Source organism: Flavobacterium salilacus subsp. salilacus, from assembly GCF_004634195.1.
In the GTDB taxonomy this organism is placed as follows: Bacteria; Bacteroidota; Bacteroidia; order Flavobacteriales; family Flavobacteriaceae; genus Flavobacterium; species Flavobacterium salilacus.
Genome location: NZ_SKBP01000009.1, coordinates 1 through 115,343, shown reverse-complemented (window position 1 = coordinate 115,343; position 115,343 = coordinate 1). Strand labels below are relative to the sequence as shown.

96 protein-coding genes and 1 other RNA gene (1 of these 97 running past the window's edge) are annotated in these 115,343 nt (G+C 38.2%); 36 read left to right on the top strand and 61 right to left on the bottom strand.

The window, feature by feature from the left end; all coding sequences use genetic code 11:
* Positions 1 to 1,338, bottom strand: partial view of a T9SS type B sorting domain-containing protein gene (locus tag E0W68_RS11280; RefSeq protein ID WP_135219537.1) — the 5' portion only. It extends 1,974 nt beyond the left edge of the window; 1,338 of the gene's 3,312 nt are visible here — the first part of the coding sequence; the start codon lies at positions 1,336 to 1,338; the stop codon falls past the left edge of the window.
* 329 nt (positions 1,339 to 1,667) lie between these two features.
* Between E0W68_RS11280 and rpsA the strand changes: the two genes are divergently transcribed.
* Both rpsA and E0W68_RS11270 read left to right on the top strand, forming a co-directional pair.
* Positions 1,668 to 3,437 carry a 30S ribosomal protein S1 gene (gene rpsA, locus E0W68_RS11275; protein WP_135219536.1) on the top strand — a complete coding sequence of 590 codons (1,770 nt, stop codon included), beginning with the start codon at positions 1,668 to 1,670 and terminating at the stop codon, positions 3,435 to 3,437.
* A 172-nt stretch (positions 3,438 to 3,609) separates the two neighbouring features.
* Positions 3,610 to 4,167 carry a fasciclin domain-containing protein gene (locus E0W68_RS11270; protein WP_135219535.1) on the top strand — a complete coding sequence of 186 codons (558 nt, stop codon included), beginning with the start codon at positions 3,610 to 3,612 and terminating at the stop codon, positions 4,165 to 4,167.
* A gap of 80 nt (positions 4,168 to 4,247) precedes the next feature.
* Here the strand turns inward: E0W68_RS11270 and E0W68_RS11265 are convergent, their stop codons facing one another.
* On the bottom strand, positions 4,248 to 5,300 hold the full coding sequence (locus tag E0W68_RS11265; RefSeq protein WP_135219534.1) for a glutaminyl-peptide cyclotransferase: 1,053 nt from the start codon (positions 5,298 to 5,300) through the stop codon (positions 4,248 to 4,250).
* Between the two features lie 88 nt (positions 5,301 to 5,388).
* Here E0W68_RS11265 and ffs point away from each other — a divergent pair.
* Positions 5,389 to 5,487, top strand: an RNA gene (gene ffs, locus E0W68_RS11260) — signal recognition particle sRNA small type.
* Positions 5,488 to 5,533: 46 nt separating this feature from the next.
* Here the strand turns inward: ffs and E0W68_RS11255 are convergent.
* Positions 5,534 to 6,529, bottom strand: a complete 996-nt coding sequence (locus E0W68_RS11255; RefSeq protein WP_135219533.1) for a bestrophin family protein — start codon at positions 6,527 to 6,529, stop codon at positions 5,534 to 5,536.
* 158 nt (positions 6,530 to 6,687) lie between these two features.
* On the opposite strand from E0W68_RS11255, the gene E0W68_RS11250 reads away from it, so the two are divergent.
* Together E0W68_RS11250 and fsa are read left to right on the top strand one after the other, a co-directional pair.
* Positions 6,688 to 7,491: an SDR family oxidoreductase gene (locus tag E0W68_RS11250; protein ID WP_135219532.1), complete on the top strand. Its 804-nt coding sequence runs from the start codon at positions 6,688 to 6,690 to the stop codon at positions 7,489 to 7,491.
* 42 nt (positions 7,492 to 7,533) lie between these two features.
* Entirely contained in the window at positions 7,534 to 8,190 is a 657-nt protein-coding gene (gene fsa, locus E0W68_RS11245; RefSeq protein WP_135219531.1) for a fructose-6-phosphate aldolase, read from the top strand.
* A 56-nt stretch (positions 8,191 to 8,246) separates the two neighbouring features.
* Here fsa and E0W68_RS11240 read toward each other — a convergent pair whose 3' ends face one another.
* The 3 genes from E0W68_RS11240 to E0W68_RS11230 all read right to left on the bottom strand — a co-directional run bounded on the left by E0W68_RS11240 (position 8,247) and on the right by E0W68_RS11230 (position 11,399).
* A complete protein-coding gene (locus E0W68_RS11240) occupies positions 8,247 to 10,067 on the bottom strand; it encodes a chloride channel protein (protein WP_135219530.1) in 1,821 nt (606 codons plus the stop codon).
* Positions 10,068 to 10,139: 72 nt separating this feature from the next.
* On the bottom strand, positions 10,140 to 10,805 hold the full coding sequence (locus tag E0W68_RS11235) for a DNA alkylation repair protein (protein WP_135219529.1): 666 nt from the start codon (positions 10,803 to 10,805) through the stop codon (positions 10,140 to 10,142).
* Between the two features lie 9 nt (positions 10,806 to 10,814).
* On the bottom strand, positions 10,815 to 11,399 hold the full coding sequence (locus E0W68_RS11230; protein ID WP_135219528.1) for an acyl carrier protein phosphodiesterase: 585 nt from the start codon (positions 11,397 to 11,399) through the stop codon (positions 10,815 to 10,817).
* A gap of 142 nt (positions 11,400 to 11,541) precedes the next feature.
* Between E0W68_RS11230 and glmM the strand changes: the two genes are divergently transcribed.
* Positions 11,542 to 12,933: a phosphoglucosamine mutase gene (glmM, locus tag E0W68_RS11225; RefSeq protein ID WP_135219527.1), complete on the top strand. Its 1,392-nt coding sequence runs from the start codon at positions 11,542 to 11,544 to the stop codon at positions 12,931 to 12,933.
* Positions 12,934 to 12,991: 58 nt separating this feature from the next.
* Here the strand turns inward: glmM and E0W68_RS11220 are convergent, their stop codons facing one another.
* The 7 genes from E0W68_RS11220 to E0W68_RS11190 form a co-directional block, all read right to left on the bottom strand.
* Positions 12,992 to 13,732, bottom strand: a complete 741-nt coding sequence (locus tag E0W68_RS11220) for a YdcF family protein (RefSeq protein ID WP_135219526.1) — start codon at positions 13,730 to 13,732, stop codon at positions 12,992 to 12,994.
* A gap of 84 nt (positions 13,733 to 13,816) precedes the next feature.
* Entirely contained in the window at positions 13,817 to 17,752 is a 3,936-nt protein-coding gene (locus tag E0W68_RS11215; protein WP_135219525.1) for a choice-of-anchor I family protein, read from the bottom strand.
* A gap of 242 nt (positions 17,753 to 17,994) precedes the next feature.
* A complete protein-coding gene (tpiA, locus tag E0W68_RS11210) occupies positions 17,995 to 18,747 on the bottom strand; it encodes a triose-phosphate isomerase (protein WP_135219524.1) in 753 nt (250 codons plus the stop codon).
* Positions 18,744 to 19,256, bottom strand: a complete 513-nt coding sequence (locus E0W68_RS11205; RefSeq protein ID WP_135219523.1) for a TlpA family protein disulfide reductase — start codon at positions 19,254 to 19,256, stop codon at positions 18,744 to 18,746. The genes tpiA and E0W68_RS11205 overlap by 4 nt, the downstream gene beginning before the upstream one ends.
* Before the next feature lie 70 nt (positions 19,257 to 19,326).
* Complete coding sequence (locus tag E0W68_RS11200) at positions 19,327 to 20,403, bottom strand: ABC transporter permease (RefSeq protein ID WP_135219522.1); 1,077 nt, start codon at positions 20,401 to 20,403, stop codon at positions 19,327 to 19,329.
* Positions 20,404 to 20,410: 7 nt separating this feature from the next.
* The gene (locus tag E0W68_RS11195; RefSeq protein WP_135219521.1) at positions 20,411 to 21,406 is read right to left on the bottom strand and encodes a MauE/DoxX family redox-associated membrane protein; all 996 of its coding nucleotides are present in this window, start codon (positions 21,404 to 21,406) and stop codon (positions 20,411 to 20,413) included.
* 68 nt (positions 21,407 to 21,474) lie between these two features.
* Positions 21,475 to 22,017: a DUF1599 domain-containing protein gene (locus E0W68_RS11190; RefSeq protein ID WP_135219520.1), complete on the bottom strand. Its 543-nt coding sequence runs from the start codon at positions 22,015 to 22,017 to the stop codon at positions 21,475 to 21,477.
* An 80-nt stretch (positions 22,018 to 22,097) separates the two neighbouring features.
* Between E0W68_RS11190 and folP the strand changes: the two genes are divergently transcribed.
* Entirely contained in the window at positions 22,098 to 22,922 is an 825-nt protein-coding gene (gene folP / locus E0W68_RS11185) for a dihydropteroate synthase (protein WP_135219519.1), read from the top strand.
* Between the two features lie 62 nt (positions 22,923 to 22,984).
* Here folP and rlmH read toward each other — a convergent pair whose 3' ends face one another.
* The 6 genes from rlmH to rpsF form a co-directional block, all read right to left on the bottom strand.
* Positions 22,985 to 23,458, bottom strand: coding sequence for a 23S rRNA (pseudouridine(1915)-N(3))-methyltransferase RlmH (gene rlmH, locus E0W68_RS11180; RefSeq protein WP_135219518.1), 474 nt, complete (start codon positions 23,456 to 23,458; stop codon positions 22,985 to 22,987).
* 43 nt (positions 23,459 to 23,501) lie between these two features.
* On the bottom strand, positions 23,502 to 25,499 hold the full coding sequence (gene ligA, locus E0W68_RS11175) for an NAD-dependent DNA ligase LigA (RefSeq protein ID WP_135219517.1): 1,998 nt from the start codon (positions 25,497 to 25,499) through the stop codon (positions 23,502 to 23,504).
* A 79-nt stretch (positions 25,500 to 25,578) separates the two neighbouring features.
* A complete protein-coding gene (locus tag E0W68_RS11170; protein ID WP_135219516.1) occupies positions 25,579 to 26,046 on the bottom strand; it encodes a DUF6495 family protein in 468 nt (155 codons plus the stop codon).
* Positions 26,047 to 26,120: 74 nt separating this feature from the next.
* Positions 26,121 to 26,564: a 50S ribosomal protein L9 gene (gene rplI, locus E0W68_RS11165; protein WP_135219515.1), complete on the bottom strand. Its 444-nt coding sequence runs from the start codon at positions 26,562 to 26,564 to the stop codon at positions 26,121 to 26,123.
* Between the two features lie 15 nt (positions 26,565 to 26,579).
* Positions 26,580 to 26,876: a 30S ribosomal protein S18 gene (gene rpsR, locus E0W68_RS11160; protein ID WP_020211613.1), complete on the bottom strand. Its 297-nt coding sequence runs from the start codon at positions 26,874 to 26,876 to the stop codon at positions 26,580 to 26,582.
* Between the two features lie 2 nt (positions 26,877 to 26,878).
* Entirely contained in the window at positions 26,879 to 27,220 is a 342-nt protein-coding gene (gene rpsF / locus E0W68_RS11155) for a 30S ribosomal protein S6 (protein ID WP_135219514.1), read from the bottom strand.
* A 176-nt stretch (positions 27,221 to 27,396) separates the two neighbouring features.
* On the opposite strand from rpsF, the gene E0W68_RS11150 reads away from it, so the two are divergent.
* Positions 27,397 to 28,098, top strand: coding sequence for a LytR/AlgR family response regulator transcription factor (locus E0W68_RS11150; RefSeq protein WP_135219513.1), 702 nt, complete (start codon positions 27,397 to 27,399; stop codon positions 28,096 to 28,098).
* Here the strand turns inward: E0W68_RS11150 and priA are convergent.
* The 4 genes from priA to nadC all read right to left on the bottom strand — a co-directional run bounded on the left by priA (position 28,092) and on the right by nadC (position 32,878).
* Positions 28,092 to 30,539, bottom strand: a complete 2,448-nt coding sequence (gene priA / locus E0W68_RS11145) for a replication restart helicase PriA (protein WP_135219512.1) — start codon at positions 30,537 to 30,539, stop codon at positions 28,092 to 28,094. The genes E0W68_RS11150 and priA overlap by 7 nt on opposite strands.
* A 105-nt stretch (positions 30,540 to 30,644) precedes the next feature.
* Positions 30,645 to 31,073, bottom strand: coding sequence for a DUF2147 domain-containing protein (locus E0W68_RS11140; RefSeq protein ID WP_135219511.1), 429 nt, complete (start codon positions 31,071 to 31,073; stop codon positions 30,645 to 30,647).
* Positions 31,074 to 31,094: 21 nt separating this feature from the next.
* Positions 31,095 to 32,021 (bottom strand): YihY/virulence factor BrkB family protein, encoded by a 927-nt coding sequence (locus E0W68_RS11135; RefSeq protein WP_135219510.1) that lies wholly within the window; start codon positions 32,019 to 32,021, stop codon positions 31,095 to 31,097.
* Complete coding sequence (gene nadC, locus E0W68_RS11130; RefSeq protein ID WP_135219509.1) at positions 32,021 to 32,878, bottom strand: carboxylating nicotinate-nucleotide diphosphorylase; 858 nt, start codon at positions 32,876 to 32,878, stop codon at positions 32,021 to 32,023. The genes E0W68_RS11135 and nadC overlap by 1 nt, the downstream gene beginning before the upstream one ends.
* Positions 32,879 to 33,050: 172 nt before the next feature.
* Between nadC and E0W68_RS11125 the strand changes: the two genes are divergently transcribed.
* Positions 33,051 to 33,515, top strand: a complete 465-nt coding sequence (locus E0W68_RS11125) for a hypothetical protein (RefSeq protein ID WP_135219508.1) — start codon at positions 33,051 to 33,053, stop codon at positions 33,513 to 33,515.
* Here E0W68_RS11125 and E0W68_RS11120 read toward each other — a convergent pair.
* The 3 genes from E0W68_RS11120 to E0W68_RS11110 form a co-directional block, all read right to left on the bottom strand.
* Complete coding sequence (locus E0W68_RS11120) at positions 33,512 to 33,979, bottom strand: hypothetical protein (protein ID WP_135219507.1); 468 nt, start codon at positions 33,977 to 33,979, stop codon at positions 33,512 to 33,514. The two genes, E0W68_RS11125 and E0W68_RS11120, sit on opposite strands and share 4 nt — an antisense overlap.
* Before the next feature lie 90 nt (positions 33,980 to 34,069).
* Positions 34,070 to 34,984 carry a bifunctional metallophosphatase/5'-nucleotidase gene (locus E0W68_RS11115; RefSeq protein ID WP_135219506.1) on the bottom strand — a complete coding sequence of 305 codons (915 nt, stop codon included), beginning with the start codon at positions 34,982 to 34,984 and terminating at the stop codon, positions 34,070 to 34,072.
* 8 nt (positions 34,985 to 34,992) lie between these two features.
* Positions 34,993 to 35,748 (bottom strand): 5'-nucleotidase C-terminal domain-containing protein, encoded by a 756-nt coding sequence (locus E0W68_RS11110; protein ID WP_135219505.1) that lies wholly within the window; start codon positions 35,746 to 35,748, stop codon positions 34,993 to 34,995.
* Positions 35,749 to 35,829: 81 nt separating this feature from the next.
* On the opposite strand from E0W68_RS11110, the gene E0W68_RS11105 reads away from it, so the two are divergent.
* From E0W68_RS11105 to E0W68_RS11040, 14 genes are all read left to right on the top strand, one after another.
* Entirely contained in the window at positions 35,830 to 36,339 is a 510-nt protein-coding gene (locus E0W68_RS11105; RefSeq protein WP_135219504.1) for a DUF6913 domain-containing protein, read from the top strand.
* Positions 36,340 to 36,341: 2 nt separating this feature from the next.
* Entirely contained in the window at positions 36,342 to 37,220 is an 879-nt protein-coding gene (gene dapA, locus E0W68_RS11100) for a 4-hydroxy-tetrahydrodipicolinate synthase (protein ID WP_135219503.1), read from the top strand.
* Between the two features lie 187 nt (positions 37,221 to 37,407).
* Positions 37,408 to 38,214: an outer membrane protein assembly factor BamD gene (locus E0W68_RS11095; protein ID WP_135219502.1), complete on the top strand. Its 807-nt coding sequence runs from the start codon at positions 37,408 to 37,410 to the stop codon at positions 38,212 to 38,214.
* 12 nt (positions 38,215 to 38,226) lie between these two features.
* The gene (locus E0W68_RS11090) at positions 38,227 to 38,541 is read left to right on the top strand and encodes a DNA-directed RNA polymerase subunit omega (RefSeq protein ID WP_135219501.1); all 315 of its coding nucleotides are present in this window, start codon (positions 38,227 to 38,229) and stop codon (positions 38,539 to 38,541) included.
* Positions 38,542 to 38,549: 8 nt separating this feature from the next.
* Positions 38,550 to 39,761: a bifunctional phosphopantothenoylcysteine decarboxylase/phosphopantothenate--cysteine ligase CoaBC gene (coaBC, locus tag E0W68_RS11085; RefSeq protein WP_135219500.1), complete on the top strand. Its 1,212-nt coding sequence runs from the start codon at positions 38,550 to 38,552 to the stop codon at positions 39,759 to 39,761.
* Positions 39,754 to 40,638, top strand: coding sequence for a type IX secretion system protein PorD (porD, locus tag E0W68_RS11080; protein ID WP_135219499.1), 885 nt, complete (start codon positions 39,754 to 39,756; stop codon positions 40,636 to 40,638). The genes coaBC and porD overlap by 8 nt, the downstream gene beginning before the upstream one ends.
* 12 nt (positions 40,639 to 40,650) lie before the next feature.
* Positions 40,651 to 42,303 carry a DNA repair protein RecN gene (gene recN, locus E0W68_RS11075; RefSeq protein ID WP_135219498.1) on the top strand — a complete coding sequence of 551 codons (1,653 nt, stop codon included), beginning with the start codon at positions 40,651 to 40,653 and terminating at the stop codon, positions 42,301 to 42,303.
* Between the two features lie 53 nt (positions 42,304 to 42,356).
* Positions 42,357 to 43,169 (top strand): enoyl-ACP reductase FabI, encoded by an 813-nt coding sequence (locus E0W68_RS11070; protein WP_135219497.1) that lies wholly within the window; start codon positions 42,357 to 42,359, stop codon positions 43,167 to 43,169.
* Positions 43,170 to 43,595: 426 nt separating this feature from the next.
* Positions 43,596 to 49,529 (top strand): Ig-like domain-containing protein, encoded by a 5,934-nt coding sequence (locus tag E0W68_RS11065; protein ID WP_162845831.1) that lies wholly within the window; start codon positions 43,596 to 43,598, stop codon positions 49,527 to 49,529.
* Between the two features lie 327 nt (positions 49,530 to 49,856).
* Entirely contained in the window at positions 49,857 to 55,652 is a 5,796-nt protein-coding gene (locus tag E0W68_RS11060; protein WP_135219495.1) for an Ig-like domain-containing protein, read from the top strand.
* A 126-nt stretch (positions 55,653 to 55,778) separates the two neighbouring features.
* On the top strand, positions 55,779 to 56,777 hold the full coding sequence (locus E0W68_RS11055; RefSeq protein ID WP_135219494.1) for a glycosyltransferase: 999 nt from the start codon (positions 55,779 to 55,781) through the stop codon (positions 56,775 to 56,777).
* The gene (gene coaE, locus E0W68_RS11050; RefSeq protein ID WP_135219493.1) at positions 56,774 to 57,361 is read left to right on the top strand and encodes a dephospho-CoA kinase; all 588 of its coding nucleotides are present in this window, start codon (positions 56,774 to 56,776) and stop codon (positions 57,359 to 57,361) included. The genes E0W68_RS11055 and coaE overlap by 4 nt, the downstream gene beginning before the upstream one ends.
* A gap of 71 nt (positions 57,362 to 57,432) precedes the next feature.
* On the top strand, positions 57,433 to 58,977 hold the full coding sequence (locus tag E0W68_RS11045; RefSeq protein WP_135219492.1) for a sensor histidine kinase: 1,545 nt from the start codon (positions 57,433 to 57,435) through the stop codon (positions 58,975 to 58,977).
* 8 nt (positions 58,978 to 58,985) lie between these two features.
* Positions 58,986 to 59,702 (top strand): response regulator transcription factor, encoded by a 717-nt coding sequence (locus tag E0W68_RS11040; protein WP_135219491.1) that lies wholly within the window; start codon positions 58,986 to 58,988, stop codon positions 59,700 to 59,702.
* A gap of 95 nt (positions 59,703 to 59,797) precedes the next feature.
* Here the strand turns inward: E0W68_RS11040 and E0W68_RS11035 are convergent, their stop codons facing one another.
* The 8 genes from E0W68_RS11035 to E0W68_RS11000 form a co-directional block, all read right to left on the bottom strand.
* Positions 59,798 to 60,538, bottom strand: coding sequence for an acyl-[acyl-carrier-protein] thioesterase (locus E0W68_RS11035; RefSeq protein WP_135219490.1), 741 nt, complete (start codon positions 60,536 to 60,538; stop codon positions 59,798 to 59,800).
* On the bottom strand, positions 60,538 to 61,458 hold the full coding sequence (gene miaA, locus E0W68_RS11030; protein WP_394346288.1) for a tRNA (adenosine(37)-N6)-dimethylallyltransferase MiaA: 921 nt from the start codon (positions 61,456 to 61,458) through the stop codon (positions 60,538 to 60,540). The genes E0W68_RS11035 and miaA overlap by 1 nt, the downstream gene beginning before the upstream one ends.
* Positions 61,459 to 61,494: 36 nt before the next feature.
* Positions 61,495 to 62,856 carry an exonuclease domain-containing protein gene (locus tag E0W68_RS11025; protein ID WP_135219489.1) on the bottom strand — a complete coding sequence of 454 codons (1,362 nt, stop codon included), beginning with the start codon at positions 62,854 to 62,856 and terminating at the stop codon, positions 61,495 to 61,497.
* Between the two features lie 139 nt (positions 62,857 to 62,995).
* Positions 62,996 to 63,658 carry a YggS family pyridoxal phosphate-dependent enzyme gene (locus E0W68_RS11020; RefSeq protein ID WP_135219488.1) on the bottom strand — a complete coding sequence of 221 codons (663 nt, stop codon included), beginning with the start codon at positions 63,656 to 63,658 and terminating at the stop codon, positions 62,996 to 62,998.
* A 45-nt stretch (positions 63,659 to 63,703) separates the two neighbouring features.
* The gene (locus E0W68_RS11015; protein WP_135219487.1) at positions 63,704 to 64,918 is read right to left on the bottom strand and encodes a DUF1015 domain-containing protein; all 1,215 of its coding nucleotides are present in this window, start codon (positions 64,916 to 64,918) and stop codon (positions 63,704 to 63,706) included.
* Between the two features lie 149 nt (positions 64,919 to 65,067).
* Complete coding sequence (locus tag E0W68_RS11010; protein ID WP_135219486.1) at positions 65,068 to 65,952, bottom strand: 3-hydroxyacyl-CoA dehydrogenase family protein; 885 nt, start codon at positions 65,950 to 65,952, stop codon at positions 65,068 to 65,070.
* A 5-nt stretch (positions 65,953 to 65,957) separates the two neighbouring features.
* A complete protein-coding gene (locus E0W68_RS11005) occupies positions 65,958 to 67,142 on the bottom strand; it encodes a carboxypeptidase-like regulatory domain-containing protein (RefSeq protein ID WP_135219485.1) in 1,185 nt (394 codons plus the stop codon).
* Positions 67,143 to 67,148: 6 nt separating this feature from the next.
* Positions 67,149 to 68,114, bottom strand: a complete 966-nt coding sequence (locus tag E0W68_RS11000; protein WP_135219484.1) for a Gfo/Idh/MocA family protein — start codon at positions 68,112 to 68,114, stop codon at positions 67,149 to 67,151.
* Positions 68,115 to 68,280: 166 nt separating this feature from the next.
* Here E0W68_RS11000 and E0W68_RS10995 point away from each other — a divergent pair, with 166 nt between their 5' ends.
* Positions 68,281 to 68,922 carry a protein-L-isoaspartate(D-aspartate) O-methyltransferase gene (locus E0W68_RS10995; RefSeq protein ID WP_135219483.1) on the top strand — a complete coding sequence of 214 codons (642 nt, stop codon included), beginning with the start codon at positions 68,281 to 68,283 and terminating at the stop codon, positions 68,920 to 68,922.
* A 4-nt stretch (positions 68,923 to 68,926) separates the two neighbouring features.
* On the opposite strand, the gene ytxJ is transcribed toward E0W68_RS10995, so the two are convergent.
* On the bottom strand, positions 68,927 to 69,319 hold the full coding sequence (ytxJ, locus tag E0W68_RS10990) for a bacillithiol system redox-active protein YtxJ (RefSeq protein WP_135219482.1): 393 nt from the start codon (positions 69,317 to 69,319) through the stop codon (positions 68,927 to 68,929).
* A gap of 130 nt (positions 69,320 to 69,449) precedes the next feature.
* On the opposite strand from ytxJ, the gene clpB reads away from it, so the two are divergent.
* Entirely contained in the window at positions 69,450 to 72,059 is a 2,610-nt protein-coding gene (clpB, locus tag E0W68_RS10985) for an ATP-dependent chaperone ClpB (RefSeq protein WP_135219481.1), read from the top strand.
* A gap of 128 nt (positions 72,060 to 72,187) precedes the next feature.
* A complete protein-coding gene (locus E0W68_RS10980; RefSeq protein WP_225990372.1) occupies positions 72,188 to 73,036 on the top strand; it encodes an aldose 1-epimerase family protein in 849 nt (282 codons plus the stop codon).
* An 18-nt stretch (positions 73,037 to 73,054) separates the two neighbouring features.
* On the opposite strand, the gene E0W68_RS10975 is transcribed toward E0W68_RS10980, so the two are convergent.
* A complete protein-coding gene (locus tag E0W68_RS10975) occupies positions 73,055 to 73,279 on the bottom strand; it encodes a VF530 family protein (protein ID WP_135219479.1) in 225 nt (74 codons plus the stop codon).
* 99 nt (positions 73,280 to 73,378) lie between these two features.
* Here E0W68_RS10975 and smpB point away from each other — a divergent pair, with 99 nt between their 5' ends.
* Positions 73,379 to 73,831, top strand: a complete 453-nt coding sequence (gene smpB / locus E0W68_RS10970) for an SsrA-binding protein SmpB (RefSeq protein WP_135219478.1) — start codon at positions 73,379 to 73,381, stop codon at positions 73,829 to 73,831.
* Between the two features lie 52 nt (positions 73,832 to 73,883).
* On the opposite strand, the gene fahA is transcribed toward smpB, so the two are convergent.
* Complete coding sequence (gene fahA / locus E0W68_RS10965) at positions 73,884 to 75,167, bottom strand: fumarylacetoacetase (protein ID WP_135219477.1); 1,284 nt, start codon at positions 75,165 to 75,167, stop codon at positions 73,884 to 73,886.
* Positions 75,168 to 75,277: 110 nt separating this feature from the next.
* Here fahA and glyA point away from each other — a divergent pair, with 110 nt between their 5' ends.
* From glyA to E0W68_RS10940, 5 genes are all read left to right on the top strand, one after another.
* Entirely contained in the window at positions 75,278 to 76,552 is a 1,275-nt protein-coding gene (glyA, locus tag E0W68_RS10960) for a serine hydroxymethyltransferase (RefSeq protein ID WP_135219476.1), read from the top strand.
* 139 nt (positions 76,553 to 76,691) lie between these two features.
* Positions 76,692 to 77,810 carry a vWA domain-containing protein gene (locus tag E0W68_RS10955; RefSeq protein WP_135219475.1) on the top strand — a complete coding sequence of 373 codons (1,119 nt, stop codon included), beginning with the start codon at positions 76,692 to 76,694 and terminating at the stop codon, positions 77,808 to 77,810.
* A gap of 78 nt (positions 77,811 to 77,888) precedes the next feature.
* Positions 77,889 to 79,355, top strand: a complete 1,467-nt coding sequence (locus tag E0W68_RS10950) for a magnesium chelatase (RefSeq protein WP_135219474.1) — start codon at positions 77,889 to 77,891, stop codon at positions 79,353 to 79,355.
* Between the two features lie 246 nt (positions 79,356 to 79,601).
* Positions 79,602 to 80,042: a hypothetical protein gene (locus E0W68_RS10945; RefSeq protein WP_135219473.1), complete on the top strand. Its 441-nt coding sequence runs from the start codon at positions 79,602 to 79,604 to the stop codon at positions 80,040 to 80,042.
* A gap of 336 nt (positions 80,043 to 80,378) precedes the next feature.
* Complete coding sequence (locus E0W68_RS10940; protein WP_235831832.1) at positions 80,379 to 81,809, top strand: sodium:solute symporter family protein; 1,431 nt, start codon at positions 80,379 to 80,381, stop codon at positions 81,807 to 81,809.
* A gap of 20 nt (positions 81,810 to 81,829) precedes the next feature.
* Here E0W68_RS10940 and E0W68_RS10935 read toward each other — a convergent pair whose 3' ends face one another.
* The 24 genes from E0W68_RS10935 to E0W68_RS10825 all read right to left on the bottom strand — a co-directional run bounded on the left by E0W68_RS10935 (position 81,830) and on the right by E0W68_RS10825 (position 110,999).
* Positions 81,830 to 83,500: an eCIS core domain-containing protein gene (locus E0W68_RS10935; protein ID WP_135219472.1), complete on the bottom strand. Its 1,671-nt coding sequence runs from the start codon at positions 83,498 to 83,500 to the stop codon at positions 81,830 to 81,832.
* 27 nt (positions 83,501 to 83,527) lie between these two features.
* Positions 83,528 to 84,130 (bottom strand): hypothetical protein, encoded by a 603-nt coding sequence (locus E0W68_RS10930; RefSeq protein WP_135219471.1) that lies wholly within the window; start codon positions 84,128 to 84,130, stop codon positions 83,528 to 83,530.
* Between the two features lie 12 nt (positions 84,131 to 84,142).
* Complete coding sequence (locus E0W68_RS10925) at positions 84,143 to 85,507, bottom strand: ATP-binding protein (RefSeq protein WP_135219470.1); 1,365 nt, start codon at positions 85,505 to 85,507, stop codon at positions 84,143 to 84,145.
* Entirely contained in the window at positions 85,500 to 86,417 is a 918-nt protein-coding gene (locus tag E0W68_RS10920) for a hypothetical protein (RefSeq protein WP_135219469.1), read from the bottom strand. The genes E0W68_RS10925 and E0W68_RS10920 overlap by 8 nt, the downstream gene beginning before the upstream one ends.
* A gap of 68 nt (positions 86,418 to 86,485) precedes the next feature.
* A complete protein-coding gene (locus E0W68_RS10915) occupies positions 86,486 to 87,331 on the bottom strand; it encodes a hypothetical protein (protein WP_135219468.1) in 846 nt (281 codons plus the stop codon).
* Between the two features lie 22 nt (positions 87,332 to 87,353).
* Entirely contained in the window at positions 87,354 to 89,372 is a 2,019-nt protein-coding gene (locus E0W68_RS10910) for a hypothetical protein (RefSeq protein WP_135219467.1), read from the bottom strand.
* A gap of 118 nt (positions 89,373 to 89,490) precedes the next feature.
* Entirely contained in the window at positions 89,491 to 93,696 is a 4,206-nt protein-coding gene (locus E0W68_RS10905; protein WP_135219466.1) for a contractile injection system tape measure protein, read from the bottom strand.
* Positions 93,689 to 96,103, bottom strand: a complete 2,415-nt coding sequence (locus tag E0W68_RS10900) for a hypothetical protein (protein ID WP_135219465.1) — start codon at positions 96,101 to 96,103, stop codon at positions 93,689 to 93,691. Before E0W68_RS10900 ends, E0W68_RS10905 begins: the two co-directional genes overlap by 8 nt.
* A complete protein-coding gene (locus E0W68_RS10895) occupies positions 96,100 to 99,753 on the bottom strand; it encodes a hypothetical protein (protein WP_135219464.1) in 3,654 nt (1,217 codons plus the stop codon). Before E0W68_RS10895 ends, E0W68_RS10900 begins: the two co-directional genes overlap by 4 nt.
* A 3-nt stretch (positions 99,754 to 99,756) precedes the next feature.
* On the bottom strand, positions 99,757 to 100,188 hold the full coding sequence (locus E0W68_RS10890; RefSeq protein WP_135219463.1) for a GPW/gp25 family protein: 432 nt from the start codon (positions 100,186 to 100,188) through the stop codon (positions 99,757 to 99,759).
* Positions 100,181 to 100,480, bottom strand: a complete 300-nt coding sequence (locus tag E0W68_RS10885; protein WP_135219462.1) for a PAAR domain-containing protein — start codon at positions 100,478 to 100,480, stop codon at positions 100,181 to 100,183. Before E0W68_RS10885 ends, E0W68_RS10890 begins: the two co-directional genes overlap by 8 nt.
* A gap of 12 nt (positions 100,481 to 100,492) precedes the next feature.
* The gene (gene vgrG / locus E0W68_RS10880; RefSeq protein ID WP_135219461.1) at positions 100,493 to 102,289 is read right to left on the bottom strand and encodes a type VI secretion system tip protein VgrG; all 1,797 of its coding nucleotides are present in this window, start codon (positions 102,287 to 102,289) and stop codon (positions 100,493 to 100,495) included.
* Positions 102,289 to 102,966: a CIS tube protein gene (locus tag E0W68_RS10875; protein ID WP_135219460.1), complete on the bottom strand. Its 678-nt coding sequence runs from the start codon at positions 102,964 to 102,966 to the stop codon at positions 102,289 to 102,291. The genes vgrG and E0W68_RS10875 overlap by 1 nt, the downstream gene beginning before the upstream one ends.
* A 12-nt stretch (positions 102,967 to 102,978) precedes the next feature.
* A complete protein-coding gene (locus E0W68_RS13860) occupies positions 102,979 to 103,149 on the bottom strand; it encodes a DUF5908 family protein (protein WP_162845830.1) in 171 nt (56 codons plus the stop codon).
* Positions 103,150 to 103,154: 5 nt separating this feature from the next.
* Positions 103,155 to 103,622: a phage tail protein gene (locus E0W68_RS10870; RefSeq protein ID WP_135219459.1), complete on the bottom strand. Its 468-nt coding sequence runs from the start codon at positions 103,620 to 103,622 to the stop codon at positions 103,155 to 103,157.
* The gene (locus E0W68_RS10865) at positions 103,612 to 104,079 is read right to left on the bottom strand and encodes a phage tail protein (RefSeq protein WP_135219458.1); all 468 of its coding nucleotides are present in this window, start codon (positions 104,077 to 104,079) and stop codon (positions 103,612 to 103,614) included. The genes E0W68_RS10870 and E0W68_RS10865 overlap by 11 nt, the downstream gene beginning before the upstream one ends.
* Before the next feature lie 53 nt (positions 104,080 to 104,132).
* Positions 104,133 to 105,713, bottom strand: a complete 1,581-nt coding sequence (locus E0W68_RS10860; protein WP_135219457.1) for a phage tail sheath family protein — start codon at positions 105,711 to 105,713, stop codon at positions 104,133 to 104,135.
* A gap of 26 nt (positions 105,714 to 105,739) precedes the next feature.
* Complete coding sequence (locus tag E0W68_RS10855) at positions 105,740 to 106,555, bottom strand: hypothetical protein (protein WP_135219456.1); 816 nt, start codon at positions 106,553 to 106,555, stop codon at positions 105,740 to 105,742.
* Entirely contained in the window at positions 106,552 to 107,121 is a 570-nt protein-coding gene (locus E0W68_RS10850; RefSeq protein ID WP_135219455.1) for a DUF4255 domain-containing protein, read from the bottom strand. The genes E0W68_RS10855 and E0W68_RS10850 overlap by 4 nt, the downstream gene beginning before the upstream one ends.
* A 224-nt stretch (positions 107,122 to 107,345) precedes the next feature.
* Positions 107,346 to 108,203 (bottom strand): helix-turn-helix transcriptional regulator, encoded by an 858-nt coding sequence (locus tag E0W68_RS10845; RefSeq protein WP_135219454.1) that lies wholly within the window; start codon positions 108,201 to 108,203, stop codon positions 107,346 to 107,348.
* Between the two features lie 352 nt (positions 108,204 to 108,555).
* A complete protein-coding gene (locus E0W68_RS10840; RefSeq protein ID WP_135219453.1) occupies positions 108,556 to 109,233 on the bottom strand; it encodes a response regulator transcription factor in 678 nt (225 codons plus the stop codon).
* Positions 109,230 to 110,033 (bottom strand): sensor histidine kinase, encoded by an 804-nt coding sequence (locus E0W68_RS10835; protein WP_135219452.1) that lies wholly within the window; start codon positions 110,031 to 110,033, stop codon positions 109,230 to 109,232. The genes E0W68_RS10840 and E0W68_RS10835 overlap by 4 nt, the downstream gene beginning before the upstream one ends.
* The gene (locus E0W68_RS10830) at positions 109,991 to 110,638 is read right to left on the bottom strand and encodes a hypothetical protein (protein WP_135219451.1); all 648 of its coding nucleotides are present in this window, start codon (positions 110,636 to 110,638) and stop codon (positions 109,991 to 109,993) included. The genes E0W68_RS10835 and E0W68_RS10830 overlap by 43 nt, the downstream gene beginning before the upstream one ends.
* 16 nt (positions 110,639 to 110,654) lie before the next feature.
* Positions 110,655 to 110,999, bottom strand: a complete 345-nt coding sequence (locus E0W68_RS10825; protein WP_135219450.1) for a hypothetical protein — start codon at positions 110,997 to 110,999, stop codon at positions 110,655 to 110,657.
* Positions 111,000 to 111,661: 662 nt separating this feature from the next.
* Between E0W68_RS10825 and E0W68_RS10820 the strand changes: the two genes are divergently transcribed.
* The 4 genes from E0W68_RS10820 to E0W68_RS10805 form a co-directional block, all read left to right on the top strand.
* The gene (locus tag E0W68_RS10820) at positions 111,662 to 112,249 is read left to right on the top strand and encodes a phage tail protein (protein WP_135219449.1); all 588 of its coding nucleotides are present in this window, start codon (positions 111,662 to 111,664) and stop codon (positions 112,247 to 112,249) included.
* Positions 112,250 to 112,352: 103 nt separating this feature from the next.
* Positions 112,353 to 112,940, top strand: coding sequence for a phage tail protein (locus E0W68_RS10815; RefSeq protein ID WP_135219448.1), 588 nt, complete (start codon positions 112,353 to 112,355; stop codon positions 112,938 to 112,940).
* 76 nt (positions 112,941 to 113,016) lie between these two features.
* A complete protein-coding gene (locus E0W68_RS10810; RefSeq protein WP_135219447.1) occupies positions 113,017 to 114,153 on the top strand; it encodes an ABC transporter substrate-binding protein in 1,137 nt (378 codons plus the stop codon).
* Positions 114,154 to 114,168: 15 nt separating this feature from the next.
* The coding region (locus E0W68_RS10805; RefSeq protein WP_192824566.1) for a SprB repeat-containing protein at positions 114,169 to 115,343 on the top strand (1,175 nt) is incomplete at its 3' end.

Sequence of the window (115,343 nt, the reverse complement as noted above, 5' to 3'; positions counted from 1 at the left end):
TTCGGTATATGTATCGGGAGCTTCTAATATATTACCGCCTACCAATACATAATCTGCCACCAATATTTCGGTACTGCCCAAATTATTTTCGCAGTCATTATTTCGTTCGTTTGATAATGCTTCGACTTCTATATCTATAAGTTCTGTGGTTACTGTTTCGCTACGCCCGCAATCGTCAGATATTGTAAATTCATAAACTCCAAAAGGCACGGGCATACCTTCGCCTCCGAAAACACTATGATAGTCATAAAACGCATCGGGGTATATAGGATTGAGCGCAGCGGGGTCGAACCCATCGGGATATGATGTGAAGTTGATATAGTAAGGAGCTACATATTTATAAACATCTATATATAAGAATTTCTCTCCGCAACCGGCATCATCAAACCCTACAATTGCAGTAAGTTTTTGCCTTACTAAATTTTCAGTTATTGTATATACCGTTCCGCAATTATCTATAATTTCAAGATCATAATAGTAATCGGTGTCGTAATAAAATGGTATTACCTGATTGATGATAAATCCTGCAACAGGATCGCCCGAAACTGTTTGTGTATATACCGTTGGCGTGCCTCCGCCCGGTGGATATACTGTGTAAGTAACCGAAAATGGAATTGCTAACGGTATGTCAGGGTCTTCAGGGCTTACATTATGGCTGGCAGTTATAAGGTCGCAACCTGGTAACTCGGTATCAGGAAAAGCGGCAGGGCTTACTACTGTTACAGGTTCGGCAGATAGTACGGTGTGTGCCTTAACAATACCTTCGCCACAATTATCTATAACCCTCACGGTATAAGTTCCGGAAGGCAGGTTTTGGAACGTGGCTGAGGCTTGTGGGCTTCTTGTAGCAGGACCTGTAAGTATTTCATAGGTTTGCGGGTTGCCCTGTGATACAATAATAGTAATACTGGCATCGTCGCCACAAGCGGTGGGCGTGCTCGTTACCTCATAAATAAGCGGGGTAGTATTATCTTCAATAATTACTTCTTCCTCGTCGGTAACGGTATTTCCGTTAACGGTCTGGCTGGCAATAACCAGGTATGTACCATCGGTTAGGCTGCTAACGCTTGGAGTGGTATTATCGTATATAGCTGTTGTAGTATTGGGTAACAGGAATACCTGATAGTTAACGGGCGGGTTAGGCGCTGCATTAGTTACAGAGAAAAATAATTGTCCGTTTCCCGGGCAAGTTTCATCAACAACAGTTACCGATAGCGTTAAATCCTGCGCGTTGCAGTTATGGGAGATGAAAAAAGCCAATAGGAGTGATGCACATAACTTGCATAGCATGCGCATGAGACCCTTTGCCGGGATTAATATAAAGTCAAATAGCGTCATAGCAAAAATTAAGTTTATTAGCTTAATTTCAGATTTTTTTCCAGTGGACTAAGATAATTAAAAATAGTTTATATAAAGACTGTGTTAATTTATTTAGAATAAAAAGTTATATATGTAACATTTTAATAGTTAGGAACATAGAATAATTTGCTGTAAATCATAAAAGATGGTGTATATGTTTGTAAATCAAAAAAATAATGGTAGTTTTGCGCTCCTTTTGGCAGATACGGGTTTCCATTAGGGTTCACCATTTTATGTAAAACACTTCTGTTGTTTTCTTGCTGTATGAAACCCCGAGATAACACAGAATACAAATTTTATTATCAGCAATGTCTGAAGAAACAAAAACAAAAGAAGAATTTTTAGCAGAGTTTAACTGGCACAACTTTGAAGAAGGTATCGATCCGGTAGATGAAAGCAATCTTAAAGAATTTGAAGATTTAGTTGAAAAAACCTTTATTGATACCGACAGTGATGAGGTGGTTGAAGGTACTGTGGTAAGAATCACTGACAGGGATGCTATCGTAGATATCAACGCAAAATCGGAAGGTGTTATATCGCTTAACGAATTCCGTTACAACCCTAACCTTAAAGTAGGGGATAAAGTAGAAGTACTTATAGATGTTCGTGAAGATAAATCAGGACAACTGGTTCTTTCGCACAAAAAAGCACGTACAATAAAAGCATGGGACAGAGTTATCAATGCTAACGAAACAGGAGAAATTGTTAATGGTTTTGTAAAATGCAGAACTAAAGGCGGTATGATTGTTGACGTATTTGGTATTGAGGCATTCTTACCGGGTTCTCAAATAGACGTAAAACCTATCAGGGATTACGACCAGTATGTGAATAAAACTATGGAATTTAAGGTTGTGAAAATCAACCACGAATTTAAAAACGTAGTTGTATCGCATAAAGCGCTTATTGAAGCTGATATCGAGGTTCAGAAAAAAGAAATCATCGGGCAGCTTGAAAAAGGTCAGGTACTTGAAGGTGTTGTTAAAAATATTACTTCATACGGTGTATTTATTGACCTTGGAGGTGTTGATGGTCTTATCCACATTACAGACCTTTCTTGGAGTCGTATTAACCACCCAAGTGAAGTACTTGAGCTTGACCAGAAACTTAACGTGGTTATCCTTGACTTTGATGACGAGAAAACAAGAATTCAACTTGGTCTTAAACAACTTAACCCGCACCCATGGGATGCGCTTGATGCTAACTTAGCTGTTGGTGATAAAGTAAAAGGTAAAGTAGTTGTTATAGCTGACTACGGCGCATTTATTGAAGTGGCTGAAGGTGTTGAAGGTCTTATCCACGTATCTGAAATGTCATGGTCAACACACTTACGTTCAGCACAAGACTTCGTTAAAGTTGGTGATGAAGTAGAAGCTGTTATCCTTACTCTTGACAGAGATGACCGTAAGATGTCATTAGGTATCAAACAACTTTCTCAAGATCCTTGGACTGATATTACATCTAAATATCCTGTAGGTTCTAAACACACAGGTATTGTAAGAAACTTTACTAACTTTGGTATATTCGTAGAACTTGAAGAGGGTATCGATGGATTAATTTACATCTCTGACCTTTCTTGGACTAAGAAAATCAAACACCCAAGTGAATTTGTAAATGTTGGCGATACGCTTGATGTAGTAGTACTTGAGCTTGATGTTGACGGACGTAAACTATCTCTTGGTCACAAACAAACTCAGGCTAACCCTTGGGATAAATATGAAGATTCTTTCGGTTTAGGTACTGTGCATAACGGAACTATAGCTGAGATTGTTGATAAAGGTGCTACTGTAGAGTTTAACGAAGATATCGTTGCCTTTATACCAACAAGACACTTAGAGAAAGAAGACGGTAAGAAACTTAAAAAAGGTGATACTGCTGACTTCAAAGTAATTGAGTTCAACAAAGAATTTAAAAGAGTAGTGGCATCGCACACAGCTACTTTTAAAGATGAAGAAGAGAAGAATGTTAAGGCTGCACAAGAGTCTAACACTTCTAACAATAACAATGCAGAGAAAACCACTCTTGGTGACATCGATGCATTGGCAGAGCTTAAAGAAAGAATGGAAAAAGGAGATAACTAATTCCTGAACCATTTTTAGATATTGAAGCCCTCACGATAGTGAGGGCTTTTTGTTTTAAGTTTTTAGAAATAAAGACACCCATGTTAAATATTTCCAAAAATTCATATTCCAAAAATCCATAATTGTACTTGTGGCGTATCTGCCTATATAAACTTTAAAACAAAGTACAATTATGAAAACGTCAAGAATTTTATCCGCAGCAATTTTTGCTTTTGTTATGATGTTGGGAACATCATCTTTTGCTCAAAAAACAGTAATGGTAGGTGGTGCGCCTATGTACCCTAACAAAAACATTATTGAGAATGCCATAAACTCTAAAGATCACACTACGTTGGTGGCTGCTGTAAAAGCTGCCGAACTGGTAGAGACCTTGCAAGGCAAAGGACCATTTACAGTATTTGCACCCACTAATGCCGCTTTTGATAAACTACCGAAGGGAACAGTAGAAACGGTACTTAGACCGGAAAATAAAGCAATGCTGCAAGGCATACTTACCTACCATGTGGTAGCAGGCAAATGGAGCGCAGCCGATATAATAGCAGCCATTAAAAAAGGAAACGGAAAATATACAGCCAAAACCGTACAAGGCGGCGAGCTAACCTTTATGTTGAACGGAAAAGATGTATGGGTTATGGATGAAAAAGGAGGAAAAGCTAAAGTTACTATTGCAGATGTAAACCAAAGCAATGGCGTTATCCATGTGGTAGATACCGTGTTGATGCACGACTAAATATAATTTTGTGTTTGGATGGTAAAAAGCCTCCTTGCTTATGGCGGGAGGCTTTTTTATTTGATTTTTTAAAAAGTTGACTACTCTTTAATCCTTATCTCAAACATTTTGTCCCAGTTTTTGCCGGTAACAAAAATAGTTTTGGTTTTAGGGTTATAGGCAATACCGTTAAGTACGTCCATTTTAGGGTGTTTGGTAACTTTCGTTTTTAAATCCGATAAATCAATAATAGCCTCTACAGCTCCCGTTGCAGGGTTTATAACTGCTATAGCATCTTTTTGATATACATTGCCATATATCTTGCCATCTATCCATTCCAGCTCATTAACAGCTTTTATTTTACTGGTTTTAGTATATACATTTACATAATCGGCTTCAGTCATGGTTTCCGGATCAAGTTTCCATATTTTTTCCGTGCCGTCACTTTGGTACAGGTATTTGCCGTCATTCGTAAGCCCCCAGCCTTCTATTTTTTTAAAGTAAGTAAACTCTTTTATCTTTTCAAAGGTGTCGGCGTTATATATAAAACCTGTGTTCTCTCTCCAGGTAAGCTGATATACTTTGTTGTTCAGGACTGTAATACCTTCGCCAAAGTACTTTTCTTCGGGTTTTATTTCTTTATATACCTCTCCTGTTTTGTAGTTTACTTTACGCAGGCTCGATTGTTTGTACTGACCTGTACCCTCAAAAAGCGTGTCGCGGTAAAACTCCAATCCTTGTGTGTAGGCACTCATATCATGCGGATAGGTATTTACAATTTCATATTGTAATAACTTTGGTTCTATACCCGATGTAAGCTCTATTCTGCCCGTAGTTTCGGCATTATTACCATTATAAAATACAAGAGCTTTCAGGTTTTGGTAGCCAAACTTGCGTCCTTCCAGCGAAACGTTAAATTTCTCGTTACCTTTTACAGCTCCGACTCTGGCATCATTTATATAATAAATAACCGAATCTATAGTCTTATTTTTTTCGTTTACCAACGACAGGCTAAACGATTCCTGTGGTTGATATTGTTGTTTCATAGCCGAAGTATCAATACGAAATAAATTATTTTTGTCTTTGTCATCATCGCCGCACGAATGTAGTGCTGCTGCCAAAGAAATGAAAGCTAAGAGTTTATGTGTTTTCATAGTATTATTAATAGTTAAGGCAATATACAATTACATTTTCTAATCGCCTATTGCCTTGCAAAAATATAAAAATAATGTATCTTTGCATCGGCAAGTCCTACACGACCAGCTCCTGCAAAATCCTCCAGGGCGGGAACGCAGCAAAGGTATGCGGTTGTAGCGGTGCGATGTAGGTCGCTTGCCATTTTTTACTTTATTTCATTCAAAGCCCGCAAGGGGCTTTTTCTTTTTTCTTACATCAAAAAGCCATCAACATCGCCTATAGGCTTAGGTATATTTTCATCATTCAACATTTCCCTTAAATCAATTTCTATAGCTCGCGAAATGGAGTTTATGGGTATATCATTATATGAACCTTCAAATGGATTTTCAGAATAATCCCCGATTTTTTCCATAAGGAAAAATACCCAAATGGTAAGTGCCGATAACGGAATTAAAATCCAGCTTAACTCTGCCTTTAAATTGCTTAATATATCAAGCATGCCGAAAGGAATTAATGCAGAAAACAGAAAAGAAAGCCATAAAGCAGTCGAGGCATACTGGCGGGGAAACGGAAAGTTTTTAATTCTCTCGCTGCGCCCTTGGTCATCATAAAACGTAGTAAGCAGTTTATGAAATTCCATATGCCTGAAATCGTCAAAATAGCTTTTATCTCTAAGGGTTTGCAGCTCTATAGCCTGCATGCTTATAATTTGGGTAGCTGTATTGGTTTTCTTAATACAGTTGTTTACTTCATCCTTATCCAAAAAAGGTTCTAACTCTTTAGTAAGTTCATTTCTATACGCTTCATTAGCGGAGGGGAAAATCGGGGTAAATTTTTCATCCTTATGTTCCCATTCTTTAGGCAATCGCAACTGGTATCGCAATGCTGTTAACCATGCAATATGCCTGTATATAATTCTCCTTTTAATTTCATGGTCGTTCTCGCCTATTATAAACGATGTAGTTGCCGCACCAAACGAGCGACTGTTATTAACAATACCTCCCCATATTTTTCGTGCTTCCCAAACCCTGTCATAACTGGCATTGTTTTTAAAACCAAGATAAAAAGCCACTGCAATACCCACTACACTCACAGGGCTCCAGGGCAGGGTAATGCAAATATTAAACCGGGTTCGCAATATATAATTTGCAACATATATTACAGAGGCATATAGCAACCCATATAAAAAGGGAGCTTTAGACCACTCGAAGGTCATCCAAAAACCGTAATTGCGTTTTGTGTACATACTAATTTAGTGTTGTGTTTTAAGGCTGCTGTATTTATACTGTAATGTTACAAAAAATATGATTTTATAACAAACAAGCAGTATAGCCTTTATACTTGTACATATTTCTGTATTTTTGAAAACTTTTAATGCCTTTGGCTATATATGATTGAGACTTGATGAGTAAAGTAATTTTAATAACCGGCGGTTCTTCGGGTATTGGTAAATCGATAGGTAATTTTTTACATGAAAAAGGCTATACCGTATATGGTACCAGCCGAAACCCCGACCGTGTTAAAGATTCTGTATTTCCATTAATAGCGTTAGATGTTCGTAATACTGAGAGTATTGCATCTGCCGTAGCAGAAGTAATACAACGCTCCGGGCAGATAGATGTACTGATAAACAATGCTGGAGTGGGCATTACCGGACCATTGGAAGAAATACCTGCCGAAGAGATAAAGAATAATTTTGAAACCAACCTTTTTGGTCCTATTGAAGTGATGAAAGCAGTGCTGCCCCATATGCGCAGCCGTAAATTCGGGCTTATTATAAATATAACCTCCATAGCAGGCTATATGGGTTTACCTTACAGAAGTGTATATTCAGCATCAAAAGGCGCATTAGAATTGATTACTGAGGCACTCCGTATGGAAGTAAAATCATTTGGTATAACTATTACCAATGTGGCTCCCGGCGATTTTGCCACTAATATAGCCGGTGGTCGATATCATGCTCCTTTGGTAAAAGGTTCGCCTTACGAAACATCTTACGGTAATACATTAGCAATGATGGATGAGCATGTAGATAGTGGCAGCAACCCGAACGAAATGGCAGAGGCTATATATGCGATAATGAAAAACCCTAACCCTAACGTGCACTATAAAGTGGGAGCTTTTATGCAAAAGTTCTCTATCGTGCTAAAAAGGATTTTACCCGATAAGGTGTACGAAAAGTTGCTGATGAACCATTATAAATTGTAATTTTGCAGCACTTATAAAAACACAACGAATAAATACAATAACATGAAATTTTTTATTGATACAGCAAACCTCGACCAAATAAAGGAAGCACAAGAGCTTGGCGTTCTTGATGGAGTAACTACCAATCCGTCATTAATGGCAAAAGAAGGCATTACAGGAAGAAATAATATATTAAAGCATTATGTTGACATTTGCAATATTGTAGATGGTGATGTGAGTGCCGAAGTTATTGCTACTGACTTTGAGGGAATGATAAAAGAAGGCGAGGAGCTTGCCGAACTTCACGAGCAGATAGTAGTAAAAATACCAATGACAAAAGATGGTATTAAAGCCTGTAAATATTTTACGGACAGAGATATTAAAACCAATGTAACACTGGTATTCTCAGCAGGGCAGGCATTATTGGCTGCTAAAGCCGGTGCTACGTATGTATCGCCTTTTATCGGGCGTTTGGATGATATCTCTACCGATGGTTTAAACCTTATCGACGAAATCCGTCAGATATATGATAACTATGCTTTCGAAACCGAAATTCTTGCAGCATCGGTGCGTCATACCATGCACATTGTAAACTGTGCTAAAATTGGAGCCGATGTTATGACAGGACCGCTTTCGGCTATTACAGGACTTTTAAAACACCCGCTTACCGATTCCGGATTAGCACAATTTATTGCTGATTACCAAAAAGGAAATCAGTAATTATTTAGATATAAAGACTGCAAAAAAGGCTGCCCATCAGGCAGCCTTTTTCAGTATTATTCAATAACCATTTCCTGAAGCCTTCGCCTGTAGTTTTCCAATATCGTAGCTTTAAAGATAATACCATAGTACTTTTCATCTTTCAATATTGGTAAATAATCGGTTTTCGCAGCTTCAAACTTATCCATAATCATCTCTACCGAATCTTCAATAGATACTGTTTCAACAGTAGGCTTCATAAGCTCTTCCAGCTTACTGTATTTTATTTTAAACTGGCTGAAAGCAATATGGCGTATAGTGTTAAAATCGATAATACCTATCAACCTGTTTTTTTCATCTACTACTGCAAAAATACTTTGCTTGGTAGTCGATAGCAGATTAATAACATCATCGGGTTTATGTGTAGTAGGTATCGTTTTACCATCAGTATCTACCATAGCGAGTAGGTCGATGCTTGACAGTATGTTTTTATCTTTATCACCTGTAAATACTTCGCCTTTATCTGCCAAGTGTTTTACATCCATAGAGTGGTTTTCAAACTGTTTGGATACGGCAAAACTTATTGATGAAACAATCATAAGCGGCACCATAAGGTTATAACCACCCGTAATCTCCCCAATAAGAAATATAGCAGTAAGCGGAGCATGAAACAATCCGCTGAGGAGTGCTGCCATACCTACTATAGTAAAACTGCTTACAGGAAGATTTTTTGCCAAACCTATCATGTGTAGCATCTTAGCAACAAAAAAGCCGAGATATGACCCTACAAAAAGTGACGGAGCAAAGTTACCGCCGTTACCACCGCTGGAAAGCGTTAGCCCTGTAGCAAAAACTTTTAGCAGCATAGTCCCTCCTGCAAAAGCAAGCAATACCCATGCATTATCTTTAAACCCTTCCAGCAGGGTGTTATTCAGTAATTCTTCGGGGTGGGCGTTTGTCAGTACCTTAATGCTCTCATAACCTTCGCCAAACAGGGTAGGTGATAAGAATATAAGGGCAGCCAACGGCAGTGCGCCATAAAGCCCTTTTTGATAATCACCTTTTTTCAGGCGACTGAAATAACCTTCTATTCGTTGAAATTTTCGGGCATGATATATCGATATAAATCCGCCCAGTATGCCCAGTAAAATATAATAAGGAATATTATGATAATCAAAAGGATGTTGTTGTTTGAAAGATAAAAGCACCTCTTCATTAAGCACTATGGTAGATACAATAGCTCCCGTAGCAGCCGATATCATAATTGGTATAAATGCCGTTATGGAAACATCTGTAAGTACTACCTCTATAGCAAAAAGTACGCCCGCAATAGGCGCGTTAAAAGCTGCTGCAATACCCGCAGCTACCCCACAGGCAAGCAGTAATATCCTGTCTTTTTTAGAGAGTTTGTATTTTTGAGCAAAGTTAGAACCAAACGCCGCGCCCGTTATGGTAATTGGCGACTCAAGCCCTGCCGAACCTCCAAGACCAACAGTAAGTGAGCTGGTTATTATTTGGGCATACATTTGCTTTCGGGGCATAATTCCGCCCTTTTTGGCTACAGCATAGAGTATGCGCGAGCTTCCTTTTTCTATTTTACCATTCAGTATTTTCCGAACAATAAATATGGTAAGCAGGATACCCACAATGGGGAATATACTATTTACATAAGGTAACTTAAGATAACTGTCTATATAATTGGCAAAGCGTAAAACATTGTGCGCAAAACTTTTAAGTATAATAACGGCAAATGCAGTAGATATAGCGACCAATACAGCCGAAAGGTATATGAAATGTCTTTCGGACAGCAGGCTTTTAATGATAAAGAACAATGTTTCAAGCCGACGAAAGTTATTCCTCAAAAATAACCGGACTTTTGAAACTTTACGATTAAGCATTTTATGAATAGGAAAATTTAGTATTTTAAATAAAATGCGAAGTTACTTTATTTATAAAAAAATCGTTACTATTTATAAGTTTTTTAATGCTTCTCTTGTACTTAAAGGTTTTAACGAAGCTCTGAAAACAAAATTCCTTACAGCATCAGGATCGGTTTTACCATATTCGCGCAATGCCCAGCCAATAGCCTTTTGAATAAAAAATTCGTTCGATTCTTTATGTTTCAGGCATTCACTAAATAATATTGAAGCATCGGTATCTTTTTTATAACCCAATTGAAATAATATTGCAGAACGGTTGAGCCACATATTATCGGATGAAGAAAAGCGGTTTATGACACTCAATGTCTCCTCAGGGTATTGTTGCAAGTAACCACCCAGTAGGTATTTAGCAATTACATCTACCGTGTCCCACCATGAGTGGGTAATAAGTAAGTACTCTGTCAGGTTAATATCATCTTTACTGAATTTATTTTTCAGTTCTTTCATCAATATTTCTACCGCACAGTAGTGGTACTCTCGTTGCGGCATACCGTAGAGCTGTTTAGCAAGTTCGCGCGGGTGTTCTTTAACCTCATCTTTATATTCTGTAGCAGCAAGTTTAAATAGCGACCTTCTTAAATCAGTTTTTAGCCCCATGAAAACAAATTTGTCTTTCATGTACTTCTTCATATATACTGCGTTTTCAACCGAAACATTTGCTTTAAAAGAAGCAGTAAGTGTATTTATAAAACCCATAGGTATATTCTATAAAGTAGGGAGCGTTTCCTTTACATAATTGCGCACAGCTTCAAAATATTTGGTAAACTCCTCCTCAAATTCACTGTAATATTCCTGTAATTCATTTACGGATTTAGTCATCCCCGATTTATCTTTGGTACGCCTGTCCATTTGCTGCAGTATTCCGCCGATGCCTTCTATTGTGGCATAACTACCCAGCCAGTCTTGTTTTATCATATAGGGTATCATACCCTTTGTTTTTTCGGTAAGAATACTGTAGTTGTCCTGCAGTAACTTATAAAAATATTGGGTATAATCGTGAAGTGTTTCACTATGGTAATTACTCCAGTTCTTAGCCAAAAAATGGTCGTAAAAAATATCTATAATAACCCCCGAATAGTGGTGGTATATGGGGTGCAGTCTTTTAGTACTTTGCCTGAAAATAGGATGAGCATCCGTATAAGTATCTATCAGACGATGTAAAACAATACCTTTCTGTACATCAGCAGGTAACGATTTTGGAGCCTTACCATGTATGCCATCTGCCATAAAATTACCAATTTTAAGCAGGTCATTATCTCCCGAAAGATATATGTGGGCTAAAAAATTCATAGCACAATGTAGTGATTTGTTTTGTGGCAACAAAGTATAAATTATACAAGCTATTTCTTTTTCCTACAAAAAAGTAATCTTTAGTTAAAACTAAAACTGATGTAAACCTTATATTTGCTATAACCAAAAACCAATTTAAATTATGACACTAATCAAATCGATATCAGGTATCAGAGGTACAATAGGCGGAAAAACAGGTGATAACCTTACCCCTGTAGATGCCGTTAAGTTTGCTTCTGCGTACGGTACCTGGTTAAAACAACATTCCGGTAAAGAAAAAATAACAGTAGTAATAGGTCGTGATGCCCGTATATCAGGACCCATGATACACAACCTTGTTATGAACACTCTTGTGGGGCTGGGCATAAATGTGATAGATTTAGGGCTCTCCACAACCCCTACGGTAGAGGTTGCCGTACCGCTGGAAAAAGCAGACGGCGGTATTATACTAACAGCGAGCCATAACCCAAAACAATGGAACGCACTAAAGTTACTGAACGAAAAAGGTGAATTTTTAAGTGGTGATGATGGTGCCAAAATTCTTGAAATTGCCGAAGCAGAGGCTTTCGATTTCTCGGATGTGGATAGTTTGGGAGAGGTTACTGTAAATGATGCCTACATGGACATCCATATTGATGAGGTGCTTAACCTGCCGTTGGTGGATGCCGAAGCCGTTAAAAAAGCAGGCTTTAAAGTAGTGGTAGATGGGGTTAACTCATCGGGAGGTATTATAATACCGAGACTGCTTGAGCAAATGGGAGTAGAGGTAGTAGAGTTATACTGCGAACCCAACGGACATTTCCCGCATAACCCTGAGCCATTAAAAGAGCACCTTACAGATATATGTGAGCTTGTAGTAAAAGAAAAAGCACACTTTGGTATAGTAGTAGATCCTGACGTAGATCGTTTGGCATTTATATCAGAAGACGGCGAGATGTTTGGGGAGGAATATACCCTTGTAGCCTGTGCCGATTATGTATTGAGTAAAACTCCTGGTAACACGGTTTCTAATATGTCGTCATCCAGAGCATTACGCGATATTACCGAAAAACATAAAGGGAGTTATGAAGCCAGTGCAGTAGGCGAAGTAAATGTAGTAACGCTTATGAAGGCTAACAATGCCATAATAGGAGGGGAGGGTAACGGCGGTATAATATATCCTGAGTTACACTATGGTCGCGATTCATTAGTGGGTGTGGCTTTATTCTTAACGTATCTTGCTGAGAATAAAATTACTTCGGTAGCCGCATTACGGGCTTCATATCCGCAGTACTACATGAGTAAAAACAAGATCGAGTTAACGCCGCAAATAGATGTCGATGCCATATTAAAAGCTATGGCAGAAAAATATGCCAATGAAGAAATTTCTACTATTGACGGTGTAAAAATTGATTTTGCTGAGGAGTGGGTACATTTGAGAAAATCGAATACCGAGCCTATTATCCGTATTTATACCGAAGCGCAAACACAGGATAAAGCAGATGCTCTTGCCGAGCGTATTATTGCTGAGATAAAACAAGTAGCAGGAATATAAGACCTCTGTTTTTTATATAAAATTAAAAAGCCGAAGTAATTACTTCGGCTTTTTCTCATTATTCTTTAAACCATTTATAATACCACATCCCTACATATTCATGCAGAGCCTTTTCGGTATATTTTAGTTTTGAGTAGGATGGCAACCAGTTATACAAAACAGTTCTCGGACCTTTTTTTATCTGAAAATTGGCAGGTGCGGCTATAGGCTGTAACCCTTGACTTTTGAAAGTTTGTATAGCCCTTGCCATGTGTGATGCGCTGGTTACTAAAATAAATTTATTTTCGTTACCCAGCCGTTTTTTAAGTTCAATGGCTTCTTCCCATGTATTGGCAGGCTTGGTTAACATAATAGTATCTTTGGGCTGTACCCCCAGCGATACGGCAGTTTTTGCCATAACCTCTGCCTGCGATGTTTCGTTGGGTTTGCTGGAATATCCTGAAAGTATTAATGTAGTACCCTCCATTTTTGTATAAAGGCGTACTCCCTCTGTTAGCCTGCTTAGTGCAACTTCCGATAGTTGATGAATATTGGGCAAGTCCGGATCGTTAACATGTCCGCCGCCTAACACTATTACAGGGAGCTTTTCATGTATATTTTCAGCTTTAACAGGGGCATACCGCTGCTCTAAGTTTCTCATTAAATAAACAGGTAATGGCGTTACACTAAACAGAAACATATCCAGAACAGCAAATATCAGGAATAATCGTGCTGTTTTTTTGCGCTTTAGCTTATAGAATATCAATGCCAAAACAGTTGCAATCCAAAAAATGTTTATGGGACTTAAAAATAGGTTCATTGTGTTTTTGTTAGAGCGGTATAAATGTAAAAAAATCCTGCCCGTTAGGGCAGGATTAAAATTAAAACTAAAATTATAAAAAAATTATTTTACGATTAACTTTTTAACGATGCCTTCGGATGTCTTGATGATATACATACCGGAAGCCATTTTAGTAGTATTTATAGTTAATGCCTGTTTTTCTGAATGTATCAGTTTACCGTTAAGGTCATACACATCGATATCGGCAACACGGTTAAAGTAAACCACACCATCGGTAGCAGGGTTAGGGAATATTGCAAATGTTTTTGGAGCATTTACAAATTCTTTAGTACCAAGATTAGTAATATCTACTTCAAATATAGTAAGTGTTCCGCTAATTTCGTTAGCTACTATAATGTAGTTAGTATCGTTAGGACTGTCTGCACTACTGATGAACGTAATACCTTCAGGAGCATGGTCACCTTCAAAAGCAGATGTACTTCTGTTATTTTTATAGTCTGTAAATACAGGAGCAGCAGGATCTGTAACATCATACACCATTACGCCACCTACTCTTTCCAGACCAATGAATGCAAAAGTACGGTCTTCAATGGTTGCAATAGTAACACCTTCAGGCTCCGGTCCTTTAGCACGGCTTCTTCCTTTAAGGTCGTTGTCTTCATTATCAGCATTAAATATTGCACTGAAAACAGGGTCATTAGCAATATACATCTCGAAATCGTCACCACTGTCAAATACTATTTCTTTAGTATCTGCATTAAATATAGAGAACGAGCGTGAACCTAAGCAGAAAATTTGGTCGAAGTCAGTGTCGGTATCAGTATTTCCGTTAAGGTTGGTTACCCTCATTCTGCCTGCGTTAAAGCTCTTTTTAAGCATAGCCGATTGCGGGTAAGCAGTAGCATCAAGTACATAACCGTTGTTACCTATAGTAGTTCTTTCTTCAAAGCCGTCATATTCTTTCTCATCGCCTTCGTTAGCTGTAATGATATAGTTAGTACCGGCTACATTATAAGTGGCTACAGCATCAGGAATGTAGTATGCCTGTATTGGCCAGTTGGCAATAAGTATTTCATCGTTATTATCTGATATATCAAAACCATTGCCCGGCAGACTCATATCTTTAGTGCCTAAAGCCCAGATATCCGTGATAGTATTATTAGTTAGGTCTATCGCTGCAATAGCATTATTTTCCTGTAGTGTTACCCATGCTTTTTGCGAATCGGCACTTACAGCTACATACTCCGGTTCAAAGTCTTGAGCCATTGTGCTTGCAGCATAGAGTTTTCTTACGCCTGAAGCAATTAGTGTAGCTTCTTCTGCATTATAAGCAGTAAAATCTATTGTGGTAACATCAGCATTGGTTAAAGAAGCTGCTCCGTTTGTCATATCTATAACACTTACAGAACCTTCAGGATCTACACTGTAGTCAGCATTAGGCTGCCCTTCGTTGGCAGTAATTACTTTAGTTCCGTCTGGAGTAAAGCTAATGTTGTCAGGAAGTACACCAACAGCTACCTGGCTGATAAAAGTACCATCGGTATCAAAGAATACTACCGAACCGTCAAGCACCTCATTATCATTTGGCGATGCAACAGCTACCATACCGTTATTAACCGCTACGCTGGTTATACCTCCGTATGAGCTCATATCTATAGAGCTTACAACAGACGGAGCTTCAGGATTAGAGAAGTCTATAATATCAAGGAAACCTGCCACAGCACTTGTTGTAAATAATTTTTCACTTTCAGCGTCATAAACTACTATTTCGCAAGTACTTGTACCTGCTCCTGATGGGTCAAAACTACCTACATATTGTAACTCTATGCTTTGGCTTGGTTCCGGTGCCATACGGTCGTTGTCTTTAATGTAAATTGTAGCGAATGTTTCACCCGTAAGTGTAACACCCATAGGGTTCTCAAGGCTTAATACAAAATACTCGGCGTGTTGCTCTTCTTCCGTATCATCTATAACAGGTATAGCTATAGTTTGTGTTAGCTCACTTGTACCTGTAAAGTTTAGCGTAGTAGTTGTATAAGTAAAGTCGGAAGCATCTGCAGTGCTGAATGGTGCAGCTTTTACTACAAGGTTTACAGAAGCTGTATTAGGGTTAGATAGGTTAAGTACTACGTTTACAGTACCGGCATCTTCATTTACAACTATAAATTCAGAGTCGAATGAAATTTCGGTATTGTAAGCAAAGTTGTATGTATAAGCACAAGCCATAGTAACGCCTGATGCATCTTCAATATTGTTTATGGTAAGCTCATAATCAATACCGCTTTCAAAAGCTGTTGTATAAGTAAGTGTTACCACGTTACCATCTACAGCAACAGTACCTAAATTGTCTATGCCTGCATAGTTAGCGATTGTAGCAGCCGAAGCAGCTTCAAGCTGGTTATTAAAAGTAACCTCTATAGTGGTATTGTTAAGCACCGTTACGTTTTGTACTGTTGGCGCGCTTGGGAAACCCCATGCCGGCCATACCTGTGCAGGAGTATCCTCGCCCACACCAACCCAGTTGGCAGGGTTTAGTATAGCAACTCTTAATTCGGCAGGAGTACCTGTTTGAGTTCCGTTATAGTATGCATTTACAGTATTACCGTCAACATTACCGGGAGCTGTAGAAAGGTTAACAGCGCTAACGCCGTCAACAAGACCCGCAGGTATCATAGATAGGCTTCCGCCACACGCTGTATTATCAGCAACCCAACCGTTAGACGACATAGCTGTAATATAGTTTGGCATTGCAGCCGAACCTGTGTAAACAATTACCTGGTCTCCGTCAGAGCTTAAACCAAAGTCAGCACCTTCTACAGTACCTGTATTGGTAATAAGTTCTCCTGTTTGTATTGTAATTACCGAGCCTGCAGGAACACAGCTTGTAGCTGTCCACATGATAGCATCAGTACACTGTGGTTGATCGTTTGTAGTATATTTAGAATCTGTAAGGTAGATAAATGTACCTTCTGTAATGTCAGCAAAAGTGATAAGAGCAACTTCATCCTCAGCGGTAGATGAGTTCATTCTGTAGCCAACAAAAGCCATATCGCCGGCATTAAATGCTGTTTGCTCTGCTATTGTAGTGAAAGTTACTGACTGAGTATCTGTAAGAGCATTATCACTCATGTCCTCAACCATATTGCCTAAAAGGGCAACATAATATTGTTGACCATTCATTAAATCACCTGTAGGTACAATAGTAATTGTATTATCGGCAAATGTAGTTGTAAAAGGTACAATTGCACCTTCGGCGTTATCCAAACGAAGTTCTACTAAGGTAGCAGCGTTTGTATTTGTTATAGCTGAATTATCTATTAGTCTTACATTTTCGTTGAAAACAATTTGTGGGGTAGTATTAACTGCTATAAAGTTAGCTTCATTAGCAGGAGTAAATACAGCAAGAGGAGCAGTAACATCTTCTACACCATCCATAAGAGCACCCATTATGGCAAGATTGTCAAACCTGTTGTTACCACTACTGCCGGATGCATTAGCACCGCCAAAGTCTATTTTAAAAATAAAATCGGCATTGTTTTCTACGCCTTCAATAGCCGAAAAATCAACCGTTACAAGGCTGTAATCTTCGGTAGGAAAAAAAGTAGTTGTACCAAGCCCTGCGTTAGTATAGTTTTCACCCCCATCAAGGCTATAGCTGTAGTATTGCTCTGTAGCTCCTGATCCTGTTCTTGTAGTAGCAAATGATACTACCACATCTTCATACCCTGTAGTAGGGAAAGCAATAATAAGCGAACGTGTATTACTTGGGTTTCTTGGGCGAAGTCCGTTTCCTGCCGGGTCGCCGTTTTGAGCATTCAGGATATCTCCTGATACGTCATCCATATAACCATCACCTGTTCCCGGGTAGGTTATGGATGTTGTTCCTGCTACTATCGAATAGTCAGCAGCAACCATTTCAACAGTGCCATCTACGGCATTAAAATTCCAATAGTGCATAAGATCTTGTGCACTCGAAGCAAATGTTACTAAGCAGAAAGCCAGTAATATAAGCATTTTTTTAGTGTAGTTGTTTAACATGATTGTGTAGTTTATTTATAATAGCTACAAATCTCTGCCTCATAAGTTAATTAATTATTACTTGAAAATAACGACTACATTAACATCTGTTTACCTAATGTTGATTAAATGTAAAATTTAGTAAGATTTTTTTCACGATTAAATAACCTGATATATCGTGTTTATTGACTTTTGTGATTAACGTTAAAAAAAGGAAGCGACTTATTGAGCCGCTTCTTTTTATTTTTATGTTTTTGTTAGTTTTACATAGCGTTAACAATAGCAAGAAAATCATCTGCTTTTAGCGATGCGCCACCTATAAGCCCACCGTCAACGTCAGGTTTCGAAAATATTTCATTCGCATTATCAGGTTTTACGCTGCCTCCGTATAATATAGAAGTTTCATCGGCTACTTTTTCGCTAATATTATCTCTTAGTAACGAGCGTATAAAAGCATGCATTTCCTGCGCCTGTTCCGGTGATGCTGTTTCGCCTGTTCCTATGGCCCAAACCGGTTCATAAGCCAGTACTATACTTGCCCATTGGTTTTGGCTTATATGGAATAATCCTTCTTTCAGTTGCGATTCCACTACATTAAAATGATTGCCCGATTGTCTGTCAGCAAGCTCTTCGCCAAAACAAAATATAACAGTTACATTGTGTTTTAGTGCCGTATTTACTTTTTCGGCAAGCAGGGTATTGGTTTCACCAAAGTAAGCCCTTCTTTCCGAGTGACCTAATATTACCGTATTTACATTAATGCTTTTTAGCATACCTACAGATATCTCTCCGGTATAAGCACCGCTTTCGGCTTGGTGCATGTTTTGTGCCGCAACAATTATATTACTGCCCGCAGCTTGTTCTACAGCAGCCTGTAGGTTTACAAAAGTAGGAGCTACTACTATTTTGGTAGTGGTTTTTTCCGGTCTTTTAGCTAATAACTCTTCCAGTAAGGCTGAGGTTTGCTTACTGTCATTATTCATTTTCCAGTTTCCGGCAACAATCTGTTTTCTCATTGTTCTAAAGTATTTAAGGTGGCAATTAATTTTTCGTCGTCAGCTTCTATAGCGCGGTACAGCGCTATGTTACTTTCTTTATCTACTACTATATAGCGGGGTATCCAATCCAGCTCTATACCATTTCTAAAATCGCCGTTTTTATATTCGGAATGACCTATGTAATAATGTTCTCCTTTAACTTCAAACTTGTCGATACCGGTTTTCCAATCATCAGGTGTTTTATCATAGGATAAAAATAAGTAAACGATGTCCGGGAATTGCTCCTGTAGCTTATGCACTTTGGGCATTCCTTTTGCACAGTCCGGACACCATGATGCCCACACATCTATAACTATCACATTGCCTTTGTACTTATCCAACACATCTTTAAACGGCATTTCAGTTCCGGTTTCTATATACTTCATTTTACTATTAAGTGTAGCTTCTGAAAAAGTAGTAGGAGCTTCTTTTTCAGTACATGCTGTAATGGTTATTAACAGCAACGGGAGCAATAGTATTTTTTTCATTTTTTATGAATTTGATTATTCTAACAAAATTACACACTAATGTAATATGGAGCGTTATAGTTTTGTAAAATTATTCCAGTCGGATTTTAGGATCAAGATACGCATAAATAATATCTACCAGAATGTTTATGATTACAAACGTGGTGGCAATTACCAATACGGCACCCATTATAACAGGCAGGTCGAGTGTGTTAAGCGCTTCCACTATTTCTTTGCCCAGACCGTTCCAACCGAAAATATATTCTACAAAAACAGCCCCTGCCAGCATAGAGGCAAACCAGCCCGATATGGCAGTAACCACAGGATTAAGCGCATTTTTAAGTGCATGTTTCCTGATGATGCGAATTTCGCTGAGCCCTTTAGCTCTTGCAGTGCGAATATAATCTTGCCCCATAACTTCCAGCAATGAATTTCGCATAAGCTGTATCACCACACCAAGCGGACGTATGCCCAAAACTATAGCGGGTAGTATCAGGTTTTTCCATTGTATGTATATGCCCTCGCCAAAATCATCTACTTCATACAGGCTGCCCGTCATGTTCAAGTTTGTATATTGGTGCAGTAAAAAGCCAAACACCCATGCAAACAGTATGGCGGCGAAAAAGGAGGGGAGGCTCATGCCCAGCGTACTTATAAGTGCAATCATCCTGTCCAGCACAGTATCTTTATTAATAGCCGATACAATACCTAAAAATATCCCGATGATGATAGCAATTATAATAGCACTAAATGCCAGTACTATAGTATTGGGCAACGTATCGCCAATTACCTGTGTTACCGCTTTGCCACTTTTCTGGAAACTTTCGCGCAGGTATGGAGCTTTTAAAACAGTAGTTGTACCGCCAATACTAAATAGTTTTATCGCGCTGTATTTCCCTTCGGATAAATAAGTATAATCTTCCTGATTGGTGCTGTGAAAGGAAACAGGCGATAAGTCATTCAGGTAATACAGGTATTGTGTACTTACAGGTTTATCAAACCCATATTTTTTTTTGATGATGGCAAGCTGCTCGCTGTTTTCATTTTGGTCGAGCATCATTCGCGCCGGGTCGCCGGGCAGTACCGTGAACAAAAAGAATATAACGGTTACTACTCCAAAAAGCGTGAGCAGTGCATATCCTGTTTTGTATAAAAGGTACTTTAGCAAATGGATGTTATTTACTTATTTCAGAATAAGGCTTATCTAAAAGCTCGACCAGTTCTTCGGCAACAAAATGTTTTTCGTTGATGCCGTCCCAATCTTTAATAATATTACCATTCCATAAGTAAACTACTCCGGGAGTATCTTTGGTATCGCCTAATATTTTCCAGAAACCAAGTACATCCACTACCTTATACGGGTATTCTGCACCTGCATATTCAAAAAACTCAGGGATAAGTTCGGCTTCTTCATCCATAAAAATAATACGGATTTCAGGAAAGTTCGGGTCTTTACTTTTTAGCTCGGTCAATTGTTTAGCAGTATCTCGGCAATGCTCACATCCCGGAGCAAAAAGTGCCATTATTTTTTTGCCTTTATCAATGTTAGGGAAATATTGCGAGTAAGCCGATTTTACAGGAGCAGGGGCATCGCCTGTGGCAACAGCTACTTCTGTATCCAATGCTTCTTGTGGAATATTACTTGTAGCTGTACTTTGCGGACGTATAGGGGCAAGCATAAACACACTTAATACAGCAGCAAAAATAACTGTTGTAAGTATCCAAAAGTTGCTTCTGTCACGATAGTGTTTTAATAATCTTGACAGGAAAATTAAAAGCACTATTGCTACTACATTTTTTATAATAGCTTCAATGGGGGTCATGGGTAACAGGCTGCCAAAACAACCGCAGTTACCGCTTGTTCCGCCGTTTTGAATAGTGTCAATAGTAAGGTGGGTAGTAAATACCAAAAGCATTACTATCGTGGCAGGAATTACAATGCGTTTTAAAAAGTGGGGTTGCAATATTAACAAGCCTAAAGCCAATTCTAACCCTATTAATGTTCTTGAGAAATAAGGTGCAAAACTTTCAGAAAAGCCCAGAACATACAATTGCTTAACCTCGAATGTGGTAATAGCAAAGTAGGGTGACGGGTACATTTTGGCTACTGCCGAAATGATAAACAAAAAAGCTATGATGATTCGTAGTATTACAGGTAAAAATTTCTTCATGACTTGTGTTTTAATCTAAATTTTATCAAATATAAAGCTTATCGCACTTTTAACTTGTTAATGAGTTGTTATTGGGCAAACCCCATGTGGATTAAGGCAAACACAGCATAGTTGATCATATCCTGATAGTTGGCACCTATCCCTTCGGAAACTAATGTTTTTCCTTTATTATCTTCTATTTGTTTTACGCGGAGTATTTTTTGAAGAATCAGGTCGGTTAACGAGCTTACCCGCATATCGCGCCAAGCCTCGCCATAGTCGTGGTTTTTGGCTTCCATAAGGGCTTTGGTAAGAGCTACTTTTTCATCATACAGTTTGGTCGCTTCCTCTGCATCAAGGTCGGGCTGAATGGCAATTCCTTTATCCAGTTGAATAAGCGCCATTATCGAGTAGTTAATAATACCAATAAACTCACCCGTTTCATCTTCGTCCACCTTGCGAACGTCATTCTCCTGAAGGCTGCGAATGCGTTGTGCCTTTATAAAAATCTGATCGGTAAGCGATGGCAGTCGCAGTATGCGCCATGCGCTCCCGTAATCTTTCATTTTGTTAGTGTACAGTTCCCTGCATACAGCAATAACACTGTCATATTCGGCGGATGTATTACTCATTTAAGTAGTATCTTTGTATGAAAATTCAAATGTAGTAAAAAACACCCCAATCCCAAAGGGGCAATGCTAAAATAGACGTTATGCTCATTAACTGCAAAGGCACGCTTACAGACCTCTCTCAACCCAAAATAATGGGTATATTAAACTGCACTCCCGATTCTTTTTACGATGGTGGTAGGTATAAAAATGAAAATGAATTTTTACAGCAGGCAGAGCGTATGCTGAGCGAAGGTGCTGATTTTATTGATATTGGGGCTTATTCTTCAAAACCCAATGCAGAGTTTGTTAGTACTACTGAAGAATTACAGCGTATAGTTCCCGTAGTAGAATTGATACTGAAACATTTTCCCGATACACTTATTTCTATAGATACTTTTCGTGCCGATGTGGCAAAAGCCTGCATAGCAGCAGGGGCAGCTATAATAAATGATATTTCGGCTGGGCTACTTGACACAAAAATGCTGGAAACCGTAGGACAGTTAAAAGCACCCTACATTATGATGCATATGCGCGGTACACCGCAAACTATGACAAAACTCACGCAGTATGATGATATTGTAAAAGAGATGTTGCTTTATTTTTCGCAACGTATTGAAGCGGCACGAAACTGTGGTATTGACGATATTATTATCGATCCCGGTTTTGGTTTTGCAAAAACATTGGAGCAAAACTATGAGGTACTACAAAAAATGGAACTGTTTAAAATAATAGAACTGCCCATATTGGCAGGCGTATCACGAAAGTCGATGATATATAAATTACTTGGTATAACGCCACAGGAAGCCCTTAACGGAACTACAGTACTAAATACTGTAGCATTAACCAAAGGAGCTAATATACTGCGCGTACACGATGTAAAAGAAGCAGTGGAAACGGTTAAAATAATGAAGAATTTAGAATTATAAATTACGAATTACTTTATAAGCATCCAAAAATTCTTAATTCTAAATTTCTAATTTGTAATTGTTTATTGGTGGTGATACGGCTCATTTCTCAATATCGTAAAAGCCCGATATACCTGCTCAATAAAAAATAAGCGTACCATTTGGTGCGAAAATGTCATTGCTGACAGCGATATTTTACCCTGTGCTTTGCTATATACCGCATCCGAAAAACCATAAGGACCACCAATAACAAACACCAGTGTTTTTATACCTGAATTCATTTTCTTTTGTAATTCCTCAGAAAAACCTACGCTACTGAAACTTTTTCCGTTTTCATCCAATAAAACTAATTGGTCGGTAGGGGAGAGTTTACTTAAAATCAATTCACCTTCCTTTTCTTTTTGCTGTGCTTCGCTGAGGTTTTTTACATTTTTAATGTCAGGGATAATTTCCAGGTCAAACTTTACGTAAAAGGATAAACGCTTCATATAATCGTCTATAAGCGTTTGTAGTGCTTTATTATCGGTTTTGCCTATAGCAAGGAGTTTAATGTTCATTTTTTTAGCTTCTAAGAAGCTAAGCAGCTTAGCCGCTCAGCAACTATTTAATCATCTCTATAAAATCATCTTCACTAATTATCGCTACGCCCAGCTTTTGGGCTTTTTCCAGCTTGGCAGGTCCCATATTAGCTCCGGCAACTACATAGTTGGTTTTTGAGGAAATAGAACTACCTACTTTACCACCATTATCCTCAATAGCTTTTTTAAGCTCATCGCGCGAGAATTTTTCAAATACTCCTGAAACTACAAAGGTATTACTTGCCAGTTTATCGCTTACACTGGTATTTTCCGATTCCTGCATTTCAAGTTGAATACCATAACCTTTTAGTCGTTCTATAAGTAGTCTGTTCTTTTCGTTATAGAAAAAGTCAACTACACTTTGGGCTATGCGTTCGCCTATTTCATCTACCAGTATTAGATCTATTAATGAAGCATTGGCAAGGTTATCAATGCTCTTATAATGTTTTGCTAACTTCTTCGCAACCGTTTCACCCACATAGCGTATGCCCAATGCATACAGCACCCGTTCGAAAGGTATCTCTTTTGATTTTTCGATACCGTTGATGAGATTCTCTGCCGATTTTTCTGCCATACGTTCCAGCGGAATTACCTGCTCTTTTTTCAATTCATATAAGTCGGCATAATTTTCTATTAATCCCGAATTATAGAGCAAAGTAACCGTTTCGCCACCAAGCCCTTCAATATCCATTGCTTTTCGCGAAATATAATGTTGTATCCTGCCAACAATTTGTGGAGGGCAACCATAAAAGTTAGGGCAGTAATGCTGTGCTTCGCCCTCTTTGCGGATTAACTCTGTATCACATTCAGGGCAATGGGTTATATATTGTGTAGGTACAGAATCGGCATGACGTTTTTCAAAATCAACCTGTATAATCTTAGGGATTATTTCACCGCCTTTTTCTACAAAAACGGTATCGCCTTCGCGTACATCAAGTTTTGCAATCTGGTCGGCATTGTGTAGGGATGCACGCTTTACAATAGTGCCGGCAAGTTGCACCGGTTCAAGGTTGGCAACGGGCGTAATAGCCCCCGTGCGCCCCACCTGATAGGTGATAGTATGCAGTAGGGTAGATGCCTGCTCGGCTTTAAATTTATAGGCTATTGCCCATCGAGGCGATTTTGCCGTATAGCCTAATTCTTCCTGCTGGTACAGGTTGTTAACTTTTACAACTACGCCATCCGTTTCATAAGGCAGGTTGTGCCGATGGATATCCCAGTAGTCAATAAAAGCAAAAACTTCGTCTATTGATTTGGCAAGTGTTGCTTCTTTCGGAACCTTAAAACCCCATTCGCGGGCTTTTTCTAATCCTTCAAACTGAGAGTTGAAAGGCAGGTTATTGCCAATAATAGAATAGAGTAAGCAATCCAGCGGGCGTTTTGCTACCAACGCGCTGTCTTGCAGTTTCAAGCTGCCCGATGCAGTATTTCGCGGATTGGAATAGGGTGTTTCGCCTATTTCGATAAGCTCTTCATTCATCTTGGCAAAACCTTTCAGGGGTAGGATAATTTCACCACGAATTTCGAATTTTTCGGGGTAATCTCCCTTTAGTTTTAAAGGTACCGAGCGTATGGTTTTTACATTATTGGTTATTTCATCACCCTGAAAACCGTCGCCACGAGTAACGGCTTTGCTGAGTTTACCATTTTCATACGTCAGGCTTATGGATGCCCCGTCATATTTCAACTCGCAGGTATAGGTCACCTCAGTAGTGCCCAAGCCTTTTTGTACACGTTGTTCCCATTCGTGCAACTCTTCTTTAGAATAGCCGTTATCCAACGAGTACATGCGGTACTCATGTAGTATGGTGTTAAAGTTTTTGGTTATGGTTCCGCCTACACGTTGGGTAGGGGAGTTTTCATCAAAAAACTCAGGATGTTTAGCTTCAAGCTCTTGTAGTTCTTTCAGCTTCATGTCAAATTCCAAATCGGAAATTACAGGAGCATCAAGTACATAGTAGTTATAGTTGTGCTGTTGCAGTTCTTCGCGCAACGCAGTTATTTTTTGAAGAATGTCCATTACCCAAATTTTTTGTGTTTGCTAATTTAGGTAAACTTCGCTGAATTGGAAAATGATTATTTTTAGGTCGAAACGCCTGTTAAAACATATCTTCAAACTGTTTGTAAACCGTACCTTCTGTCAATATTGTACCTTGCTGTATAAGTTCAAAAACCTCTGTATTGCGGTCTTCGCCAAAAGGTTTTTTGCCTCGTGTAACTTTTACTTCTTCAGAGAAAATATTTTCGTTAAGCCATATTAAGCCTTCTTGAGTTAAAAAGTCGATATTTGAATTATGGGCATGTATTACTATGCTTTCCATTTCTTCTTTTAGCAGTTTAAAAAGAAAAATATGATTTTTAGAGTAATGTTCAAGCCATTCGGCTTTGTCCAGTACGGCTTCCCATACCATATCGCTAAAAACATCCAGCACTTGCTCGGCTACTTCAGGTTGATTTTCTTTTACAGTATCCCATTCTGTTTTATCTATTTGTTGCGAGGCAAGAAAACGGGTAAACTCCGGGTGTAATTCTTCAAGTTGTTCTTTGGTAAGGCGGGTATATTTCATAATACTATTTTCAATATTGTTTAAAATAAAAAAAGCCTCCCCGGAAGGGAAGGCTTTTAGTATAACTTTACAAATTATGCTTGTTCAGCAACAATTTCGTATGGAAGCTCAACAATAACTTCTCTGTGAAGCCTGATGTTAGCAGTATATTTACCGGTACGTTTTACGATACCGCTTGTAATATATTTTTTGTCGATGCTCTGTCCGTTTTTCTCTAAAACTTCAGCAATATCTGCATTGGTTACAGAACCAAATAGTTTATCGCCACCTGCTTTAGCGGTAATTTTTATCTCAAGTGCTTTTATAGCTTCAGCAATATTTTTAGCGTCATCTACTAATTTTTGCTCTTTAAAAGCTCTTTGTTTTAAGTTCTCAGCTAATACTTTTTTAGCTGTAGGGGTTGCCATTTGTGCAAATCCCTGAGGAATTAAAAAGTTACGACCATATCCAGGTTTTACTGTAACAATATCATCTTTAAATCCTAAATTCTGTACGTCTTGTTTAAGTATAAGTTCCATAATATTGCCTCCTTTTTATTTTAATAAATCAGCCACATATGGCATTAGTGCTAAATGACGTGCTCTTTTTACGGCTACAGATACTTTTCTTTGGTATTTTAAAGAAGTACCGGTAAGGCGACGAGGAAGTATTTTACCTTGCTCGTTAACAAACTTCAATAAAAAGTCAGGATCTTTATAATCTACATATTTGATACCTGATTTTTTGAAACGGCAATACTTTTTAGTCTTGTTCGTCTCTATGTTTAAAGGCGTAAGATATCTGATATCTCCGTCTTTTTTTCCTTTAGCTGACTGTTCTATCGTTGACATAATTAGTTTGCTTTAGCTTTTAGTTTTTCTCTTCTTCTTTCTGCCCATGCTACAGCGTGCTTATCAAGAGCTACCGTTAAAAAACGCATAATTCTTTCGTCACGTCTAAATTCAGTTTCAAAGCCGATTAGTACTTCGCCTGTTGCTTTGAATTGGAATAAATGGTAAAAACCACTTTTCTTGTGCTGGATTTCGTAGGCTAATTTTTTTAGCCCCCAGTCTTCTTTTGCTACAATCTCTGCTCCTTTGGAAGTAAGATAATCTTCAAATTTACTTACTGTTTCCTTTACCTGGGTTTCAGATAAAACGGGATTCAAGATGAAAACAGTTTCATAGTTGTTCATAATGATATTGTTTTAATATAAAATTGGGTGCAAAAATAAGAAATTTTATTTAATCTGCAAGTTATAAAAATGGTTTTTTAACACTGCAAAAATGCATATTTTTTCTTTATATTTGTAATCATCCCAATTAAAAACACATAATTTTACTGAAACCTTATACCTAACCGACCTGAATAATGAAACTTAACTGTGTAGTTGTTGACGACAGCACCATACATAGAATTACTATTGCCAAGCTGGTGAATGAACATCCCGACCTTAATCTTGTCGGTGATTTCTCTAATGCTTCAGAAACACGTAACTGTATTCTTAACAAAACTGTCGATCTGCTCTTTTTGGATATTGAAATGCCTGTACAAAGTGGTTTTGATCTCCTTGACGGGCTTAAAACCAGACCGCAAATTATTTTTGTGTCTGCCAAATCCGATTACGCTTTACGTGCCTTTGATTATGCCGCTATAGATTACTTACACAAACCTATAACAAAAGACCGCTTTAACAAAGCGGTAGAAAAGGCAATGCAGTTGCACCAAATGAAAAAAGAGATACCCGAAGAGGAGGGAGAGTTTATTTTTGTAAAAAGTAATTTAAAAAATCTTAAAATATACATCAGTCGCATTAAGTGGATTGAAGCCTTTGGCGATTATATTAAGATTATTACGGAAGAAGGCACTCATTTGGTACTATCTACCATGAAATCGTTTGAAGGTGAACTCCCTCAAGACAAGTTTTTGCGTGTTCACAAATCATTCATTGTTAATATTGATAAAGTAGAACGTTTTAACAGCCGATTTGCCGAAATAGGCAGTACCCAGATACCGCTTAGCCGTAATAAAAAGGAAGATCTTGCTAAAGCAGTAAACAAAGCCTCTCAATAAGGGTCAACATTTATTACTATCCTTACGGCTCGATATTGCGGTACGGCATCAAAGCTGTCAGTAATTTTACTGATGATACCTTTATTGGTTGCCAGTGAAGCTCCCTGAGGTATTTTTACCATTATGGTACGTATGTATTCATTGCGTATTTTGCTTATTCCCGGCTCTTCAGGTCCGAGTACAGGCACATCCATATTTTGTGATAGCACATTGTAAAGCCAAATAGCGGCATCTTTCAGCTTCTCATAATCCTTATGCTTTAGAGTAAGCCGAACCAGTTTGTAAAAAGGAGGGTATTTAAAATTATGCCTTTCATACACCTGTTCTTTATACATCCCTTCATAATCATTATCAGTTACCTGCCGGATGATATTATGTAACGGGTTGTACGTTTGTATGAGTACTTTGCCTCTTGTGTCCTTGCGCCCAGCGCGTCCTGATACTTGTACCATCATTTGATAAGCACGTTCAAAAGCCCGAAAATCAGGCTGATACAGCATGTTGTCGGCATTTAGTATGCCTACAAGGCTCACGTTGTCAAAATGTAGCCCTTTGGCAAGCATTTGAGTACCCACCAATATATCTATTTCTTTATTTTTAAAAGCATCTATAATTTTTTCATAACCATATTTGCCTCGTGTAGTATCCTGATCCATTCGCCCCGAATTTTTGTCAGGAAATAACTCCTTTAATTCCATTTCTATTTGCTCTGTACCAAATCCTTTAGTAGAAAGATCTGCGGAATGGCACTGATGGCAATGCGTAGGGTTAGCAATATTATATCCGCAATAATGGCAACGCAACTGATTTTTATATTTATAATAGGTAAGGCTAACGTCGCATTGCGGGCATTGTGGTACATGTCCGCAGGTCATACACTCTACCCATGGCGAAAAACCCCTGCGGTTTTGGAATAATATTACCTGCTTGCCCAACGATAATGTTTCGGCTATAGCATTGATCAGTTCATCACTAAAGTGACCTGTCATGCGTTTACGTTTGTACTTGTCTTTCAGGTCTATCAGCACAATTTCAGGGGGCGTTACATTACCATAACGTTCTCTCATTTGTACGTATCCGTATTTGTGATGCACGGCATTATAATAACTCTCTATGCTTGGGGTTGCCGAACCTAATAGTACTTTAGCCTGAAAATAGCCTGCCAATACTATAGCAGCATCGCGGGCATGGTAGCGCGGTGCAGGGTCTTGTTGCTTAAAAGTTTGTTCATGCTCTTCATCAATCACAATCAAACCAAGATTTTGGAACGGTAGGAATAATGCCGACCGCGCCCCGATAATTACCTTGGCTTTCTCTGAGCCTTGCAGTACCTGTTGCCACGTTTCTATACGCTCATTATTTGAGTATTTAGAATGAAAAACCGCTACCTGATTGCCAAAGTAGGCAGTAAGTCGTACTACCAATTGAGTAGTAAGGGCTATTTCAGGCAGTAGGTACAGTACCTGTTGTCCTTTATTGATGTATTCTTCTATCAGCTTAATGTAAAGCTCTGTTTTTCCGCTCGAAGTCACGCCGTGCAACAATGTTACCTGATGGTTTTCAAAACTTGTTTTTACTTCGGTAAAGGCTTCTTTTTGTTTTTCGCTTAATGAAAAACCTGCATCATCACGGCTTGTAAATTGTATGCGATCTTCGTCTATGGTATATTCTTCAAAAATTTCTTTATCTGTCAATGCTTTTATGACAGCAGAGGATACCCCTGAAGTTTCGGTAAGTTTTTTTACTGTGATTGGTTTTTTCTCTGCTGCGTTTAGTTGAAAGTAATGCAGCACTGCTTCGCGTTGTTTTTGCGAACGTGATAGCATTTCCATCAATTCATTTAGTTTATCTTCCGCTAAAAATTTGGGTCGAAGCCTAACATAGCGTATGGTTTTGGGCTTATATTTTTCGGATATTTCTTCTTGTAATACTATTACATTTTTTGCCAGTAGTTTATTTATAAGGGGTAGTACTGTTTTTTTGTTTAAAATTGCTGCTACTTCCTGTATTTTTATAGATGATTGTTTGCGCAGTGCATCATAAATAAGGTATTCATCATCTGTTAAATCATCCTCTTGGTTATAATCCTTTTTGGGAGTGATAATGGTTTCGCTTTCCAGTAAATAACCTGATGGCATTGCAGAGCGGTACACTTCGCCAATAGTACACATGTAATAGCTTGCTATCCAGTGCCAATGTTTTAGCTGGGTTTCAGTTACTATCGGGGTTTCGTCCAGTATTTGGTGTATGTCTTTAGCTTCATAAAGTTGCGGAGGGTTTTGGTGTAGCCCAATGGTTATAGCCGTATATACTTTATTCCGCCCAAAGGGTACTGCCACACGCATGCCGGGCTGTATATAATCAAATTCAGGTTCGGTAACGGCATAGGTAAACGATTTTGGCAGAGCCAGCGGCAGGATAACTTCTATAAAAAAAGACATACAAGTGTATTTGTTACAAATATAGGCTGCAAAAAGCATAAAAAAAACACTTCCTATATGGAAGTGTTTTTTACAGAAATTCAGCTTGTTTACTCTCTGTTTCTGCTATATTCTTGTCCATGTCTGGCTTCTGCCTATAAATGAGAACCCAAGGTAGCCTCTCACGTCCAGTTTATCTTTTCCATCCAGTTTTATAGTACAGCTATACAACTTTCCTTTGTTTGGGTCAAGTATGTCGCCATCGGTATATTCATCACCGTCTTTTTCAAGTCCTTTTATGATAACCAATCCCAGTATAGGTTTGCCTTTATCAGCACCTTTACATTTGTCGCATTTTGCATTTTTCTTGGCAGGGTTTAGTATTTCTACTACCTTTCCGTAAATCTTGCCGTCTTTTTCATATATTTCTACTATAGACTTGGCTTCTCCGGTTTCGTCATCAATAGTTTTCCATTTCCCGACTACACCTTGCGCAGCAGCAGAAAATATGCCTGCTGTAACAACTAATAATAATGATAGAAAGTATTTTTTCATAATGATATGTTTTATTATTTGTTAAATATATAAATTTTTTCTTTTTAATTTATGAATCAACGCATTTAATTCGAACCCAAGCAGCAGAATAAAGCAGTTGATCCATATATACAACATTAATACAAGTAGCGTGCCAATAGAGCCGTACAGCTCATTATATTGTGCAAAACGCACTACGTAAATGCTGAACAGGAATGAGGTTATACCAAATAATATGGTAGAGAAAATAGATCCGTAGCTAAAAAATGCAGCTTTCCGGGTTTCTTTGGCAGCAAATTTAAAAAGCAGGGAGGTTGCCGTAAGCATCATTAGGATTAAGAAAACGTATCGCCCTATTTCCAGCAGATACACATCATCCGTAAGGAAACCATTAGATTTTAATACGAGTATAACTACTTCCAGTGTAATAATCGCCGTAACCGTAATAATGAGCAGTATAGTAAACAAGAGCGATAAGCCTATGGCTACGGCATACTGCCTGAAATAGGAGCGTTTTATAGTGATGTGCAGTGATGACTGAAAACCGCTAAGGATGGCATTCATACCGTTAGACATCAGTAGTATTGCCAAAAGGATACCTGTAGAGAGCAGGCTGTTGTAACTTGTATTGGTGATATCCTTCAATATATCGGCTATGGCATCATACGTATTGGGAGGGACATTCTCCTCAACAAAACGCATAAAATCTTGCTGAAAGTTTTTTACAGGAATGTAGGGGATAAGGTTAAGCAGGAAAAGGGCAAAGGGAAACAGCGACATAAAGAAACTGAATGCAATAGCTCCCGCCCTGTACGATATATCGCCTTTTACAATACCTGTTATATATAGCTCTGCCATGTGGTATAGCGTAAGCCCTTCTGACCAAGGCAGCTTTACCTTTTTGCCAAACCTGACAAGGTGTTTTACTACAGGAATACGTTCCAGTTTATGTTCCAGTTCTACCGACATTAAAGTGCTTTTAAACTAAGATCCATATTGTATATGGAATGGGTTATTGCCCCCGAAGATATATAATTTACGCCACATTCGGCATAGCCACGCATATTACTTTCATTAATACCTCCTGACGATTCGGTAAGGCAGTAATTGCCAATAAGGGCTACCGCTTCCCGCGTTTGGTCATAATCAAAATTATCCAGAAGTATGCGATATACGCCTTCGTTTTTCATTATTTCGCGTACTTCGTCAAGGCTGCGGGCTTCTACTATAATTTTAAGGTCAAGATTGTTCCCTTTCAGGTACTCCCGTGTTTTTTGTATGGCAGGGGTAATGCCACCTGCAAAATCAATATGGTTATCTTTCAGCATTATCATATCATAGAGCGCAAAACGATGATTTTCGCCACCGCCTATTTTTACCGCCCATTTTTCCAACGCGCGTATGCCCGGCGTGGTCTTGCGGGTGTCGAGTATTTTAGTGCCTGTGCCTTCTAAAATATCAACATATTTTTTAGTTTTGGTAGCAATAGCACTCATACGCTGCATAGCGTTAAGTACCAGTCTTTCGGCTTTTAGTATGGATTGCGAACTACCTGAAACATGAAATACCACATCGCCATATTTTACGGATGTGCCATCTTGTATAAATACCTCAACGGAAAGGTTGGGATCAACATAAGTAAATACTTGCTTCGCGAAATCTACTCCGGCTAAAATACCTTCGTCTTTTACTAAAAGTTTAGCTTTTCCTGTGGCATCATGTGGAATACAGGCGAGCGAGCTGTGGTCGCCCCCGCCTACATCTTCGCGAACGGCATTTATAATAATTGTATCAAGTTCGTGCTGAAACTGTTTTTCAGTAATCATATAGGTAGCATTTCTATTGGATAGCTAAAATAGTGGTTTTTTTGGGAAAACACGAAAAACTATACTTTATAAAATACCCATTAATGGGTATTTATTTTAAGATTAATAGGTTTTACTTTGATATCTTATAACAGGAGTTTAATTATCAACCTTAAAATCAATAGTATTAAATATGGATACTAATAATAAAAATAAAACCATCTTGGCAGTTTGGAATGCAGGGGCTAAAGGTAAGAGCAATACCCTAAGAGCATTCGCAAATCTGTTATTGAGGACTTATCCGTCATACAATCCAATTTTCCCTATACCTATGAAGGTTCACGCTATAGACGATATTAGAGTCGTAGTGGAAATAAATGGAGTAATAATTGGTGTGGAAAGTCAAGGAGATCCTAATACTCATCTACAAGATAGATTAACGGATTTAGCAAAGAATTATAAGTGTGATATTATATTATGTACTACAAGAACAAGAGGTGAAACGGTGCATGCTGTTTACCACGTAGCCAATGTATGGGGATACCAAACTATTTTGACATCTACATATCAAATAGAAGATGAAACTCAGCATAATTTGGTCAATGAACTAAAGGCAAAGCATATATTAGATTTGTTACAGTCTTTAGGTCTTATTTAATTTTGTTCAAAGATTTTTAATTTCATCAAAAACGTAATACCTTTTTCTTCAATACCGTTTATAATTTCAAAATCCGCTTCGTTGCCAGCATTCCTGAAACTGATTTTTATACCATTACTTTCATAAGGCACAATACCATCAATTTTTGCTAAAGGTATTTTGTATTGAAAACCAAAATCACGTTTGAAATAATTGAATAACATAAATAATAGTAATCCTGTTATAATAGCTATGGGAAGCCATACTTTAGTTTCAGTGGAAAACACAAAAAAAGACATAAATGCCAGATAGAAAGTAAACCAATAATTTTGTTTTTCCGAAATTCTTTTGAGATTATGTTGTTGTGAAATCTTGCCTTTTTCAATCAGCTCTTTCGTTTCCTGCCAGTTGCCTGAGTTGGTAAGATACAGGTTTTCCTCGTCAATATTTATATAGCCGTTGTTGTACTTAAAGTAATGTTTCATTTTCAGTTGCCATAATAACTGTAAATATATAAAATATACGCATAATCAACTTTACGACTTTACAACTTTATAAACTTTCGACTAATGGGCTTACCCTACATTTATAGTTCTGCCTTGTGCTGTTTTTTTACCTTTTTCAAAATAAAAATCTATTTGCCCAAGGTTAATGCCGTAGCAGCCCACTTGGTTTACCAGTACATCATTACCGTCAAGATTTTTAGCTATATAAGGTTTAGACAGGAAGGTATGGGTATGCCCGCCAATAATAAGGTCGATATTTTTAGTAGCGCTTGCCAGCGCAAGGTCAGAAACTTTATCTTCGTTATCATATGCAAACCCAAGGTGCGACAGGCATAGTACCAAGTCGCAATGTTCATCCTCTTTAAGAATACGGCTCATATCCTGGGCTATGCCTATAGGGTCGTTATAGAGTACTTCTTTATACAATTTAGGGTCAACCAGCCCTTCCAGTTGTATGCCCAAACCGAAAATGCCTATTTTAATACCATCTACCGTAAATATTTTATATGGCTTTATGATACCGTCAAGTATAGAGTTTTTAAAATCGTAATTAGCCGATACAAAGTCGAACTTAGCGTGGGGTAATTGCTTATAGAATCCATTAACACCGTTATCAAAGTCATGATTGCCCAGTGTAGCAAGGTCATACTTCATCATACTCATAACCCTGAATTCCAACTCGCCACCGTAGTAGTTAAAGTAGGGTGTACCCTGAAATATGTCGCCGGCATCGAGCAGTAATGTATTTGGGTTTTCCCTGCGTATTGCCTCTACCAGCGTAGCCCTGCGTGCTGCGCCACCCATGTTAGGGTTTTTAGGGTCGTCGGCTGCCAGTGGGTCTATGTGGCTGTGCGTGTCGTTAGTATGCAGTATCGTTATGCGCTTAGCATTTTCAGGTGTGTCAGTAAAGCTGCTTAATGACAGTCCGCCCAGTACCAGTGCCGAGCCGGCTGCCGTTTTCTGTATAAAATCTCTTCTTTTCATAACGGTGCTTATTGTATTATTATACGCTCGGTATTGTTAACGGGTAGGGTATCTGTTTCTTTAAAATAATCTATGTATAAGTTTCGCAACTTATAGTCCATATCATATTGTGCTGTAGCTTTCTTAAAAAACATCATATTGTCACCTCCGTTTGAGAGGTAATCGGACGTGGCTACATAATATATTTTGTTGTTATCTACAGGCTTGCCCTTTACTGTTACTTCCTTAACGGAGTTATTATTGTCCAATACAATCTCCATGCCCGCCACCGGGTGCGGTTTTTTGCCAATAGCCATATAGGTGGCTATGTCATGTATTTGTTCGCCTTTTAGTGCCATAATAATAAGGCTGTTCTCAAAAGGCATTATTTCATAAGCCGTTCGGGTGGTTACTTTTCCTTGTGGTATTGTAGCGCGTATTCCGCCATGATTGAGCAGGCAAACATCAACATGCTTTTTTTCGCGCATATAAAAAATCTTATCCGCTTTTTCAAAAGTAACATCGGCCATAAGGTTGCCAATATTGGTTTGCCATTTGCCCTTACTCTTGTCAAAAGTTACCGGAGCCCACGCCAGCGTACTGTCTAAATCGTTATTAATATGGTCTCTGTAAGGAGCTATAAAGTCTTCAATTTCGGTATCTGCGGTGTACTCGTTACTAACAGGTATCTTTTTTCCGTCAATTTCGGAGTTATAAAAGTTTTTGGGTCCGCAGGAAATTATGCCCGAAAGCATTAAAAATAACACAAACATATACTTTGCCATGTTATTCTTTTTTGAATTAATGATTTGTGATGACACTTATTTGGAGTAGTTTTGTATTGAATTAGTAAAATTACGATGTTTTTGAAGTTTATTAAAAACTTTGGCTTAAAAAAAATCATTAAGAAATCTTTAGCCAAATATCAACAGGGCGCAATGCCCGATGCTGTAGCTATTGTAGGATTGCTTACAGACGAGAAGCATTTTAAGTATAGAGATGCTATTGTACAAGAGTTGGTAAAACAGGGCATAGCCGAAAAGAATATTGAAGTACTGAGCTTTAGAGAGCGTTTAAACAGCAAGGAAGCGGTAGCAGGTTGCTATACGCTTGGGGATATAAATGCGAACGGAAGTTTTAAAAAAGAAGAAACCACCGCATTTATATACAGGCGATTTGATATGCTTATCAGTTATTATGATGAAGAAAGTCTGCCTTTGATGCTCGCTACACTAAAATCGAAAGCTAAGTTTAAAGTAGGTTTCCCGGTTATGGGTAACAGCCTAAATGATTTTACTATAAATACCGATCCGCAAAAACACGAAGTTTTTATAAGTGAATTGTTCAAATATTTAAAAATCCTAAATAAAGTATAACCATGCAGGCAATTACGGGTACAGGCGTAGCACTGATAACACCATTTAAAAAAGATTTTTCGGTTGATACCGATGCCCTTAAAAAAATTGTAAACTTTCAGACAGATAATGGTATTGACTACCTTGTGGTACTGGGTACTACTGCCGAATCAGCCACACTGAGTAAGGAGGAAAAAGAATTGGTTATATCTACCATTATAGCGGCTAATGCAGGCAGATTGCCTTTAGTGCTTGGTGTAGGTGGTAATAATACGTATGAGGTTGCTCAGGAGTTAAAAACCCGCGATCTTTCGGCTTTTACAGCCGTACTTTCGGTATCGCCTTTTTATAATAAGCCAACGCAGGAAGGTATCTATCAGCACTTTAAAGCAGTAGCTGAGGCATCTCCGCTACCTGTAATTTTGTATAATGTACCGGGCAGAACCGCAAGCAATATGCTGCCTGCTACAGTAGTGCGTCTTGCTAACGATTTTGAAAATATAGTGGCTATAAAAGAAGCCGCAGGCGATATAGTACAGGCGATGAAACTGATACAACACGCTCCTAAAGATTTCCTTGTTATATCGGGTGACGATATGATTACTTTGCCGATGGTACTTGCCGGAGGTGCAGGGGTAATATCAGTAATAGGGGAGGGTTTCCCAAAGCAATTCTCGGATATGGTTCGTTTAGGACTTGAAAAGAAAGCTGATGAAGCTTATAAACTACACTACCTGCTTGCCGACGCTATCGATATGATTTTTGAGCAGGGCAATCCTGCCGGCATCAAGTCAGTATTTAAATCGCTTGGTTTGTGCGAAGATGTGGTAAGGCTGCCCTTGGTAAATGTTAGTGAGGATTTAGCCTCTCGTCTTGATGCTTTTGTAAAGCGCACGCAGTAATAGTATTGTTTTTAATAGTATTTCATACAATAAATTCCATACAATAAGAGTTTAAGAGAGTGCCCGAAATGCATCTTTATATATGTTTTTCCGTGTTGCAAAAAAAGATTTTGTATTCTCTAATTATTAACTAAATTTGCAGTTGCTTTTAAATTAGCTATAGCTGTACATAAACTTAAAACCTGAAATGGCGAAATACCTATATATTATACTTCTTGCAATCGCAGTATCTTCCTGCAGTCAATACCAGAAAGCCCTTAAATCAGACGATATTAAGGTGAAGTATGATGTTGCGGAAAAAATGTATGATGAACAAAAATATGCAAAAGCCATTCGATTATTCAACCAGATAACTCCTTCATACAGAGGGAAACCTCAGGCAGAAAAATTGTTTTATATGTATGCTATGTCATTATATAATGTAAAAACATATTATACGGCAGGGTATCAGTTTGAATATTTTACGGCAAATTATCCAAGAAGTGAAAAATTGGAAGAGGCTTCTTTTACGGGGGCTAAAAGTTATTACCAGTTATCACCGAGATATTCGCTTGATCAGGTGGATACCTACAAAGCGTTAGATAAGTTACAGGCATTTATTGACAGGTTTCCTAACTCACAGTTTATGCCGGAGGCAAACCAACTGGTTAAAGAGCTAAACGAAAAGCTGGAAAAGAAAGCTTTTGAAATTGCTAAACAATATAATTACACAGCCGAGTATTTCGGCGATTTTAATGCTGCTATAAAAGCACTTGACAATTTTATACTAGACCATCCGGGTACTATATACAAAGAGGATGCGCTTTTTTATAAATTTGATGCCTCATACAGGCTTGCCATAAATAGCGTGGATGCTAAAAAATCGGCACGTCTTGAAGCTGCAAAAGCAAATTATAATGCATTATTGAAGTTTAAAGCTGATACCAAGTATAAAGGGCAGGCAGACAACATGATGGAAAAGATAAATACGGAATTACAACAATTTTCAAAATAATAATAAGTCAATATGGATTTAAAGAAAGCTCATGCGCCGGTAAATACTATTACCTATGATAAGAATAGAATAGAAGAGCCTACAGGCAATATATATGAAGCTATTACTATTATAGCAAAGAGGGCTAACCAGATAAATGGCGAAATTAAAAAAGAGCTTATAGAAAAGCTTGAAGAATTTGCAACATACAACGATAGTCTTGAAGAAATATTCGAAAATAAAGAACAGATAGAAGTATCTAAGTTTTATGAAAAATTACCAAAGCCACACGCTTTGGCAGTGGAAGAATGGCTTGAAGAAAAAATTTCCTACAGGGAATCTAAATAATACAGCACATGTCAGTTTTAAGCGGAAAAAAAGTTCTTCTTGGTGTTTCCGGGGGTATTGCCGCTTATAAAACAGCATCGCTGGTAAGACTTTTTATTAAGGCAGGCGCACAGGTACAGGTTATCATGACGCCTGCCTCTAAAGATTTTGTTACTCCTCTCACTTTATCTACATTATCCAAAAATCCTGTGCATTCATCTTTTTATAATGAAGAAGATGAAAACGCAGTTTGGAACAACCATGTAGAACTGGCATTATGGGCAGATGTATTTATAATAGCCCCCGCCACAGCCAATACCCTCTCTAAAATGGTATCCGGCAATTCTGATAATTTATTAATAGCTACTTATTTATCGGCAAAATGCCCGGTATATTTCGCTCCGGCTATGGATCTCGATATGTACCGCCATCCATCTACTGTTGCAGCTTTCAGTACGCTGCAAAGCTATGGCAATACTATGATACCTGCCGAATCCGGTGAGTTGGCAAGCGGGCTTTCGGGCGAAGGGCGCATGGCTGAACCTGAAAATATTATTACTTTTCTGGAAAAGGATATCGAATCGAAATTACCCCTTCGCGGAAAAAAAATATTAATTACTGCAGGCCCTACATACGAAGCCATAGACCCTGTACGTTTTATAGGTAATCATTCATCAGGTAAAATGGGTTATGATATAGCACTTGCTGCTGCCCATGAAGGTGCTGAGGTAGTTTTAGTAAGCGGTCCTACCCATTTGCAGATTAAGCATGATAGTATTAAAACTATCAGGGTTACATCTGCACAGGAAATGTATGATGCGTGTCATAATTATTTTGAAGATGTTGATGTTATGATTGCTGCTGCTGCGGTGGCTGATTACAGACCCAAAACAGTGGCTGAACAGAAGATAAAAAAATCAGAGACCGACTTTTCTATACCATTAGAGAAGACGAAAGATATATTGTTTTCGCTCGGTGAAAAGAAAACAAAACAGTTTTTAATAGGTTTTGCTCTGGAAACAGAAAATGAAATAGAGCATGCAAAGCTAAAAATACAGAAAAAAAACTTAGATTTGATTGTTTTAAATTCACTTAATGATGAAGGGGCGGGGTTTGGAAAGCCAACTAATAAAGTTACCTTTATTGACAAGCATTTTACTATTGAACCGCTTGAACTTAAAACAAAAGAAGAAGTTGCTAAGGATATTATTACTAAAATAAAAAATCACTATAATGTATAAATGGTTTGCGACGTTGTTGGTACTGTTGTCTTTTTCAGTAAAAGGGCAGGAGCTTAATTGTACTGTGACGGTAAATGCCGACAGGATAACTGATGCTAACACTCAAATATTCCGAACGCTCGAAACATCCCTTAACGAGTTTGTAAACAATACCCGGTGGACAAGCAAAAACTTTGACAGGGGCGAACGTATAGAGTGCTCTATTTTTATTAATATTTCAGCATACGATTCTAATAACTTTAGTGCTACCATGCAGGTGCAGTCATCCAGACCGGTATATAACTCGACTTACCCATCACCCATTCTTAATTATAATGATAAAGAAATAAGTTTCAGGTATCTGGAAAATGAAAACCTTATATACAATCCTAACAGTTACGACTCTAATCTTGTAGCACTCATGGCTTATTATGCAAATATTATAATAGGTATGGATGCCGATTCTTTTGAGTTAAACAGCGGTACACCTTATTATCAGGCAGCACAAAATATGGTGAGCCTTGCGCAAGGCGGAGGATATAAAGGCTGGAGTCAGCAGGACGGTAATCAAAACCGTTTCTTTTTGGTAAACGACATACTTTCCAATACATTTACTCCTTACAGAGAAGCTTTATATAATTATCACAGGTTAGCACTTGATATCATGGCAGATAACCCTAAAGAAGGAAAAGAGAAAGTTGCTGAAGCTCTGAAAATATTGGAAGAGGTAAATAAAGTGCGTCCTAATGCTTTTCTTACCCGTATTTTTTTCGATGCTAAATCAGACGAAATAGTATCTGTTTTTTCAGGCGGTCCTATGATTACGATATCAGGATTGGTAGATAGGCTTAATAAAATATCTCCTATGAATTCTTCTAAATGGAGTACTATTAAATAGTACATTTGTGCTATGTTGCAAACATTACAAATTAAAAACTTCGCTCTTATAGAGCAATTGCATATTGATTTTTCCGATAGGCTCTCTATAATTACGGGAGAGACCGGAGCGGGAAAATCTATACTGTTAGGTGCGCTTGGTTTAGTACTCGGTAATAGAGCCGACCTTACTTCGCTTAAAGATAAAGAGAAGAAATGTGTAGTAGAGGCACATTTTAAAGTAAGCAATTATAATTTAAAAGACTTTTTTTTACAAAATGATCTTGACTATGAGGCTGTAACAATAATCAGGCGCGAAATACTGCCATCAGGTAAATCACGCGCATTTGTAAATGACAGCCCTGTAAATTTGCAGGAACTTCAGCAACTGGGTAATTATCTTATTGATATCCACTCGCAGCAGCAAACCCGAGAGCTTTCGGATGAGCAATATCAAATGCAAATAGTAGATGCCATAGCCGGCAATGCCGATTTGATAGCTACTTACAAAAAGCAGCTTTCGGCATTCAAATCATTACAATCCCAACTTACTAAAGCAAAGGGACAAAAAGCTGATTTGGCTAAAGAGCAGGATTATAATACCTTTTTGTTACAGGAACTTCTTGATGCCAAACTGAAAGCAGGCGAACAGGAAGAATTGGAAAGCGAACTGGAAAAGCTGAGTAATGTAGAGTTTATAAAAGAGTCGTTGGCAAAAGCAATTACACTCACTAATGAGGAACAGGCAGGAGCTTTACAAACCCTGAAAGAAATAAAAACAGCTTTGCAAAAAGTAAGTACTATTTCGCAGGAATATAATTCCTTTTTTGAACGTATATCCAGTTTGGTTATAGAACTTGATGATGTTACTGCGGAGCTTTCGCAAAATTTTGAACTATTGGTTGACGACCCTGCGCGGTTAGCATTGATAAACCAGAAATTGCAGCTTATTTATACATTGCAAAAGAAACATAACGTGGCAACTGTTGAGGAGCTGATAACGATACAAAATGACTTGGAAGGGAAAGTATTACAGTCTGACGAGTTGGAAACTGCTATTGAAAAGCTTGAAAAAGAAATTGATGATGCCAAGACAGTTATTGATGAAGCAGCATCTGAATTATCTGAAAAACGAAAAACAACAATACCCGTACTTACCGAAAAGATAACAACAATGCTTTCGCAGTTGGGTATGCCCAATGCACGTTTTCAGTTTAAAGTAACCCATACCGATTCCTATTATGCCACAGGTAAAGATACTATGAGTTTATTGTTTTCGGCTAATAAGGGTACTGATTTTGGTTTACTTAAAAAAGTAGCATCAGGCGGAGAGATGTCGCGAATAATGCTTTCGGTAAAAGCGGTACTTGCTGAGTATTCTAAACTGCCCACTATTATATTTGATGAAATTGACACAGGAGTTTCGGGAGAGATTTCTAATAAAATGGGCGATATTATGAAGGCTATGAGCAGGGGCATGCAGGTATTTGCCATAACACACCTGCCACAAATAGCTGCCAAAGGCGACCACCATTATAAAGTGTTTAAAATAACGCAGGGCGAAAACACAGTATCTGAACTAAAGTTATTGTCTAAGGATGAGCGTATAAGGGAAATAGCCGAAATGCTTTCGGGTAAAGATATAACTGATTCGGCACTCAATCATGCTAAAGCATTGCTTAATTAAACGAAAAAATAATATATATTTGTTTTTGTATATAACCAGCAAATTAAAATGATATGCATAATTTACTAAAAGGTAAAAGAGGAATTATAACAGGTGCTCTTGACCAAAACTCGATTGCGTGGAAAGTTGCCGAAAAAGCTCATGAGCAAGGAGCAACATTTGTACTTACTAATGCCCCTATTGCTATGCGAATGGGAGAGATAAAAGTACTTGCCGAAAAAACGGGTTCGGAAATTATACCTGCCGATGCCACGAATGTTGAAGAGCTTACCAACCTTTATACTCAGGCTCAGGAAATACTGGGCGGTAAAATAGATTTTATATTGCACTCAATAGGAATGAGTGTTAACATACGTAAAAACATACCATATACAGAGTCGAACTACGATTATTTTATGAAAGGTATCGATGTTTCGGCTTTATCATTACACAAAATGCTGAGTGTAGCTAAAAAAATGGATGCTCTTAATGAAGGCGGCAGCGTAGTAGCCTTGACCTATATGGCAGCACAGCGCACCTATCCTTTTTATACTGATATGGCTGATATTAAAGCAATGCTCGAATCTATAGCGCGTAGCTTTGGTTACCACTATGGTGTAGAGAAAAAAGTGCGTATTAATACAGTATCGCAGTCGCCAACTAAAACTACCGCAGGCACAGGCATAAAAGGTTTTGGCGATTTTTATGATTTTGCCGATTCTATAGCGCCGCTTGGTAATGCAGATGCGGAGTCGTGTGCAGATTATTGTATAACACTGTTCTCTGATCTGACAAGAATGGTAACAATGCAAAATCTTTTCCATGATGGCGGATATTCCTCCACAGGTGTTAGTACAGAGGTTATGGAAAGGTTATCACAACAATAGTTAATTTTTAACTGTACAACATAAAAGAGGTTCAATTGAACCTCTTTTATGTTATTGTTATACAGTGTTTTATTATCTTTTGAGTCTTGTTTATAGTAATAGTCTTAAATTATTATAATTATCGTATTTTTTTAATAAATTTAAGAATATGTATTTGTTAATTTATAACAAAATAATGATTAAATTGTAAAAATATCACAAAACATTTATGTTTGTGTGATATTATTGTTAAAAGTTATATTTTTATTAACTAATATAATTTAATTATTTAATGTTATGAAAAAAGTTACTTTATCAACATCTTCGAGGTTGATAAGAAGGAAATTTAATTTCCGGCTTTATGCTGGTTATTTATTATTGATTTTTCTTCTGAGTATAGGCAACGCTCATGCTCAATCAGTTTCGTTGTATGAGTTTACTCAGAGTATGGATACATATACTGAGATTTCAGGAGGTACTGTTTTAGGTACCACTGCCAATGATGATCAGGTTTTTAATAATAGTACAACAGCGCAAACTGCACCTATTACAAATACTGGTTTTCCTATTGGATTTAATTTTGAGTATAACGGCACAACTTATGATAAGTTTGCTGTAAATACCAATGGTTGGATAAAGTTAGGTACAGGCTCTTTTGAGATAGGAGGAGCTACTACACCTTTATCTTCAACAACTACTTCTGTTTCTAACGCTTTAAGCGGTATGGGAACAGATTTAATTGGTCAAGACGGTTCTGAAATCTCTTACTTAACTACAGGTACTGCCCCAAACAGGCAACTTATAGTACAGTGGAAAGGATATAAGCGTTACCTTGCTACAACAGCAAATATCAATTTTCAGATTATTCTGACTGAAACATCTAATACTATTACATATAGCTATGGTGTTAATACAATTTCTTCATCCTATAGTGCACAGGTAGGGCTTAAAGGTGCAAACAGCAACTTTCCTGCTTCTATAAATAACAGGACGTCTTCAACCGATTGGAGCGCTACCACTGCCGGAACATCGAACTCATCTAATATATCATTCACTGCTACGGTGGCTCCTTCGTCAGGACTAAAGTTTACCTTTACACCGCCTGCACCATGTTCGGGCACGCCGGTAGCAGGTACTGTAACAGGTAATTTAGTGCGTTATATATGTTCCGGAAGTACACCTTCGGCAATAGCTGTAACAGGTACAACTCCTGTCTATCCCGGTATATCGTACCAATGGGAACAGTCATTAAATGGTACTGACTGGACAGATGTTGCAGCGGGTACAGGGGCTACTACTTTAAGCTATACGCCACCTGCTTTTGATGGTACTACTATACAATACAGATTAAAAGTTACTTGTGCTAATAGTTCTGAAACAGTGTATGCTGATGCAGTAACTATTGATAACCAAACAACTCCTACTACTCAAGTTACAGCACTAACTGCAACTCCGAGTTTAACAACAGCACCTATAAGCTGGACAAATGGTAATGGCGGAAGACGTTTGGTAATTTTCAGTTCTTCACCCATTACTGATCCTGTTTCAGAAAATGGAATACCTGCCTATACTGCGGCTGCATTATATGCAAATGCAGGGCAGCAGATAGTTTATGACGGTACAGGTACTTCGGTAACTGTTACCGGTCTTAGCTGTAATACTCCATATTATGTAAAAGTATATGAGTATAACAGATGTGGTTCAGGGCCGTATGATGTGTATATTAATACCACATCAGATACAAATGCTGCAACCGTAACAACATTACAGCCTGCTACTGCAAGTTTGCCTACTGCTAATAATTTTACAGGTTTTACAGGGGCAAACCTTGATACTGCCGTACCGGGATGGTATGAAGCAGCTATAAGTGCTGCAAGCGGAACTGTTCCTTCATCGTCTAATCCTTCCGGAACTTCCTCTGCTTGGACCAACTCTACGGCTCTCGGAGCTACTACCGCAAAAGTTAATTTATACTTTGATAATACAAATGCATGGATTATAAGCCCTAAAATGGAAATAACAGCCAACTCAAGACTTATTTTTGATGCTGCTATAACCGCTTTTAATAATAGTTCGGTTGACCCTGAAAGAATGCAGGACACGGATGATGCCGTAAATGTCATGGTATCTACAGACGGATGTGGTGCTGTATGGACACCTATATATACATTTAATGCTGGCAATACTGTAGATCTTACTAACGTACTTACAGAGTATGAGTTATTACTAACAGATTATATAGGGCAAACTATACAGATAGCATTCCAGGCTACAGACGGACCTGTTAATGATACTCCTGACTATGATTTTCATATAGGTAATATTTTAGTAGAAGAGATACCTGAATGTGATGTACCTGCGTTAATGGCTACTACGAATATAACCAAAAACACTGCAACTATAGCTTGGGAAGCTCCTTCTACAGGAACACCTACAGGTTATGAGTATATTGTGTCTGATGTTAATGAAGTTCCTGTAATTGCGGGTACTGCTACTACAGCGCTTACAGCAGGTGTTGCCGGACTTACACCATCTACAGATTATTTTGTTTTTGTAAGAACCGTTTGCGGAAGCAGTTTTAGTGAATGGACTGTTGCAGGTACATTTACTACATTATGTGATTATGCAGAATTACTTACTACAACTCCCGGCACAGTATGCGGTTTAGGAGAAGCAGAACTTGCTGCAACAACAGAAGACGGAGGATTTATAAGTTGGTATGATGCTCCTGTGGGAGGAGATGTTTTGGCTACAGGTACTACTTTTACCACACCTACCATTGATGCTACTACTACATATTATGCTTCGGCAAATGAATTTCCTGTTATTAACGCAGTAATAGGTACTGCTACTACACTTACAGGCGCTATAGAACAACCTACCGCGTTTTGTAACCGCTGGACAAGCTATTGGAGTCAGACAATTTATACTGCTGATGAGCTAACTGCTGCAGGTCTTGTAGCGGGAGAAATAAACTCTATAGCATACAATATTGCTACTTTGGGCGATGCAGCTACAAATGCTAACTTTATTGTTAAAATAGCAAGTACTACAGACAGTAATTTTGCTAACACAACTTTCCTTACTCCTGCATTTACTACGGTATATGGACCTCAAACCTATACGCACACTGCATCAGGATGGCAGCAAATTACCTTTGCGACACCTTATGAGTGGGATGGTGTTTCTAACCTTATAATAGAGGTAAGACACAGTGGAGCAAACAGCACTAATAATGCACAGACATATTATACTCAAACTACTGATAATACATCTATTTTTACCACAAACTTTGGAGGTAGTACTACAACAGGAACACTAACTAACAAGAGGCTTAATATAAAAATAAATCAGGAGGGATGCCCATCACCAAGAGTTGCTGTTACAGCAACTGTAACCGATGCACCTGAAATTACAGTAACCGATGCGGTTACAATATGTGCGGGAGAAGATACTGAAATTTCTGTATCAAGTGATAATACTGACTATACTTATAACTGGATGCCGGGCAACCTTGATGGTGCTACACAAACAGTAACTCCTGCCGAAACTACAACTTATACCGTTACAGCTACCGATGCTGTTTCAGGTTGTGTTGCGGTAGGTACAGTTACTGTAACAGTTAATGCGCTTCCTGCAGGTGTTTCATTTAATCCTGCCACTGTTGCAGTATGTGAAGGAGGTATAGAAGCATTAACCGTAAACGGAGGACAAATAATAGAAGATGCTGTTTTAGGTACCGGTACAACGGCACCTTCTACTACAGAACACCCTAATCCGTTTAGCGCATGGTTTGGCGGGCACAAAACCCAAATGATGTTTACAGCGAGTGAACTTGAGGCTCAAGGTATGATTCCGGGTGCTGAAATCACTTCTTTATCTTTTGATTTTGCTGCATCTGTTGCAAATACGCTTAATGATATGAAAATAAGAATCGGTGCAACATCAAATGTTGATATGGCAGGCGGATTTGCTCCTGTAAGCACTTTAACTACGGTATATAATGCCAGTTATACACCAACATCGGGCACTACCGGTCTTGTAGCTTTTAACCTGACAACTCCTTATATTTGGGACGGAAGTGATATAATAGTTGAAGTTATCCACAACCAAGGTAATTCAGGAAACGGTACCGGTACAAGAACGAGAACCACTACTACAGACTTTGTGAGTGTGTACTATCATACAAGGGATGGTATGGCACCGGCAGGTGTTGATACTTATGATGCAATAGCTCTTGCAGGAAACCTTGCCGGAGGGCTACATGCAATTGGCTCTTCATCAAAAAGACCAAATGTTGTATTTACGTTTAACTTGGAAAATGAGGTTGAATGGTCGCCTATGGAAGGATTGTATACAGATGCTGAGGCTACAGTTCCATACAACGGAGAGAGCCTGGCTACGGTATACATTATGCCTGATGCCGCTGCCACTTATACTGCTACAGTTACTAATGATGCAGGATGTTCGGTATCTGCAACTGTAGATGTAACTATAAGTGTTGTTACTGCACCAACAGTAGATAATACTGATATAACACTTTGCAATGGTATTACCTTTGCTGAACTTATGGCTAACGGAGAGGGCCTACAGTGGTATGCCGATGCAACAGGTGGCGAACCTCTTGCAGGCGATACAGCCGTTACAGAAGGTACATACTATGCATCGCAAACTGTTGACGGTTGTGAGAGCATTACAAGAACAGCACTTAACGTTACCATATACACTATGGAAACTCCTGCAGTAACTGTAGTACACCCGGGTTGTGACGAAACAACAGGTTCAATTACATTTACAGCTCCTATAGCTGATAATTTTGTGTACAGTATTGATGGTGGTGTAAACTTCCAGGCATCTCCGGAGTTCCTTAGTCTTACTCCGGGCGATTATAACCCTATAGTTAAAAATGAGGATAACGATTGTACAGTTGCTTTAGAAACTGAAACTGTTAACCCTGCTCCGCCGGTACCTGCCGTGCCTGTCTTGGCAGTAACACAGCCAGGCTGTGGTCAAACTACAGGTATAATTGATGTGGTAGAGCCTATTGATGATGATTTTACATACAGTATAAACGGAATAGATTTCCAGCCTTCATCTGCTTTCTTTGATGTGACGCCGGGTGTATATACCCTTACAATCATGAATTCTTCAGGTTGTACTTCGGTAGATGAGATAACAATAAACCCTGGGGTTGTGGTTGCTGCACCAACAGTAGATAATACTGATGTAACAATATGTAACGCAGGTACTGTTGCAGACTTAGTAGCTAACGGAGATAACATTCAATGGTATGCTGATGAAACAGGAGGTACTGCTCTTACAGAAGATACAGTTCTTGTAGATGGTACATATTATGCATCGCAAACTGTTGATGATTGCGAAAGCACTGCAAGAACAGCGGTAACGGTGACCATAAATGTAGTTGCTGCACCAACAGTAGATAATACTGATGTAACACTATGTAACGCAGGTACAGTTGCAGACTTAGTAGCTAACGGAGATAACATCCAATGGTATGCTGATGAAACAGGAGGTACTGCTCTTACAGACGATACAGCTCTTGCAGATGCTACATACTATGCATCGCAAACTGTTGATGGTTGCGAAAGCACTGTAAGAACAGCGGTAACGGTAGCTATAAATGTAGTGGCTGCACCAACAGTAGATGACGCTGATGTAGCAATATGTAATGCAGGTACAGTTGCAGATTTAGTAGCTAACGGAGATAATATCCAATGGTATGCTGATGAAACAGGAGGTACTGCTCTTACAGACGATACTGCCCTTGTGACTGGTACATATTATGCATCGCAAACTGTTGATGGCTGCGAAAGTATTGCAAGAGCGGCAGTAGCGGTAACTATAAGTGTGGTTGCTGCACCAACAGGTGAGGCTAACCAAACTATAACTGTAGAAAACCTTGCTGATGCTACTATAGAGGATATTGAAGTAACCGCCGAAGATGGCGCTGTAGTTACTTGGTATGCTTCGGAAGAAGATGCACTTGCAGGAGAAAATCCGCTTACCGCAGATACACAACTTACAGACGGTGCTACATACTATGCAACCCAAACAATAAATGGTTGTGAAGGTAACACTGTTCTTGCTGTGACTGTAGGTGTAGTACTGGGACGTAATGATTTCGACATCAAAGCATTCTCTTACTATCCTAACCCTGTTCAGGATGTACTTAACATATCTTATGACAAAGAAATCACTTCTGTAGCTGTGTATAACTTACTTGGTCAGCAAGTAATGGCTAATACACCAAATACTACCGATGTGAAATTAGATATGTCTGTCCTTTCTGACGGTACATATATTATTACGGTAACAGCAGGAGATGTTGTAAAAACTATTAAAGTAGTTAAAAAGCAGTAATTTGATATTGCTTATGATATAATGAAGTGATAATACCTTTCATTCTTCAAAAAGCCTTCGGAATTATCCGAAGGCTTTTTTTATGCTTTCAATATCATTTATGAAATCAAATCATTCTGAAAAATAGTTAACCATAAAGTGTTTAATAATTAATATTTATTTAACATAAATGTTGTTTTTAAACATTTTTCATTCAAAAAATAAATAGTATAACAAAAAGTTAAATTAATTAAATTATTATTTATATTGCTTATAAATTATGTTAAAATAAATATAGTATATATATTTTTTATAACTTTATTAACAATAATTTATAACTATTATAATATGAAAAACACTACTATTAGTAGCGTTTTGAATTTCGGGAAAGATTCAAAACGCTGGCTTTCGGGCTATCTTGTTCTATTTACCCTAATGTCAGTCACGACAGTCTTTGCACAAACAGGTACCATTAACATTGGTACAGGTACATCGACAAACGGGTTAATTCCTATCAATTCGTGCTATAACTATAACTATTCTCAACAAATAGTTAAAGCGACGAATTATGCTGCCGGCGGAGGTGTGGCAGGACAAATTACTAAAGTGAGGTATTACTATGCTTCAGGCGGTACAACCTTAGGAAACTGGAATAACTGGACAGTTTACCTTGGGCATACTACCAAAACAGAGTTTACCTCAAATACGGACTGGGAACCTGTTGCAAACCTTACTCAGGTATATTCAGGAGCTATAACTCCTGTAGCAGGAAACTGGTTTGAGATTACTTTCACAACACCATTTAGTTATAATGGTACAAGCAATTTAATTATTGCTGTTGATGAAAACGTGCCTAATTATTCCTGTACTGCAAACTTTGGTTCATTTACCAGTACAGCGAATGCAGGTATCTATTATTTTAGTGATGGCACGAATCCGGATCCGGCAGCACCGCCAACCGGTACTCGTACAGCCAATGTGGCTCGATTACAGTTTTTTGGTGATGTAGCATCTTGCCTTGCACCAACAGGTTTAACGTCTTCCGGTATTGGTGCTAATACAGCAACAGTATCATGGACTGCCGATGCATCCGCAGCTAACGGTTATCAGTATTACTCGAGTACTACAAATACACCACCGGACTCATCGACCACACCTTCGGGTAGTGTGGGGGCAGGTATTACAACAGCCGCACTTTCAGGTTTTGCTTCTAATACTCCTTATTATGTATGGGTAAGAAGCGTATGTAGTGGGGTAGATGTAAGTGCATGGTCACCCTCTGTATTTTTTACTACACTTTGTGATGCTGCTGATATTCCCTACAGCCAGGACGCAAACGCAGTTTCAACCCCTGCAATGCCTTCGTGTATCACAACACAAAATGCAGGTACAGGCAATAACTGGACTACAGCAACTAATCCCGGTTATGGATTTAGCAGTAATGTGTTCAGGTATAGCTATAACTCATCCAATGCTGCTAATGCCTGGTTTTATACACAGGGCTTAAATTTAACGGCAGGAGTTTCATACAGATTATCATACAAATATGGTAACAACAGTACTTTTTATACAGAAAAATTAAAAGTAGGTTATGGTACAAGTGCCAGTGCCGCAGGAATGACTACTATATTGGCAGATCACTCCACAGTTACAGGAGCTTCTGCTGTTGATACATTTGTAGATTTTACACCAACCACAACTGGCGTATATTATATAGGTTTCAATGCCTATTCTATTGCAAACCAGTTCTACCTTTATGTAGATGATATATCGGTAACAGTAACGCCTACATGCGAGCCTGTAACAGGAGTTGTTGCAACAACAGCCTCATTTACATCCGGTAATTTAGTTTGGAATGAGTCGGCAAGTTTACCAACAGACGGATATGATTACTATATAAGTACTGATCCTACTGCTCCTACAGATGCTACAACACCATCAAACAGTGTTGCAGCGGGCGTTACAGAAGCTGAACTTACAGGACTTACTATAAATACTACTTATTATGTGTGGGTTAGGGCAGTATGTTCTGATTCAGATTCCAGCCCATGGGAAGGTTCGTCTTCATTCTATACAGGCTATTGTACACCTGCACCTACCAGTGTAGATGCACAGGGTATTGTAAATGTGAATATGGGAACAATAAGTAATCCATCCGGTGGTGAGCCTGGTAATTATGCCAACTATACAGCACAATCAACCGATGCGGCAGTAGGGGCAACAGTAAATTTTGCAATAACCTATCAAACAGGTTATACTTATGGAACAAAAATATGGATAGATTGGAATAATGATGCTGATTTTGATGATGCAGGAGAGCTTGTATATACAGGTTTATCTACAAACGCAAACCCAACTACACTGTCAGGTTCATTTAACGTTCCTGTAGATGCGGCAGTAGTGGGCAGCCACACTGTGCGTATAGGAGGTACCGATAATGATGCTGGTGGTACACCATGCTACTCAAGTGCATATGGTAGTTATGAAGATTATACTATAAATATATTTATGCCCGATCCGCCTGCCATAACAGGATTTACTCCCAGTACCTATTGTGCAGTATCTGGCGATATAACCATTACAGGTACAAGCCTTGGTAATGCTACATTAGAAATAGGAGGTACGGCAGTAGATATTACTACCAACTCTGATACTGAAATAGTAGCCAGCGTTCCTGCAGGAGTATCAGGTATTGTATCAGTAACAACAGTAGCCGGAACTGCTACTACAGTAGATACATTTGCAGTAACAGAACCTGCTGAATTGGCATTGAGCGGTACAGAGGTAACAATATGTTTAGGCGATAGTTCAGATACTGTAACAATTACAGAAGGAGCTGCTGATTTTGATATATATGAATGGTCTCCTGCTACAGGAGTAACCGGTAATGCTGCTGACGGATATGTATTTAACCCGTCAGAAACTACTACTTATACCCTAACAGCATCACAATCTGCAGGAAGTTGTGTAATAGCAACAGAATATGTAGTAACTGTTAATCCGGTTCCTACTCCTATAACTGTAATACCGGCAAATACTAATGCGTGTTTAGGTTCTCCCGTAGAGCTTACGGCAGAAGGCGGAGAGACAATTACTGCGGTAGATTACTGTGTACCAACATTAGGATTTACAGGTGCATCGGGTGATTATATTAACAACTTCACATTTGCAAACCTTACTAATAATGGTTCAGGAGATACTGCCGCTGATTATACTTACTATAGCGGTATGACTGCCAACGTAGTGGGCGGACAAACTTATAATATTTCATTACAAGCGGGTCCTACATTTGGTCAACGTTACCGTATATGGATAGATTTCAATCAAGACGGTATATTTTCTGCGAACGAGAGTATATTCAATTCCACTACTGCAGTTACTACTGTAGTAACGGGTACTGCTACTATTCCGGCATCTGCATTTAATGGAAATACAAGAATGCGTGTAGGATGTATATATGGTACAACGGCTTTTGATGCGACACAGGCTTGCGGACACACAGGTTTTGGCGAGTGGGAAGATTATAACGTAGTTATTACCGGCGCGAGCAGCGCGGTAGAATATGTATGGTCTCCTATAGATGGTCTTTATGAAGATGCAGCAGGTACTGTAGCATATACTGGCGATCCTGCACAAGTTGTATATGCAATGCCAAGCGCAAACACTACATATACAGCTACTGTAACAACAGATCTTGGATGTCCTGCATCAGATTCTGCTACGATAAACGTAATAGTTACTCCCGCTCCTACAGGAGATACAGAGGCATCATTTACTACTGCTGCTACCGTAGCCGATCTTACCGCTACAGGTACAGACATTCATTGGTATAATGCAGCTACAGGAGGTACACCTCTTACCAGCGCTACAATTTTATCATCAGGAATGTACTATGCTACACAAACTTTAAACGGTTGCGAAAGCCAGGACAGACTTGCCGTTACAGTAACAGTACCGCAAATGGACTGGGTAAACCTGCAATGGCCACCTCAATTAACAATAGTACAAGGCAATACAGGTACTGTATATGCACAAGGCTATGAGCCGGGTGTAACACCGGGCGCAGGCCCTGGTATTGGCGTAACAGCGTGGATAGGTATCAGCGACCAAAATACTGACCCATCTACATGGACGACTTGGATACCAATGACCTTTAACGTACAAGTAGGTAATAACGATGAGTTTATGGCTGCTATTGGCGACAATCTGGAGCCTGGTACATACTACTATGCATCAAGATTCCAGTATCAGCAAGGTCCGTATAGCTATGGCGGTTACAGCGCAGGCGGAGGTTCTATTTGGAACGGTACAGATTTCGTAAGCGGTATGCTTACGGTTAACTGTGGTACTACAGCTCCTGTGGCTGCTGCATCTCAGGCATTTTGTGATGCTGCTACAGTAGCCGATCTTGTAGCCGAAGGTGATAACGTACAGTGGTATGCTACTGCAACAGGTGGTTCGCCTCTTGCAATGAGTGCTGCCGTAGTTAGCGGAGGTACATATTATGCCTCTCAAACAGTGGGCTGCGAAAGCTTAACAAGAACTGCGGTTGCTGTAACGGTTAATGTTACTCCTGCACCTACAGGTTCTGCTGCGCAAGTATTCGAAGATGGTGCTACAGTAGCCGATTTGATGGCTATGGGAAGTAACATTATGTGGTATAGTGTTGCAACAGGCGGTACAATGCTTAATGCTGATACTGCTCTTGTAAACGGAGCTACTTACTACGCATCGCAAACAATGAATGGTTGCGAAAGCCAAAACAGACTGGCGGTTACTGTAACAGTTAACCCTCCGTCGTTAGATTATGTAAACCTTCAATACCCCGGTTCTCTTACAGTAGTACAAGGTAATACAGGTGTGGTATATGCACAGGCTTATGAAGCTGGTGTAACTCCGGGTACAGGTCCGGGTGCCGGTATTACGGCATGGGTAGGTGTAAATGCAGATAATACTGATCCATCTACATGGACAACCTGGATACCAATGACGTTTAACATACAGGTAGGTAATAATGACGAATATATGGCTGCTATAGGAGCCGGACTTGAGCCGGGTACTTACTATTATGCAAGCAGATTCCAGCTTGAAGACGGACCGTATAGCTATGGCGGATATAACACCTTGGGAGGTAACTTCTGGGATGGTGCTATGTATATAAGCGGAGTACTTACCGTAGTTTGTAATACACAAGCCCCTATGGCAAGTGCAGAACAATCTTTCTGTAACAGTGCTACTGTTGCCGATCTTGCAGCAGAAGGCGAAATGGTACAGTGGTATGATGCTGCCGAAGGCGGAATGCCTCTGGCAGAAGATACCGAGCTTATGAGCGGTATGACTTACTATGCTTCGCAAACTACGGATTGTGAAAGTATTGAAAGAACGGCTGTTGCAGTAATGGTATATTCAACCGAAACTCCAACCGTACCAGATGCAGTACAGGTAGTTTGTAGCGGTGCTACTGTTGCAGATTTGTTTGCAGCGGGTAGCGACCTAATGTGGTATGAAGCTGCCGATGGTGGCGAACCGCTTGCTATGGATGCAGAGCTTGTAAACGGTACTATATACTACGGTTCTCAAACTATGAATGGTTGCGAAAGCTTAGGGCGTGTTGCGCTTACTGTTGAGGTAACTGTTACACCTGCACCAACAGGAGAAACATCTCAGGTAGTTGTTGCAGCCAGCAACACAGCAGAATTTGCAGTTATTGAGGATATAGTAGTAAACGGTAATGAAGTAGTATGGTATATGACTGAAGAAGATGCTATGGCAGGTACTAACCCTATAGCTCCCGGTACAGTAATAGAAGAAGGTATGACGTATTATGCTGTACAAACCATAGGTGGTTGTACCAGTGTTAATGCCCTTGCTGTTACAGTAACTAAGGTTTTAGGCGGTACTCGTTTTGATGCGGCTTCATTCAGTTACTATCCAAACCCTGTAAAAGACGTACTTACTATACAATACTCTTCAGATATTACATCTGTAGCGGTATTTAACATGCTTGGGCAGCAGGTTATGGCTAAAACGCCTAATACCACTGATGTTAAGCTTGATATGTCGATACTTGCAGATGGTACTTATATAGTTACTATAAATGCCGATACCATGACAAAAACAATTAAAGTAGTTAAAAAGCAATAGTTGTAATTATTATTTTTAATTGGTTGAACCGATGGCGAAAGCCATCGGTTCTTTTTTATATACAAGCTACTATTTTAGTGGCTTTTGTTTTTGTTTAAACAGTAACTTTGTTAAAAATTGTTGTAGATGTATTTTTCATTAATAATACCTGTATATAATCGTCCCGATGAGATTGAAGAATTATTGGAGAGCCTTACCAAACAATCGTATAAAGATCAGTTTGAGGTAGTGATTATTGAAGATGGTTCGGCTGTGCGGTGTGATACTGTGCTTTCCCGTTTTGAAGGTAAGCTATTTATATCCTATTATTATAAGAGCAATTCCGGTCCGGGCGATTCCAGAAATTATGGAATGAAAAGGGCAAAAGGCAATTATTTTATAGTGCTTGACTCGGATTGTATTATCCCGCAGGATTATCTCAAAAATGTATCCAAAAGTCTTAATGCCAATTATATTGATTGTTTTGGCGGTCCTGATGCCGCATTGGATAGCTTTAGCGATATACAAAAGGCTATTAATTTTACCATGACATCTTTTTTAACAACGGGAGGCATCAGAGGAAAATCGGAAAGGATAGAAAAATTTCAGCCCAGAAGTTTTAATATGGGCATTTCCAAAGAAGCATTTGAGGCTTCGGGCGGTTTTGGCAATATACATCCGGGCGAAGACCCCGACCTTTCTATACGGCTGTGGAAATTGGGATATGAAACTCGACTTTTTCCTGATTGCTATGTATATCATAAAAGAAGAATAGATTGGGATAAGTTTTACAAGCAGGTAAGAAAGTTTGGTAAAGCACGCCCCATTTTAGATAAGTGGCATCCGCAGTATAAAAAAGTTACTTTTTTATTCCCAACATTATTCATTTCAGGATTAGCATTTTCAGTACTGTTATTATTTATCAATATAAGTATTCCCATGTATTTATATGGTATATATTTTATGTTAATATTTATACTATCGGCATTTAAAAATAAAAGTATCACAATAGGTTTTTTTAGCCTTATTGCTACCTGCATACAGTTTTATGGGTACGGTTCGGGGTATATGATATCATTTATAAAAATACATTTATTGTCAAAGCAGCCGGAACGGGCTTTTCCGGAATTATTTTTTAAAAAATGAAAACAAAAGTTATAGGGCTTACAGGCGGTATTGGTAGTGGTAAAACTACTATTGCCAATTATTTTGCATCATTGGGCGTACCTGTATATATTGCTGATGAGGAAGCTAAAAATATTTTATACACCCCCGATGTGATTGCCGAAGTTACTGCTGCTTTTGGGGAGGGAGTACTTACAGAGGGTATTCCGGACAGGAAGAAACTGGCAGCAATGGTATTTAATAGTCCTGAAAAATTACAAACGCTCAATACTATAATTCACCCTAAGGTAAACGACCATTTTTATAACTGGCTCAATGCTCATAAAAATGTACCATTCGTTATAAAAGAGGCAGCCATTTTGTTTGAAAGCGGCAGTTATAAAAATTGTGATAAAATAATATTGGTTACTGCACCAAAAGATATACGTGTACAGCGAGTTATGAAAAGGGACGGAAGCACGGAAGAAGAGGTGCAAAAACGCATGGACAACCAGTGGAGCGATGAAAAAAAGAGAGAATTAAGCGATTTTATTATAAATAACATTGTTTTGGAGGATGCTAAAAATCAGGTATATAGTATTTATAATACTTTGAAAAATACATAATTTTCAACAGGATTGTTAATGTTTGGTTAATATTTTAAAGCATTAAGTGTTAAAATGTTAATTTTGTTTCGATGAACAAGACTCGATTTCGTTTGCTGGTATTTTTTATGAGCCTATCTCTCGTGGGCATAATTTTGGTACAACTATATTGGGTTAATTCATCTATCAAAAATAATGAGGAACAGTTTAAGTTTCACATTCAGCAGGTATTGGGTAAAGTTGCAGTGAGATTGCAGGAAAATGATGCCCATAAGTTTTTCAGACTTTATACTACTTATAAAGACAGCACAGGAAAGGCACCGTCCAGAAAAGATATGTTGCCTTACTACTATAACTACAGGAATAATCGAAAAGGCGAAAATATTATTTATTCTGATAATATGAGCCAGAGAGACTATAATTTGTTCTTTGATAAAGAAAGGGTTGGCAATTATTTTGACGATGTTACTGTTAGTAAAGCCATTTCTTTGAAAGATAATCCCAACAACGAGTCTGAAAAGGCATCCAGAACCGGAGATATCCAGGTATGGCAACGTTATCAGTTTGATTTATATATTAAAGATTTCAGAGATTTTAATCCGCTGGAGACCAGAGTTTCTAAAAACTGGCTTAATAAAGTATTGGAAACAGAACTTTCACAAAGCGGTGTAAACACGCCTTTTGAATTTGGGATATATAAAAACGGACTGGCTACAAAACTGCGCTCCGGCAAACTTAAATGGGAGGACGGCATATCCTACCAACATCCTGTATATGCTGATATTGACGGGAAATCAGGTTACAGATTATTGATAACTTTTCCGCAAAAGAAAACATTTATATTTTCTTCTATTTTAGGTATAACATCATTATCATTGATTTTTACGCTAATAATTATTATAGCCTACCTTAGCGCGATTAACCAACTAATTAAGCAAAAGCAAATATCAGAGATTAAAACCGATTTTATCAATAATATGACGCATGAGTTTAAAACGCCTATTGCAACTATAAACCTTGCGCTGGATGCTATAAAAAATCCGAAAATATTTAGCGACCCCGAAAAAGTGCAGCGTTATTTGCAAATGATAAGGGATGAGAATAAACGAATGCATTCGCAAGTTGAAAATGTATTGCAAATATCCAAGCTTGATAAAAAAGAATTAGATATTAATAAAGATCAGGCTGATGTTCATACCGTTATTGAAGAAGCTGTAGAGCATATTAATTTGATTGTTGAAGCCCGAAACGGTACATTGACAAAATATTTTAATGCGCAACGCACAACGGCATTGTTAAATGATGTGCATTTTACTAATGTTTTGGTTAATATTTTAGATAATGCCATAAAATATTCTCCTGATGAACCCGTTATAGAAATACATACAGAAAATGTAAAAGATTTCATATTAATAAAGATAAAAGATAACGGGCTGGGAATGTCTAAAAGCACTCAGAAAAGAATTTTTGAGAAGTTTTACAGAGAGCATACGGGAGATATACATAATGTAAAAGGTCACGGTTTAGGGCTTGCTTATGTAAAAAGAGTTTTGGACGACCATAATGCCCACATATACGTAGAAAGTGAAAAAGGAAAAGGTAGCACCTTTATAATAAAAATGCATCTAATAAATTAAAAAAAAATATGGAAGAAGTAAACAAAAAGATTCTTTTAGTGGAGGATGACCCAAATTTTGGGGCGGTGCTAAAAGACTATCTGGTAATTAATGATTTTGAAGTTACGCTGGCAAAAAACGGAATGGAAGGATTTGAGAAATTTAAGAAAGATAATTTCGATTTGTGCATTCTTGATGTAATGATGCCATACAAAGACGGTTATACTCTGGCAAGGGAGATAAGAGAAAAAAATAAGGAAGTGCCAATTATTTTCCTTACAGCAAAATCTATGAAAGAAGATGTTTTAAAGGGGTATAAAGTAGGAGCGGATGACTACCTGAACAAACCTTTTGACTCTGAAGTATTGCTTATGAAAATAAAGGCAATTATTCAGCGAAAAGCATCTGAAACAAAAACCGACAATACTAAATTTGAATTCCAGATAGGTAAGTTTCACCTTAACTCAAAATTGCGTTTTCTTACGTTTGAAAATGAAGAGCCGATAAAACTTTCACCAAAAGAAAACGAATTGCTGAAAATGCTGGCATTGCACGAAAACGACCTCATGCCTAGAGAACTTGCGCTTACCAAAATATGGAGGGATGATAACTATTTTACATCCAGAAGTATGGATGTGTATATTGCTAAACTTAGAAAGTATTTAAAACCGGATGAAGATGTAGAAATACTTAACATTCATGGCGAAGGTTTCCGTTTGGTAATAAAAAACAAAGTTTCTGAATAGGAATAAGAAAAGCCCACATATATTAAAAATTCTCCTTTGAGCCAATGTGATTGCCTGTTAGGAGAATTTTTTTATAGTTATATCAGATAAAAAGGCTACTTCCAGTTAAGCTCCAGGGCAAAGCAGGGTTTATCGTGTTTATTTACTGTAAAAAATTCTTTTTTACCCTCATAACCCTTATGCAGGGTTACTTCATCTCCCAGTTTTAATTCCCTTAAAAAATTCATATCAAAACTTTCCAGTTGTTGTTTAAGCAAGGGGCGATAATCTATGGCGTCAAGGCACCACTCCAGATATTTTACATTATTGGCATGAAAAACAATATCGAGGTCAGATAATACCACTTTTCTTTCACTTACCGGAGTACTATCCCTGTTAAGGTCAATTTTTACAAAAGAGGCTTTTGTAGGCAGTTTATCAGGATATTTCTCAAAATGCTCATGGGGTAGTGCCAGTGCTTCCGATTTTCTCAGTTTTGTGTTAAATACAGCCCAATAGGTTATAGAACCTACTATTTTTTTACCGTTCAGCCACATTTCCAAAGCCCTTACAGAGCGCGAACCCTGTAAGTCTATTATCCATGTTTTTACAGTTACTGTATCCCTCCATTTAGGCATTTCATCAATTTCTACACGCATTCGGCTAAGTACCCATGCCTGGTCATGCGCCTGCATATCAGTAAAGCTCATCCCGCCCATTTCAGCATGCGAACCTGCTGTAAGCTGCAACAAGTTGCAAAGCTCCGTTTGCTTCAGGTGACCTTTAGGGTTGCATTGCAAAAAGTTTATTTCCCAGTCCTGCGAATATGTTGATGTGAAATTTTCTGCTATCGGCATTATAACTCTTCTTTTATATAATTAATAACGGTTTCCGGCGGTGTTGTAAAATCGAACCATTTAACATTTTCATTACGCTTAAACCAAGTCATTTGCCGTTTGGCAAAACGGCGCGTATTTTTTTTTATTTCTTCTATAGCAAAATCAAGTGAGTGCTCATCATCAAAATAGCTGAATAACTCTCTATAACCTACCGTTTGCAGTGCATTTAGGTTTTTATGGGGATATAGCGCTTTGGCTTCCTCAATAAGCCCTGCCTGTACCATAAGGTCAACCCGATGGTTGATACGGCTGTACATGGTTTCCCTTTCCGCTTCCAGCCCAATGATTATGGGTGTAAAGTTACGACTGTTCTTTTTAATATTTAAAAAAGAGGAGTAGGGCTTACCCGAACCGATGCAAACCTCTAAGGCACGCATTAACCGTTGTGGGTTTTCTTTAGCTACATTATTATAATGCTCGGGGTCTAATCGTGCTAATTCCTGCTGTAAGTAAGTTATACCCTGTGCTTCATATTTTTGCTTTAGCTGTTCTCTTACCGAGCTGTCAATAGCAGGGAAATCATCAAAACCTTTCAGTACGGCATCAATATAAAGTCCTGAACCGCCTACCATTACAACCACATTCTTTTCCTTAAATAATTCATCGAGTAATGCAATGGCATCACGCTCAAAGTCACCTACGGTATATTCATCAAAAATGCTTATGTTTTGTATAAAATAGTGTTTTGCAGCTTCCAGTTCTTCTTTACTCGGTACAGCGGTACCTATGCTCATTTCTTTAAAAAACTGCCTGCTGTCGGCAGATAGGATAGGGCTGCCAAAATGTTTGGCAATTTCGATAGCTATAGCCGTCTTACCTATGGCGGTAGGGCCAATAATGGTTATTAGATAATTATTTTTGCTTTTGGGAGTCATCATTGATTAAAGATTCATACCAAAGATAGAGCAGAACTTTTAAAATCGAATTATTTTTAAATTTCGTTTTCTGCTTATGTAGCCCTGTATGATATTCTTAACATCCCTGTTGTGTTCCATAGGTACAAGGATATTTTTTAGGATGGCAGAGTTGGTTATCTGATAATTAAGGTTAAAAAAAGCATAGCCTTTATAAACACCTTTTTCTATAAGTACCGCGCTGTGTTCCTCTATACTTCGTCCTTTATCTATAATAATCATACTTTGATGATTAAAACTGTTATGGTTAATAAACTCCGTAACGCGTTTGTTATATTCCGCAGATGGTTCTTTTTCAATACATGCGCCGTTACAGTTGCCTAATTTATAAGGAAAACAAGCTGTTTTAGCTGTTTCCAGCCCGTTCAGTTTTTGGCATAGCTTATATTTATCCGTTATCTTAAATAAGGCTTTTTTAGCTTCGGCTGTACCGGCAAAGGATATAATCTCTTTTCTTCTGCCATCTGTTTTTTTTATATTAAGGCACATATAGCCCTCTTTATTTTTTTCAGAATACAGCGAGTAGGGAAAAACAGTTTTTTTCAACGCCCTGTTGTGTATGGGTTTGTTAACTTTAATTTCCTGGCACTCTTTGAGCAATGCTATGAGTTCACTTCCTGTTTCTTCATAGTTAATGGTAAAAATATCGCGTTGCAGCCTTTTTGATTTTCGTGATGATCCTGTAAAATGCTGATTAAGCCTTTTTTTAATATTATTGCTTTTGCCTATGTAGATAAGGTCGCCGTTTTCTTTATAGATATAATATAACCCCGTTACAGATGGGATACCCTCCAGAAGGTCAAAAAGTTTAGGGGAGATGTCTTTCTGTACATTTGATTTTATCAAACTTTTTATAATCGCTTTTTCAACATCTTTTGCCAACAGCATTTTAAAAAGCTGAACTGTAGCCATCGCATCGCCTGTGGCACGATGCCTGTCGCTCATAGGGATGCCCAAAGCCCGTACCAGTTTGCCCAAGCTGTGCGATTTTTGTTCGGGCATCAGCTTTTGCGAAAGTTCTACCGTGCAAAGCGATTGCCGTTCGTAATCATAGCCAAGCCGTTCAAACTCTGTACGCAGTATTCTGTAGTCAAATTGTGCATTGTGTGCTACAATAATGCAACCTTCGGTAATTTCTACAATCCGTTTGGCTACATCATAAAATTTAGGCGCAGTACGAAGCATAGCATTATTAATGCCTGTTAGTTTTACTACAAAAGGCTGTATGGGTTTTTCAGGATTAATGAGACTTATAAACTGATCTGTTATTTCGTGTCCGTCATATTTATAAATAGCAATCTCGGTTATTCCTTCTTCATTATATTGCCCCCCTGTAGTCTCTATATCAAGTATTGCATACATACTACCAGACCCTGAAAGGGCAATTTTTATCGTAAAAGGTTAATGTTTCTTTTTTCATAAGCATGAACCTCAAAGATACGAATAAAGCAACAATTATCTATATCGCTTAGCATTTCCTGTTTTTTTAACTTTAAAAAGCTCATCGGCTGCCAAAAATACTGCTGCCAATGCGCACCATTGTACTGCCGCAGGCTATAGCAGTTGTATAATCGCCACTCATGCCCATTGATAAAGTTGACAGTTGACAGTTAACAGTTAACGGTTTAGCAGCATATTTATCAAAGATGTTTTTAAGGTGTGTAAACTCTTTTTTTACCTGTTCTTGGTTATCGGTAAAGGTTGCCATGCCCATAAGCCCTGTAACCTTTACATTTTCCATTTGTTTAAATTCTCCCGAATTTAATAACTCATCGAGTTCCTGCTCATCCATCCCGAATTTGGTTTCTTCTTCAGCTATGTGCATTTGCAGCAGGCAGTTAATGACCCTTTGGTTTTTCTTGGCTTGTTTGTTTATTTCTTTAAGTAATTTAACGCTGTCAACTCCGTGCACTAAACTTACAAAAGGAGCCATGTATTTTACCTTATTGGTTTGTACATGCCCTATCATGTGCCACTCAATATCCTTTGGCATTTGCTCCCATTTCTCGGTCATTTCCTGTATTTTGTTTTCTCCAAATATACGCTGTCCGGCATTATAGGCTTCCATAAGGTCAGCCACGGGTTTAGTTTTAGAAACGGCTACAAGTGTAACATTTTCAGGTAATGAGGATTTTATATTATGTAGGTTATCGGCTATTGACATGAAGTTTTATTTTAAATTCTGAATTTTAAATCTGAAATCTACAATTTATAACTCATAAATAACAAGCCCGCTTCGGAACTTAGGTTCAATATAGGTACTTTTTGGCGGCATAATCAGGTTGTTATCGGCAAGTTCTTTAATTTCCTGTATGGTAGGCGGGCATAACATAAAGCCTACTTCAAACTCGCTTTCATCTACCATTTTTTTAATGTTGGTTATCTGCCTGCTGCCGGGTATGTACTCAATACGCTCGTCATTTCTCAGGTCGGTAATTCCAAGCAAAGGTCGTAATACTTTGTCATATAATATCCTTGCGTCCAGCGCTTCATATACCGTAGTAAAGTTGGTTTCTTTGAGGTGCAGTGCATAAAACTCATTATCGAGATACATCCCAAAGCTAAACTTCCTGTCGGGTTTCCACAACTCCTGCCGCCTGTTCTCTATCGTAAAGTCTTTAGCAAGCGCATCAAGAAACTGCTCTTTCGTCAGTTTATTCAGGTCGTGTACAATGCGGTTGTACTCGTATATTTTCAAGTCAGTTTCAGCAATAAGGAAACTCATAAAATAGTTGAGGTTCTCATTGCCTGTGTTTTTGTTTTGCTCATACAGCATATTTGCCGAAGCTGACCTATGATGCCCGTCCGCAATATAAAGGCTGTCTATCGCTTCAAATTGTTGCTGTATCCATGCAATTTCTTCTGCATCCTTAATGCGCCACATAATATGTTTATCTTTATTGGGCGAAGAGAATAAGTATAACGGGCGTTTTTGCTTTCGTTTTGCTATCCATTGTTGCAGTTCGGGCTTTTCAGGATAGGTAAGCAGTACAGGCTCGGTATTAAATCCTGTTTGGTGCAAATAGTCTTTAAAATACTCAACGCGATAAGGTAGGGTGTCTTCGTGTTTTTTAATCACATTATTACGGTAATCTTCCAGCGATGTGCCTGCAATAATGCCTGTGTAGGTGTTGCTTTTGCTTTGTATCTCGTAAAGAAAAAATATCGGGTCGGGTTCTTTTTTTAATGTGTTTGCTTCCTTAAATTCTTCATATTTAAGGTTAACGGCTTTTAACCTTGTATTGGTAGAAATTTTTTGCAGGTTTACATAAGCCGGGTTCAGTACATGCAGAAATGAAAAGGGATTGTAATCCAGTTGCGAGGCAAGTTCTGCTGCGCTGTACTCGTCATAAGAACGGGAGGTTACCAAACTGACCTTGTCGCGGGTGGGTCGTACCGCTTTAAAAGGAACTATTTTTGCCATAGTTATAAACCCTCTGGATTCCCGCAAGGGGAGCAGAGGGATTTTATTATTTACATTAAAATTTAAATCAGTTTATCTTAGACGCTTTAATTGTGGTACATATTATAACCAATAGTTTACTGCGACCGAAAACTGTAACTGAATACCGATTACTTTTTATAAGCTACTTTCTCTGCTTTTTTGCTTTCGGAGTAATCGTAGAAACCTTCGCCTGATTTTACACCCAGTTTACCTGCCATTACCATATTTACTAATAGCGGACATGGTGCATATTTTGGGTTTTTAAATCCGTCGTACATTACATTGAGTATAGAAAGGCATACATCCAGCCCAATGAAATCGGCAAGTTGTAGCGGTCCCATAGGGTGTGCCATACCCAGCTTCATTACAGTATCAATTTCATATACGCCTGCTACGCCGTTGTATAGTGTTTCTATAGCCTCGTTTATCATTGGCATCAGGATACGGTTAGCTACAAATCCCGGGTAGTCGTTTACTTCTACAGGTACTTTACCTAATTTTTCCGACAGCTCCATGATGGTTTTAGTAACCTCGTCAGATGTATTATACCCTCTGATGATTTCTACCAGCTTCATGATAGGCACAGGGTTCATAAAGTGCATACCTATTACTTTGTCCTGTCTTGTAGTAACAGCAGCTATTTGTGTAATGGATATGGATGAGGTATTGGTTGCCAAAATGGTTTTTTCGTCGCAAAAATCATTCAGGTCTTTAAATATTTTCAGTTTTAAATTTACATTTTCAGTAGCAGCTTCAACGACTAAGTCAACATTTACCACGCCGTCTTTCATATCGGTATAAGTAATAATGTTGCCAATAGTTTTGTGTTTGTCTTCTTCGGTAATAGTGCCTTTTGTCACCATTCTGTCAAGGTTTGCTGCTATAGTAGCCATCCCTCTATCAAGTGATTTTTCGGAAATATCGATAAGTTTTACATTAAAGCCACTTTGTGCAAACGTGTGGGCTATACCATTACCCATAGTGCCTGCACCTATTACTGCTATGTTTTTCATTTTGTTTATTGTTTGTTTTGTATGTTTTTTATTATTTGTTCCTCCTCATCCGTTAATAATATAGAGTTATTGCTGAGCCAGAAATCTTCACTATAATTATTACCTCTTTGGTACAGCCCTTTTTCGTTATATTTTTCTTTGCTGTTAAAGGATGAAAGATCACTGCTGAAGTTAGTTACTATCAGGTCGCTCTTAAAAATGATATTATCATCAAACCTTTTTTTATTTTTTAAATATACATTTCCGCTGCGGCAGGAGTAAGAGAGCATATAATTACCGCTATCTGTAATTTTAAAAAAGCTTTTATACGCAATATCGTCCAGCCTGGCTTTTACAATTAAGAAGTTGCGCAGCTTAGAATATTTTTTGTGCGATGGTGCCATGTGTACATCTATACTCAGTATGAGTTTTTTTTCAGGATCATAGGCAAGGCTTCCTTCAAAAAGCGGTTCTTCCACATCTTCTAATGGCGAAAAGTAAATTGTTTCAATCCTTTTTCCATCTGTACCCTGCTGAGATTTTATAATGAATTTATAATCTTTACATTTTTTCTTTTCGAAAATAGAGAAAACAGGCGTAAAATTACAGTCCTTAGCTACTGCATTGCGAAGGTCGAGCGGAGATGTCATGTCAATTTCTTCCTCATTCTCCATATCAAGTTTTACAGCCCGGCTTTGCTTAACAACAACTTCGCTTTCTACCTTCTTTCTTTTCTTTTCTACATTATAATCAATAAGTGCGTCAGAGAATTTAGTATATCGGTCATTAATTTTTACAAACTCCCTGTAATAAGTACTTAGCAAAAAAGGAGCGTTTAATGTATTGTATGAATTTTTTACAAGCCCATCTACAAATTCATGAATAGGGGTGCTGAGTATAATAATCTCGTCGAGATCAATATTTTTTGGCTCAAGGTAAAAAATATTATCAGTGGGCAGGCTGTTTATAGCTATTTCATAAGATGCATAGCCTAAATAATTCAAAACTATTTTTTCTGTTCCTTCGGGATATGTAAGCTGAAAAGCCCCTTCACTATTCGAAATAGTATTATACTGTAAATCGGAGGTGCTCACAGTAACTAGTTCAATATTTTTGTTGGTCGTAATATCTTTTACAATTCCTTTTACCACGTTTTGAGATATACAAATACCTGTAACCAATAGAACTAATGCTGTAAGCCAGTTTTTCATACAGTGTTATTTATCAAAAAGGTTAATTATCCTATAGGCAATGCGCAGTGCTTCCGTTCCGTCTTCAAGGGTAACAACAGGCGTAGTATCGTTATTAATAGCATCGGCAAAAGTTTCCAGTTCGTCCAGTATGGCATTGTTAGCCAGAACTTCGGGGTTTTCAAAATAAATTTGTTTTCTAAGCCCTTCCGCATTTTGTAAAATCATATCAAAATCACCCGGATTTTCAGGAGCATCCTTCATTTTTACTACTTCACATCCTTTATCAAGAAAATCTACTGATATGTAGGCATCTTTTTGAAAGAAACGTGATTTTCGCATATTTTTTAACGATATGCGACTGGAGGTAAGGTTTGCCACACAGCCGTTTTCAAACTCAATACGGGCATTTGCAATATCTGGCGTATCGCTAATTACTGATACTCCGCTGGCATTGATGTTTTTAACTTTGCTTTTCACTACGCTGAGTATTACATCAATGTCGTGTATCATTAAGTCCAATACTACAGGTACATCCGTCCCGCGAGGGTTAAACTCGGCAAGGCGGTGCGTTTCTATAAACATAGGGTTGTGTATGGCATTTTTAGTAGCAATAAATGCGGGGTTAAAACGCTCTACATGCCCAATCTGTCCTTTTACATTATATTTTTTAGCCAAAGCTATTATTTCCTCAGCTTCTTCAACGGTATTCGATATGGGTTTTTCAATAAAAACGTGTTTGCCTGCCTGTATAGCCTCTTTGGCACAGTCATGGTGCGACAGGGTAGGGGTTACAATATCCACAACATCTACAGCAGCTATAAGTTCGCTAATGGAATTAAATTTACGGTAACCAAATTCACGGGATACTTTGTCGGCATTTTGGTCATTCGGGTCATAAAAACCAACCAATTCATATTTTTCCGACTGATTGAGCAAACGCAGGTGTATCTTTCCCAGATGTCCTGCACCCAATACTCCGATTTTAAGCATAAGAAATATATTTTAAACAAAAATAAGATTATTTAGCTTGAAAAAGCAAAAAACAGTTTTAAAAATGCCGTTATATTACACGGTTTATAAAACCTCTCGAATATTGTTTTTAACCTTTACTATTTGATTTAGTTTGCTATTTTTACGAAAAAAATAATTCTGCACGTTGAAAGATACATCAAAACATCAGGGACTCCGCAATCAGCTTGTTAACGTTTTGGAACAGAAAGGCATTACGGATAAAAATGTACTGGAGGCTATACGCAAAATACCAAGACACTTGTTTCTCGATTCGAGTTTTGAAGACTATGCCTACCAGGACAAAGCATTCCCCATTGGTGCCGGGCAAACCATATCGCAACCCTATACGGTAGCATTCCAATCGCAGTTGTTACAGGTAGAACGTGATCATAAGGTACTGGAAATAGGTACAGGGTCGGGCTACCAAACAGCGGTATTGTACACAATGGGTGCTAAGGTGTACAGTATAGAACGCCAGAATGAGCTTTTTAAAACTACCTCATTACTACTGCCAAAGCTGGGCATACGCCCCAAACATCTTTCGTTTGGCGATGGTTATAAAGGCTTGCCCAATTATGCTCCTTTTGACAGTATTATTGTTACCGCAGGAGCACCGATTATACCAAAGCCATTAATGGCTCAGTTAAAAATAGGCGGCAGGCTGGTAATACCTGTAGGAAGCGAATTGCAGATTATGACCATGCTGGTACGTAAGAGCGAAACCCAGTTTGAAAAACATGAGTTCGGGGAGTTTCGTTTTGTACCGTTATTGGAAAATAAGAATTAAATAACTATACTTTTTCTTTTACCAATGCAGCATCAATATCATTATGTGAAGCGTGGAATACAACTTCACCATTTTTTATAAGTAAAATTTGTGGCGATTGATGTATTACACCAAATCGGACTGCAATTTCATTACTAATATCTCTATGTGCTAATAAGTCCAAAAAATAAGCTTTTACATCATTTTCTTCAATAGAATATTCCCGTTCAAAACTCTTCAACGCCATACGGCTTATACTGCATCGGGTACTGTGCTTAAATATCAACACGGGCATAGTTGCCGACTCCTTAACAATACCATCAAGCTGTTGTAATTCTGTTAAATCATTCCACTTTACTCGCGAAGAAGAAGTAACTTTACTGTCATTATTACCGAACATTTTATCGAAAAAACTCATTATCATTATGGATTAAGACATTTTGACTGCTAAAATTCTCTTTTTGAAAGAATTACAGGTCAAATTGTCAGATTTTACTTATTGGAATATAAATTGAACTATAGCTATCAAATTTAAATCAAAATTAGATATGAACTTTAACAATTTTACTATAAAATCACAAGAAGCCATACAACGGGCGCAACAAATTGCGCAAAGCTATGGACATCAGCAAATAGAAAACGAACACATTGTAAAAGCACTATTGGAAGTAGATGAAAATGTGACTCCGTTTTTACTGAAAAAACTCAATGTAAACATAAACCTTTTTCAGCAGGTGCTGGATAGTACACTGCAAAGTTTCCCTAAAGTACAGGGTGGGGAGATGTCGCTTTCGCGCGATGCCGGTAATGCATTGAACGAGGCATCGAACATTGCCCGAAAAATGAACGACGAGTTTGTTTCTACCGAGCACTTATTGCTGGCAATTTTTAACAGCAAAAGCAAAGTAGCACAAATATTAAAAGACCAGGGCGTTACCGATAAAGGACTCAGGGCAGCTATTGACGAATTGCGTAAAGGAGAGCGGGTAACATCGGCAAGTGCAGAGGAAACCTATAACGCATTGAATAAATATGCCAAGAATTTAAACCAACTTGCCAATGACGGTAAACTTGATCCGGTAATTGGGCGCGATGAAGAAATTCGTCGTGTGTTGCAAATCCTTTCCCGAAGAACCAAAAATAACCCTATGCTTGTAGGGGAGCCCGGTGTAGGTAAAACCGCCATTGCCGAAGGCTTGGCACACCGCATCATTCAGGGAGATGTACCCGAAAACCTAAAAAACAAAGTAGTCTATTCGCTGGATATGGGGGCACTTATAGCAGGTGCAAAATATAAAGGAGAATTTGAAGAACGATTAAAATCGGTAGTGAAAGAAGTAACCTCTGCCGAAGGCGATATTGTACTCTTTATTGATGAGATACACACGCTTGTAGGAGCAGGGGGGGGCGAAGGAGCAATGGATGCCGCCAATATATTAAAACCCGCATTGGCGCGCGGCGAGCTTCGTGCTATAGGAGCCACTACACTGGACGAGTACCAAAAATACTTTGAGAAAGACAAAGCACTCGAAAGACGTTTCCAAAAAGTAATGGTAGATGAACCCGATACCGAAAGTGCCATATCCATACTGCGCGGTATTAAGGAAAAATATGAAACCCACCACCAAGTACGTATTAAAGATGACGCTATTATAGCAGCAGTAGAACTTTCCCAACGATACATTACCAATCGTTTTTTACCCGATAAAGCCATTGACTTAATGGATGAAGCAGCTTCTAAAATTCGTATGGAAATAAACTCCAAACCCGAAGAACTGGATGTGTTGGACAGAAAAATAATGCAGCTTGAAATTGAGATTGAGGCGATTAAACGTGAAAATGATGAGATAAAATTAAAATCATTAGGATTGGAACTTGCCAATCTTAAAGAAGAGCGTAATGAAGTATATGCACGTTGGAAAAGCGAAAAAGACATTGTAGATAACATACAGGCTGCGAAAAGCGAAATTGAAAATTATAAAACGGAAGCCGAAAAAGCCGAACGTGAAGGCGATTATGGTAAAGTAGCCGAATTGCGTTACGGTAAAATAAAAGAAGCACAGGAAAAGCTGGATGCCATGCAACAGCAGCTACAGGAAAACCAAACAGGGCAAAGCCTTATAAAAGAAGAAGTAACTGCGGAGGATATTGCCGAAGTAGTTGCTAAATGGACAGGTATTCCGGTAACTAAAATGTTGCAAAGCGAGCGTGAAAAACTACTTAACCTGGAAGATGAACTGCACAGGCGGGTAGTAGGGCAGGAGGAAGCCATACAAGCTGTAAGCGATGCCGTAAGGCGAAGCCGCGCCGGATTGCAGGATCAGAAAAAACCTATAGGTTCATTCCTGTTCCTGGGTACTACGGGGGTGGGTAAAACAGAGCTTGCCAAAGCACTTGCCTCATACCTGTTTGATGATGAAAATGCCATGACCCGTATTGATATGAGCGAATATCAGGAACGCCACAGTGTGAGCCGACTGGTAGGCGCGCCTCCCGGATATGTGGGCTATGATGAAGGCGGACAGCTAACGGAAGCCGTAAGGCGTAAACCTTACTCGGTAGTATTGCTGGATGAGATTGAGAAAGCGCACCCTGATACATTCAATATACTATTACAGGTATTGGATGAAGGTCGTTTAACAGATAATAAAGGCAGACTTGCTGATTTTAAGAATACCATTATTATTATGACATCCAATATGGGAAGTGCCATAATACAGGAAAAATTTGAAAACCTGAAAGGCGATATTGAAAGTGCGATTGAAGTTGCCAAAACAGAAGTACTGGGACTGCTGAAACAAACGGTACGCCCTGAGTTCATTAACCGTATTGATGACATTGTAATGTTTACACCGCTTAGTGCCGACAACATTAAAGAAATTGTAGGTTTACAACTAAAAGGTGTTACCAAGCTGTTGGCAAAACAAAATATTACACTTGATGCTACGCCCGAAGCGATTGAGTACCTTTCTAAAAAAGGATATGACCCCGATTATGGTGCGCGCCCTGTAAAACGGGTAATACAAAAAGAGGTTATGAACGAGCTGTCTAAACAAATACTTTCGGGTAAAGTAACTACCGACAGTATTATATTACTGGATAGTTTTGACGGACAATTGGTTTTTAGAAACCAAGGGGATTTGGAAACACAAGAGTAATACTCTTAATTATATGTAAAAATCCCCCGCACATTGCGGGGGATTTTTTTATTCATACTATATGTAAGTCATGATTAGTTATTGAAAAACGTGTACTTTTATAACCTAAGTAATAAAAAGCAATAACCTTGATAACACTATCAAACACAAAGCTATCGGCAACGATTAATCCGAAAGGCGCGGAACTCATATCGTTAAAAGATGATAAAGGGACAGAATATATGTGGGAAGGTAACCCTGATTTTTGGGGTAAACATTCTCCGGTACTTTTCCCCATTGTAGGAACTTTAAAGGATAATAAATATTCCTATAATGGCACTACCTATACATTACCCCGTCATGGCTTTGCGAGAGATAATGTTTTTACTGTAAAAGAACAGCGAGAAGATAGTGTGACTTTTTCATTGGTTGCCAATGCGCTAACTAAAGAAAATTACCCATTCGATTTTGAATTACAGATAAAATATACGCTGTCAGGCAATAGTTTGCATATAGTTTATATTATCAATAATAGCGGTGAGGAAGCAATGCCGTTTTCAATAGGGGCACATCCGGCTTTTACGTTACCGGGTAATTTTGAAGCGTATAGTTTGCAATTTGAGAAAGAGGAGCAACTTGTAAGCACACAGCTTCAAAACGATTTGCTTTCGGATGTGGAGATTCCTGTTACTTTACAAAATGGAAAACTAGGACTGAATTACGACCTTTTCGAAAATGACGCATTAGTATTTAAAAAAATAGCATCGCAGTACATTGATATTGCTAAAAATGATATTCCTTTTTTAAGGGTGTCGTTTCCCGATTTTCCACACTTAGGATTATGGACAAAACCAAATGCTCCTTTTCTGTGTATAGAACCTTGGCAGGGCTATGCCGACAGTACAATCGGCAGTGGAAATCTTTTTGATAAAGAAGGTATTCTGGTCTTGGAAGCAAGGGGTGAGGTAAAGCGAGGGTTTAGTATAGAGATATTATAAAGATAATCAACTGTCTTATTACAATTTCGGCAGGGTACGAATGTAAAGCTCCTCAACTTTTTTGCGTGCCCAGTCGGTTTTCCTTAAAAAAGTAAGACTCGATTTAATACTCGGATTATCATTAAAACATTTAATGTTGATGAGTTCGCCCAGCGTATCAAAGCCATAATAGCCAACAAGATCTTCAAGAATCTTTTTTAAGGTAATGCCATGTAGCGGGTCGTTAGAGATAGGTTTTTCCATATCGCAAAAGTAAATAAATTACAGTAAGTATCCGTTATAACTACATATAAGCTGTGCGGCATTGGCATTGTAAACAAATTACGTAACTTTGCACTCCTTATGCAAAAAACAGTAAACATACTAAACAGGAAAGCCAGGTTTGAATATGAAATTCTGGATAAATATACTGCAGGAATAGTACTCGCCGGATCTGAAATAAAATCTATCAGGTTGGGCAGGGCTTCTATTGCCGAAAGTTTTTGCGAATTTCAGGATATGGAATTATTTGCAATAAATACCAATATTGAAGAATATGCCTATAGCAGAAACTTTAGTCATGCCCCAAAAAGCGAACGTAAGCTATTGCTGAATAAAAAAGAATTGAAAAGCCTTCATAAAAGTGTACAAAATAAAGGGCTTACCATTATACCCTTACGACTTTTTACCAACGAAAAGGGTTTGGCAAAACTGGAAATAGGACTTTGTCGTGGTAAGAAAAATTACGATAAGCGCGAAACCATGAAAGAGCGTGATACAAAACGTGACCTCGACAGGATAAAGAAAGAGTTTTAAATAAACAAAGCCTCTCAATATTGAGAGGCTTTGTTGTTATATAATGTAATAATTATTTCTTAGTAAAAGGCGGAAGTAATTTACTGCTCACTTCACCAAAACCTATACGTACCTCGTTATTTTGGCAATAGCCACGCATAATAACAGTGTCACCGTCATTTATAAACTTACGCTCTGTACCATCGCTTAGCTTTATAGGGTTTTGTCCTCCCCATGTAAGTTCCAGCATAGAGCCAAAGCTATCCGGTGTGGGGCCTGATATGGTACCACTGCCCATAAGGTCGCCACTGTTTACACGGCACCCGTTTACGGTATGGTGTGCCAGTTGCTGTGCCATACTCCAATACATATATTTAAAGTTAGAGTTTGATATTACATTTTCTTCTCCGCCTTCAGGTTGCAGGGCAACTTGTAGTTTAATATCAAAAGCATGTTTACCTTCTTGCTTTAAGTAATCCAATGGTTCAGGATTTTGCTCAGGGCTTTCGGTACGGAAAGGTTCCAAAGCATCAAGCGTTACTATCCAGGGCGACATAGACGAAGCGAAGTTCTTGGCAAGGAACGGACCTAATGGTACATATTCCCATTTCTGGATATCGCGCGCACTCCAGTCGTTAAATAACACCATCCCGAATATATGCTCTTCGGCTTCTCCTACAGGTATAGGCTCTCCCATAATATTGGCATCGGTAGTAATAAAACCCATCTCCAGTTCAAAATCTACTCTTTTAGACGGGCCGAAAACAGGCTGTGTTTCACCCGGAGGTAAAGTCTGCCCGTTAGGGCGGTGTACCGGAATACCGGATGGTACTATAGTAGATGACCTGCCATGATAACCCACAGGAATATGCAGCCAGTTGGGTAATAATGCATTTTCAGGATCACGGAACATTTTACCTACGTTAGTAGCATGTTCTTTACTGGAATAAAAATCGGTATAATCGCCTATAAGCACAGGAAGTTGCATTTCCACATCTTCAAGGTTAAAAATTACTACCTCTTTGTGTTTGGCATTATCTCTTAGTGTAGGGTTGTTGCTGTCAAAAATATCAGCAATGCGGTTACGTACCAATCGCCATGTTTTTTTACCGTCCGATATAAAGTCGTTAAGCGTGTCCTGCATAAACATATCATCGGTCAGTTCAATACCTTCAAAGTAATTTAACTGTTGTAAAGCACCAAGGTCTATAGCATAGTTACCTATGCGTGTACCTATGGTTACTACATCATCTTTAGTAATAAATACTCCAAAGGGAATATTCTGTATTGGGAAGTCGCTGTTTTGAGGTACTTCCAGCCATGATTTTCTGGAAGGGTCGTTTGCTGTTAGTGGCATATTGTTGTGTCTTAATTTAGGAATTTATGAATTATCAAATATACTTGTCAGGATGGTTTTACCAAACCTTTTTTTGTATTTTTGACAGCAAATTAACGAAAAATTATAAAATGCAACGCGACGAACAAATTTTCGACCTGATACTGGAAGAACAGGACAGGCAAATACAGGGATTGGAACTAATTGCATCAGAAAATTTTGTAAGCGACCAGGTCATGGAAGCTGCAGGTTCTGTACTAACCAATAAATATGCAGAGGGGTATCCCGGAAAGCGATATTATGGTGGTTGTGAAGTAGTTGATGTTATAGAGCAGATAGCCATAGACAGGGCAAAAGCACTTTTTGGTGCAGAATATGCCAATGTACAGCCACACTCCGGCTCGCAGGCAAATACAGCAGTATATGCAGCGTGCTTAAAACCCGGTGACAAAATTTTAGGTTTCGACCTTTCGCACGGGGGGCATTTAACACATGGTTCGCCGGTTAATTTTTCAGGAAAGTTATATACTACTTCCTTTTATGGGGTAGAAAAAGAAACAGGAAGGCTTAACTACGATAAAATACAGGAAATTGCAGAGGCTGAAAAGCCAAAAATGATAATAGCGGGCGCATCGGCATACTCGCGCGATATGGATTTTAAACGTTTCAGGGAAATAGCGGACAGTGTTGGCGCTTTGCTCCTTGCCGATATATCGCACCCTGCGGGGCTTATTGCCAAAGGATTGCTTAACGACCCTGTACCCCATTGCCACATAATAACTACCACTACCCACAAAACCCTTAGAGGCCCCAGAGGAGGTTTGATACTTATGGGTAAAGATTTTGAAAACCCATTCGGGATAAAAACACCAAAAGGCGAAATACGCATGATGTCGTCATTACTGGACGGTGCTGTTTTCCCCGGTAACCAGGGCGGGCCGTTAGAGCATATTATTGCTGCGAAGGCAATAGCTTTTGGCGAAGCATTGCAAGATGAATTTTTCAGCTATGCTATGCAGGTACAAAAAAATGCTAAAGCTATGGCAGCAGCATTTGTAAAAAGAGGTTACGATATTATCTCCGGCGGTACAGATAACCACATGATGCTGATAGACCTGAGAAACAAAAACATTTCGGGTAAAGAAGCAGAAAATGCATTGGTAAAAGCCGAGATAACCGTAAACAAAAATATGGTTCCGTTTGATGATAAATCACCATTTGTAACATCAGGTATTCGTGTGGGTACGGCAGCTATAACCACGCGCGGGCTTGTAGAGGCAGATATGGATACCATTGTAGAATTAATTGACAGAGTGATTGCAAATCATACTGATGAGAATGTAATTGAAGAAGTTGCTGATGCAGTAAACGGAATGATGAGTGAAAGACCTATTTTTGTTTTTTAAGCAATAATTACATACTTAATAAATAAAAAAATCCCTCCGAAGAGGGATTTTTTTATGACGCGTAAGACTCAGAATTTTAAGATAAAATTTAAGATTTGTTTTAAACCTGTTCGTTCTATTATATTGTAAATTTATGCACATGGAAACAAACAGAAAAAAAGGATTTGTATTCAGGCAATATAAAGCTCCCGATGTGTCTCCGTTTGATAAGCTATTTGAGATTTTTACCGAACTGATAACACATACTTCGGGCGACCTCGACGAAGCGTTAGACTGGTTAAGGCAGCTCGATAAAGAGTATAAACTGACCGATGAGAATTATACCATTGACGATTTTATTGAAGACCTGAAAAAGAAAGGGTATATAAAAGATGAAACCAAAGAAGATGGTAGCGCAGGGCTTATAATTACTGCAAAAACAGAGCAATCGATACGGCAACAGGCATTAAAGCAAATATTCGGAAATTTAAAGAAAAGTGGCTCCGGTAGCCATAAAACAAAATATTCCGGTAGCGGCGACGAGCATACAGGCGAGTTTCGCGAGTACCGCTTTGGCGATGGGCTGGACAGGATTTCGCTAACCGAAAGTCTTAAAAACGCCCAGATAAATAATGGGGTAGGCGATTTTATACTTACCGAAAACGACCTTGTGGTAGAAGATGCTCAGTACAAAGCCCAGATGAGTACGGTATTGATGATTGACATCAGCCACAGTATGATACTGTATGGCGAAGACCGCATAACGCCTGCCAAAAAAGTAGCTATGGCACTTGCCGAACTGATAACTACCCGTTACCCGAAAGATACTCTTGATATACTGGTTTTTGGTAACGATGCATGGCAAATAGCTATTAAAGATTTGCCCTACCTGCAAGTGGGACCTTATCACACCAATACCGTAGCAGGGCTGGAACTGGCTATGGATATGCTGCGCCGTAAGCGAAATACCAACAAGCAAATATTTATGATTACCGATGGCAAGCCCAGTTGCGTGCGCGAAAGCGACGGCAGGTATTACATGAACAGTAACGGGCTGGACGAGTATATTGTAGATAAATGCTACACTATGGCAGCACAGGCAAGAAAACTGCACATACCCATTACCACCTTTATGATTGCGAGCGACCCGTACCTGCAACGGTTTGTAAACCAGTTTACCGAAGCCAATCAGGGGAAAGCATTTTACACCGGACTAAAAGGACTGGGCGAAATGATTTTTGAGGATTACGAAACGAATAGGAAAAAGAGAATTAAATAGATTTTAGACAATAGATAAAAGATAATAGGCAGAAAGAACTTTATGACTTTCGGCTTTTAAAACTTTATGACTAAACATATGGATATACAGAATATAAAAACATTAGGCGAATTAAAAAAATCAGGTTACCAAAGCAAAACCATTAAAGATGAGTTGCGCAACAACCTGCGGGAAAAAATAAGCAAAGGCGAAACCGTTTTTGAAGGCGTATGGGGTTTTGAGAATACCGTAATACCCGAATTGGAACGCGCTATATTATCACGCCACAACATTAACCTGTTAGGACTTAGGGGGCAGGCAAAAACAAGGCTGGCAAGGCTTATGGTAAACTTGCTTGACGAATATATACCTGTGGTTGAAGGTTCGGAAATTAATGACGACCCATTGCGCCCAATATCGCGCTACGCGAAAGAGCTTATTGCCGATAAAGGCGATGATACTCCCATTAACTGGTTGCACAGGAATGAACGTTTTTATGAAAAACTTGCCACTCCCGATGTTACCGTTGCCGACCTGATAGGGGATATTGACCCAATTAAGGCTGCTAACTTAAAATTATCGTATGCGGATGACAGAGTTATCCACTTCGGGATGATACCGCGTGCCAACCGATGTATTTTTGTCATTAATGAGCTACCCGACCTTCAGGCACGCATACAGGTAGCATTATTCAATATATTACAGGAAGGCGATATACAAATTCGTGGTTTTAAGGTACGATTAAACTTAGACCTTCAGTTTGTATTTACCGCCAACCCTGAGGATTATACCAACAGAGGAAGCATAGTAACACCTTTGAAAGACCGTATAGGTTCGCAAATACTAACCCATTATCCTGAAACGGTTAAAATAGCCCGTACCATTACCGAGCAGGAAGCAAATTTAGACAGTCGTCAAAGTGAGAGTGTTTATGTACCGTCATTAGCAAAAGACCTGTTGGAGCAAATAGGCTTCGAAGCCCGCGAAAGTGAATATATTGACTATAAAAGCGGTGTAAGTGCGCGTATGAGCATTACCGCATTTGAGAACCTGCTGAGTACCGCCGAAAGACGTGCGCTAAAATCAGGAGCAGAGAAAACTACGGTACGACTGTCCGATTTTATGGGAGTTATACCAGCCATAACAGGTAAAGTTGAATTGGTTTATGAAGGAGAGCAGGAGGGAGCAGCCGTTGTTGCCGAACACCTGATAGGTAATGCGGTAAAAACAGTATTTGCTGATTATTTCCCGAAAATAGAAAAACTGGAACGCCCTGATGCACAAAGCCCTTATCAGGAAATATACGACTGGTTTTTTAACGAAAGTACTTTTGAATTGCCCGATGATGCTACCGATGCGGACTACCAAAAACAGCTTGATGCTGTAATACCTTTAAAGCAGCTCCTTATGAAATATCAGCCGGATATTGCTGATGAGGATAAGAACTTCTTTAAAGAATTTGTATTATGGGGACTTGCCGAGTATAAAAAACTGAGTAAAGACCGTTATACACAAGGCTATGAATTTAAGGATATATATGGCAGTTATATCAGTAAAAATTTATAAATTATATAAAAAGAAAAGACCAAAGGTGGAGCCCCTTGGTCTTTAACGTTGCATACCCATAACATGGCGTACAACGGGGTGCAAATATAGGATATTAAATTGGATGTTTTGACATAAAAATCATAACTGTGTGAAAAATAGTTATAATTATGTTAGATATGTTTTAGCATTTATTTATAAAAATTTGCTTTTTTAAAAAGTAACTTAGTGCTATTCTAATTGTAAACACATATAAAACAGAATAGTATGAAAATGAAGATGTATTCCATAATGCTTTTTTTGCTTACTGCCATAAGTCTTCAGGCACAGTCTTTCGGAGCAGCAGGGCTGGAGGTAGAGGGCAATTTTAACCCTAAAAATGCAGTATATTATGACTGGTTGCGACATGAAGGCACTAACGATGTTACTATGAAGTTTCCGCAAACGCCAAAAGGAATTGAAGATGCAATGAACATAGCGCAGCAAATGTTAGTAAAAAATGAGCTTTTTATAGACAAACCCGATGAGTATAACAATGTTGAGGTGGAGGATTTTAAAAATAATTCGTCACAACAATTGCATACTGCCATTCAAAACCAAAAAGCTAAGATTAATTTGGCATGGTACTCTCCTGACGGATCTACATTACATCTATTTTTAGGGCAATACAGTTATGAAATAAACATATATAAAGCATATAAATTATAGTATTATAACGCTATTATTTTTATTAAAGCCCATTGTGTAACCTTACATAATGGGTTTTGTGTTTTTTATAATAGCCGTAAAAATTTAGCAGGACAGGCATAACTTTTATATATTTGCCTCAATACAAATGTTTTTTAAGGCATTAGCCCTTTTTAGTCCAATCGGATATTGACATATCTTTTTAATCTTACGATTTTTTTTGGACTGATTCTTTTACTGCGCTTCAGTAGTAATATGCATTTATTTTGAGATACAGCAAAGTAATAAGTCCGTACGGATTTTATTACTCATTAATTTTTGCTGTATGCCTCGTTGATACTAACATAAATACCTGATATGGAAATTCACATTGTCGATCTCTTAATATTTATTGTCTATTTGGTAATAATGCTCGGAGTGGGGTTCTACTTCATGAAGCGAAATAAATCTAAAGAAGATTATTATGTAGGGGGCAGGGGGATGTCCGCAGGTCATATCGGGCTATCAGTAGTAGCTACTGATGTAGGTGGCGGATTCTCTATAGGGCTTGGCGGACTTGGTTTTATGATGGGTCTTTCGGGTAGTTGGATGCTTTTTACAGGGTTATTAGGCGCGTGGATAAGTGCCGTGTTTTTAATACCAAAGGTTTACCCTATTGCAAAACAACATAAATTCCTTACGTTTCCGCAGTCGCTCGCATTTCACTACAATACAAAAGTGGCACTGGTGGCAGGTATTATATCTTTAGTGGGTTATATAGGTTTTACCAGTTCACAAATATTAGCAGGTGCAAAACTTGCCTCGGCTACATTCCCTTCTATCTCTATTATTGATGCTATTTTAATAATGGGCGTTATTGCCATAATATATACTGCTATTGGTGGTATTAAAGCCGTTATTTATACCGATACCATCCAGTGGATTATACTCATGGCAGGGCTTATAGGTATCGGTATTCCTTTAGGATATATCCATATAGGTGGTTGGGACGCTATCAGCAGTACGCTGCCTGATAGTTTTATGTCTTTGACGAACCTCACGTTTGTACAGTTTTTTAACTGGCTTATTACTATAGTACCCATTTGGTTTGTAGGCATGACATTATACCAAAGAATATATGCCTGTAAAGACGAAGCTACTGCCAAAAAAGCGTGGCGCATAGCCGGGTTATTCGAGTGGCCCGTAATGGCTTTTATGGGTATTGCTTTAGGGCTTTTTGCCAGAGTGGGGTATGAGCAGGGCATGTTTACCGATATAGGTTATGCACCTGGGGTGGCAATGGATTCCGAGTTGGGATTACCTTTATTCTTGCGAAGCATACTTCCAATAGGTTTAATGGGATTGATGTTATCTGCTTACTTTTCGGCAATAATGTCCACCGCCGATAGTTGCCTTATGGCAGCATCGGGCAATTTTTCTACTGATATTTTAGGTTTTTTTAAAAGCAAAAAGAAATATGACACGATTAAAAACTCCCAGTTTATAACCTTAGTTATCGGTGTTGTCGCAGTATTACTGGCTACCCATATGCAAAATGTACTGGAGTTGATGCTGTATTCCTATGCCTTTATGGTATCGGGGCTTTTAGTGCCTGTATTAGGTACATTGTTACTCAAAAAGCCATCAGCCATAGCGGCTATGGCAGCTATGATAGGCGGGGGTACTACCACACTGGTATTAATACTAACCCAGGTTACATTGCCCTATGAGCTTGATGCCAACTTTTTTGGAATAGCTGTTTCGGCTGCTGCTTTCAGTGTTTTTCAGACTTTTGGAGTTAAAAGCTAAAGGCTTCAATTTGTTAACTTTCAGATGCTACTTTTATCTTCGGGAGGATATTCTGTTGCTAGTGAGTTGGCTCTTTTCCTGCCAGGTGCTATGTACTGAATATAATCGTCAAATAATTTTACATATTTAGGATTAACCCACGGAGGTTGTACAATATTTCCTTCCGAGATAAATATTACTGTATTACTTTGTAGCTCCTCCGTGGCATTACGAGGGCAAAGCACGTCTTTGTTATGATAAAAGTGTCTTAACTCCTGAGAGGTTACAGCTCCGTAATATGGGTTTGTTGGGTCTAATGCTGATTTTACTATAAAAGTTGTAAGCCCAAAATATATTTTATGGTCTTGTTTATGAGCATAATTTACTCCCAGTTTACTTAATGTAGCAAATTTCCCTCTTCTGGTTTCGGTACTACGGTCTGTTTTGCCTTTCCAATACTCCAATACGTTTTTCGATTTGTCTTCGGCTGCCTCATGACTTTCAATATGTTGCCTGTAGCTTCCTAACATTTCCTGTCCGGTTTTACCGGGTACAAGAGCCTTATCAAAGCCCGAAATAGAAGTTAGTAGCGCATCATTTAAAGGATTGATGTAAAAAGGGACTCTTTTGCCTTTCGGACCAATTTCCATATGTGTACCAAAATCTTGCCTATGCTGGCTTTGCGCACTACGCATAAGGTTTGTTCGTTCTGCATCCACACCATATACAAAATCACCCGGTTCAGGTTTTACACCTTCGGGCCAGGAAACGGATTTTAATCCTTTCAAATCTGAACGACCTCCTCTTAATCTTTGTTGCGGAACTGTTGCAGCTATAGGAGGTAATGTCCCTTTGGGAACAAGACGAGGAGCTTTTGTCTTTGCTGTTGGAGGAGCTATAGAAGTTGGCATGTCAGATGCTATAGGAGGCAGTACTTTTGGTACGGGTATGGTTGCCTCTTCTGTTGTAGTCTCGGAAGCTAAAGGAATTTGAGTATCAGGTTGCTGTGTTGAGGCGTTTGCTATGGCTTGATTAATAATTTCTGTAAGTTGTATTGTTCTATAAGAAGATATGGCTTCTTTAGTTAATTTTTCTAATTCTGATAGCTCCAAAGTAGTTGGTGCTCTTTGTTTGATTTTTTCAAATCGCGTGTTCAAGTTTGCAGATAAATGTAATCTGCCTATTTTGTCTTTACCATCCATAACTAATCTTTGGATAGATGTTGACTTAATACTGCCTGTGATATTGTTATTATTTAATGGACTGGAAAAGTCAGAGGAGACTGCTTTTCCGCCCATAACATCGGCTTCTTTTTCCAAACTCCTATCATCATTAATAGTTACTTTATCTTTCATTTGCATGGTAGGCTTTACACGTCCTTGTTTTTGTTGTACTACGTGCCATGCTTCGTGTGGCAGGTGCTTTTCCTGTCCTGATGCTATGTGTATATCTGTACCCTGTGCATAGGCGTGGGCATTTAGCTGGGCGGGTTTGGCTGAATTGTAATGTACTTTAACATCATCCATCGAGTGACCTGATAGGTTTTCTATCCCAGATTTCAGATTATCGGGCAATCCTGTATTGTTAGGTTTTTTTTGTGCTGTCACCTTTGTACGATTATCTTCTAACGATACAGCTTTCGATTTTCTTTGAGCAGGCGCATTGGCAGCGTGCAAACCATTAGTTTTTTTATGTTCCGCTTTGTGTTCCATAGCTATTTAGTGTTATATAGAGCTATTTTACGTTATTAAATATTCGGTTTCAATACCCATCATTGCTATATCTACTATAGTAAATGCTGTTTCGTTTTCCAGCTTTGTAATAAGTACAGGTCCTATTGCTCCTGAATAATCGAGTACTGAACAAAAAGGTTCGTGTTCTAATTTGTTTTTCAGTCTTGCCAGTTGCGCATCATAATAAGGCAGCCTTATTGCTTTACCTGTAAGTAATTTAATGAGTGTCGGACTGTTTAAATCATGTTTTTTAAAAAGATGATACGGCGATAGTTTTATACTTTCTTCTTTATGAAATGATTTTTTACGATGTTGCAGTATAGCTTTTTTTATACGTTCAAAAAAAGATAAGAGTACTTTGCGACAATTTTCTTCCTCATTACCTAATATAAGGCATAAACTATTGTATGTAAGCAGGTAGCCGTTTATTTTCATTTTATTGTCACATACAGTACTGTTTAAACATTCGATAATTAAAATGTGATATTCTTCTTTTGTAAAAAGTTTTTTCCAACTGCCCGGAGCAAGCCATATACTGTATAATGTTGGCGGAGTTTCCTTAACAACTACAATTATATCCTCTTTTTTTATGTTGGTTTTCTTCTCCATAACCGTAGGGTATTAAACGCCGTGATGGTGCAGGTGTAATGTTTTATTCTCTTTTTTAAACTCCCTGCGTATTCCCTCAATCAATTCGTGATGGGTTACTACAGTATCTCCTCGCCTTATGGCAGTAAGCGCACAAAACCGGAGTACATTAATTATTGCTCCACCTGCCATTTCATACTGTTCTGCAATTTGTTCAATATCTATATCAGGATGCAATGTACAGGTGTCTGAAAAGGCTTTTTGCCATAACAATAATCTTTCTTCGGGAGATGGCATTGTGAAGTGGATTATTGACTGAAAGCGTCTTAAAAACGCTTCATCCATATTTGCCTTTAAGTTAGAAGCCAGTATGACTACACCGGGAAAATCTTCTATGCGTTGCAGCAGGTAGGCAGTTTGTTGGTTGGCATGCCTGTCGTTAGACGAGTTGGCAGCCGTACGCTTCCCAAATAAAGAATCGGCTTCATCAAAAAATAATATCCAATCGCTGTGCTGTGCCGCATCAAAAAGTTTGGATAGATTTTTTTCTGTTTCTCCGATATATTTTGATACAATCATCGATAAATCTACCCGATATACTTCTCTTTCGGTTACTTTACCTATCATTGTGGCAGTAAGTGTTTTTCCTGTACCGGGCGTACCATAAAATAAAGCTCTGTAACCGGGTTTTATTTTTCGTTTCAAGTTCCAGTCATACATCAGGGTATTGCCATATTCCAGCCAGCTTATTATTTCGGTTACCTGTTGCATAACGGGAGCATCTAAAACTACATCATCCCATTCCATTTCCGTATTTATTCGCTGCGCAGGAAAATCGGCACTATGTTCCCGTTGCGGTTTACTGCCTGTCATAAAATAGTGTAGCCAGCCTTTACTCAGGTATAGTATGCCGTTTAGTTTCGGTAGGTAATTATCAGTATCTTCAATATGCAGTATTTGTTCTTTTAATAACGGGCTATTATTTCCTAATAGTTGTAATACAGTTGTTTTCAGTTCAGGGTTTGTGCTTGCTGCTATAAAGTATAGTGTTTGTCCGGTAGGAATAAAGCCACTGTGGGCTTTGTCCGTCACTCCGCCAAATTCGGTAAAGCCTCTGTCGTATATTTGGTTTTTACCAAAAAATATATCTAAAGCTTCAGGATATAAGTGCGGTGCGAGTGTAAGCGCAAGTGCCAGCCTCTCCACATAGCCAAGTTTCATTTGTACTACTGTTTTGGCATAGGGGCACACTGTAGCTGAAAGTTCAGGAGGAGCAATTGGTTCTTGCATGTCCTCGTGTCCTTCGTGCATCAGGTACTGCTTTATAGTCTGGTCTATCACACTTTGCAACCAGTAAATTTCCTGTTCTAAAACTTGTATATATAACTCGTTATGCATAGTTGGAAAATAATCGCTCTACATCATCCAGACTGGCATCTGCCCATCTGAAATAGAGTAGGGCTGTGTTAGGGTTTAGCTCATTACCGCTAAGCATATCCAACGGGTTTATTTCTGATTTGGCAGGGATGTAATAATGGTTATAGGCATCATTATTAATATCAATATCATAAAAAGATTTTGCCCATTCCTGTTGTTCAGCTCTTCGGTTTATGAGTTCGCTCATAAAATAGTCCATTTTTTCATCATTAACTACCAGCTTTTTGGCTTTAAAAAAGCAAGGCTTTCTGCTCGATTCTTTATGATAGAATTCGATATCACGTGATTGGATGGTTTTGGTAGATTGATGCCCGAAAATATCAGTCAAACCAAAGTTTTCATCTTCACTGGCTATTTCCAGTTCGGCATTTTGTTCGGCAGCAATGGCAAGGCTCCATGCAGATGTATCGGCAATTTCTGTAACTACATATACTTCTCTGAAAGAATAATAGGTTTGTGTGAGTTTTATTATCAGTTGCTGCTGTATTTCCATCCAGTTAGCTATTTTGGTCGTTTCCGGGTCTGTACTGTGAAATATAAAACTGCCTCGTTTTGCAAATGCCAGTACTTGTTTACTGTACTCAAAATTTCCGTCGGTAATGTCATGACCGTTAGTGCGCCCGGAGTAGGGTTTGCTTAAACCGTCGTTAAAGTTCCAACTGTTAGCATTAAGTTTATTGCGGTAGTTTATTGCTGCTTCGGCAGGATCTATTACAGCGTCCCGAAAAAGATTACCGAGTATTATAATTTCTCCGTTTTTTATCTGGAAAAAATCGCCCGGATATATAACACTGTTCAAAGGTTTGGCAGGTATATAACCACCGGTACGCATGTAAAAGTTTCTGTAAAAATTCTTGTACGCATTTTCCATAGGTATCTTTTTTATTGTAAAAATTCCTTCTTCCCGCATTAACGGGAGGAAGGAATGTAATTATTTTACTAAGAAGCAAGTGCAGCGGCATTGGCTGCGGCAAGCCCTGATTGAAGCGATGTAAGGTTTACCTGTGCTTTATTCAAGTCTCGTTGTGCCTGATTTAACTGTCTGGTGGCTCTTGTTAATGCCTGTTCTATTACAGCATAATTATTTTTAGCATTTTCATAGGCTTCGTTTAACAGTGCATGTAACGAAATATTTTTAGTGTCTGTACCTGTGCTTACAGTTACATTAGTCAACAGCTTTAACATGTCTTGCGTTTGTATATACCCTAACTCTATAGCTGATTTCGACTCCATATTGGATGCCTGTGCAGCAAAAGTAGATTTGAGTGCTACTAATGCCAGAGATATAACATTATTAGCGTCTTTACCTGCTGTGGTAAGCATATTTATCAAATCATCAGAGATAAGCGGATTTACTGCTTTTTTACGCATTACCATAATAGATAATTTGTTTAACACCTCAACACAGTATATGAGCTTATCCATTGTAATTTTAATATTAATGGCAAGAACATCGGTTTTAGCTTCGGCTTTTTCTATTTCGTTAAATGTAATTGCACTGTTTTTTAAAAGTACATTTTCGTTATATACAAGCTGGTTTACAAGGTTTTGATTGCTAAAAGTTTGTGTGCGCGTGTTGTCGGCTACAGTAAGCAGGTTTTGAAAGTAGGCAACTTTTTCATTCATAGAATTAACTATGGACTGATAAAGTTCTACCTGATATTGGGCATCCTGTACCTGTAGTGTTAAACTGTCAATTTCTGCTTTTTTTCTTTCGGTAATGCCATATCTGCCATTTGAGGAAAGGTTTCTTTGAAGTATCTGTGGTGATGTTTGAGTACTCATGATTTTAAGTTTTTAATGGTTGTTATAATTTTTTATAAGTAAAAGCTTTGCGGGTACTGAAATCTGACAGCGCGTTGGTAAACGGATTTTCGTCATCGTTTTCTAAAATTGCAGAAGTTAGAATAACAGGGATGTATTCGTTACCGTCTATCAGGAGGTTGCCAAAATTATCAGTAGTATCGGCACTGATATAAGTTACCCAGTTTGTTGTATCCTTATGAGGGGATTTTTTAGCATTAGAATCGGGTTTTGCAGGAGTATAGCTGCCTGCAGGTACTTGTTCGGCTAACGGAAGGTTGAAAAGGAAACCGATATTACTTTCACTGGTTGAATTGATACTTTCTATCTGGTCGGCTTTTTCTTTACTTACGGTATCTAAATCGGAATTAAGTGTACTCAACTGTGCCTTGAATTTTTTTTCATCATCCTTATTTTTTTCTAAGGCTGCCTGTTGCAGTTCCAACTCGGTTTCAATTATTTGTGCTTGCAGTGCTTCAATTTTCGGGTCGAATTCCTGATTAATAAGGTCGAGAGAAGACATTTGGTTAATCAAAGAATTTATTGCGCTAACAGTAAGCAGGTCTTTACCTATACCTTTATATACCGGTAATAACATAAAGCGATACGCTACATTATAAACAGGGTTTTGCTCTACCGCGAATGTTATTTTATAGCTGTAGTTTGGTTTTTTGGCTGTACTGTTTTCAGTTTGTCCGTTATTGGATTGATTAAGGAACGCTGTAAATTCCTGCTCATCATTAATATCGTTTTCAGTTTTCTCTTTTTCTTGAGGCGTAACCGTAATATCATCATTTTCTACCGCATTAAGATAGGTTGTGATAGCAAACGGAAGAGAAGGAGCAGAGATAAAATCGCTAAAATTATTGATGCTTCTTTTATATTCATCGGTATATACTGCCATAAGGAAAACTACATAGTTATCGCCCAGTGTTATAGTATTCCCTTCGGTGTCCAATAAAGTTTCTCCGTCGTCTATATTCAGAAAGTTTATTTGTGTAGTAATCATATCGTTTTGTACCGATACATTTGTTCCTGTAATAGCTACTGTATTTAGTATGGCGGTATCTTGTTGCGGTACATTTACCATTACAAAACGTCGACTTTGATTAGCTATAATTCCCTCTGCGCTGGAGATGGAGAATGTATTGCTCTTACTCTCTTTTACTATAAAAAGATAGTAGCTTTTTACAGGATCAACATTGTCATAAAAAGGGTTAAGTATTTTATTGAAATGTACACTAAAACTGGTGTCAGATTTATCATCCAGCAGTACTTCCAACTGCTGGTTTAACTCTTTGTTCATAGAGTCGTAAGCACTTTTTGCTGCACCACTATCTACAGTAAGGTATTTAAAGTTCCCTTCAATGTCTTTTTCGTTGGCATTAGCTAATGATAGTGCTGTATTATCATCCACTACCGCTTGTGAGGCAGTATCATACTCATCCGAAGTTATTTTTAATAAATTTTTAATGGCGGTATTAGTATTTTTTGACTCGTTCAATACCACTGCTGATGAAACTTCTGAAGTTAATGCAGAGGTTTCCATTGCCAGTTGCGAGTTATACTCTGCACCATAGGCAGTATCATTCATCAATTCATTTATAACTTTTGCCTGTGCATAAATATCAGTATCAAAATCAGCAGCGTTTATTATACTGTATATATTTCCCACATCGCCGGCAAGTTTTGTTACGGCATTAGCGGAAATTTGCACGTTGGCAGCACATACGGCGGCATTACTTATGGATTGTTTTACAAAAGCATCAGCTTGTGTTGCCGATTTTAATTCGTTGTTGGAAGCATTGCTGTTGGCTACACCTTGTTTTTTTATTTCAGCTTTGGCATCCTGATCTTTTTTAGCCTGTTCCAGCTTTTCTTCAGCCGTAATACTTGCTCCTTCTGCATGATAGAGCGAAAACATAGAAGCATTTAGTTTTGATTTAAGATCCTTTTGGTCCGCATTCTGGCTTTGCAAAGAGCTCACTATTGCCGAGCGGAGATTTTCGTTGTAGGTATTCATAATTATAATTTTTTATGGATTAATTTTTTAATTTATAAAATTGGCTGTAGTATTACTAGAAGTTAACTACTGTCTAATCGGTATTTTAGGTTTAATAATTGCATCGTTTATATATTTTTTAATAGTTCCAGTTTACATGAAGTGGTTTATCCATCCATGGGTATTTTATGATGGAGAATGAGAAAGGAGATTTGTGTATCAGCAGGTCATAAGCCCTTTTTTCTACAGTTAATTCCCAACGGTCTTCCTGCTCATAGAGTAACCCGTCTCGTACCAGCCAGTTCCCTCTGAACCCGTTAACCGAAGTTTCGCCTATACTTGTCCAATAGCCTATGGCTGCTTTTAGTAAACCTGTAATCGTAGCTTTATCACTATCCGATACAGTAATACCATCGGATACAGGTTCATCGAGTGTCAAACCGCATAAAATTTTGTTAAGTGGCAGGAAGTGTTCTTCGGTATGAGTAAGTCCTGTAGTTAAGTATTGTATATAATGTACGGCTTCATCCTGTTTTGTATTATTAATAAACCTTTTGTTTTCTGTTAGCTTTAAGCGTTCAAAAAGCATCGGTATAAAGCTGTTAAGGAGTACTACTCCTGCGTTTTTTACAGGTATCATTTCTTTCACGGTATCGTTTAATTTTTTTTCTGATTCGGGTAGTTTGTTTGTGGCAGTTTTTGTTATGGTATGCGTTTTTGCTTCACTTTTTTTGGTATAGCTTTCATTATATTGTTGCTGTACTTGCCTGAACGATACGCGAAGGGCAGGGGGTAACCACGACAGATTTGTACTTACTTGCTGTATAAATATATGAGGGGCTATACCCAGCTTTATATTGCACTCCCATAGCAGTTCGTTCCAGAGGTTACCGGGTGAAATAATTTTCCAGTTACCGCTTGCCCATACTTTTATTAACTTCCTGAAAAGCAATTCCTGCAAAGCTTTTACAGATGTGCCTGTAAATGTTACATTCACCATCCCGTAATAGAGTTGCTGTAACATAGTCAGGTTATTTTTGTTACTATTATTTAAATAGGATATTGATTTTATAAGTACTCTAAAATCTACTGTTTCACTCAGCCATTGCAGTTGTGTTTCAGGTATAAGTTCCCGCTTTATTACCGAAATAAAAACATGAGGATGTTGTACTATCAATTCGTTCAATAGTGTTTTTACCTCCTTAGTTTTCGCAGTACCCAACGCTACAGGTAATTGTTTGTGTATGATAATACTATAAGCAAGGTCGTATAACAACCCTTTTCGTTTGTATTTCAGGAGTATACCATTAACTTTTATAGAACTGCTTTTTGTAAGTAGAACGGGAATAGTAATATGGTGCGATAAAAGCTGTTTTGTACTTGCCGATACTGAGATTTCTCCTGTATTGATTTTGATGGCAATACGCTCTTTTATATCAGTCATTTCTACCGAAAGCAGCGTAAGAGTATCAGTAACTAATTTTTCCAGTTCACTTTTTGAAAGGCTGTTATCAGTAATAAATTTTCGGGATACTGTCCAGTACAACCGGGTTATTTTTTCAGATAATGTCCCGTTTACTATCGATGTAAACAGTTGGTATAACGATATTATGGTTTCTAATGTTTCTTGTGCTTTGCCGGTCTTGTCCTGTAAAATAAAATGATTAAAATGTATAAAATCGGTTGTTTGTATCAGTAAGTCAATACTTTTTTTTGAGATTACTGTGCTTGATATTGCTTTTCTTACATCAGATGGAAACCATTGTATTGCCAGCTCAAGCAGTTCTTCAAAATAGTATTGCCTATTTTCATGTTTTATTGTTGTTGTTCCTAATCGTAACCCTTCTTCAATCAGTTGAATGAGTATGCCTTGCGATATAATTGTACCATCTTTCAAAACCAATCCTTTTTCACCTGTTTTAGATGAAAATTGGCGTGATGTGAGTCTTGGTATTGTACCCTTATATGGATAACGTATAGCTATAGTTTGCTTGAAGTTATTAATGAAAGCGGTTGTATTACTTCTATGTGATTTATAGTCGAGCAAACATTTCCAGTACAACACTCTAAGCTCTTCTTTGAGTCTGTTTTCCGATTTGTTTTTTACATACCCTGATAATAAAATTGTATATTCTTTTACCAGTTTGTTGAGCAAAGATGAACCTCCTTGTAATAGATAATTAATTACTTTTTCGCCTTCTCTATTTCCTGATTTTCTTAGCTTCGCAATATCATTATTACTAAAGTTATCAGTCAGTATTTTACTTACCGCTGTTTTTTGGTTAGTAGCCATGTTTATTAATTCCAATACCTGCTCCAAAGGCGACTCCGTCACCGTAATTATATGCTTTGCTGTCAGGGTTTGTAACGTACTTTCGGTTATTATCCGCTCTCTGTACAAGCGTTGTACTAATCCGATGAACCCAAGATGCTGATTTTGTGGCAACACATTATAAAAACGTTTTAATAACGTGGTTATAAATGCAACAGGGTTAAATGCTTTTTGGGTTATGAGTAACTCTAATCCTATGGCAGGTAAATGGGTTGCTGCTACTTCCTCTAATAGTGTATATTTTTTGTCTTTAGCTATTATGGTTGCCATCCGTTGTACAGAGGTAATACCATCGGCTGCTTTTTTGTTCGTGCTTTGCACTAACTTTACCATTGTATTATTGTTCAGTAATTGAGGTATCCATCCCAATAGTTGTTCCTGTTTTGGATAGGTCTGTAATACCTCAAGCATTTTTTCCGGTTGGACGTTGATGCTCTCTATTAACGCTTTTTTCAATGAAATAAAACGGGCTTTATCAATGGCACTAACAGAATGCAGGTTGCTCATCAGCGCTCCGATTTCTTCTAATTCCTGACTTTGTATAAGGTATTGCGTTACTTCTTTTTCCGAAAGCGATTCGAGTATATGCCTGTAAGTTTGTAAGGTGTATATATTTCGTTCGGATGTAAATGTTTTAGCTCTTACAAACTGTAAAAGCAGGATACTTATATCTGTTTGTGTTTTTTTACTTACTTCGATAAGTACAGCATTTAAAAACTCTTTTTTACCGATTGTTTTATTTTTATGCTTTGTGAGTATTTGTAGCCCAATCACGGCTATTTCTTCCGGGCTTATGGGTATGTTTAACTCATTGCAAAACTGTTTAATCAGGTTCAGGGTGTGGGTTAACGTTGTTGCATCTGCTGCGTCGGTATATAAACCCAATACGGTTTCAAGCGCAGTTGCATTCAGGTATTTATTTGTCAACTGCCATTTTATACCTTTTTCAGAAGCTTTAGTTATTATCTGTTTCAGTCGTTGTTTATCCTCTCTTTCCAGTTTTATCAATAAATCATTAAAGGCTCTCCATTCTTCCTCTGATTTTATAACATCGAGGTTTCTTAAGTTTTTTTCAAGAACAGTCCAGTAATCTGTATCGGGTTTATACAATATAACTTTAGTTTGTTTTTTTACGGTACGCTCTTCCTTAAGCATAGTAAGTATCAGTAAAAAACTTGTTTTTATACCGTGATTTTTACCTACCGTTTCTACGGCTTCCATAATCAAATTGAGCAGCACCTCATAGCTTATGTTATAGTGCGATGCCATTTGCATGATACTGCTTTTGGCAAAAGCCAGCCTGTTAAAAACACTTCCGTTTTCCGTAAGCAGATAATTTAATATCCAAAGCCATACGTGTTTTTTAAAATCGCGGGTATCTGCCTGTACAATTATTTCTTTCTGCTGAATTTTATTAAGCTCGCCCGAAAAGTCAATAATTTCTTTATGGTAACTGGGTTCCAGCCCTTCTATTATCGTTACTATATTTTGGTCATTAAGCTGCCATGCCATCCTTTTTCTAATGTTCTCGTGGGTAACTCCCAGCTCTCTCAGTTGCTTTATAGTTTCATACCTATTGTTTTGTAACTGGTTTGCCACTATTTGGTTAATAGAACCATCCTCCGCTTTATGTGTCCAGGGAAGAAAACCATGTTGTAAAAATGTAGCTATGAGTTGCAGGTAAGACATATTTTCGTTGTATATATCCAGCTTGGTACTGCTGTTTGCAGGATATAATATCATGTCGCTTAATAGCTCCTGTAGTTTTATTTGCAACTGTAAAGCCATTTCGGCTTCCATATTGTCAAAGTTTATAGTGCCTAAATCTACTTCCAGTACCGGTATTCTCCATGTTTGTTCACCGGGGCACATTTTGTCAAAAACCTCTGTAATAGTACCGGGCATAAAGTTTTGACTCCATGCGCTAAGACGTTCCTGCACTTCAAATCCTTTATTCTTATTGTCAAAAGAAGTATGCCACTTAAACCGCGATATCAGATGATTTTTATTCATAACTATCAGATTTAAGTTCGTTCACTAATTTTAAAAGCGACTTGGCTGTTTCATGTGCTTCTATTATCGGTTTTTGACTATACCTCAGGCTGTTATGCCAGTAGGAAAATAGAGGAATAATTTTTTCTAATAAATCCGAACTAACTGTTAAGTATTCATAGCCGACATGCAGCGAAATTGAATTTTGCAGGAACAGTGTTAATCGATTATTAAAATCATTCGTCGTAAATTCAGGGATAAAATCAGGAAATAACAGCAATACGCTGTTGGGGTTAAACTTGCTGTTGAGTATATTTTCTGATTCATTCGTTATATCATTATCATAAAGGCTTTTTATAAGCAGCGGCAATTCGATAAAAATAAAGCCGCACCGTTGTGTAATCATCCAAAAGGCAATCCTGCTGAACACGTTATTTGCAATAGTATGAATGGAACTTGCGATAAAGTTTTTATATAAAATTTTCAACCCAAAAAGCAGGCTTATTTTTAGCTCTATACCGGAATAGTTGATAAAATCCTGGTAGGTAAGTTTTTCGGAAGCATCAATTTTTTCCGAATTGAATATAAAATCATTTACATACCCTCCCAAAATCAGATATTCAAAGTTTTTAGGAACTTCGTTCGGAATCTCTAACAAAATTTTATCGGCTTCCTGATAGTTATATCCTTTTTGCCGATTGTATGAAAGTAAATCGAGGTTTTGCAGGTACAGGCTTTTAAAAATTACCTGATCTTTAAGATAGTTGCCCGAATATACAGTACTGTCTATAATTGTTGTTATTATTTCGGGCGATTCGCCATGACGAGCCAGTAAATGATCTAATATACTGTTCCTGCGCACTAAGTTATCCTCTTCATCCTCCATCAGTTGCATCAATCCCCACGAATAAGCATTATAAGGGTCATGTTTATAGGCTTGCCAACTGCTCTCTTCTTTTTCTTTCGGGCGTTCCGGTTCGATACCAAAGTTAAATACCCCATTATCTTTTAATAATGCTCTTATATTCGGTACATCATACAGCGTTTGATAAAAGTAGGTTGCCGAAAAACTCAGGTAGGGCACAGGATATTCAGGATGCATTTTTTGAAAAGCATCCTGCACGGCATAATATTCTTCCCGCTGCGAAGGAATGCCCGTGATAGTATTTTTAAATGAAAACAGGTTGCCCACATTTGCCAGTTGCGAAAACTGGTTTGCCAATACTTGATCGAATAAAGTAAGATATCCCTTTAACTGTCTGGATTGCGCGATTTGTGCCTGTGGGGTGTTATAGTGTACTGCATTTTCTCCAACAGCATATATTTCGGGAAATGTATTTTGTATGGAATAGTAGGTGTTAATATCTCTGTACCTGCCTTTAGGAACTGTGGTTTGCACCTGTTGTCCTGCACCCGGCAGGATATTTTTATCGGGTATAGGTAGTTTATAGTCTTGACTTTCAGGAGTAAGCAATGATAATTCTTTTCCTTTATAATATAGCTTGAGGTTTCCGCTATTTAACGATTCAGTCAGGTTGATATTCAAAATTTCAGAACTTGTACTGCTTGCCTGAGAGCGCACACCGTCTTTATCATCAAAACTTGTAATAAATGCAGATGACACACTTATACATTCTGTAATAATGGTACTTATGGCAATAGTAGTAAGTACATTTGTTTTACTGCCTAATGCTGAGGTGGGTATCCATCCCGTTTTTAATAAAGGACCATTAAAAATATCGTTAATAGCTATACCTTTGGCATCCAGTTGTGTATATCCTTCGGTTGTGACATCCGGAAAAATTGCCTGGCGAATATGATTTTGAATATTTTTTACTATGGTGCTTAAACCTTTACTGCTGTTTAAATTTATATATCCTGAAATGGTATAAGCCTTCGGCTTTAAAACTTGAGGCTTTAAAAATAACTCACCAATGTTTCGGCTCTTGTTGAGGTAATAAAAAGCTTCCGTACACCGCTCATTAACAGTAGTATGATTTCCTGAAACACTTTCATTAAATTGTAAATATACTTGATACGAGTTTAGTTTATAGGGAGTATCGGCAACAGGAATAATAACCGCATTAGTAACATGCTCTATCCCGTCAATTAAGTACTTTATATAGTCGTTTGGGGTTACAGGCGCAGTAGTCAGTATTTCTTCGGGAGTAAAAAACTGATTCTCCAACATCAGCTTTCCGTTAGGGCGGGTTAAAATATCTTCTACAGGAAAATCATTACAATACCCCAACTCTGTAAGGGCATAACACACCTGCTCCAGTATAGTAATACCCGGGTCGCTCTCGTTAAGGTTAGTCCATTGTGTGCCCGCATACCGCTGTATGTAAGCCAATCCTAAATCTTTCAGGGCTTTAAAGTTCCTGTCGGTCGGCAGCGGATAATCTACTATGTAATTAAGTTTGCTCATGATGCCGAGTTAATTAGAATTTGATGTTTCATGCACGAAACTAACAGCGTTATTGCATTTACCGGAGTAACCGATGTAACAGGGTCTGTATTTACCGGATATTTCCCGTAAGCCCATGTAACAAATGATATGTTGTTGGCTGTTACTACACCGTCAACACTACATATACAGCGCGCAATTTCAATATCAGTTATGCCTGTATCTATTGTTATTTGCGGTTGGCTGCTGCTAATCCATGGCGATATAAATAAGTCAATAGCAGTAGTAATTGCTTTTTGTACCCCCAAAGAATCATACCCTTCGCTAACAATAACAGAGGCATTTACCTTTACATACTGAAAGCTGAAATTATACACCTCACACATTGAAAAGGCAGCTGCACGCGCATTCAGATAATCGGCTATTTTTTCTTTCTGGCAACTGTTTATTTGCGGTAAAAAAGCATGAGCATCTGTTGGGCTGTCATAGGCCTTTACTACATAAACAGCCAGTTTTTTACTGTCAGTATCATATACAGGCTTGCTGTAAAAAATAAAAGGATATTGCTCTTGTATAGTCCTGAAATAATCCTCATTGCTAATAACTCTGTCCTTTGTTTTTATACGGTTGCTTACCCGAATGTTCATGGCTCTGCGATTTTCGGCTGCTTTACCCCCAAAAGAGGGGAATGGTTGTACAACAGTTGCAATTTCAGGTATCGCAGTTTGTGGTTGCGTTATGGCATTTGCGGCAAGCTGCGGAACTTGGTTACTCTCTTTCCAGGTCGTCATGTCAGCGCGCGACACACAAAACCCGTTTGCAGCCATAAGTATCGTTTGTGCATACTGCGACGGGTTGTTTACCCCAATGGCAATGTAGTAGCTTCCGGATGGCATCAATGGGCTGTCCTTACTTATATCCTGCGGAATATTCACGGTTATTATACCCGTACAGCTAAAATTGTTAGTGCTATCGGCAAGCAAGGGCAGTGTTTTCCAATCCGATGCACTCAGGTAATAATAATTGATTGGTTCAGTATCGGGTTCGCCATCATAACTGCCCGATAATTCAAAATAGATGCTAAGCGTATTTAGTGGCAGTACATTATCCATTTTTATATACAGATAGCCTTTATCGGTATAGGCAGGATAGAGCGCAATACCCGAGCCGTTGTTATTTAAAAGGTCATACACTTTATAATTACTGAAAGGACTGTATATAAAGCATTGCAATGCAGCTTGTGGAGTAGTATCAGTAAATACATAAGTTTCAGAGGCGGTGTAATAGGCTGTTAGACTATCTAATTTTGGAGTATAAGGAATATTAGCCGATGGTTCGATAGGCTTTTTTGATGTTCCAAATAAACTTTCAGCATTATGAATTAGTATTTTGGCATTTTTTAAAGCAATATCCGAAACTACCTTTGGGTACAATTCAGCCCCAAACCCGCACTCAGGACTATTTAATACCATTTTTATAAATCCCCATCGGCTTATATCGGTATATTTAAGCGGCACTAACTGTATAGCGGGGTTACCTGTTTCTGTATCATTGGTTGCGATATAACCAAAAAAACTCTTATTTGTAAGTGTCCCCTCTACGGTAGTATCATCTGTGCTGAATAATATAAGTTCATCATCAGGTTGTGAGGCATCCGAATCAATAGGATAAGGAGCAGGGGTAATAGTGTTACTATCATTTACGGTTATATCTTGTATTTTAACCATACTTATACTGCTCCAATTACTATTTTGTAACAATTGAAAATTTACCGTGAAACAATAATTAGTATAGGAAAAAATAGTATCATCATTTGCATTATCATTACTCCCTCCGCCTGTTATTCGTTTCCATAAGCCTACTTTTTTCTTTATTTTTTCTTTATAATCCTCAAAATAGGTATTGTATGCTGCATAATAATCTGCAAAATTACCAGGGAGTTTATCCCAGTCCAGTTCAAAATACAGCGAGTTAAACGGTTTACTCAGTATTTCGCTGTTACCAATAATAAAGCTGCTGTTGCATGCAGGCGCAGGACCAAAAAGCGGGTAAGGATTTTTGGTACTGAGCGCACCATAATCGTTATAAAGCTGAAAGGTTTTTATACCCGATACCGCTACATTTATACCCAACGAGTTTAAAACAGGGGGTGTGGCGGGCGACGAAACAGCATTAAAAACTATTTTAACAAGCGGCCACTCGGCAGTAATGCCGTCAGGGTTGGTTGCAAAACCTTCTATGGCAGGCACTGTAGCTGCCAGCGTAATTATTACTTGTTGGCTTTCGCCGAAAGGCTGAAAATTAGGGAGTACAATAAGTTTTGTAACATCCAGCCAGTCTTTTTGGGTACTTAAATAGTAGGAGGCATTTTTTAATTGTCTAAGGTCGGTTGTCGAGGTGAAATTAAATGATAATGTTATGGTTCTGCTACCCTCCGTTAGTAATAGCATGGGCGAGGCAAAGGCAATGCCGAAATTACCCTCAACAGCCGTTTCAGTACTGCCACCTCCAAATGTTTGCCATGACTGTATTTTTCCTGTTTGGTCTTTTTTAATGGTCGATGGTTCAGGTATATCCTCAATATAAGGGGTATAAAACCCTAAACCATTTTGGGCTATACTCAGTGTAAAAGCATCTGTAATTATTGCGGGGTTTAACGACACATTCTGGGTAGCCGCAAAAAGTATAGGTTGTTTTTGCGCATCCAGCCCCGCATTAAATAAAGTCCCTTCGGCAAGTGCATACACATCTTTTTTACTTAATGTAGCATATACAAATGCACTGTCAGGCTGCACACCCTGCCGGGTTTGTTTTAAAATATCGTCATAATAAAACCGAAGGTGTTTTTGACTTATGTCGTTTAGCTGTCTTTGGTGGATTTTCAGTAAATCTACAAAAGAGCGTAATAATACCGTATCAGGATAACCGCTTACTTCGGCTTTTATTTTCTCAAATTCAACATCAGCATGATGAATTACGGTATGAAAAAAGCGAAATAATACATCACCTGCATTGGTAATGGCACTCAATATTTCAGGACGCGTATTTTCGGTTATGGGATGTTTTAAATGAAGAAGCTCCCAATACGGAATTTTGTCTTTGTTTTTTCGCCATACTTGTTCCTGATAATCCGATAAAGTATGAAACCGAGATGGATTTACAGGGGTAATACCCTCTATGGATGAATATAAGTAGAGGTTTTGACGTAATGAGTTAAGTGCCCAAAAGTAGGGACTTATGTTTATGGTTGACTCACGAATAATATAATTTTTGAGAGCATATTCTTCATCAGACGACTGCATAAAACCAATCCATTGCTTGATGTACATAAACACATCATTAAGCTGGTCAAAAAGCTGATTAAAAAGACTGCCCGCCATAGGGTTTGCTATCAGGCTTTTTAGATTTTTAACAGTATTGATGTACAGCGTATGCAACCGCTTAAAAGGAGTACCGGCTATGGTTGCCGTTAAAAATAAAGGGTCTTTTAGCAAAAATGGGCGCCAGTTACCATACAGTTGATTATCCTTAGTATAAAAATTGACCAGTGAGGCAAACCCCGATAAAAAGCTGAGCCAGTCCTTCTCCGTTCTTCCGTCTATAAGACGAGGGGAGGGAACAAGCGCTTCCTGTTGGGCTGTAATAGCACTATATTGATCAATTATTGGCATACATTACTTGTTAATATTAGTTCCTTCTTTTACATAAAAAGGATATACATAATTATGTCGCGTATTGGTTTGGTTGTATATATAGTCAATATATATTTCTACCAGTCCGTTTTGCATATCGGTATAGGTTGCTGTAACACTTTGTACCGAAATTCGGGGTTCCTGCTCCAGCAATGCTGTTTTTACAGCATCCTCAAGTTGCCCTTTAAGTGTGGCATTCATCTGCCTGAAAAAATATTGTTGCATCCCCGAGCCAAAATCGGGCAGCATAGTGCGCTCTCCCATCTTGGTTTGCAAAATGATGTTTATGGCATCGTTTACATTATCCTCATACCAGCTTTGTTCCAGCCGATGATTTCCCGCCGAAAATGCTACAGGGAAGGCCCAGCCTACACCTAAAAAATGGTTCTCTATTTCGTTATTTTGTTTATCCACCTATCATTACTGTAAAATCGCCTAAAACTATTTCTCCGCCATGCGCAGTCATATCGCCCATTCTTGCTGCGGGCATACCGCCTATCATTACCGTCATCGATCCTTTTACAATACTATCTGGCGGACCTACACAAACCAGCATATCGCCTACGCGCGCTGCCGGTAGTTTACCAATAAGTACAGTAGGTTCGCCCGGTCCTATTACAGGACCACCCACATGGGGTATGGGCACGGGGGCGGGTGTTACCATAGGGCATTCGTGAAAATCGGTCAATCGTGCTGCTGGTGGCATAAACTTCTTTTTTTAATTAATCATTACCATTGCCCCTTTCAGGGTAAGCTGCATTCCTGCGGTAACCTTTGCAGTCATACTGCCTTCGGCAGAATATTCCATATCGGCAGTCTCTTTAATGTTCATACCGCTAATGGCTACATCCCCACCCGAGGACTGGGCTTTTATACCTTGTGTGCCTTTTATATTTACACTCTCGGTGGCTTCTATACTAATGCTCTTAGGACTTTTTATACTAATACCGCTTGAGGAAAGTACAATGCTGTTATCGTTTTCATCCTTCATGGTAATTTGTTTGTCCTTATCGCTGAGTATTACACTATTTTTATTCGGAGTATTTACGGTTAATATTTTATTCTCATCATCAAATTCTATTGAAATCCCCGATTTGGAAACAATGGCTTTTATGGAGTTTTTTTCATTAGGGTTTAACCCCTCATAAGGTTTTATTTTGGTACTGCTGTACATACTGCCCAAGATGATAGGGTAGCGGGGGTCTTCGTTCAGGAAGCCCAATACTACTTCGTCGCCCACTTCGGGCAGGAAAAATGCCCCTGCACCACTGGTTGAATAAAAATTGGAAAGCCTTGCCCATATCCCTTCGCCGTTTGGGTCAAACAGGGGTACGTCAACCAAAATTCTGTATTGTGAGTCAGGGTCTTCATACATTTTTTTTACCGTTCCTATAGATAATCCTCTTACTCCCGGTAAAACCCCCGATGCCGGTGGTGCTACCACGTCAGGCTCTTCGGTAAACCAGCCGAATGGTAACCCAATGTTTACCTTAGTAATCCAGTTACCGTCGGAAATATCATGTATAACACCTGACATTATATGATCGCCATTAAACCTGTCACCCAATCCTGCCAGTGTAATATATTGCCCGGGATTTGGTGTACTTGTTCCCTGAAATTTGGCTTCGCCCTGTATTTTAGAAAATTCACTTTTTACCAGTTGTGCCTTGCTCCAATTTGTGAGGTCGGGACTCTCTAACGGAGCAGTTGTTTGCAATTGATATTCTGATAATCCTACTACGCCCGATAGTTCTTTTGTTGATAAATTTCCTGCTCCGGCATAACTGTTTTTAGCCTCTCCGTTAATTATTGCTTGGGTTTTGTAGTCCCAAGCATTAGCCTTTGCATTCTCCAGTTGGTATATCGATTGCAGGTTAGCATTAAACTCCATCAATCCATCGCCGTATTTAACTGTTAGTACCGAGCTTGTGTTGGCATCAGGTTTAAATACCGAAACTTTATTATCAAAAGCGGTAACAACCATTCCGTTATTTTCGGCAAGAGCCATAATATAGTCCCAATCGGTGGCATAATACTGTACCTGTTCGGGCCAAGTGGTTGGGGTACTCGATACATCAGACGATATTCCTGAATATTTGCCTATTATAGATGAAATAACATCGCTGTCTTTTTGTTTTGCGAAAGAGAGGCTTTTTCTGCCTACAATCATTTTTATGGCTTCGTCCCTGCATTCTACCTCCAGCGCCGAGCCTACCAGTGCATCTACACGTATGGTTTGCCCTGTTATTATGCCTTTAAATATAGCTGTGTTTTTAGTGTCGTACCCGGCTTCTATAACTATAGGATTTCCGGGTACAAAGGTTGATGATGAGCTGGTTTGGAAAGTTTCATCATCCGCATCACCGTCAAGTATTACCAATTTTGCATAAGCAATACGATTTATTCTTTTTTCCACATATACTGATAACACCCTGATTGTGTCAGGGATGTCGCTATTTTTCACTTTTATGTTAAAAGTAGCGGTATCTCCGGTTTGTGCAGTGTTATTTGCCATTATGAGGGTTGTATTATGGGTGGAAAAATTAATTTTTGTATGCCTGACAGGTTCCTGAATTTATTTAGCCCATTATATTCAGCCACTTGTATATAATATTTTTCATCGTCCCATATTTGATCACAAAGCTGTGGCAATGTCATACCTTCTTCTACAGTTACCAAATGGGTTACGTCAGGCGATTGCTGATTGTCGTTTTTTTGTACTGTTTGCGGGGCAATGTATTGGCTGAAGCTTAAAGATACTTTTGCCCTTAGCGGACTGCCGTCAGGTCGGAAAAGGGTATAGGAGATATCAAATGAAATGAGTACTCCTTTAAAAATAAAGCTTTTTCCCCATTGTATTTTTACAAAGTTGGGGCGGTGTATTTTACCATTGTAGGTAAATATTATATTTTCGAGTGTTGCTATTTCGTTGCTTACATCTGTTCGTTTAGGGTCGATGATACCCGTTCCGTCGATAACAATTTCAAAATTGAGCTTATCGCTGGGAGTGCTTTTATATTTTTGCGATGCAGAGCTGGTATTTGGTGCTTGCTGATCGTTATATTCAATGTTTTTTTGCCATTTTATGTTGTCAGGGTTTATCATGCAGGTATAGGGCTGCCCCGAGAATGCATCACTAAAATTCTCGTCGGTATATCCTGTTATCTGCATTAATTCTAAACTTGCACTCATACGTTTTTTGGCTTATCGTTTGTTGTTTTTCTCTCTCATTTGCTCGGCTACAATTCTCCGGCATTCTTCAAGCATCTGTTTTTTTAATGCCTGTAAATCTTTTTCCTTCAGTATTGCCTGCGGGTAATGCTTTCCGCTGGTTATTTCTGTTTTTATAATAAGCTCTCTTATTTCTATTGGCATAGTTTTTAATCAAATAAATTACCGAACATAGTATCCGGCGACACGGCAAAATAGGTGTAGGCAAGCTCTATAGACTCTATTACCAGCGAGTTTTCCTGCGACTTTAGGTCGGATACGGAATATTTAACAGGGTAGGCATTATAAAAAGTCCACTTTACACAAAGGCTGCCGTCAGCACTAAGCAGATTTACCGATACATCATGTGTGGTAATCGGGTTTGCCAAGCCTTCGTCTATACAACTGGCACACCAATCGACCAATTCGCTGCCATCGGGTACAAGAGCTCTTTTTAATACTAAATTTTGGCTTGTAGATACGGTGGGGAGTCGGTATTTAAACCGATTTTCCCCGCCACATACTACTTCTTCCATACTTAACTCTTTGCTAATACCTGATACTTCCTGAAAAGCGGCATCTTCGCCTTTGAAGGAAAGTTCAAAATAAAAGCCTACAGGATAAGTGTTATTTGCCATTGGTTATTACAAGTTGTTCATGAGCTATTTCGAGCGTATCGATAGCTACTTCATTTCCGTCTGATTTCAGGTCGGTACTGGTAATTTTTGTAGGCCACGCATTGTTTAGTTGCCACTGCATAGTAACATCACCATTTTCATCGAGCAGTTTTATAAGTACTGTTCTTCTTTTAATGGTGTTCATTGTTATTTCTGCATGCCAGTTCCAAAAAGTGTTGTCGTTTACAAACACACCTCTTTTCATAGTTACATTTCCGTATTTTGCAATACCCGGCATTTTTTCGGTAGAAAATAACGGGCTGTTACTTTTTCGGTACTCTATAATTTGATTTTCTACGTCCATACCGGATACTTCCTGAAAAGCTACTCCTGTTAATTCGGTTCCAAGATCTACTTCGAACCTAAACTTGGGCATGGGCCACGTTGCGCCTTCTACGCTTCCGTCATCTGTTGCCATAATTTTTATTTTTTAAAGTTGGTTTTACTAATTAATTTATTTAAAATTCCTGATTAGCTTGATGTAGCCATTTGTTGTTGGAATGTAAGGATTATAAATTCAGCAGGTCGCACTACAGCTACTTTTACAGTAACTTTCATAAAACCGTTAAGAATATCGTCAGAAGTCATCGTGCTGCCTAAACCGCAATCTACAGAAAAAGCATCTGAAGCCGAGGCTCCCTGTAACCCACCTTCTTTCCATATAGTGGTAAGGAAACTGCCTATCATTGCTTTAACAGCCTCCCATGTATTTTTAACGTTGGGCTGGAACACATAAGCCTGGGCAGCGAGTTTACAGGACTGTTCAAGGAATATCATGGTTCTTCGTACTGAAATATAACGCCAGTCCTGACTGTTACCGTCCAGCGTACGCGCACCCCATATCAGGATACCTATACCGTTAAAGTAGCGTATGGCATTGATTGATTTTCCTGATATAGCATCCACGTTCAAATCGGCTTGCTGGCTTTCAGAAAGTCGTATTGGTAATGATGATGCTCCTACTATAGAGGTGTTTGCAGGGGCTTCCCATACACCATCCTGATTATCAATAACCGTCATAACACCTGCCATACCTGCACTTGGCGGCAGTATATTAGCATCAAACAGTATGTGTTTCATGATCTGGCTGTAGGTTTTACTGGCATTAATAAGCGAGTTGTTGTACTGGCTTACCGTGAGGGGTGCCCCCGGAGGGTTCTCTATATTGCTTAATATAGTGGCTGCGGTAGGGTTGGGGTTATCGGGCGGATTTAAAATGGGATCCAGTTGTTTTACATCGCCGCCAAATAAATTAGTATAATCGATATCCTGACCTTGCATTATGGTAGTGCCTATAAAAGGATAGTATGCCGCACCATAATTTAAACCCTGTGCACCGGTATTATCTCTAAAGGTAGAAATATCATTGGTGTACATAATAGGGTCGGGGTTACGACCACCAATAACATCAAAAATTGCTACTGCTGTTTGCATTTCAGAGGCTTGTAACAGCATTTCCTGCATTAATGTACCGTTATCGGCTACAGCCAGCAGGGTTGCCTCCGGACAGATGTACATAGTAGGTTCTTGTTCATTTTGCAGTAATGCAAGACCATTTTTAAGATCGTTAAGCAACACATTAGGGTTTACAATTTGTGCTCCAGGGGTAATGGGGTTTCCTGATGGTGCGCCATAAGTACCTACTGATACAATATAGGCATCGGCTCCGCCATTTTGATAAAATAGCTGGATGCTGTTGTACAGGTAGTAAATGGTGTTTGGGTCGGGCAAAATGGCGTAGTACTTACCATCAATCATCATGTAGTCCTGATTGGTGGGTTTACTTTTTTGTTCTATCAGATAATACTGTGGGCTGTACTGCTTGGCAGGATCTGCCGGAGGGGCAGGATCGGGATAACAATAGATGGACTGGAACTCTGCAAATGATGTGATTTTTTGCGGAACATTTGTGTATGATTTTCCTTCATACATTGCTTGCGGCGTATAGCCGATAAAAGCAGGGACGGCAGTAGCTACCGGGACTACTGAGTTGCCAAAAGCATTTATCTCATTGATATAAACGCCTGGTGATTTAATGTTTGATTCGAGCATATTACATTCGTTTTATTTTGTTGGATTTATATATACACATACATTGGTGATGCTAATTGATTTATATCTTTTAGATTATCGAGATTGCGAGGGTCGGGGTTGGGCAGTCCTTTATATACTACTTTTACAGACGGTTTTGTACCTATATTGCTTTTGCTTACCAAGTCAAATTTATACAATGGCTTTTCGTGCAAAGCTATTGGTGATGATGAGGTAAACAGTAGTGCTTTTTCTCCATTGTTTATGGTAACATCCTGCGGGTTGTTGAATGTTATGGTTGTTTTTCCTTTTATCTCGAGGTTATTTTCAGGTTTTGTGTTCCTGTTTATTATATAGTATTGCCATTGTGTTGCTCTTGCTTTGTAGCGTATAGAATAGGGAGCGGGTTTGCTGTTGTTTATTAATGCTATAATATCGTCAAAATACAGGGTTACTTTTCCTAAAAGAGTTGTATTTCCTTCTTGTAAAGTAGGTGTGAGTTGTATTGTATCTTTTTCTGCAATGGTTACTGTTTGTTTACTACTGTATAAAAATTGCCCTTTCCAGTTTGGGGCAATATCAGTATAGGTGTAAAACAGTTGGCTATCGGTTACAATATCAAATTCAAAACTGTTTTGCCCTGTAGCTTTGGTAATGCTGTTTAAATAGCTAGGCAGGGAAGCAGTAGTATTGGCATACCACTCGAACCCATTATCTACTTTACGGTTTAAAAAACCATACCGTTTTACCAGTTGTTGGGTAGCGGTAGCAGGTATAAATTGCAAAATTTTGCATGCCCCGTCGCTAAAGTAGGAGTGCCATACTTGTATAGTGAAAATAGATTGAAAGTTGCTGTTTATCATGGCGCAACGGTATTTGAGGTTTGCGATACTCCTGTATTGAATGTTATAGTTTCATTACCTTGAATTGTAATAAGTCGCATTTTATATACTACCGATGGTTGATATTTTGCTCCCATAGCCGTCCATAAACTGTGCATTTGATGGTAGGCAATTTTTTCGATGTCAAATTCTACTTTTGTAAGTCCTGCCGGTATATTTGAAAAATTGCGTGCATCGAGGCATGGGTTTATCTGGAAGAACAGTATTACGGCATCCAAAAACTTCAGTGTTTCATCATAATCATCAAAATTGGAGCTTATCAGTACAAACAGGTTGTATCTTTCTGAAAGGCTTATATCTGCGTAGTTACCGTTAGTTAAAGGTACAGTTCGGTTTCTGAATGGTCGGGAAGTTTCTTGCTCTATATTTATGAGCGATACTACTACTTTATTTTGATTGGATTGGGGTAGTTCACCATTGTTTTCTATCAAATTATTAAGCACTACTTTATCTTCCTCCAGTTGCATACTGTTTTTCAGGAACTGGTTTAGCGATTGACTACTGAATTTTAGTGCTGTGCTAATCATGTTGTTATTATTGTTTACACAAAATCAATGGTTTAGGGTAAAAGTACCTAACATTATTGTATGAACAGAGAAATGGGCATGTACAATTCGTATTCATGATTTTTATATTTTATGGGTATAGCATAGACAAATCATAGACAGGTGAAAAAGGAACAAAAAAAACTCCGAAGTTGCCTTCGGAGTAACAAATAGTGAGGGTTATATAAGGGTTAGTTATATACAGTTTAGCAAACGGAACGCAGATAATACCTGAGGTCTTCTTCTTTGCGTAATGCCATTTTTAGTTTAAGCCTATAGGTATGGGTGCGCACGCTTTCCTGGTTTATACCCAACAGGTTTTTAATATCGTCATTCGTCATATTCATTTTCAGGTAGCAACAATATTTTAAATCGGTAGGTGTAAGTGCAGGGTGTTTATCGGTTAGTCTTTGCAGGAAATCCTGATGTATTTGTTCAAAATAAAACTTAAAATCTTTCCACAGGTTTTGGTCGCTGGATGTTGCTTTGATGTAGTTGACTATCGACATTAACTCTTTCCGCACGGGGTCATTAACATTAGGATAGAGTGCTTTTATTTTTGAGCGTACTTTGGAGAGTATTTCTCTTTTTTTATCAAGCTCCATTACATATCGGCTTAACTCTCCGGAACTTTTTGCCGGTATAAGCGACGGAAATCTTTCGGCTTCGCTTTTAGAGTATGTTTTCGATTTCAGTAAGAATATTGAGTTGATACGGTTAAAGATATAATTTTCTTTATGTATCATTTCGAAAGGATATACAAACACGATTGCTTTGCTGTCCCAGTGCAATATATTGGATTGCGATTTTGGGTCGAGGCATACTATAGGTATTTCATTCTTTTTTACCTTATCGTTTATTTCGTTTAATGCTGTTTGGTTGTCGGCAAAATTTATGATTGTTAAGTCGGGATTTGAATCTTTGAGTACATGAAGTAAATCGACAAGCCGACTCACCGAGATAATATGGATATCGCAGTGCGGAAATTTCTGAATGCTGCTAAGCATTATAATTAGGTTAGCGGCGCTATCAGAACCAATAACAACTGTTTTTTCAGTACTCATTATTTTTAGTTGGATGTGATATTCTAAAAAATGTGCTTTATAGGTAGCCAACAAAACATCATTTTATATCTGCAATTTATTAAATATACATTACCTGTATATACGTACAATTACCTGTTTTTCAATGTTAAGGAAAATTATTTTTTGCTACCGGTTGTTTTTAATCGAAGTGTATTTATATTGTAAATAGTATAGGGCTGCTATTTTTTGGATAATGAAAAGCAAGAGGTTTATTAGCTATCAGTTAACAAGGGATACTATGAAATTTTAGGGTAGCTTACTATATTCAAATTTTATATATTAAGGTTTACAGGGTAATTTTTGCAGCATAGGGTTGTGAAAAAATAGAGCCTTAATCAACAAGGTTTTCCAGATTTACAAAATCATTTTGAATGGCATATATAATTAAGCCTACCATGTTTTTGCATTCTGTTTTTCGCAACAGGTTATTACGGTGTCCTTCTACTGTTCTTGCGCTCAGGCATAATTCGTTAGCAATTTCCTGTCCGCTGTATTGTTTGCATATCAGTTTTAATACTTGTATTTCTCTTTTGGTAAGCTGTTCGTCATCAAAACGGCTTTTTACTGTTTTTTTTCGTGGAGATATCAGGTATTCCTGTATTACTTTCATCACATAGTCGTTATAATAATATCCTATGTTTTGTACCTCGTTTATGGTAGTAAGTAATTCCTTGGGTGTGGTGTTTTTCATTACATACGATACTGCTCCCACATCTATCATATTAGCTATAAACGACTTTGTGTTGTAGCTCGTTAGAGCTACTATTTTAATATCAGGGTGTGTATTACGAATAATTTTAGTCGCTTCCACACCATTAATGTTAGGCATTTTAAGATCCATTACTATAATATCAGGAGCAGGATACTCTTTCAGTTTGTCAATCAGGTCTTGCCCGTCTGATGCTTCAAAAATAATTTCTATATTTTTTTCGCGTTGCAGCATAAACGAAATTCCCTTTCGAAATAAAACTTCGTCATCTGCCAGTGCTATTTTTACAACATTATTCATAAGCTACTAAAATTAAAGGTAATTTGAGTTCCTTTATTTATAACAGAATCGATAGTGATTTCACCTTTCAGGAAAAAGATTCTACTTTCAATATTTTTCATTCCGAGTCCTTTTTTACTCTTTATCTCTTTAGTATCAAATCCTTTTCCGTTGTCAGTATATATACACGTTATAACGTTATCCTTTTCTTTAAACAGAATTGTAATTTCAGATGCGCTTCCGTGTCGCACGGAATTATTGATCAGTTCTTGTATAATCCTGAATATATGTAACTGCTTCTCCGGGATTATTTCCGTAAAAGAAACATTATTTTCATAATTTACGATAGTAATTTTACTGCTGTTATACTCAAAGCACAGTTCCTCTATGCCGGCATTAAGCCCAAATTTTTCGAGTACCGGAGGTAACAGGTCATGTGCAATTTTGCGCGAACTTTCTAATGCTTTAGCAACCAGTTTAACAATATTATCAGTTATTTCGGCAACTTCCTTTTCACTTAAATCAGGAGTGGTAAGCAAGTGGCTGTTTAACGACACTACATTTAGTTTAGAGCTTATGTCATCATGCAAATCTCTTGCTATGCGTTGTCGCTCCTCTTCCTGTACCAAAAGAGTGGCGTGTAAAAGCTCTTTCTGATACTCGAGTTCCAAATCTTTTTTTTCCAGTTCCTTCTGTATAATTTTTTTTTTGGAAAAGTAAAAAAACAACAGCAGGACAACGCCCATAAAGAGCATTAGGAAAATAACGTAAATAATTATTATCCCTGTTTCGTTATTTTGGGGTAAAACGTTATTTTCCATTCCCATAAAATTAATAATTGGTAAACAATAAACAAAAAAGCATTTAATTTCCAGATATACATATTAATTTTATCGTTAAAAGACACTATTGAGGTTGCTGAAGCAAATATTACAGCGCTGCTTAACATATATAGGAATATACCCACAGTAGTATAATAATAAGGTAATTTTTTGGAAAGCATCTCATAAAGATATAGTACGGCATACAGTATTAAAACGGTAGCGGTTACCAAAAACCCCAAAGAGTTAAATTCATAATACAGTTCCGGGTATATACTATACTGAATAATAAGCCCAATAATAATAGTGACTGATATGATGCTGACTAACTGACTTATATGCTTCTTTAATGTCCTGAATAAGTAATAAAAAAACAGGCTTAAAAATATAAACCGGGATAAAAGATAATAATTTGACAAAAAGTGGTTATTATACCCTTTATGGGCATAAAACTCCATGATAGCCTGTATAATAGCAATGGCTACAAGGTAGCATACAAAAACTTTATAGGCTTTACCATTTTTGGCAAAGCCTGTAAAATATACAATAATGTTTATACATAGGATGCTATAGCCGATATATGACAAAACCCTAAGTATATCCATATGATAAATAACTTTATTAGTTTAGCGGACTGCTGGTATCACATGACGGAGGGCAGGGTCTTGTAAAATCATAAATATACCCGCTGTGTACAACTCTTTCCGGTGTCATGTCAACATAAGTATCTGTTGCAGCATTATATTTTGTACCTACTATCATTAGCTTCTCCTCATCATGCTCATCTACACCAAGATAGGCTCTCACGGCATCTACCCCTTCTGAAAGCAGTTCTGTAAGATCTTCTTTAGGGATTAAGAAAGCATGAACCTCGTGATGTGAGTTGTAAGTACCTTCTTCTTTTCTCCATTTTTTTGCCCAAGCCTGTGCAGTTTCAAGGCTGATAATGTTTTTTTTGTCTTTCATAAAATATTGATTTAGTAATTAAATTCAGATTGGTTGCTCCTACAAACGTAGTGAATTATTCCTTAATTTTTAAGACTTTTTTGTGTAATAATGGTGTAATTATTAAGATAATATTAACAATTTTGTTTATTGCTAAAATTACATTTTGTAAATCAATAACTTATCAAAAATTCTCAAAAATCAGGCAAATATACCTGAAAGAAAAAGAGGTATATATACGGTAGATTATTTTATACAAGATAAATAATTTTGTAATCATTATTAGTGACTTGGTATATATATATAAGTAAGTTTTTTCCATTACTTGCTTATGTATTGACTGTACAAAAATTTGAATAAAGACTACTACAGCAATCTTTTTCTATTTTTAAGAGCTATTCAAATTAAACAGTCAAAAAAATGTTTGATTTGGGGGAATCAAATGCAGGAGTGTAATTTTAAAATTACACTCCTTATTTTTTTACAAACGGTTTAGTTGTAATTTAAATATTGAATTATTATTTATATTTAAGTTAAAAAAAAGTATAATATATGTGAAAAAACAGGTAAAAATACCTGATTTTAGTTCAATGCACTTATTTAACTTAGCAAAAATAAATTATAACGTTATAGTCGATTATCCATCCAACTAAAAAACTAATCATTAAAAAAACTAATTAATTATGGAAGAATACTTAGGAACAATACAAACATTCGGGTTTGATTTTGCGCCACGAGGTTGGGCGCTTTGCAATGGTCAATTATTAGCAATATCAAACAATACCGCTTTATTCTCCTTGTTGGGTACAACATTTGGCGGAGACGGAAGAACCACTTTTGGGTTGCCTGATTTAAGAGGTCGCTCTATGGTACATATAGGTAACGGACCGGGGTTAAATACAGTATTTTGGGGGGAGAGTGATGGTGTTAATCAAGTTAGCTTAAATATAAGCAATATGCCATCGCACATTCACTCCTTGATAGACGGACTTGCAAATGTTAGTACGCATACTACTATTCAAACCGCATCTAATGGAAGTACCAATGAGCCCGATACAGGAAATAATGTATTTGGTTCAGGAGGAGCTTTTCCTAATATCTATAGTGAGCCACCACTATCTCAGGATTCTATAGGTGGTATATCCTCTGTTACACAGATAAGCGGAAACACTTCACCAACAGGAGGAAATATTCCCCTCAATATACAAAACCCATATATAGGTATATATATGTGTATTGCTATAGAAGGTATATACCCTTCAAGAGGTTAGTACTTTTTTTAATTATACCTGTCAGGGTATATATACATGTAAGCAAAAAAATATAATACAATTACAAAAAGACATACATAAACTTTAAAAACAACTAATAATTATGGAAGATTTTTTAGGAACTATAAAAGCATTCGGCTTTAATTTTGCACCCCGTGGATGGGCAAAATGTGATGGGCAATTACTTTCAATAGCTGCCAACACAGCATTATTTTCATTACTCGGAACAACATATGGAGGCGATGGAATCACAACATTTGCATTACCCGATTTAAGAGGTCGCTCAATGCTGCATGTAGGACAAGGTCCCGGGCTAAGCGATATTCGATGGGGACAAAGAGGAGGAGCCGAAGACGCTTATATGACAATACTTAATTTGCCTTCACACAGTCACTCACTGGTAGATACGCTTGTTAATGTACGTACCAATACAGTTATTAACACGGCAAGTAACGGAGGAACTAATGAGCCTGATACAGGTAATAATTTTTTTGGTTCAGGAGGAGCATTTCCTAACATATATAGCGAACCGCCTGTAAGTCAGGATAATGTAGGAGGAGTAACTTCGGTAAGTCACATTAGTGGTATGACCACTAATACAGGAGGAAACTTACCTATAGAAATAAGAAATCCTTATTTGGGCGTATGCATCTGTATCGCAATGATAGGCATATTTCCATCAAGAGGATAGCAAAAAATTAAGTTAAAACTTATACAGCGAGAGGGAAATTTTTATTTTCCTCTCCTTTTTATTTAAAAAAAATAATATGATTTCTGATACCAAAATAGGAATATTATATCTTCAGTCAGCCCATTACAAAACAATGTCCCGCGATTTCATCAGAGGCATAAAAATGAATGATTTGCCGGTTCAGTATTTTATGGAGAGTATAGGTACAGGTGCTAATGACAGGCTTATTATAGACAAAATTCAAAAATTACATCATCAGGACGAAGTTACTTTTATAATCGCTTTTTTAGGACATCATAACATAAAAGCAATATATGAATATGCTGCTGAAAATGAGATAATTTTAATAGCATCCGATTTAGGAGCAACAATGCCCTATGGAATTGGTAAGCACGAGGGAGTATATATTAACTCCTACGGACTAAATGAATCTTCCTATCTGTTAGGAGAATATTTTGCAAAAAATGACATAAAAAATATTTTTAGCTCATCATCCTACTACGATGCAGGTTATGGTATGCTTGCCGCAATGGATATAGCAATACAAAAAAACAAATTAAATTTTTCAGGACACTATATTTCACCATTTCATCCTCGTGAAACAGAAGCAGCCTATATGAATGAAGCTATGAGTGGTAAAAATATAGATGCTGTTTTCGGATTTTACAGCGGTTTATATGCCGAAGAACACTCAGATTTTATTGCTCAAACAAACCTACTTAACGAATTAACGTATTATTTGACACCGTTTTCTGTCAAAAAAAATGTGTATTATAACAAATTAAATCCTATTTTTGTTATAGGATCATGGTTGGAAAATAGCGATTATGATCTAAATAGCTTATTTATAGAGCAATACAAAAAAGAATATAATAACGCCCCAAGTATATTCTCTTTATTAGGATACGAAAATTCAATTGTTTTAAAAACAATTCTTGAAAATGAAGATTCTGATAGCTCCTATAAATCCTTACTTGCCAAAATGAAAACGTTGACTGCTGAGGGGCCAAGAGGAACTATTTGTTTTGAAAACAATACTAACAGAACAGTATTTAATCACTACCTATATAAAATAGTTGCCAATGATGAAAATAATTTTTCGTATCAAAGAGTGGAAACCCTTAAAAATGACGGGGGCTTTATTCAAGCCATATTATTTCATGAATCCCCATCCCAACCCGGAGGATGGCAAAATGCTTATTTATGTCACTAATCTAAAACAATTATTATGAAAAACAGATTACTCTATTTTATGCTTTTTCTGTTTGGGCTGTTAGTCCATCAGAGTACAAAAGCACAAACCCTCCAGCCCGGCGATATAGCCTTTATAGGCTATATTACCGATGATCCTGACGGCTTTACGTTTATAGCCTTAAAGGATTTACCTGCAGGAGAAACGATTTTTTTTACAGAAGAAGGATGGGACGGAACAGGATGGAATAACCCATTTGAGCCTCACCTTTCTTGGGTTATACCTGCCGGAACTACTATAGGTACTATTGTATCTGTAATGGAAACATCTGCTAATACATTTACTGTAACAGGATCTACCAATGGTGTAACATACCTTAACCCAACAGGTGATGCAACTAACTTTAACCTATTTGCGGGAGATCAGATATTAGCCTATCAGTCCCTTACAGGAGTCAGACCCGCAATCCCTACTTTTATTTCGGGAGTACATGGCGATTATAACGATACCAGGTATGATGCCACAACTACTTGGAATAATGTGATGCCGGTAAATGGCACTTCAGAAAGTTTACTGCCACCTGGGTTAACCAATGGGGTAAACTGTATATCACTTTTCCCCGCTCCGGGACCGGAGCTGGACAATAGTAAATATACAGGAACACTTACAGGTACAGCTTCAGCCGTAAGAGCAGCAATAAATAACCCTGCTAACTGGAGTGGCACTGATGATCCGGGTACTATCGATATTACATCAACAACATATGCTGTACCGAACATAACACCGGATGCGCCTGCGTGTACTATGACAGCCTCTATTACATCGCAAACCAATATAGCTTGTAACGGAGGAGCAACCGGCTCTTTAACCGTTGCTCCTACAAATGGTACAGCTCCATATACCTATTTATGGGATGACGGTGCTGCCCAAACAACGGCTACTGCTACAGGACTTAGTGCCGGAACGTATGAAGTAACCATAACTGATGCCAACGGATGTACAGCAACAGCCAGCGCAACTATAACCCAACCCACAGCATTAAACCTTACACCGGCATCCCAAACCAACATCGCCTGTAACGGCGGTTCCACCGGAGCAGCCACAGTAAACACCGCCACCGGAGGAGCCGGAGGCTATACCTACAACTGGACACCGGGCAACCCAACAGGCGACGGTACCACATCCGTATCAGGACTTAGTGCAGGCACATG

Coding starts and splice junctions, on each gene's coding strand:
- rpsA (WP_135219536.1), top strand. CDS start 1,668: ATGTCTGAAGAAACAAAAACAAAAGAAGAATTTTTAGCAGAGTTTAAC.
- E0W68_RS11270 (WP_135219535.1), top strand. CDS start 3,610: ATGAAAACGTCAAGAATTTTATCCGCAGCAATTTTTGCTTTTGTTATG.
- E0W68_RS11265 (WP_135219534.1), bottom strand. CDS start 5,300: ATGAAAACACATAAACTCTTAGCTTTCATTTCTTTGGCAGCAGCACTA.
- E0W68_RS11255 (WP_135219533.1), bottom strand. CDS start 6,529: ATGTACACAAAACGCAATTACGGTTTTTGGATGACCTTCGAGTGGTCT.
- E0W68_RS11250 (WP_135219532.1), top strand. CDS start 6,688: ATGAGTAAAGTAATTTTAATAACCGGCGGTTCTTCGGGTATTGGTAAA.
- fsa (WP_135219531.1), top strand. CDS start 7,534: ATGAAATTTTTTATTGATACAGCAAACCTCGACCAAATAAAGGAAGCA.
- E0W68_RS11240 (WP_135219530.1), bottom strand. CDS start 10,067: ATGCTTAATCGTAAAGTTTCAAAAGTCCGGTTATTTTTGAGGAATAAC.
- E0W68_RS11235 (WP_135219529.1), bottom strand. CDS start 10,805: ATGGGTTTTATAAATACACTTACTGCTTCTTTTAAAGCAAATGTTTCG.
- E0W68_RS11230 (WP_135219528.1), bottom strand. CDS start 11,399: ATGAATTTTTTAGCCCACATATATCTTTCGGGAGATAATGACCTGCTT.
- glmM (WP_135219527.1), top strand. CDS start 11,542: ATGACACTAATCAAATCGATATCAGGTATCAGAGGTACAATAGGCGGA.
- E0W68_RS11220 (WP_135219526.1), bottom strand. CDS start 13,732: ATGAACCTATTTTTAAGTCCCATAAACATTTTTTGGATTGCAACTGTT.
- E0W68_RS11215 (WP_135219525.1), bottom strand. CDS start 17,752: ATGTTAAACAACTACACTAAAAAAATGCTTATATTACTGGCTTTCTGC.
- tpiA (WP_135219524.1), bottom strand. CDS start 18,747: ATGAGAAAACAGATTGTTGCCGGAAACTGGAAAATGAATAATGACAGT.
- E0W68_RS11205 (WP_135219523.1), bottom strand. CDS start 19,256: ATGAAAAAAATACTATTGCTCCCGTTGCTGTTAATAACCATTACAGCA.
- E0W68_RS11195 (WP_135219521.1), bottom strand. CDS start 21,406: ATGAAGAAATTTTTACCTGTAATACTACGAATCATCATAGCTTTTTTG.
- E0W68_RS11190 (WP_135219520.1), bottom strand. CDS start 22,017: ATGAGTAATACATCCGCCGAATATGACAGTGTTATTGCTGTATGCAGG.
- folP (WP_135219519.1), top strand. CDS start 22,098: ATGCTCATTAACTGCAAAGGCACGCTTACAGACCTCTCTCAACCCAAA.
- rlmH (WP_135219518.1), bottom strand. CDS start 23,458: ATGAACATTAAACTCCTTGCTATAGGCAAAACCGATAATAAAGCACTA.
- ligA (WP_135219517.1), bottom strand. CDS start 25,499: ATGGACATTCTTCAAAAAATAACTGCGTTGCGCGAAGAACTGCAACAG.
- E0W68_RS11170 (WP_135219516.1), bottom strand. CDS start 26,046: ATGAAATATACCCGCCTTACCAAAGAACAACTTGAAGAATTACACCCG.
- rplI (WP_135219515.1), bottom strand. CDS start 26,564: ATGGAACTTATACTTAAACAAGACGTACAGAATTTAGGATTTAAAGAT.
- rpsR (WP_020211613.1), bottom strand. CDS start 26,876: ATGTCAACGATAGAACAGTCAGCTAAAGGAAAAAAAGACGGAGATATC.
- rpsF (WP_135219514.1), bottom strand. CDS start 27,220: ATGAACAACTATGAAACTGTTTTCATCTTGAATCCCGTTTTATCTGAA.
- E0W68_RS11150 (WP_135219513.1), top strand. CDS start 27,397: ATGAAACTTAACTGTGTAGTTGTTGACGACAGCACCATACATAGAATT.
- priA (WP_135219512.1), bottom strand. CDS start 30,539: ATGTCTTTTTTTATAGAAGTTATCCTGCCGCTGGCTCTGCCAAAATCG.
- E0W68_RS11140 (WP_135219511.1), bottom strand. CDS start 31,073: ATGAAAAAATACTTTCTATCATTATTATTAGTTGTTACAGCAGGCATA.
- E0W68_RS11135 (WP_135219510.1), bottom strand. CDS start 32,021: ATGTCGGTAGAACTGGAACATAAACTGGAACGTATTCCTGTAGTAAAA.
- nadC (WP_135219509.1), bottom strand. CDS start 32,878: ATGATTACTGAAAAACAGTTTCAGCACGAACTTGATACAATTATTATA.
- E0W68_RS11125 (WP_135219508.1), top strand. CDS start 33,051: ATGGATACTAATAATAAAAATAAAACCATCTTGGCAGTTTGGAATGCA.
- E0W68_RS11120 (WP_135219507.1), bottom strand. CDS start 33,979: ATGAAACATTACTTTAAGTACAACAACGGCTATATAAATATTGACGAG.
- E0W68_RS11115 (WP_135219506.1), bottom strand. CDS start 34,984: ATGAAAAGAAGAGATTTTATACAGAAAACGGCAGCCGGCTCGGCACTG.
- E0W68_RS11110 (WP_135219505.1), bottom strand. CDS start 35,748: ATGGCAAAGTATATGTTTGTGTTATTTTTAATGCTTTCGGGCATAATT.
- dapA (WP_135219503.1), top strand. CDS start 36,342: ATGCAGGCAATTACGGGTACAGGCGTAGCACTGATAACACCATTTAAA.
- E0W68_RS11095 (WP_135219502.1), top strand. CDS start 37,408: ATGGCGAAATACCTATATATTATACTTCTTGCAATCGCAGTATCTTCC.
- E0W68_RS11090 (WP_135219501.1), top strand. CDS start 38,227: ATGGATTTAAAGAAAGCTCATGCGCCGGTAAATACTATTACCTATGAT.
- coaBC (WP_135219500.1), top strand. CDS start 38,550: ATGTCAGTTTTAAGCGGAAAAAAAGTTCTTCTTGGTGTTTCCGGGGGT.
- porD (WP_135219499.1), top strand. CDS start 39,754: ATGTATAAATGGTTTGCGACGTTGTTGGTACTGTTGTCTTTTTCAGTA.
- recN (WP_135219498.1), top strand. CDS start 40,651: ATGTTGCAAACATTACAAATTAAAAACTTCGCTCTTATAGAGCAATTG.
- E0W68_RS11070 (WP_135219497.1), top strand. CDS start 42,357: ATGCATAATTTACTAAAAGGTAAAAGAGGAATTATAACAGGTGCTCTT.
- E0W68_RS11065 (WP_162845831.1), top strand. CDS start 43,596: ATGGATACATATACTGAGATTTCAGGAGGTACTGTTTTAGGTACCACT.
- E0W68_RS11060 (WP_135219495.1), top strand. CDS start 49,857: ATGAAAAACACTACTATTAGTAGCGTTTTGAATTTCGGGAAAGATTCA.
- E0W68_RS11055 (WP_135219494.1), top strand. CDS start 55,779: ATGTATTTTTCATTAATAATACCTGTATATAATCGTCCCGATGAGATT.
- coaE (WP_135219493.1), top strand. CDS start 56,774: ATGAAAACAAAAGTTATAGGGCTTACAGGCGGTATTGGTAGTGGTAAA.
- E0W68_RS11045 (WP_135219492.1), top strand. CDS start 57,433: ATGAACAAGACTCGATTTCGTTTGCTGGTATTTTTTATGAGCCTATCT.
- E0W68_RS11040 (WP_135219491.1), top strand. CDS start 58,986: ATGGAAGAAGTAAACAAAAAGATTCTTTTAGTGGAGGATGACCCAAAT.
- E0W68_RS11035 (WP_135219490.1), bottom strand. CDS start 60,538: ATGCCGATAGCAGAAAATTTCACATCAACATATTCGCAGGACTGGGAA.
- miaA (WP_394346288.1), bottom strand. CDS start 61,458: ATGATGACTCCCAAAAGCAAAAATAATTATCTAATAACCATTATTGGC.
- E0W68_RS11025 (WP_135219489.1), bottom strand. CDS start 62,856: ATGTATGCAATACTTGATATAGAGACTACAGGGGGGCAATATAATGAA.
- E0W68_RS11020 (WP_135219488.1), bottom strand. CDS start 63,658: ATGTCAATAGCCGATAACCTACATAATATAAAATCCTCATTACCTGAA.
- E0W68_RS11015 (WP_135219487.1), bottom strand. CDS start 64,918: ATGGCAAAAATAGTTCCTTTTAAAGCGGTACGACCCACCCGCGACAAG.
- E0W68_RS11010 (WP_135219486.1), bottom strand. CDS start 65,952: ATGAAAAACATAGCAGTAATAGGTGCAGGCACTATGGGTAATGGTATA.
- E0W68_RS11005 (WP_135219485.1), bottom strand. CDS start 67,142: ATGAAAAACTGGCTTACAGCATTAGTTCTATTGGTTACAGGTATTTGT.
- E0W68_RS11000 (WP_135219484.1), bottom strand. CDS start 68,114: ATGCTTAAAATCGGAGTATTGGGTGCAGGACATCTGGGAAAGATACAC.
- ytxJ (WP_135219482.1), bottom strand. CDS start 69,319: ATGAGTTTTTTCGATAAAATGTTCGGTAATAATGACAGTAAAGTTACT.
- clpB (WP_135219481.1), top strand. CDS start 69,450: ATGAACTTTAACAATTTTACTATAAAATCACAAGAAGCCATACAACGG.
- E0W68_RS10975 (WP_135219479.1), bottom strand. CDS start 73,279: ATGGAAAAACCTATCTCTAACGACCCGCTACATGGCATTACCTTAAAA.
- smpB (WP_135219478.1), top strand. CDS start 73,379: ATGCAAAAAACAGTAAACATACTAAACAGGAAAGCCAGGTTTGAATAT.
- fahA (WP_135219477.1), bottom strand. CDS start 75,167: ATGCCACTAACAGCAAACGACCCTTCCAGAAAATCATGGCTGGAAGTA.
- glyA (WP_135219476.1), top strand. CDS start 75,278: ATGCAACGCGACGAACAAATTTTCGACCTGATACTGGAAGAACAGGAC.
- E0W68_RS10955 (WP_135219475.1), top strand. CDS start 76,692: ATGGAAACAAACAGAAAAAAAGGATTTGTATTCAGGCAATATAAAGCT.
- E0W68_RS10950 (WP_135219474.1), top strand. CDS start 77,889: ATGGATATACAGAATATAAAAACATTAGGCGAATTAAAAAAATCAGGT.
- E0W68_RS10945 (WP_135219473.1), top strand. CDS start 79,602: ATGAAAATGAAGATGTATTCCATAATGCTTTTTTTGCTTACTGCCATA.
- E0W68_RS10940 (WP_235831832.1), top strand. CDS start 80,379: ATGGAAATTCACATTGTCGATCTCTTAATATTTATTGTCTATTTGGTA.
- E0W68_RS10935 (WP_135219472.1), bottom strand. CDS start 83,500: ATGGAACACAAAGCGGAACATAAAAAAACTAATGGTTTGCACGCTGCC.
- E0W68_RS10930 (WP_135219471.1), bottom strand. CDS start 84,130: ATGGAGAAGAAAACCAACATAAAAAAAGAGGATATAATTGTAGTTGTT.
- E0W68_RS10925 (WP_135219470.1), bottom strand. CDS start 85,507: ATGCATAACGAGTTATATATACAAGTTTTAGAACAGGAAATTTACTGG.
- E0W68_RS10920 (WP_135219469.1), bottom strand. CDS start 86,417: ATGGAAAATGCGTACAAGAATTTTTACAGAAACTTTTACATGCGTACC.
- E0W68_RS10915 (WP_135219468.1), bottom strand. CDS start 87,331: ATGAGTACTCAAACATCACCACAGATACTTCAAAGAAACCTTTCCTCA.
- E0W68_RS10910 (WP_135219467.1), bottom strand. CDS start 89,372: ATGAATACCTACAACGAAAATCTCCGCTCGGCAATAGTGAGCTCTTTG.
- E0W68_RS10905 (WP_135219466.1), bottom strand. CDS start 93,696: ATGAATAAAAATCATCTGATATCGCGGTTTAAGTGGCATACTTCTTTT.
- E0W68_RS10900 (WP_135219465.1), bottom strand. CDS start 96,103: ATGAGCAAACTTAATTACATAGTAGATTATCCGCTGCCGACCGACAGG.
- E0W68_RS10895 (WP_135219464.1), bottom strand. CDS start 99,753: ATGCCAATAATTGATCAATATAGTGCTATTACAGCCCAACAGGAAGCG.
- E0W68_RS10885 (WP_135219462.1), bottom strand. CDS start 100,480: ATGCCACCAGCAGCACGATTGACCGATTTTCACGAATGCCCTATGGTA.
- vgrG (WP_135219461.1), bottom strand. CDS start 102,289: ATGGCAAATAACACTGCACAAACCGGAGATACCGCTACTTTTAACATA.
- E0W68_RS10875 (WP_135219460.1), bottom strand. CDS start 102,966: ATGAGTGCAAGTTTAGAATTAATGCAGATAACAGGATATACCGACGAG.
- E0W68_RS13860 (WP_162845830.1), bottom strand. CDS start 103,149: ATGCCAATAGAAATAAGAGAGCTTATTATAAAAACAGAAATAACCAGC.
- E0W68_RS10870 (WP_135219459.1), bottom strand. CDS start 103,622: ATGGCAAATAACACTTATCCTGTAGGCTTTTATTTTGAACTTTCCTTC.
- E0W68_RS10865 (WP_135219458.1), bottom strand. CDS start 104,079: ATGGCAACAGATGACGGAAGCGTAGAAGGCGCAACGTGGCCCATGCCC.
- E0W68_RS10860 (WP_135219457.1), bottom strand. CDS start 105,713: ATGCTCGAATCAAACATTAAATCACCAGGCGTTTATATCAATGAGATA.
- E0W68_RS10855 (WP_135219456.1), bottom strand. CDS start 106,555: ATGATAAACAGCAACTTTCAATCTATTTTCACTATACAAGTATGGCAC.
- E0W68_RS10850 (WP_135219455.1), bottom strand. CDS start 107,121: ATGATTAGCACAGCACTAAAATTCAGTAGTCAATCGCTAAACCAGTTC.
- E0W68_RS10845 (WP_135219454.1), bottom strand. CDS start 108,203: ATGAGTACTGAAAAAACAGTTGTTATTGGTTCTGATAGCGCCGCTAAC.
- E0W68_RS10840 (WP_135219453.1), bottom strand. CDS start 109,233: ATGAATAATGTTGTAAAAATAGCACTGGCAGATGACGAAGTTTTATTT.
- E0W68_RS10835 (WP_135219452.1), bottom strand. CDS start 110,033: ATGGAAAATAACGTTTTACCCCAAAATAACGAAACAGGGATAATAATT.
- E0W68_RS10830 (WP_135219451.1), bottom strand. CDS start 110,638: ATGGATATACTTAGGGTTTTGTCATATATCGGCTATAGCATCCTATGT.
- E0W68_RS10825 (WP_135219450.1), bottom strand. CDS start 110,999: ATGAAAGACAAAAAAAACATTATCAGCCTTGAAACTGCACAGGCTTGG.
- E0W68_RS10820 (WP_135219449.1), top strand. CDS start 111,662: ATGGAAGAATACTTAGGAACAATACAAACATTCGGGTTTGATTTTGCG.
- E0W68_RS10815 (WP_135219448.1), top strand. CDS start 112,353: ATGGAAGATTTTTTAGGAACTATAAAAGCATTCGGCTTTAATTTTGCA.
- E0W68_RS10810 (WP_135219447.1), top strand. CDS start 113,017: ATGATTTCTGATACCAAAATAGGAATATTATATCTTCAGTCAGCCCAT.